Consider the following 110,680-nt stretch of genomic DNA (forward strand, 5'->3'; position numbering starts at 1 on the left):
TGCGGTCGTGGCCGATGAGGTGCGGGCGTTGGCCAAGCGCACCCAGCAGTCCACCGAAGAAATCGCCCGTCTGGTGGTGGCCTTGCACGCAGCCGCGGACTCGTCGGTCCAGCAGATCCAGGGCAGCGGTGAGTTGGTCAAGCTAGCGGTGAGCGATGCGTTGCTTACCGAAAGCGCCTTGGGCAGCATCGCCGCGGCCGTGTCGCTGATCCAGCAGATGAACCAGCAGATCGCTGCCGCCGCCGAGCAACAAAGCTCTGTGGCCGAGGAGATCAATCGCAGTGTCACCAGCATTCGCGCCAGTGCCGATCAGTCCTCGCAGGCGATGCAGGGCAGCGCCGCGTCGAGCATCGAGCTGGCGCAATTGGGGGGCGAGTTGAAATCCATGGTGGGGCATTTTCGCCTGTAGCGGCGGGGTGGGCATGGCTGTAGCCAGCCAGTGCCCGGCATGGCGCGCCGGGCACGATCATCCATCTCAGTCGTAGATGGCTTTCTTTTTCCAGTCGGCGTCGGCTTCCACTTCTTTCAGGCCCTGGGTCAACTCGTTGACCTCGTCTTCCGCCGGCTCCAGGGTCGAGAGCACCATGGCATTGGCCCGTGCCAGGAGCTTGTCCAGATACTCCAGCTGTTCGCTGTAGACCTTGGGGTCCGGTTGCTTGCGCAGGTATTGCACTCCGCGCTCGAAGGCCAGGCGGGCTTGACCCGGCTGGTTCTGCTGCAAGGCGTGCTGTCCCAGGTTGTTGAAGAATTCGATGTGCAGCAGCACCAGGATATGGCGGATTTCCTTGATCCAGCGCTTGGCTTCGTTGGGGGGCAGGAAACCATCGTGGGCGGCGCGGGTGACCTGGCCGTGCATGGCCTCCAGCAGGAAGCGCACGTCCTTGGCCTTGGCTTCGGTCAGGATCGGTGATGGCGGGTTGTTGACCGGGATCGACTCCCCTTGGCCTACCAGGGTGTTCAGCTCGGCAAGGCGGGCCTTGAGTGCTGTGTTGGCTTTATCCAGGTTGAGCAGGCGCTGCACCACATTGAGTTCCAGGCGGGTCAGCAGCAACTTGAGGGCCGGCGACATGAATTGGCCGGGGAAGGTTTCGGTGAGTTCGCCACAGCGGCGCAGACGGTCATTGAGCTCGACCTTGGTGCGGACCTTTTCCAGCTTGTTGTTTTCCACCACATGGTTCATGTAGCCAATGGCGATCAAGAGTGCGATCCCGGCTATTACCAGCAGGGTGATCATGAGTGGTGTCACCGTTAAAACCTCGTTATAGGATTTCGCGTGCGAGTGTAGTGGCTTGGCATTTGGGCGCATAGCGCCGCTCGACGAGCCGGAGATGGCTTGAGCCCTGTCCCTATAGATGCGATGACCGTCTCTATAGTGATAGCAGGCGAACAGGGAGGGCCATGGGTTCAAATTGATATCACCGGCTGCGCAGGACTATAGCGTCTTGTCGGGTGACAGAATATAGGCGTCAAAGCGCGGGCAGCAGAAAAGCCCATGGCAGGCCTGAAACGGGTCCGAAGTTATTGATTTAAATAAAGTTATATCTGGGGGTTGACGACCTCCCAAAGCATCCATAGAATGCGCGCCACTTTCAGCGGAAAGCTAAACGCGAAACGCTGGAGGGAGTGAATGTTGTAGCGTGTCCCCTTCGTCTAGTGGCCTAGGACACCGCCCTTTCACGGCGGTAACAGGGGTTCGAGTCCCCTAGGGGACGCCATTTGCGGGAATAGCTCAGTTGGTAGAGCACGACCTTGCCAAGGTCGGGGTCGCGAGTTCGAGTCTCGTTTCCCGCTCCAATTTTAAACAGTCTGGCTTTCGGGCGAGACTGAGTGAAACCAGGACCCAAGTCTTCGGATGTGGACCTGGACACCGAAACACACACCATGTGTTCCGGGTAGCGTGTCCCCTTCGTCTAGTGGCCTAGGACACCGCCCTTTCACGGCGGTAACAGGGGTTCGAGTCCCCTAGGGGACGCCATTTGCGGGAATAGCTCAGTTGGTAGAGCACGACCTTGCCAAGGTCGGGGTCGCGAGTTCGAGTCTCGTTTCCCGCTCCAATTTTAAACGGTCTGGCTTTCGGGCGAGACTGAGTGAAACCAGAGCCCAAGTCTTCGGATGCGGATCTGGACACCGAAACACACACCATGTGTTCCGGGTAGCGTGTCCCCTTCGTCTAGTGGCCTAGGACACCGCCCTTTCACGGCGGTAACAGGGGTTCGAGTCCCCTAGGGGACGCCATTTGCGGGAATAGCTCAGTTGGTAGAGCACGACCTTGCCAAGGTCGGGGTCGCGAGTTCGAGTCTCGTTTCCCGCTCCAAATTCACAAAAACGCCGCTCATTCGAGCGGCGTTTTTGTTTGCGCGTCATAAAGCGATCTTGGCTTCACGCCGTCCTGCAGCCGTCTGGGCAGATACCGTTTCGAGCTCGTCCGCTCCCTTGTCCAGCCAGCTCCCGACAGTCCTGGAGCTTGCAGGAAAATGATATTTGATTGATCGAATATGATATTGAACCGAGCGGCGCCGCAGCCTAGTTTCTTCATCGAAAGCACCTTGCCCTTAACTATAAAAATAAAGGTATGCGTCGATGACCCGCCTCTCGATGGCCTGCACAGCATTGTCTTCGTTCCCAGCTATAGCACCGAACGGTATCCCAACAGGGTGCGACTATCCTCGCTGGAGTAAGCCCTCAGGCCTTTCGCGCGCCACAGAGCGAAATGTCCTACCTCGCTCTACTGATCCTGGTCGATCGTGATTTTCGCTATGGCAGTTCGCTGGTGAGTAGCGAGGCTGCCTATCTTCTGGAGGTCGGTGATGGCACTGGGCGATATCGCAGACCATGTCCAGGGCCTCGAACTCACGCCGCGCTTGCAGGCACCCTACGACTGGCCTCATTGAGCTGCGTTTGCGGCTAGCCTGCGGTCATGACGGGTAATGGAGCGGGCGGGGCAAAACATGGTGCATTTGATCGCCACACAGGAAACCAATCGTATTGCCGCTAATTTCCTGCGGCATCTGCGCCGCTGCTTGCGGGACATGTCGGTGCCATTCGACTTGCCGACAGCATTGGCGCGAGTGGGGAGCGATGCCCGGGCGGTGCTTGCGGGTGACGAGCTGGCGCTGAGTTTCCAGCAGTACTACCAACTGCTCGAGCAGGTGCCCGAGAGTGTTGCCGAGTGCGGTTTCTACCTGCGCTTGGGGGCGTTGTACGACATCACCGATATCGGCTTGCTGGGGTATGCCTGCCTGAGCGCAGAAAATCTGCGCAAATCCTGGGACCTGACCTTCGGCAGCACTGCCTTGCTCCCGCATCCGCTCAATGGAACCAGGCGTGTCTGTGGTGGCCGGGTCGAAGTGCTGCTGCACGCGCCCCTGCATCCTGGCATCAATGCGCGTGGGTTGCAGGAGGAGTGGCTGGCCTCCACCTGGCACTGGATCTGCCAGCGCCTGCCGGAGGTCAGTGACAGCCAGGAGTTGCGCCTGGAGCTGGATTACCCGGCACCGGCCTACAAGGCGCTCTATAGCGAGATCTTTCCCGGCCGGATCGAATTCTCCCGACCCGGCACGCGGTTGTCGTTTCCCGAGGCCTGGTACGAGTTGCCCTTTCCTGCGGCCAACCCTTCCACTTCGCGTTTGTGCCATGAACAGTGCCTGTTGGTCATGGCCCAATTGGATAACAACAAGAGCGGCCTGATCGACGACGTGCGACGGATGCTGTTGATGAACCCCCAGCGCGAGTTCCCTAGCCTGGAAGTCATGGCCGAGCGCGTCAGGATGACTCCCATCACCTTCTACCGACACCTGGCGAAGGCTGGGGTCAACTACCGCATGGTGGTCCTTGAAGTGCGAATGGGGCTGGCCAGGGAATATCTGGAAAAAACGCGTATTCCCCTACAGGAAGTTGCTTACACCCTGGGTTATGACTACCCAGCGAATTTTTATCGGGCGTTCAAGAAGTGGTTTGGTTTTACCGCGCAAGAGTGTCGTTTGGGTCGGGATGGAGTGGCTCACCAGTGAAGTTGCCGACTGCAATCTAATGATAGTGGAATGCGAGGATATGATATTGAAGGGCTTGGAGAGATTGATAGATCCTGTTCTGTAGATATCCCAGGGGAGGTATTCACATGAACAGTCAAAAGAATAAAAACTTCAAGTCGAGTCATGCCGGATATAGCGATGCAAAGTCCGACATGGTGTTTCTCAACGGCAAGATATATACCGTCGATGAACAACAACCGTGGGCCGAGGCGGTGGCGATAAAGGATGGGCTCTTTGTCGCGGTAGGGCGCAGCGTCGATATCCAGGCCTATATCGACGAGCAGACCCAAGTGGTGGACCTGCAGGGCTCGTTCGCCATGCCGGGCATCTACGATATGCATACCCACCCCGACTTGGCACTGGCGCCGCGCTACTCGGGCTACTTGAGTGTCGGCCTGGACAGTCCCACCCCGGAGGACGTCAAGGCCAGCATCCTGGAGTACGCCAACCAACACCCGGGAGATGGCTGGATCTACGGGCAATACTTCGTCCACTTCGAGTTCCGCAAGGCCGGGATCGAGCCCGGGCGCGACTGGCTGGACCAGATCATCGCCGATCGCCCGGTGGCGATCCTCGATCGTTCCTGGGGTTCGATCATGGTCAATTCCAAGGCACTGGAGCTGGCGGGCATCGATGCGCAGACCCAGGATCCGAGCAACGGCTACATTGTTCGCGACTCGGTGACCGGTGAGCCCAGTGGCGTTCTCGTGGACGGCGGTTACGCCATGATTCATGCCGCCATGCCGCCCACGCCGATGCATGCGCTGGTCCGTGCCTACGGTGAAGGCGTCCAGTACCAGACCGGGCGCGGGGTGGTCGGAACCAAGTACGTCCATGTCTGCGAGCATCGCCTCAACGCACTCAAGACCCTGGATGACGCCGGTGACCTGACCTTGCGGGTGGAGGCGGCGATCAGCTGGCAGGACGATATCTTCCCGGTCAGGCGTCGTTGGGAACTGCTGGCCGGTGAACGGCACTTCTACCGCAGTGCTCGCTTGAATGCCGGTGCGGTGAAGTTCCACTTCGATGGCACCCATGAAACCCAGTCTTCCTACTTCGCCACGCCCTATAGCGGCGCAGGGCAGTGGCGAGGCAGCCTGAACCTGACCCCCGAACATATCACCGACCTGGTGGTGGACCTGGACCGGCAAGGCATTCGGGTGATCGCCCACTGTACCGGCGATGCGGCGTCGGACCTGTTCCTCGATGCCGTGGCCGAGGCCCGGCGGCGCAACGGACCCGATGGCGTGCGGCACCATTGCGCGCACTCCTCGGTGTTGCTCGAGCAGAACCTGCCGCGATTCAAGGCATTACAGGTCACCGCCGATTTTTCCCCGGTGGCCTGGTATCCCTATCCCTTCTCCATGGCCCGCGCCCAGGCCAATGGCGAGGAACGTTCCCAGCGGCTGTTCAACTTCAAGGGCGTACTCGATGCAGGAGGCGTCGCGGTGATGGGGACGGATTGGCCTGTATCGGACATCAATCCCTGGATCGGTTTCGAGACCATGATCACCCGGCAGAACCCATGGGACCAGAGCGATACCTGCTACTACGGCAGCCCCATTTCCCTGGAGCAGGCCATCCGGGTGATGACCATCAACGGAGCCTGGTGCATGGAGCTGGAGCATCGTTGCGGCAGTATCGAGGTCGGCAAGTCCGCGGACATGATCGTGCTCGATCGCAACCTGTTCGAGTTGGAGCCCAGGGGCAATATCCACAATACCCAAGTCGATCTCACTGTCCTGGAGGGCGCAGTGGTCTGGGATCGACATGATCGTTTTGGCGGTACGCAATGGCAGGCACGCTGGCGCAAGGAACTGCCGCAGTTCCACGAAAAAATCTAATTAGTACTCGGTGCGCGAATCATTCGTGCGGTCATGCCTGAACTTGCCAGTGTGGGTGAGAGCAATGTCTTCGAAACTTCCGATCATTCGTGTCAGTGTTATTTCCGGATTTCTCGGTTCGGGAAAAACCACGTTGTTGAACCGTATTCTTAATGGCGACCATGGTTTGAAGATTGCGGTCATGGTCAATGACTTTGGTGAAATAAACATAGACGCCAATTTGATTGTCAGTGCCTCGCAGAATATAACCAGCCTGGCCAATGGTTGTATTTGTTGCACTGTTGAAAGTGATCTGATCGAGCAACTTGAGAAGTTGTGCAAGATGCAAGAGGGGCGACCCGAACATATCCTGATAGAAACCAGTGGTGTTTCCGATCCTGGGCGGGTGGTGCACACCTTGAGGTATCCGCAATTGCGCCAACGGCTGGTACTCGACACCGTGGTGGTGCTGCTCGATGCCGAGCGTCATCGCGACCTGCCTGAGGAGGTCAGGCCCCTGGCCCAGGAACAGTTGGCCGCTGCCGATATCGTGGTGATCAACAAGGTTGATCTGGTCAGTCCCGAGAGCTTGCAGGGGCTGAAGCGGCAGTGGCTGTTTCCCCGGGCCAAGGTCCATGAGGCGGTCTTTGCCAATATCCCCTTGCCCTTCATCTTCGATACCAGCCCGGAGCGTTTCGCGCCGCTTGCGTTCCATGCCCGCCAGCCGGGTTATGCCGTGGCCAGGCCCCAGCGACATGATCAACTGTTCAGCAGTTTCAGTTGGCACAGCTCGGCGCCCCTGTCCCTGGCGGCCCTGCGCAAGGTGATTGGCGGGTTTCCGGACCATGTCTACCGAGCCAAGGGGTTTCTTTATCTGCAGGGGTACCCCGAACGACGCTTTGTCCTGCATCTGGTGGGCGCGCGCCTGGATATACAGCCTGCCGCGACCTGGGATGAGCAAGAGGCCGTGGGTAGCCACCTGGTGGTGATCGGCTCCAGGCAGTTGGATGCCCAGGCGCTGTGTGAGCGCCTGGAGCAATCGGTCTGCCACCCAGAGCTCACTGTTACCCGGCTGGCCGTGGGCTCAGAGCGATAACAGCAAGCGTCCGGCGAACAGCAGCAGGACCAGCCCCATGCAGCGTTCGAACCAGTGCCCCAGGCGCATGAACAGCAGGCGGACGCGGGAACTGGAGAAAAACAGCGCGACGATGACGAACCACAGCGCGTTCACCAGGCACATCCAGGCGCCATACAGGGCCTGGATGCTCAGTGGCGTGCTGGCGCTGACCAGGGTGGTGAAGATTGCCAGGAAAAACAGGGTCGCCTTGGGGTTGGTGGCGTTGGTCAGGAAACCGGTGATGAAGGCGCGCGGCAGTGTCTGTCGAGCCGGCTCAGGCTCCGCTTCCCCCGGTACGCTGGACTTGGCCTTGCTGCGCAGCAGGCTGATGCCCAGGTAGAGGATATAGGCGGCACCCAGTAGCTTGGCGACGTTCAGCAACCACGGCGTGGTGTGCATCAGGGCGCCGACGCCCAACAGGGTATAGAGCACATGGACCGAGATGCCGGCGCCGATCCCCAGGGCGGTACAAGTGCCGATCATGCGGCCAAAACGCACGCTCTGGCGGATGGTGACGGCAAAGTCCGGCCCGGGAGCGAGCACGGCGAGAAAGTGAACCACTGCCAGGGCGGCGAATTCACCGAGATAGGTGGACAGCATGGAAACTCCGTGAGGCAGGTTGAAGGGGCGAGGGATCAGGCCAGGTCGTAGCTGACCGAGAGCACGCCCTTTTTTTCCGTTACCGATTCAATGCGTACCTGGCCCAGTTCCCGCAGTCGTTGTACATGGGTACCTCCGCAGCCAAAGGTCGGCAACGGGCCGAAGCCGACCTGGCGCATGCCGTCCTGCAACTCGATGCGGCGCTGCAAATCCGCGGTTATCCATTGTTCGATAGCGCTGTGCAGCAAGTCGGCATCGATGGCCTGAGGTGTCGGCCCCGGTTTGAACGACACCCGGCCTTCGCCTGGCCAGTGGTGGGCCTTGACCGGTATCCAACCCAGGCTCTGGCCGAAGTGGCCGATCAGGTGTCCGGCCGAGTGCATACGGCTGTTGAACAGGCGTTGGTCCGGGTCCACCCGGGCGATGAAAGAGCCGGGCTCGAGGGGCTGGGACAGGTGGTGCAGGATCTGTTCACCGTCCTGCAGTACCCGTAGCACCCGGGCCTCGCCAATCCAGCCGGTGTCGCTGGGTTGGCCGCCGCCCTGGGGATGGAAAGGCGTGGCGTCGAGGGTGGCGATAAACGAGTCGTCCACCCTGGTGCAGCCCAGGACTTGCACCGGGATATTCAATTCATCGTCTTGGAAATACAGGCGCAGCGTCATGTTCGAGACCTTGCAAGTGAGTGTTTTTTTATTATGTGGCGGCCTCGATTGCGTGATAATCCGTTCGAAACTCAATGGACTATTGCGTCATGAGCATAAATCTACCCCTGCCTTTGCTGGCCGAAATGGCCATTTTCGTCCGCGTGGTGGAGACCGGTAGCTTCTCCGAGGCCGCGCGCCAGCTGGGTTCTTCGCCTTCGGCGGTGAGCCGCAGCGTTTCGCGCCTGGAGAAGGCCCTGGCCACCCGCTTGCTGCAACGCACCACTCGCAAGCTGCGCTTGAGCGATGGTGGCGAGGAAGTGTTCAAGCGCTGCTGCGAGATGGTCAGCGCGGCGCGTTCGGTGATGGAGATCAGCGGCCAGTTCACCCACGAGGCCGAGGGCGTGGTGCGGGTCAGCGTGCCCAAGGCGGTGGGGCGTTTCGTGGTGCACCCGCACATGCCCGAGTTCCTGCGGCGTTACCCGAAGGTGGATGTGGAGTTACTGCACGAAGACCGGGACGTCGACCTGATCGACGATCATGTCGACCTGGCGATCCGCATCACCGACCGGCCGCCGCCTGGGTTGATCGGCCGCCAGTTGCTGCGCATCGACCATCTGCTGTGCGCTACGCCGCAGTACCTGGCGGAGCACGGCACGCCGGGCCATCCCCAGGACCTGCGCCAGCACAGTTGCATCTACCTGGGCGAGACGCCCAGCGACGCACGCTGGAAGTTCACCCAGGGCAGCAAGGCGGTCACCGTGGCGGTGCGTGGGCGCTACGCCGCCAACCACACCGGCGTACGCCTGGATGCGGTGCTGCAGCACCTGGGGATCGGCAGCCTGCCGTACTTCACTGCGCGCCATGCCCTGGAGCAGGGCTTGATCGTGCAGGTGCTGCCGGAGTGGACCTTCCTGGCCTCCTACCACGGCGGCGCCTGGCTGCTGCACTCGCCGACCCGCTACCTGCCGCCCAAGTTGCGGGTGTTCATCGATTACCTGGTGGAGTGCCTGGCCAAGGAACCGACCTTGGGCCGGCCGGGCAAGGCGCCCTAGTCGCCGGCAAACGGCGCCCATGAAAAAGGCCCGCCGGTGTAACCGTACGGGCCTTGGTGACGCCAGGCGTATCGATCAGTGCTTGCTGTCCTGGTCGGAGAGCGCCAGCAGCTGTTTTTCCTGGTTCCAGTCGAAGGGCTCGTCGTTCTGCTCGGCCTCGTAGCGGCGCTCCTCGAGGGCCTGGTACAGGTCGATTTCCTCGTCGGGCATGTAGTGCAGGCAGTCGCCGGCGAAGTACCACAGCAGGTCGCGCGGCACCAGGTGGGCGATCTGTGGGTAGCGTTGCATGATCTGGCACAGCAGGTCCTGGCCCAGGTACTGGCTTTCGATCGGATCGATCGGCAGCGAGGCGCGCAGTTCATCGAAGCGCTCCAGGAACAGCGCGTGGCTTTCTTCGGGAACCTGTTCGGCTTCTCCCACGGCCACCAGGATGCTGCGCAGGTGGTCCAGCAGGACGAGATGGTCGGCGACGGTGTTGGACATGACAGGGTCCTCAAGAGCAAAACGGGCGCGGGAGTATATAGCCCCCACGCCCGGTTTCATAATCGACCAGCCCAAGGGCGGTCGCCTAGCGGGTCTTGCCTTCGCTCAAGGTCAACTCTTGCTTGGCGAAATCATCCACATCGATGACTTTGCGCCGCGCTGCTTCGGCCGCGTGCAGGCTTTGCGCCTCGGCTGCCTGCAGGACACCGGCCTCCAGCGCGGTGTCGATGACCGATTCGCCGGCCGCGGGCTTGAACTGGCCGCTTTTCAACGCCTCGTGCAGGCGCTTGTATTGTGGATGGGCGGCGCTGATCAGTTCGCAGGCATGCTGCAGGGCACCCACCGGATCGTCCGCCGCTTGCGGGCGGTAGCAACCTTCGAGCACGGCTTCCAGGGCCGGGTCGCCCTTGGCCCGGCCGATGATCGCCGCCACTTCGGCGTCCAGTCGATCCGAGGGGCCGGTATGGTGCCGGCCGAAGGGAAACACCAGGACCCGCAGCAGGCAGCCGAAGGTGCGGCTGGGGAAGTTGCGCAGCAGTTCGTCCAGGGCCCGTTCCGAGTGACCGAGGCTTTCTTCCATGGCCCAGGCCAGCAGCGGTTGCAGGTACTCCGGCGAGTCCAGGTCGTGGTAGCGCTTGAGCGCCGCCGAGCCCAGGTACAGGTGGCTGAGCACATCGCCCAGGCGTGCGGACAGGCGCTCGCGGCGCTTGAGTTCGCCACCCAGGAGCATCATCGACAGGTCGGCGAGCAGGGCGAAGGCTGCGGCCTGGCGGTTCAAGGCGCGGAAGTAGCCCTGGCTGAGGCTGTCCCCCGGGGCTTTTTCGAAGCGACCCAGGCCCAGGTTCAGCACCAGGGTGCTGGCGGCGTTGCTCACGGCGAAGCCGATGTGCTTGAGCAGCAGGGCATCGAACTCCTTCAGGGCCTGGTCATGGTCTTCGCGCCCGGCCAGGGCCATTTCCTTGAGCACGAAGGGATGGCAGCGGATCGCCCCCTGGCCGAAGATCATCAGGTTGCGCGACAGGATGTTGGCGCCTTCCACGGTGATGAAGATCGGCGCGCCCTGCCAGTTGCGGCCCAGGTAGTTGTTGGGCCCCATGATGATGCCCTTGCCGCCGTGCACGTCCATGGCGTGGCCGATGCATTCGCGGCCGCGCTCGGTGAGGTGGTACTTGAGGATCGCCGACAGCACCGAGGGTTTTTCCCCCAGGTCCACGGCGTTGGCGGTGAGCATGCGCGCGCTGTCCATCAGCCAGGCATTGCCGCCGATGCGCGCCAGGGCTTCCTGGATGCCTTCGAAGGCCGCCAGCGGCACGTTGAACTGCTCACGTACCTGGGCGTACTGGCCGGTGACCAGGCTGGTGAACTTGGCGGCACCGGTGCCCACTGCCGGGAGCGAGATGGAGCGTCCCACCGACAGGCAGTTCATCAGCATCATCCAGCCCTTGCCGAGCATGTCCTGGCCGCCGATAAGGAAGTCCAGGGGGATGAACACGTCCTTGCCGGAGTTGGGGCCATTCATGAAGGCGGCGCCCAGGGGCAGGTGGCGGCGGCCGATTTCCACCCCGGGGGTGTCGGTGGGGATCAAGGCCAGGCTGATGCCCAGGTCTTCCTCTTCGCCCAGCAGGTGGTCCGGGTCATGGGCCTTGAAGGCCAGGCCCAGCAGGGTCGCTACCGGGCCCAGGGTGATGTAGCGCTTTTCCCAGTTCAGGCGCAGGCCGAGGGTTTCCTCGCCTTGCCACTGGCCCTTGCAGATGATGCCGGTGTCCGGCATGGCCCCGGCGTCGGAGCCGGCCAGGGGGCCGGTCAGGGCAAAGCAGGGAATATCGTCGCCCCGGGCCAGGCGCGGCAGGTAGTGGTTGCGCTGTTCGTCGGTGCCGTAGTGCAGCAGCAGTTCGGCCGGGCCCAGGGAATTGGGAACCATGACCGTGGAGGCCAGGTCGCCGCTGCGGGTCGCCAGCTTCATCGCCACCTGGGAGTGGGCATAGGCCGAGAAGCCCTTGCCGCCGTACTCCTTGGGAATGATCAGGGCGAAGAAACCATGTTCCTTGATATGCGCCCAGGCCTCGGCAGGCAGGTCCATCTGCTGGCCGATCTGCCAGTCGCTGACCATGGCGCAGAGTTCTTCGGTGGGACCGTCGATGAAGGCTTGTTCTTCCTCGGTGAGCTGGGCCCTGGGATAGGCCAGCAGGGTGTTCCAGTCAGGACGCCCGCTGAACAGCTCGCCATCCCACCACACGGTGCCGGCGTCGATGGCGTCGCGCTCGGTTTGCGACATCGGTGGCAAGACTTTCTGGAACCAGTTGAACAGCGGGGCGCTGAAATGCTTGCGCCGCAGGTCCGGCAGCAACAGGGGCGCGGCCACTGCCGCCAGGACGACCCAGAACACCAGCAGCAACCAGCCGGGAGCGTGGCTGAAGATGCCCATGGCCAGCAGGTAGACAGCGACTGCGCCCAGGGCGGGCAACGGAGCGGTGCGGCGATGTGCCAGGTAGGCGACGCCAGCCAGCAGAACCAGTATCCACAACAACAGCATATTCAATCCTCCATGAGGCCAGGGGGCCGAAGCACCCTCAGAGCTTAGTCGGCGTGCGACCAAGCGGGTGCCCGGGGCGGTGCGAGGCAGGCTGGCCCTGGCCGGTGAATGTCGGCTGCCCGTTTCGTCCGGCTGGGTGAAGCAGGCCATGATCTTTGGCCGAAACGTCGTTATCTCTGTGCTGGATGCCTCTATAGACTCAGGGTTCACCTGGAGGTTATGCCCATGCACGAGTACCTGCGTCCCAGCCGCTTCATCGATAGTGACCACCCGGCGGTAGTGGAGTTCGCCGAATCTCATCGCGGCACCCGAGGCGACCCCAGGGAGCAAGCGGTGAGCCTCTACTACGCGGTACGCGAGGCCGTGCGCTACAACCCCTACACTTTCAGCCTCGACCCCGGGAGCCTGCGCGGCAGCCACGCCCTGGCCACGGGCGAGAGCTATTGCGTGCCCAAGGCCACCTTGCTGGCCGGTTGTGCACGGCATTGCGGGATTCCTGCCCGGATAGGCCTGGCGGACGTGCGCAACCATCTCTCGACCCCGCGCTTGCTGGAATTGTTGCGCAGCGACGTGTTCGCCATGCACGGCTATACCGAGCTGTACCTGGACGGGCGTTGGGTCAAGGCCACGCCGGCGTTCAACCAGGACCTGTGCGAGCTGTTCGATGTGGCGCCGCTGGAGTTCGACGGCGTGCATGACAGCGTCTTCCATCCCTTCAATCGCCAGGGCGAGCAGTTGATGGAATACCTGGTGGACCATGGGCAGTTTGCCGATGTCCCGGAGCACTTCTTTTTCGACCACCTGAAAAAATGCTATCCGCATCTGATCGGCCAGCCGCAATTCACAGGACTTGGGGATATGCACAGCGATTTGAGTCGCGGCTGATCAGGCGTAGACTGCCCCGGCATTCATTACCGAGGGATGGTCATGCTGAAGATCTGGGGACGCAAGAATTCATCGAATGTCAGGAAAGCGCTGTGGTGCGCCGAGGAATTGGGGCTGGCCTATGAGTCCCTGGATGCCGGTGGCGCCTTCGGTGTGGTGGACACCCCCGAGTACCGGGCGCTGAACCCCAACGGGCGGATCCCGATGATCGAGGACGAAGGCTTCGTGCTCTGGGAATCCAACACCATCGTGCGCTATTTGCTGGCTCGGCATGCCGCCGGCACGCCCTGGTATCCGGCCGACGTGCAGGCACGGGCCAGTGCCGAGAAGTGGATGGATTGGAACACCTCGACCTTCGCCGATGTGTTCCGTCCCCTGTTCTGGGGGGTATTGCGCACCCCGTCGGAACAACAGGATTGGGTGAAGATCAATGCGGCCAGGGACACCTGCGCCGACTTGCTGGGGCGGGTCGACCAGGCGCTGGCCGGGCAACCCTACCTCTCCGGCCAGCAGATCGGCATGGGCGACATTCCCTTGGGCAGTTTCATTTATGCCTGGTTCGAGATGCCGATCGAGCGGCCATCGATGCCTCATCTGGAAGCCTGGTACCAGCGCCTGCAGCAGCGCCCGGCCTATCGTCGGGCGGTGATGACCGCGTTGACTTAATACCCACTATTGATAGACATGACTGTACTTGCAGGGCGTCGGCACGCAACATGGCGAGCGTCCGGCGTCGTTGCAATCTGGCCGGGCCGCCCTTAACTATAAAACTCCCTCTTCTTGGTGCATGAATCCGATATGAGTTCCGCTCTGTCCATCCGGCAGCTAACCAAAACCTACGGCAACGGTTTCCAGGCCCTGAGTGGTATCGATCTGGATGTCGCCGAGGGTGACTTCTTTGCCCTGCTCGGTCCCAACGGGGCCGGTAAATCCACCACCATCGGCATTCTCTCGACCCTGGTGAACAAGACCAGCGGAACGGTGAATGTCTTCGGCCATGACCTGGATCGCCAGCCGGCGGCGCTCAAGCGCAGCATTGGCGTGGTGCCGCAGGAATTCAACTTCAACCAGTTCGAAAAGACCTTCGACATCGTCGTGACCCAGGCCGGCTATTACGGTATTCCGGCGAAGATCGCCAGGGAGCGGGCCGAGCAATACCTGACCCAGCTCGGCCTGTGGGACAAGCGCGACATGCCTTCGCGCTCCTTGTCCGGTGGCATGAAGCGCCGGTTGATGATCGCCCGGGCCCTGGTCCATGAACCGCGCCTGTTGATCCTCGATGAACCCACTGCCGGGGTGGATATCGAGCTGCGCCGTTCGATGTGGAGCTTCCTTACCGAGCTCAACCAGAAGGGCATCACTATCATCCTCACCACTCACTACCTGGAAGAGGCCGAGCAGTTGTGCCGCAACATCGGCATCATCGACCACGGCACCATCGTCGAGAACACCAGCATGCGCCAGTTGCTCGGCCAACTGCATGTGGAGACCTTCCTGCTCGACCTCAAGCATCACCTGTCCGTCGCACCCTCGTTGGTCGGTTATCCGGCCCGACTGGTGGACAGCCATACCCTGGAGGTCCAGGTGGACAAAGCCGCAGGGATCACCGCGCTGTTCGGCCAATTGGCGCTGCAAAACATCGAAGTGCTGAGCCTGCGTAACAAGACCAACCGACTTGAGGAACTGTTCGTGTCCCTGGTGGAGAAGAATCTGTCGAAGGTGGCGGTATGAGTTCAGAGTTCCAAGCCAACCTGGTGGCGCTCAATACCATCGTCTACCGCGAGGTCAAGCGCTTTACCCGGATCTGGCCGCAGACCCTGCTGCCGCCAGCCATCACCATGGTCCTGTACTTCGTCATCTTCGGTAACCTCATTGGCCGGCAAATCGGTGACATGGGTGGCTTCACCTACATGGAGTACATCGTGCCGGGGCTGATCATGATGTCGGTGATCACCAACTCCTACGGCAATGTGGTGTCGAGCTTCTTCGGCAGCAAGTTCCAGCGCTCCATCGAGGAACTGATGGTGTCGCCGGTGTCGCCCCACACCATCCTGGTCGGCTACACCCTGGGTGGGGTGCTGCGTGGGCTGGCGGTGGGAGTGATCGTGACGCTGCTGTCGCTGTTCTTCACCAAGCTGCAGGTGCATCACCTGGGCATCACTGTGCTGGTGGTGGTGCTGACGGCGACGATCTTCTCGCTGTTGGGCTTCATCAACGCGGTGTTCGCACGCAACTTCGACGATATCTCGATTATCCCGACGTTCGTCCTGACACCACTGACCTACCTGGGCGGGGTGTTCTATTCGATCAACCTGCTGCCGCCGTTCTGGCAGACCGTGTCCCTGGCCAACCCGGTGTTGCACATGGTCAACTCGTTCCGCTACGGCATCCTCGGGGTATCGGATATCAGTATCGGCACCGCGATCACGTTCATGCTGGTGGCCACGGCGGTGCTTTATATCGGTTGTGCCCGGTTGCTGGTCAGCGGGCGCGGCATGCGCCAGTAAGCAGCACTGTCGAGCAATGAAAACGGCCTCCCTCGGGAGGCCGTTGTCGTTTCTAGCGCCGCTGCAACTTGCGCCGTCGCCATTGGCGGGCGACCCACCAACGCCAATAGAGCATGGTCAGGCAATAGGCCAGGGCCCCCAGTACCAGGCCGGCCACCACCGAACCCAGGAGGAAGGGTTGCCACAGGGTGGACAGCTGGCCGCTGATCCATTCCCAGGTAAGGCTGTCGGGCAGGGTGCGTGGCGGTACGTTCATCAGCCAGGCTCCTAGCTGATAGGTGCAGAAGAACACCGGCGGCATGGTGATTGGGTTGGTCAGCCACACCAGGCTGACGCTGATGGGCATATTGCCCCGCAGCCAGATGGCCAGCACTGCGGCGAGAAGCATCTGCATCGGGATCGGGATGAAGGCGGCGAACAGGCCCACGGCCATGGCCCGTGCCACCGAGTGCCGGTTGAGGTGCCAGAGGTTGGCGTCATGCAGCAGGGTACCGAGAAAGCGTAAGGACTTGTGTTCGCGGATGCTGCTGGGATCTGGCATGTAGCGTCGGAATAAGCGCCGGGGCATAAGGCTTCTCGGTCGGGTCAAGCGGCAATTATGACCGGATTGTAACTAGGGCAAATTCAGACATTGTGACAAATGATAAAGCCGCCTCCCGACATTCTTGGCTAATCCCAGGGTAGGGATTGTCATGGATGGAGTGGCGAATGCGCACAGGGATGCTGGGGTTGGCCGCGGGGCTTCTGGCACTGGGTTTCCTGCCAGCCTTGCCGCCCGCCTGGTGGTTGTGGCCGATGGGGATACTGGCATTGATGATGCTGCCGTTTCGTACACATCCGGTGGCATTTTTCCTGTTCGGCCTGGCTTGGGCGTGCACGTGCGCGCAATGGGCGCTTGATGACCGCCTGGCCTCGCGACTGGATGGGCAGACCCGTTGGCTGGAGGGGAGGGTCGTCGGTTTGCCGGAGAGCGGAACAGGGGTGGTACGTTTCGAGGTGCAGGATGCCCAGGCCCGGCGTGATCGGTTGCCAAGGCGAATGCGCCTGAGCTGGCGTGATGGGCCGCAGGTCAGAAGTGGCGAGCACTGGCGCCTGGCGGTGACCTTGCGGCGCCCGGCGGGCCTGCTCAATCTGCAGGGTTTCGACTACGAAGCCTGGTTGCTGGCCAGGCGGATTGGCGCCACCGGTACGGTCAAGGACGGCCAGCTATTGGCTGCGGCCCGTGGTGCCTGGCGTGATGGCTTGCGCCAGCGGTTATTGGCCGTCGAGGCCCATGGGCGTGCCGGAGGGCTGGCTGCTCTGGTGATGGGGGACGGTTCCGGGTTGGCGCGTGAGGATTGGCAGCTGCTGCAGGACACTGGCACCGTGCACTTGATGGTGATCTCCGGGCAGCACATCAGCCTGTTGGCCGGGGTGGTTTACCTGGCCGTGGCGGGATTGGCACGTCATGGCGCGTGGCCCGAGCGTTGGCCCTGGCTGCCCTGGGCTTGTGCCCTGGCATTCCTCGCGGCCCTGGGTTACGGGCTGCTGGCCGGGTTCGACGTGCCCGTCCAGCGCTCTTGTGTGATGGTGGCGCTGGTCCTGCTCTGGCGCTTGCGCTTTCGTCACCTGGGGGCCTGGTGGCCGTTGTTGCTGGCGCTTGATGCGGTCCTGCTGTTCGAACCCCTGGCCAGCCTGCAACCGGGGTTCTGGTTGTCGTTCGCCGCGGTGGCGATCCTGGTCTTCACCTTCGCCGGGCGCCTGGGGGCATGGCGCTGGTGGCAAGGCTGGAGCCGCGCCCAGTGGTTGGTGGCCATCGGCCTCTTGCCATCGCTACTGGCCCTGGGCCTGCCCATCAGCCTCAGTGGTCCAGTGGCCAATCTGCTGGCCGTTCCCTGGATCAGTTTTCTAGTACTGCCGCCAGCCTTGTTGGGGTGCCTGCTGTTGCCCGTGCCCTATCTGGGAGAGGGAATACTGTGGCTGGCCGGTGGGTTGCTCGACGGGTTGTTTCGTTGGCTGGAGGTGGTGGCCCGATGGTCCCCGGCTTGGATGGCACCCCTGCTTCCCTGGTGGCTCTGGGTCTTGTCCTGCCTGGGTGCTGGCTTGTTGCTGTTGCCTGCTGGTACACCGTTGCGGATTTTCGGCTGGCCCTTGTTGTTGCTGGTGGCCTGGCCACCGCCGCAGCGGGTGCCCTATGGCCAGGCCGAGGTCTGGCAGCTGGATGTGGGGCAGGGATTGTCATTCATCCTGCGTACCAGGGAGCACGCGATGCTGTATGACGCCGGCGCCCGCAGCGGTGATTTCGACCTGGGGGAGCGAGTGGTGGTGCCGACCTTGCATCGGCTGGCCATCCGGCAACTGGACCTGATGCTGCTCAGCCATGCCGATAACGATCACGCCGGAGGTGCCCTGGCGGTGCAGCGGGCGTTGCCGGTGCACCTGGTACGCAGTGGCGAGCCCCGGGAGTTGCCGGCGGCCCTGCAAGCCACACCTTGTGAGTCCGGAGTGAGCTGGCAATGGGATGGCGTGCGTTTCAGCCAATGGCAATGGGCCCACGCCCGTGATGGCAACCAGGCATCCTGCGTGCTGTTGGTCGAGGCGAATGGAGAGCGCCTGCTGCTCACCGGCGATATCGACGTCCAGGCCGAAAGAGCCTTTCTAGACAGTCCGCTGGGGGTGCCTGTGCATTGGCTGCAAGCGCCTCACCACGGTAGCCGGACCTCGTCGTCCAGGGCCTTGTTGCAGCGCCTGGCCCCTGGCGCGGTGCTGATCTCCCGGGGGCGTGGCAATGCCTATGGCCATCCCCACCCGCAAGTGGTGGCGCGTTATCGACGCCAGGGCGTGATCATCTACGACAGCGCCGAGCAGGGGGCACTGAAGCTGCAACTGGGGGCCTTCAGCAAGCCATACAGCGTGCGGGAGCAGCGGCGTTTCTGGCGTGCTCCACCGGCAATGCCTTAAATAACCGTGGGTTATTAAAGCCTCTGAACATGCGACATCACGGTCTTCGGTGCGTCCAGCCCCTATGTTAGAGTGGCGCACTTTTTCGAGGGGGCTGTCACTGTGTGGGAATTGGTCAAATCCGGCGGCTGGATGATGTTGCCGATCATTCTGAGTTCCATCGCTGCCGTGGGCATCATTGCCGAGCGCTTGTGGACCCTGCGAGCCAGCCGTGTCACACCGCCCCATCTGCTGGGCCAGGTCTGGCGCTGGATCAAGGACAAGCAGCTGAACAAGGACAAGCTCAAGGAGTTGCGCGCCGACTCGCCACTGGGTGAGATCCTGGCCGCAGGCCTGGCCAACTCCAAGCATGGCCGCGAGATCATGAAGGAGTGCATCGAGGAGGCGGCTGCCCGGGTCATCCATGAGCTGGAGCGCTACCTCAATGCCCTCGGCACCATCGCCGCCATGGCGCCTTTGCTGGGCCTGCTGGGTACGGTGCTGGGGATGATCGATATCTTCAGTTCGTTCATGGGCTCGGGCATGACCACCAACGCCCATGTACTGGCGGGGGGGATTTCCAAGGCGCTGATCACTACGGCAGCCGGCCTGATGGTGGGTATTCCGTCGGTGTTCTTCCATCGCTTCCTGCAACGCCGGGTCGATGAGTTGGTGGTGGGCATGGAGCAGGAGGCGATCAAGCTGGTCGAGGTGATCCAGGGCGACCGCGATGTCGACCTGGCCGAGGACAAAGCGTGAAGTTCCGTCGCAAACCCCGGGAAACCGTGGATATCAACCTCGCGTCGCTGATCGACGTGGTGTTCATCCTGCTGTTGTTCTTCGTCGTGACCACCACCTTCACCCGAGAAACCGAACTGCGTGTCGACTTGCCGGAGGCGGTCAGCGGTTCGCCCGCCGAGGACCAGCAGGTCAAGCAACTGGATATCGCCATCAGTGCCGATGGCGTGTTCTCGGTGAACAACCAGGTGCTGCCCAAGAGTGACCTGGCGAGCCTGATCGATGCATTGCAGAAGGAATCCGGTGGCGACACCAACCTGCCGCTGTCCATCAGTGCCGACGGCAAGACCCAGCACCAGGCGGTGATCACCGCCATGGACGCCGCTGGCAAGCTCGGTTTCAGCCACTTGCGCATGACTACCGTCGAGGCGGCAACGGCACCCTGATGGCATTTTCCGATCGTCTGTTGGCCGCCTGGTACCAGGGCCATCCCGCGTTGAAACTGTTGCAGCCCCTGGAATGGCTGTATCGCCGTGTCGTGGTGGGCAAGCGCCAGCGCTTCCTGGCGGGCCAGGGCGAGATCTACCAGCCGCCGGTGCCCTTGGTGGTGGTGGGTAATATCACCGTCGGCGGCACTGGCAAGACGCCCTTGATCCTGTGGCTGGTGGAGCATTGCCAGCGCCTGGGCCTGCGGGTTGGGGTCGTCAGCCGTGGGTATGGGGCCAAGCCGCCGCACCTGCCATGGCGCGTCGATGCCCAGGACAGCGCCGAGGTGGCTGGCGACGAGCCGTTGTTGATCGTCCAGCGCTGTGGCGTGCCATTGATGATCGATCCTGATCGCAGTCGCGCGGTGCAGGCCTTGCTGGCCGCGGAACCGCTGGACCTGATCCTGTCCGATGATGGCCTGCAACACTACCGCCTGGCCCGGGACCTGGAGCTGGTGCTGATCGACGCTGCCCGTGGTTTGGGCAATCGCCGTTGCCTGCCGGCCGGGCCGCTGCGTGAGCCGGTGGAGCGCCTGCACAGCGTCGATGCACTGTTGTACAACGGCGCCAACGATGATCGCGACGATGGTTTCGCCTTTCAGCTCCAGCCCTCGGCACTGGTCAACCTGCAAAGCGGCGAGCGTCGCGGCGTTGAGCATTTTGCCCCGGGGCAGGCCGTGCATGCGGTAGCGGGCATCGGCAACCCCCAGCGTTTCTTCAATACCCTTGAAACGCTACACTGGCGACCTGTTCCCCATGCATTTGCCGACCACGCCCAATTCAGTGCGCAGGCCCTGGCTTTCAGCCCGCCATTGCCGTTGGTCATGACTGAAAAAGACGCGGTCAAATGCCGCGGCTTCGCGGCTGCCGACTGGTGGTACCTGGCGGTGGACGCGGTGCCATCACCGGCTTTCGTCGCCTGGTTCGATACCCAGTTGATGCGCCTGCTGCCCGATCGCCTATTGCCTTAACCGCTTTTATCCAGGGAAACCCTCATGGACACCAAACTGCTCGACATCCTGGCCTGCCCGATCTGCAAAGGCCCTCTCAAACTCAGCGCCGACAAGACCGAGCTGATCAGCAAGGGAGCCGGCCTGGCCTACCCGATTCGCGATGGCATTCCGGTCATGCTGGAGAGCGAAGCTCGCACCCTGACCGCCGAGGAGCGCCTGGAGAAATGACCAGCGCCTTCACCGTCGTTATCCCGGCACGTTTTGCTTCCACCCGCCTGCCAGGCAAACCGCTGCAACTGATCGCCGGCAAGCCGATGATCCAGTGGGTCTGGGAGCAGGCCAGCAAGAGCCGCGCCGAGCGTGTGGTCGTGGCCACTGACGATCAGCGCATCGTCGACGCTTGCCGGGGCTTTGGTGCCGAGGCGCTGCTGACCCGTGAGGACCACAACTCCGGTACTGATCGCCTGGCGGAAGTCGCCAGCCAACTGGGCCTGGCGGCAGACGCCATCGTAGTCAACGTCCAGGGCGACGAGCCGCTGATCCCGCCGGCGGTGATCGACCAGGTAGCCGCCAACCTGGCTGCCCATCCCGAAGCGCGCATGGCCACCTTGGCCGAGCCGATCGAGGATGCACAGACCCTGTTCAACCCCAATGTGGTCAAGGTGGTCAGCGACCTCAATGGCCTGGCTTTGACCTTCAGCCGTTCGACCTTGCCCTGGGCTCGGGACGCCTTTGCCCGCAATCGTGAAGAGCTGCCGGCCGGCGTGCCTTATCGCCGCCATATCGGCATCTACGCGTACCGGGCTGGCTTTCTTCACGACTTCGTCAGCTGGGGGCCTTGCTGGTTGGAGAACACCGAGTCCCTGGAGCAGCTGCGGGCCCTGTGGCACGGCGTGCGGATTCATGTAGCCGATGCCCTCGAAGCACCGCCCACCGGCGTGGATACCGCAGAAGACCTGGAGCGCGTCCGGCGCTTGCTGGAGGCTTGATGCAGGTCCTTTTCGTCTGCCTGGGCAATATCTGCCGTTCGCCCACCGCCGAAGGCGTGTTGCGCCACAAGTTGCGCGAGGCCGGCCTTGCAGAGCAGGTGCAGGTCGCATCCGCCGGTACCAGCGACTGGCATGTCGGCAAGGCGCCGGACACCCGTAGCCAACGGGCGGCGCTGCAGCGTGGCTATGACCTGTCGGCACAACGGGCGCAGCAGGTCGGCAGCGCCGACTTCTCGCGCTATGACCTGATCCTCGCCATGGATCACAGCAACCTGCGCAATCTCAAGGCCTTGCAGCCTGCTTTGGGCAAGGCTGAACTGGACCTGTTCCTGCGGCGCTACGAAGCGGTGCGCGACGAGGTGCCAGACCCATACTACGACGGGGAAAAGGGCTTCGAGGAAGTGCTGGACCTGATCGAGGCGGCCTGCGATCGCCTGGTGATCGAATTGAAGGGGCGGTTATGAGCCTGCATGTCCAGTCCGATGTATCCCTCAAGCCGTTCAACAGCTTCGGGGTCGAGGTCAAGGCCCAGTTGTTCGCCCAGGCCCACGACGATGCAGATGTCCGTGAGGCGCTGGCCTATAGCCGTGAGCACCAGGTGCCACTGTTGGTGATCGGCGGTGGCAGCAATCTGCTGCTGACCCAGGATATCCAGGCCCTGGTGCTGCGCATGGCCAGCCGTGGCATCCGCCTGCTCAGCGATGACGGGCAGCGGGTGGTGGTAGAGGCCGAGGCAGGGGAGGCCTGGCATCCCTTTGTTCAGTGGACGCTGGAGCAGGGGTTGTCCGGGTTGGAGAACCTCAGTCTGATCCCCGGTACCGTCGGTGCCGCGCCAATGCAGAACATCGGTGCCTACGGCGTCGAGATCAAGGATGTATTCGCCGGCCTCACGGCGCTCGACCGGCAGACCGGGGAGCTGCGGGACTTCGACCTGGAACAATGCCAGTTCGCCTATCGCGACAGCCTGTTCAAGCGTGAAGCCGGTCGCTGGTTGATCCTGCGGGTGCGCTTTGCCCTGAGTCGGGCCGGGCATTTGCACCTGGAGTACGGTCCGGTGCGCCAGCGCTTGAGCGAGCAGGGGGTCGAGCAGCCCGATGCCCGTGATGTCAGTCGTGCGATCTGCAGCATCCGCAGCGAGAAGCTGCCTGATCCGGCGGTGCTGGGGAACGCGGGCAGTTTCTTCAAGAATCCGGTGGTACCGGCAGAGCTGGCGGAGCAGATCCGCCAGGCTCACCCGGGGTTGGTGGGTTATCCACAGGCGGACGGGCAGGTGAAGCTGGCTGCCGGCTGGTTGATCGAGCAAGCGGGCTGGAAGGGCTTTCGCGAAGCCGACGCCGGAGTTCATCGCCTGCAATCCCTGGTACTGGTCAACTATGGCAGCGCCACGGGGCAGCAGCTGTTGGAGCTGGCACGGCGGATTCAACGAGATATCGCCGAGCGCTTCCAGGTCGAGCTGGAGATGGAGCCCAATCTCTACTAAGTGCGGCTGGCGCTATTGCCAGCCATGATCAAAAGGCCTTGCCCGGCTGACGTTCGGGCAAGGCTTTTTTTTAATTAGGGCTTAACTTAGCAGGCTAAGAATGTGCTTTTGTTATCCCTGAAAGGCCCGTTGAAGCCCTGTCTTCATAAGAGAGCCCGATTAGCCTGAGCCGATCTGCGTGCCCCGCGATCGCGGTGCCGCGCGACAGATGGCTCGACCCCATCACCCTACAGAATGCGGGCGTGCCCATGATTACCCTTAAGCTCAATGGTCAAGATCACCCCCTGGACGTCACCGAGGACATGCCCCTGTTATGGGCCATTCGCGATGTGATCGGCTATAGCGGTACCAAGTTCGGCTGCGGCATGGGCCTGTGCGGCGCCTGTACCATCCATATCGATGGTGATCCGGCACGCAGTTGCATTACCCCCGTAGGCTCGGTCCTGGGCAAGAATGTCAGCACCATCGACAACCTGCACAATGACCCGGTAGGTAAGGTGGTTCAGCAAGCCTGGCTCGATACTGCGGTGGCCCAGTGCGGTTACTGCCAGGGTGGCCAGATCATGTCTGCGACTGCGCTGCTCAAGACCCATCCCAATCCCAGCGATGAACAGATCGAAGAAGCGATGCTCGGTAATATCTGTCGCTGCGGTACCTACAATCGGATCAAGACCGCGATCCGCCAGGCCTCCACTCACTTGCAGGAGGCCAAGGCATGAACCGCTTGCCTAGTGATTTCACACTGAACAACCTCAGTCGCCGGGGGTTCCTCAAGGGCGTGGGCGCCACCGGTGCCCTGGTGCTGGCTGCTAGCTGGGGTTGGCAGGATGCGTTTGCCGAGGACAAGAAGTTCGGTGCCGAAGGCATGCCCCATGGCTGGGTCGACGATCCCAAGGTCTATGTCAGGATCGACGCCGACGGTACGGTGACGGTGATCTGCAATCGCTCGGAAATGGGCCAGGGCGTGCGCACCAGTCTGAGCATGGTGGTGGCTGATGAGCTGGAGGCCGATTGGGCCCGGGTCAAGGTCAAGCAGGCGCCAGGTGACGAAGCGCGCTATGGCAATCAGGACACCGATGGTTCGCGCAGCATGCGCCATTGGTTCGAGCCCATGCGCCGTTGTGGCGCCGCCGCGCGGACCATGCTGGAGCAGGCGGCTGCCGCGCAGTGGCAAGTGCCACTGGCGGAATGCCGGGCGCAGCTGCACAAGGTGGTCCACCAGCCCAGCGGGCGGGAGCTGGGCTATGGCGACCTGGCTGTGGCTGCCGGGGCCCTGGCGGTACCGGCGCGGGACAGCTTGCGCCTGAAGACGGCGTCGCAGTTTCGGTACATCGGCAAGGAAGCGACCCGGGCGATCGATGGCGAGGACATCGTCAATGGCCGTGCGGTGTACGGCGCCGATGTGCACTTCGAAGGCATGCTCTTCGCTACGGTGGCGCGGCCGCCAGTGTATGGCGGCAAGGTCAAGTCCGTGGACGACAGCGCTGCACTGAAAGTACCGGGGGTGATCAAGGTAATCCCCATCGACAGTCGCCCATTGCCTTCGGAGTTCCAGCCTTTGGGCGGAGTGGCGGTGGTGGCGAGCAATACCTGGGCGGCGATCAAGGGGCGCGATGCCTTGAAGATCGAATGGGATGATGGGGCCAACGCCAGCTACAACTCCATCGAGTATCGCAAGGAGCTGGAAGCGGCCGCGCAGAAGCCGGGCAAGGTGGTGCGCAGCACCGGCGATATCGATGGGGCCCTGGGTGGCGCCGACAGCAGCCTGGAGGCTACCTATTACTTGCCACACCTGGCCCAGGCACCCATGGAGCCGATGGTGGCCGTGGCGCGTTTCCAGGAGGGACGCTGCGAAGCCTGGGCGCCGAGCCAGGCACCACAGGTGACGCGCGAGCGGATTGCCGAGCGCCTGGGCATCGGTTTCGATCAGGTCACGGTGAACGTGACATTGCTGGGCGGTGGTTTCGGCCGCAAGTCCAAGCCCGACTTCATTCTCGAGGCGGCGGTCCTGGCCAAGGCTTTTCCCGGCAAGGCGGTACGGGTGCAATGGACTCGTGAGGACGACATCCACCACTCGTACTTCCATACCGTGTCGGCCGAGTACCTCAAGGCCGGGCTGAACAAGGACGGTATGCCCGCGGGTTGGCTGCATCGCACCGTGGCACCGAGCATCACCGCGTTGTTCGCCCCGGGCATGAACCATGAGGCGGCCTTCGAACTGGGCATGGGTTTCACCAACATGGCCTATGCGATCCCCAATGTGCGACTGGAGAACCCGGAGGCGGCGGCCCATACCCGGGTTGGCTGGTATCGCTCGGTCTCGAACATTCCCCACGGTTTCGCGATCCAGAGTTTTGTTGATGAGCTGGCCCACAAGGCCGGCGAGGATCCGTTGAAGTATCAGCTGCGGTTGCTGGGGCCGGATCGGAAGATCGATCCGCGGACCTTGAGCGAGGAGTGGAACTACGGCGAGTCCCCCGAGCGCTACCCCATCGATACCGGGCGCCTGCGTACGGTACTGGAAACCGCGGCGAAAGCCGCTGGCTGGGGCCGTGAGTTGCCCAAGGGGCGTGGCCTGGGGCTGGCGGTGCACTACAGCTTCGTGACTTATGTGGCGGCGGTGATCGAGGTGGAGGTCAAGGCGGATGGCACCTTGATTGTGCACAAGGCCGACATTGCCGTGGATTGTGGTCCGCAGATCAATCCTGAGCGCATCCGCTCGCAGTTCGAAGGGGCCTGCGTCATGGGGCTGGGCAATGCGGTGCTGGGGGAAATCAGCTTCAAGGATGGCAAGGTCCAGCAGGACAATTTCCATATGTACGAAGTGGCGCGCATGTCCCTGGCGCCCCGGGAGGTCCAGGTGCATCTGGTGACGCCACCTGGCGAGGTGCCGCTGGGCGGTGTGGGGGAACCCGGCGTGCCTCCGATTGCCCCGGCGTTGTGCAACGCGATCTTCGCCGCCACTGGCAAGCGTATCCGTAGCCTGCCGGTGCGTTACCAGTTGCAGGGCTGGCAACAGGCGAGCGCTTGATGGACAGCGTCGACCTGAATGTCCTGTGTAGCGTCCTGGAGTGGCGGCGTGCCGGGCACGCGGTAGTGCTGTACAGCGTGGTCCAGACTTGGGGCAGTGCGCCGCGACCGCCCGGGGCCATGTTGGCCCTGCGCGACGATGGCGTGGTGATCGGCTCGGTGTCCGGTGGCTGCATCGAGGACGACCTGATCACTCGCCTGGGAGATGGGCGCCTGCTGCCGGATGGGCCACCGGTGCAACTGGTGACCTATGGCGTGACCCTGGAGGAGGCGGCGCGTTTCGGCTTGCCCTGCGGGGGAACCTTGCGCCTGACCGAGGAGCGGGTTGGGGATCCGGCCTGGGTCGCCGAGCTGCTCGAACGTTGCCAGGCGCACCAGATCGTGGCCAGGGAGCTGGACCTGCGCACTGGAGAGGTGCTGCTCAAAGCGGCGAGTCGCAGTGATGAACTGGCGTTTGATGGGGTGATCCTGCGAGCAATCTATGGGCCGCGCTGGCGCTTGTTGCTGATCGGTGCCGGGCAACTGTCACGCTATGTGGCGCAGATGGCGCGCCTGCTGGATTTCGAAGTACTGATCTGCGATCCGCGCCAGGAGTTTGTACACGGTTGGGAAGCACAGGATGGGCGGTTCGTCGCAGGAATGCCTGACGATGCCGTGCTGAGCATCGAGCCCGACGAGCGCACGGCGGTGGTGGCCCTGACCCATGATCCGCGCCTGGATGACATGGCGTTGCTGACGGCACTGGACTCCCGGGCATTTTATGTGGGCGCCCTGGGGTCCCGGGCCAACAGCCAGAAACGTCGGGACAACCTGGCGTTGCTGGGCCTGTCGGCGCAGTCCATCGAGCGCTTGCACGGACCTGTCGGGTTGCATATCGGCAGCCACACACCGGCAGAGATTGCCTTGTCGCTGCTGGCGGAAATCGTTGCGCTCAAGAATGGCGTCGAGCTGTTGCAGAAGAAGCTGCCGGCGCGGGTGGTGGAGACGGTGAAGTGAACGAGCGGCCCTGTGCAATCATCCTGGCGGGGGGGCAGGGCACGCGCTTTCGTCAGATGGCCGGAGCTGAGAAGGACAAGTTGCTGGCGCCGTGCCGTGGTCGTGACGGGGTAATGCGTCCCGTATTGGAACAGGTGCTGGTGAATTTGCCGGTGCAGGTTGAGCGACGAGTGCTGGTGACCACGCCGGATCGACCGCAGGTGGTGGAACTGGCGCATGCCTACGGTTGCCAGGTGCTGTTGCTGGAGTCCATGGGGATGGGGCATAGCCTGGCTGTGGCAGTGGCTGCTTGTGCCGATGCCAATGGTTGGATGATCTGGTTGGGGGATATGCCCTTTATCCTGCCCGATACTGCTGGCCAGCTGATCGATGCATTGACCGAGGAGAGCATCAGTGTTCCGCGTCTAGGGGCCGAGCTTGGTCATCCGGTGGGGTTTGGGCGATCTTATGGCAACGCATTGCGGGGACTGTCCGGTGATCGTGGTGCTCGCCCTCTGTTCGCTTCGGGCCAAGTGGTCGAGGTGCCGGTGACGGATCCTGGGGTGACCTGGGATGTGGACTTGCCGGAGGCGCTGTTCTATCGAGGTGGTTAAATGATGCAGGCATGAAAAAGCCCCGCCCGGTTACCCGGGCGGGGCTTTTCATTGGCCGGTGGAATCAGGCGAGGGGTTTAGGTTCGTGCTGCTCTTTCTCGGCATGTGCAACGTGCTCGACAGCGCGAGGTGCTTCCTCGTCTGTTGGGGCAGGCTGCTCGATCGCAGGCTCGGCTACCGGAGCCTCAACGACCTCGACAGCTTGTGGTGCCGTCTCGATCACGGCTGGCGCTTCTACCGGAGCAGGCTCGGCAGTCACTTCGGCTTCAGTCGAAGCGGTAGCGGCGGCCAGTTCGGCTTCCTTCTGCAGGCGCTCGGCTTCACGCTTGCGGCGACGCACTTCACGTGGGTCGTTCGGGGCGCGGCCGTTGCTGGTCAGGGCGCTGGCTGGGGTGGCCTCAACCACTGGAGCTGGTGCTTCGACAGCTACGGGGGCTGCAACCGGAGCCGGTTCCTCGGCTTGAGCTGGCTGCTGGGCAACCACGGGCTGTTCGACGACTACCGGTTCGGCCACCGGAGCTGGTGCCGGGGCTTCCTGGGCAGGCTCGATGGCCTTTTCTTCAACCACTGGCTGGGCGATCGGTTCGGCTACCGGCTGTTCGGCGACCACTGGCTGGGCTTGGACTACCACGGCAGGCTCGGTGACCACTTCAACCTTTGGCTGCTCTTCGACTACCGGAGCCGCTTCGACCGCTGGGGCTGCTGGAGCTTCTACCGGGGTGGTGGCTTCAACCACTGGTGCTTCAGGGGCTTTTTCTTCCACGGCAGCAGTCGCACGCTCGGCTTGCTGGTGAGCCTCGGCTTCGGCGCTGGCACTGATGGTGGTGCTGGCAACAGCGGCGGTGACCGCAAGACCGGCAGCCAGGTCGTCGCTGCTTGGCTCTTCGGTATTTTCTTCCGAGCCTTCGATCACGTTACCGTTGGCATCACGCTGGCGCTCGCGACGATTGCTGCGACGGCGCTGGCCGCGGGAACGACGGCGTGGACGCTCGCCATCGGCGTTGTCCTGGCCTTCTTCCTGCAGTTGCTCTTCGTTCGGCAGCACTTCTTCTTCGCTGGCAGCCGCGGCTTGAGCCTGCTCAGTGCGTGGCTGGCGTTCTTCGCGTGGCTGGCGTGGCTGGCGCTCTTCACGAGGCTGGCGGGCCGGACGTTCTTCGGCAACCACGGCGGTTGCGGCAGCTACCGCTGGAGCAGCGTCCAGTGGCTCGCGCAGTTCGCGCACACGCTCTTCGCGCTCGCCGCGTGGCTTGCGTTCTTCACGTGGGGCGCGCGGCTGGCGTTCTTCACGCGGAGCACGTGGCTGGCGCTCTTCACGAGCGGTGGTTGGCGCTTCCTCGCGGGCTTCGCGCAGTTCGCGTGGCTGGCGTTCTTCGCGTGGGGCGCGTTCTTCACGTGGAGCACGCTCTTCGCGAGGCTTGCGCTCTTCATCGCGACGACCGTTGCGATTGCGGCTCTGCTGGCGACCGTTGCGACGCTCTTCGTTGCGGGCAGGTCGCTCGGTTACCGGCTTCTCGACTACAGCTGGAGCTACTGGCTCTTCCTTGGTCGCGAACAGGCTGACCAGGGACTTGACCAGGCCTTTGAACAGGCTTGGCTCGGCAACTGGGGCTGGAGCGGCGACCGGGGCCGCGGCTTCGGTTGGAACCGGGGCGTTGGCGCGGGCCGGAGCCGTCTTCACTGCGGCTTCCTGGCGGACCAGGGTGCGGGTCGCGGCGGCTGGTTGAACCTCCTCGGCCTCGGCAGCGGCAGCGGCGATCTCGTAGCTGGACTGGTTGGTGTTGGCATCCGGGTTGTCATCGCGCAGGCGCTGAACTTCGAAGTGCGGCGTCTCGAGATGGTCGTTCGGCAGAATGACGATACGGGCCCGGGTACGCAGTTCGATCTTGGTGATCGAATTGCGTTTTTCATTGAGCAGGAAGGCGGCAACCGGAATCGGCACTTGAGCGCGGACTTCGGCGGTGCGGTCCTTCAGGGCTTCTTCTTCGATCAGGCGCAGGATCGCCAGGGACAGGGACTCGACGTCACGGATGATGCCGGTGCCGCTGCAGCGTGGGCAGACGATGCCGCTGCTTTCGCCCAGGGATGGACGCAGGCGTTGGCGGGACATCTCCAGCAGGCCGAAGCGCGAAATGCGGCCGATCTGCACGCGGGCACGGTCGGCTTCCAGGCATTCGCGGACTTTTTCTTCCACGGCACGCTGGTTCTTGGCTGGGGTCATGTCGATGAAGTCGATGACGATCAGGCCACCGATGTCACGCAGGCGCAGTTGGCGAGCGATTTCTTCCGCTGCTTCCAAGTTGGTCTGCAGGGCGGTTTCTTCAATGTCGCTGCCTTTGGTGGCGCGAGCCGAGTTGATGTCGATGGACACCAGGGCTTCAGTCGGGTCGATGACGATGGAGCCGCCGGAAGGCAGTTCGACCACGCGCTGGAAGGCGGTCTCGATCTGGCTTTCGATCTGGAAGCGATTGAACAGCGGTACGCTGTCTTCGTACAGCTTGATCTTGCTGGCGTATTGCGGCATCACCTGGCGGATGAAGGTCAGGGCTTCGTCCTGGGCTTCGACGCTGTCGATCAGCACTTCGCCGATGTCCTGGCGCAGGTAGTCGCGGATCGCGCGGATGATGACGTTGCTTTCCTGGTAGATCAGGAATGGTGCGGAACGGTCCTGGGACGCTTCCTTGATGGCGGTCCAGAGTTGCAGCAGGTAGTCCAGGTCCCACTGCATTTCTTCGCTGCTGCGACCCAGGCCGGCGGTGCGGACGATCAGGCCCATGTCGGCAGGAGCCACCAGGCCGTTCAGCGCTTCGCGCAGTTCGTTGCGCTCTTCACCTTCGATGCGGCGGGAGATGCCACCTGCCCGTGGGTTGTTCGGCATCAGGACCAGGTAGCGACCGGCCAGGCTGATGAAGGTGGTGAGGGCAGCGCCCTTGTTGCCACGCTCTTCTTTCTCGACCTGGACGATGACTTCCTGGCCTTCGCTCAGCACGTCCTTGATATTGACGCGGCCTTCGGGGGCTTTCTTGAAGTATTCGCGGGAGATTTCTTTGAGGGGCAGGAAGCCATGGCGCTCAGAGCCGAAGTCGACAAAGGCAGCCTCGAGGCTAGGTTCGATGCGAGTGATACGGCCTTTATAGATGTTGGCTTTTTTCTGCTCGCGAGCACCGGACTCGATGTCCAGGTCGTAGAGGCGCTGGCCATCTACCAGGGCAACACGCAACTCTTCGGGTTGAGTTGCGTTAATCAGCATTCTTTTCATGTAGTACCGTCGGTTTCCGGGCTGCCGGAAACGGCGTTCGGCACACACGACTTCTCACGGTCGGTGTCAGGTGCGTCAGGAGTGGGTGACCACTCGAGTGTCTAGCGAGGTCCGTCCCGTCAGTGACTGGGACGAAGTCGCGACTCACGCGTCCTGCTTGCTGTGGTGACTAAGGCACCGCTTAAGCAAAAGTCTGTCAGGAGGAGGAATCAACCGATAACTGTGGACGGGATGAAGCGTCTTGATAAAGCCTAATGCTACACAGTCCGACGGTTGTGCATCTCCACCCTACACGTATCCCTGATAATTCGGGTGCTGCCGCGCGCAGAATCTGCAGCGGGTTGGCATTTACCGTGAGCTCCGAAGGGGAGATCACGCATTATGGCTAAGGCGTTGTTTCCGCAGTTCTTGCTCGGAGGTTTCAGTTGCTGACTGCACTTTGTGAACTGGCCGTTAATCGCTGCGTAGAAGGCGAGTTAGCACTCTGCTTTCTAGGGTTTCAGGCCTCATGTCACCTGCGCTTGTTACAGCGTCCAACTCTTCCGTTATATAGCGAGAGCTGCGTAGGACGGCCTTGCGTCCTTATGAATTGCGTTGGTCAGGGCCGGCTGTTTGCCGCTCTTCCTCTGTCCAGCCGCTTTTGGCGGCGTTCGCGACTATAGCAGTAATCATTAAGTGCTTCAAATCCATAAAAATTGTTATTATCCGCCCCATGACGACTACTGCCCCCTCGACCCCAGGCGTCCAAATGCTTGAGGTCTCGCCGGAATATGCCGGCCAACGTATTGATAATTTTCTTCTCGCTCGACTCAAAGGCGTGCCTAAGACCTTGATCTACCGCATTTTGCGCAAAGGCGAAGTGCGAGTGAACAAGGGGCGAATCAAGCCTGAGTACAAGTTGCAGGAAGGGGACATCGTGCGCGTGCCACCGGTGCGCGTGCCTGAGCGCGACGAGCCGGTGCCCCTGGCCCAAGGGCTGTTGCAACGCCTTGAAGCGGCGATCGTCTTCGAGGACAAGGCGCTGATTGTGATCAACAAGCCCGCTGGCATTGCCGTACATGGCGGTAGTGGCCTGAACTTCGGGGTGATCGAAGCCTTTCGTCAGTTGCGTCCGGATGCCAAGGAGCTTGAGCTGGTGCATCGGCTCGATCGTGATACCTCCGGCCTGCTGATGATCGCTAAGAAGCGCAGCATGTTGCGCCACTTGCATGCTGCATTGCGTGGCGATGGCGTGGACAAGCGCTACATGGCGCTGGTCCGTGGGCATTGGGCTACTAGCCTGAAACAGGTGCGTGCACCGCTGCTCAAGAGCAACCTGCGTTCCGGGGAGCGCATGGTGGAGGTCAATGAGGAGGGCAAGGAGGCCTTGACGGTATTCAAGGTCCTGCGTCGTTTCGGTGATTTTGCCACCATGGTCGAAGCCAAGCCGGTAACCGGTCGTACTCACCAGATTCGTGTACATACGCTGCATGCCGGGCACTGCATCGCCGGTGACAGCAAGTACGGCGACGACGACTTCACTCGGGAAATCCGTGACCTGGGCGGCAAGCGACTGTTCCTGCATGCCTACATGCTGACGGTACCGCTACCCGACGGTGGCGAATTGAAGTTGCAGGCCCCGGTAGACGAGATGTGGGCCAAGACTGTGGAGCGCCTGAGTGCACCCTGATTACCAACTGCTGATCTTCGATTGGGATGGCACCCTGGCGGACTCCATCGGTCGGATTGTCGAGTCGATGCATGTGTCCGCTGATCGTTCTGGTTTTCCCCGGTGTGATGATTCGGCCGTCAAGGGCATCATCGGGCTGGGTTTGCCAGAGGCGATCCGGACGCTGTATCCCGAGATCGATGACAGGCAGTTGGTGGTCTTTCGTCAGCACTACGCTGATCACTACATCGCGCTTGATGCAGAGCCTTCGCCGCTGTTTACCGGGGTCGTTCAGTCTCTCGAGGCCTTGCGGGTCGAGGGGTATCGGCTGGCTGTTGCGACCGGCAAGGCGCGGCGCGGCCTGGATCGGGTGCTGAAAGCCCATGGCTGGGAAGGGTACTTCGATATCACCCGGGCTGCCGATGAGACGGCCAGCAAGCCGCATCCGCTGATGCTGGAGGAAATCCTTGCTCATTGTGGTGTGGGGCCGCGCCAGGCTTTGATGGTCGGCGATTCGTCCTTTGACCTGTTGATGGCGCGCAATGCCGGTATGGACTCGGTTGCTGTGAGCTATGGTGCCCAGCCTATCGAGGCGTTGCAGGCGCTTGAGCCGCGCCTGTCCATCGATCATTTTCCTCAGTTGCACGCCTGGCTTGGCCAGGGTGCCGGTTAATTTGTTGTTGGGGTGTTACGCATGACCGACGAATGGAAAGCACCAAGCAGCTCCAGTGCAGAAGGTGCCGATGACAAGAGTTGGAAGCTGTTGGAGAAAACCCTGCTGGCTGGTGTCCAGGAGCAGCGTCGTTCACGACGCTGGGGGATTTTTTTCAAGTTGCTGACCTTCGTGTACCTGATCTTGGCGTTGGCATTGTTCACGCCGCTGATGAGCATGGAAAAAAATGCTGCCCGTGGCGGCAGCTACACCGCGGTAATCGATGTGGTTGGCGTGATCGCGGACAAGGAGTCCGCCAGTGCGGACAATATTGTCGGTAGCCTGCGCAATGCGTTTGACGACCCCAAGGTCAAGGGGATCGTCCTGCGGATCAACAGCCCTGGCGGCAGTCCGGTCCAGTCCGGTTATGTCTATGATGAAATCCGTCGATTGCGTGCGCTGCATAAGGACACCAAGGTCTATGCGGTCATTTCCGATCTGGGGGCTTCTGGCGCTTACTACATTGCCAGCGCTGCTGATCAGATCTATGCCGATAAGGCCAGCCTGGTGGGCTCGATCGGAGTGACAGCGGCCGGTTATGGTTTTGTCGGGACCATGGAGAAGCTGGGGGTCGAGCGTCGAACCTATACCTCTGGCGAGCATAAGTCGTTCCTCGATCCGTTCCAGCCGCAAAAGCCTGAAGAGACCCTGTTCTGGCAGGGGGTGCTGGACACCACTCATCGCCAGTTCATTGCCAGCGTCAAGCAGGGGCGGGGTGAGCGTCTCAAGGACAAGGAGCATCCCGAGCTGTTCTCTGGCCTGGTGTGGTCGGGGGAGCAGGCTCTGCAGTTGGGGTTGATCGATGGTTTGGGGAGTACCAGTTCGGTTGCGCGCGATGTGATCGGCGAAAAAGAACTGGTGGACTTCACCGTCCAGGAGTCGCCGCTCGATCGTTTCTCCAAGAGGCTCGGTACCAGCATGGCTGAGCGGATCGCGATGTGGATGGGCTTTCAGGGGCCGGTCTTGCGCTGATCTTGGGTGTTGGATGAAAGCCGGCTTGAATGCCGGCTTTTTGCTGTCTGGTCAGGGGATTTCCACACCTTCGGCCAGCAGCATGTCTATCAGGCGAATCAATGGCAGGCCTATCAGGCTGGTAGCGTCGCAGCCTTCGGTGCTTTGAAAGAGGCTCACTCCGAGGCCTTCGGCCTTGAAGCTGCCGGCACAGTCAAATGGCTGTTCGGCGTGCAGGTAGCGTTCGATGCGCTGGCTGTTGAGTTGACGCATGTTGACTTTGAAGGGGATGCAGTCCGCCTGGCATTGGCCGGTCTGGCTGTTCAGTAGGGCGAGCCCGGTCAGGAAGGTCACGCTCTTGCCGCTGGCATCCAGGAGTTGCTGGCGGGCCTTGGCGAAAGTATGGGGCTTGCCGATGATTCTCTCGCCTAGCACGGCGACCTGGTCCGAGCCGATGATCAGGTGCGTTGGATGGCTGCTGGCAAGTGCCCGGGCCTTTTCCTCGGCCAGGCGCTTGACCAGCTCCGTGGCGCTCTCGTTTGGGCGATGGCTTTCGTCGATGTCCGGGGACGCGCAGGTGAAGGGGAGTTGCAGGCGGGACAGTAGTTCCCGGCGGTAGGTCGAGCTTGAGGCGAGTAATAAAGGCAGCATGCACATCTCCTGGGCAGGCCGGAGATTCTAGCCGGGCGGACAAGTGACGGACAGGGCTGAATTTCCTTTGACATGGCTGGGGGCATCCCTATAATGCTGCGCCTATGTTGAATGACCCGATTCCATCTCACGTTGACCCGCGCAAATTGGCTGATCGTGGCACTACCCTTGAGGGGGAGGTGTTGCTGGCCGATTTGGAGAGACTCTGCGACCCGCTTTCCGACAACGTCGGTACGGTGCAGGCCAAATTCGTTTTCGAGCGCGACGAGCGTAAGTCTGTGGTTATCCACAGTTCTATCGACGTCGAAGTCAAAATGGTTTGCCAGCGTTGTCTTGAGCTGGTCACCCTGCCGATCCACAGCGAATGCAGTTACGCGGTGGTGAAAGAGGGTGCAAATACCCAGTCGTTGCCGAAAGGTTATGACGTGCTGGAACTGGGCGAGGATCCTTTGGATCTGCAGGCGTTGATCGAGGAAGAGCTTTTGCTTGCCCTGCCAATCGTGCCTGCTCATCATCCGGAAGAATGCCAGCAGCCGGACGGGCTCGACGAGCCCGAGCCGAGCGAGGACGAGGTAACGCGGTCCAACCCGTTCAGTGTATTGGCGCAGTTAAAGCGTGACCCAAACGTTTAGGAGTTAATCAATTATGGCTGTTCAGCAGAACAAAAAATCCCGCTCTGCCCGTGACATGCGTCGTTCCCACGATGCTCTCGAGGCTAGCGCTCTGTCCGTAGAAAAAACCACTGGTGAAGTTCACCTGCGTCACCACGTATCGCCAGAAGGCGTATACCGTGGTCGTAAAGTGATCGACAAGGGCGCTGACGAGTAATCCTTGTCCGCTCAAGTCATCGCGATTGACGCAATGGGCGGGGACTTCGGTCCCCGCAGCATTGTTCAGGCCAGTATTGCTTGCCTTTCTGCTACCCCATCGTTGCACCTGACCCTTGTGGGTCAACCCTCCCTCCTTGAAGAACTGTTATCTGGCCAGCCGGCTGTGGATCGCTCGCGCCTGACGATTACCCCTGCGAGCGAGGTGGTCACCATGGACGAGAAACCCTCCCAGGCCCTGCGTGGCAAGCCCGATTCTTCGATGCGGGTGGCGCTTGAGCTGTTGCGCGAGGAAAAGGTCCAGGCCTGTGTCAGTGCCGGTAATACCGGGGCGCTCATGGCGCTGTCGCGCTACGTACTCAAGACCCTGCCCGGTATTGATCGCCCGGCGATGGTGGCTGCCATTCCCACTCAGCGTGGCTACTGCCAATTGCTCGACCTGGGGGCCAACGTCGATTGCAGTGCCGAGCATCTGTTGCAATTCGCCATCATGGGCTCGGTTGCGGCGCAAACCCTGGGCATCGCTCGTCCCCGGGTGGCCTTGCTGAACATCGGCACCGAGGACATCAAGGGTAATCAGCAGGTCAAGCTTGCAGCGAGCCTTTTGCAGCAGGCCCGTGGCTTGAACTACATAGGGTTCGTCGAGGGCGACGGGCTGTATCGTGGTGAGGCCGACGTGGTGGTGTGCGACGGATTCGTCGGCAACATCCTGCTCAAGTCCAGTGAGGGCTTGGCCACCATGATTTCATCCCGTATCGAGGCCTTGTTCAGGCGCAGCCTGCTGTCCAGGGCTGTGGGGGCGCTGGCGTTGCCGTTGATGCGGCGATTGCAGGCCGATCTGGCGCCGGCCCGGCACAACGGCGCAAGCTTTCTCGGGCTGCAGGGCATTGTGGTGAAAAGCCACGGTTCGGCTGGGGTCCAGGGGTTCCAGAGTGCGATTCAGCGAGCGCTGATCGAGATCCAGGAAGATCTGCCGCGTCGCCTGCATGGGCGTCTTGAAGACTTGCTGCTTTAGGCGTTTGGCTCTTGAAATGCTTAAATGTGACCGCTCAGTTCAATTGGCCATCCAACTGTCAGTTTCTTGCGTCCACCTCGGTGTGACGTCAATTCTTCGACGACAAGATCATTAGGGGCTTGTTACATGTCTGCATCCCTCGCATTCGTCTTTCCAGGGCAGGGCTCGCAGTCCCTCGGCATGTTGGCCGAGCTGGGCGCGCAGTACCCGTTGGTCCTCGATACTTTCAAAGAAGCCTCCGATGCTTTGGGCTACGACCTTTGGGCACTGACCCAGGAGGGTCCGCAAGAGCTGCTCAATCAAACCGACAAGACTCAGCCTGCGATCCTCACCGCCTCTATCGCCCTTTGGCGCGTATGGCTGGCTGAGGGTGGTGCGCGGCCGGCTTTCGTTGCCGGTCACAGCCTGGGCGAATACAGCGCGCTGGTTGCTGCTGGTAGCCTGACTTTGGCTGAAGCGGTCAAGCTGGTGGAACGCCGTGGCCAGCTGATGCAGGAAGCTGTGCCGGCAGGCCAGGGCGGCATGGCCGCGATTCTTGGCCTGGATGATGCCGATGTGGTGGCGGCCTGTAACGAAGCTGCCCAGGGTGAAGTGGTTAGCGCGGTGAACTACAACTCTCCGGGCCAGGTTGTAATCGCCGGTGCCAAGGCGGCGGTGGATCGTGCCATCGAAGGCTGCAAGGCGCGTGGCGCCAAGCGCGCCCTGCCTTTGCCGGTCAGCGTGCCATCTCACTGTGAGTTGATGCGTCCGGCGGCTGAGCGTTTTGCCGAATCGATCGCAGCGATCAACTGGCAGGCGCCACAGATCCCGCTGGTGCAGAACGTCAGCGCCGCAGTGGCAGTGGATCTGGACACCCTCAAGCGTGACTTGCTGGAGCAGTTGTACAAACCGGTTCGTTGGGTCGAGTCGGTGCAGACCCTGGCAGCCAGCGGTGCTACCCAATTGGTCGAGTGTGGTCCGGGCAAGGTCCTGGCCGGCCTCAACAAGCGCTGCGCCGAAGGTGTGGCGACCTCTAACCTGAATACCCCAGAAGCTTTCGCTGCCGCGCGCGCAGAGTTGGCCTGAACTAGGAGAAGCTTGCATGAGTCTGCAAGGTAAAGTTGCACTGGTGACCGGCGCCAGCCGCGGTATCGGCCAGGCTATCGCCCTTGAGCTGGGGCGTATGGGCGCTATTGTCGTGGGCACTGCCACTTCTGCCTCGGGTGCCGAGCGTATCGCCGCGACCCTCAAGGAAAATGGTGTCCAGGGCACTGGCCTGGAACTCAATGTCACCAGCGATGAATCCGTGGCTGCGGTGCTGGCCAGCATCACCGAGCAGTTCGGTGCACCGGCTATCCTGGTGAACAATGCCGGTATTACCCGCGACAACCTGATGATGCGGATGAAAGACGACGAGTGGTACGACGTGGTCGATACCAACCTCAATAGTCTGTATCGCCTGTCCAAGGGTGTACTGCGCGGCATGACCAAGGCTCGCTGGGGCCGAATCATCAATATTGGTTCGGTTGTGGGTGCCATGGGTAACGCAGGCCAAGTAAACTACGCCGCCGCCAAGGCTGGCCTGGAAGGTTTCAGCCGCGCCCTGGCGCGAGAAGTGGGTTCAAGGTCGATCACCGTGAACGCGGTCGCTCCCGGTTTTATCGATACCGATATGACCCGTGAGCTGCCAGAAGCGCAGCGTGAAGCCCTGCAGGCACAGATTCCGCTGGGTCGTCTGGGGCAGGCCCAAGAGATCGCGCAAGTGGTCGCTTTCCTGGCCTCCGACGGTGCGGCATACGTTACTGGGGCTACAATCCCGGTCAACGGCGGGATGTACATGTGAGTCAAATGTGACGGATTGCTTCAAAAAAATGTCATACGAGCTGTCTAAAATCCGTTATAAAGCTGCAATCTATTTATAGGCAGATGGCCAAAGGGTTTGAGGGGTAAAGCTTTCGGTTGAAAAGCTGAAAAGCCTTTCTATACACTTACCCACTGGCCAGCTGCCTGAATTTGTCCATTAGGAGTGAAAACAAGGTATGAGCACCATCGAAGAGCGCGTCAAGAAAATCGTTGCTGAGCAACTGGGCGTTAAAGAAGAAGAAGTTGTTAACACCGCTTCCTTCGTTGAAGACCTGGGTGCCGACTCCCTTGACACCGTTGAGCTGGTGATGGCTCTGGAAGAGGAATTCGAGACCGAAATTCCTGACGAAGAAGCTGAGAAGATCACTACCGTTCAAGCAGCTATCGACTACGTTAACAGCCATCAGGCTTAATCGTTTGTAGTCGTCTTTTGCTGTCATGGAAAAACCGCACTGCCGTCACGGCGTGCGGTTTTTTCTTTAGGCCTGATGCAAAGCGTCGTCATTAGAAAAAGGAGAGTGCTGTGTCGCGTAGACGCGTCGTAGTCACCGGTATGGGTATGTTGTCGCCACTGGGTACTGATGTACCGAGCAGCTGGCAGGGCATTCTGGCTGGCCAAAGTGGCATCGGTCTGATCGAACACACCGACCTTTCTGCCTATTCCACCCGTTTTGGCGGCTCGGTAAAGGGCTTCAATGTCGAGGAATACCTGTCGGCCAAAGAGGCCCGCAAGCTCGACCTGTTCATTCAATACGGCCTGGCGGCCGGATTCCAGGCGGTGCGCAATGCGGGCCTGGAAGTCACCGACGCCAACCGTGATCGCATTGGCGTGGCCATGGGCTCGGGTATTGGCGGTCTGACCAATATCGAGGAAACCAGCCGCACCTTGCACGATTCCGGCCCGCGGCGGATTTCCCCGTTCTTCGTGCCCGGCTCGATCATCAATATGATTTCCGGCTTCCTGTCCATTCACCTGGGGCTCCAGGGGCCGAACTACGCCATTTCCACGGCGTGTACCACGGGTACCCACTGCATCGGCATGGCTGCGCGCAATATTGCTTACGGCGAAGCCGACGTGATGATTGCCGGCGGCGCCGAGATGGCTGCTTGCGGCCTGGGCATGGGCGGCTTCGGGGCATCCCGTGCACTGTCGACTCGCAACGACGAGCCTACCCGCGCCAGCCGTCCATGGGACAAGGGGCGTGATGGTTTCGTGCTGTCTGACGGCTCCGGAGCCCTGGTCCTGGAGGAACTGGAGCATGCCAAGGCGCGCGGCGCCACCATCTATGCCGAGTTGATCGGCTTTGGCATGAGCGGCGACGCCTATCACATGACATCACCGCCCGCAGACGGCGCCGGTGCAGCTCGCTGCATCGCCAACGCCCTGCGCGACGCGAAGATCAATGCCGATCAGGTGCAGTACATCAATGCCCATGGTACTTCGACGCCTGCTGGTGACCTGGCGGAAGCCGAAGCGATCAAGAGTGTGTTCGGCGACCACGCCTACAAGCTCGCGGTCAGCTCCACCAAGTCCATGACTGGCCACCTGTTGGGTGCCGCCGGGGCGATCGAGGCGATCTTCAGTGTGCTGGCGATCAACAGCCAGGTCGCACCGCCCACCATCAACCTGGATGAGCCGGACGAAGGCTGCGACCTGGATTTCGTGCCGCACACTGCGCGCAGCATGGATATCGATGTCGTGCTGTCCAACTCCTTCGGTTTTGGTGGGACCAACGGCTCCCTGGTATTCCGTCGGTTTTCCGAGTGATGCACAGCTGGGTCGACGGTCGTCCGGCTGACGCTCTGTCGCTCAAGGACCGTGGCCTGGCCTACGGCGATGGTCTGTTCGAGACCATCGCCGTCAGATCCGGCAAGCCGCTGCTGCTCGAGCGGCACTTGCAGCGTCTGGCCGAAGGCTGCCGGCGCCTGGCCCTGGTGACGGATCCGGAGCTGGTGCGCAGCGAAGTGCTGGCCTATGCCCAAGCCCTGGGCGAAGGGGTACTCAAGCTGATCCTGACCCGGGGCGATAGCCTGCGGGGCTACGCGGCCGATCCTGCGGCGCCGGCGCGGCGGATCCTCCAGGGCGGTGCCTTGCCGGCCTACCCGGCGGCCCATGCCGCACAAGGGGTTCAGCTGTTTCCTTGCTCCACGCGCTTGTCCGAGCAGCCCTTGCTGGCTGGTCTCAAGCATCTCAATCGCCTGGAGCAGGTCCTGGCCCGAGCCGAATGGCGCGACAGTGACCACGCCGAAGGCCTGATGCTCGATGGCGCCGGGCACGTGATCGAGGGCGTGTTCAGCAATCTGTTCCTGGTCGCTGGAGGGCAGCTACTGACGGCGGATCTGAGCCGTTGTGGCGTGGCCGGGGTGATGCGTGGCGAAATCCTCGCCCAGGCCCAGCTGCAAGGCATTCCCGTAGCGATCACCGACATCAGTCTTGAGCAGTTGCACCAGGCTGATGAAGTCTTTGTCTGCAACAGTGTCTATGGCATCTGGCCGGTACTGTGCTGCGCCGGGATGCGCTGGTCGGCAGGACCGCTCACCCGTAAACTGCAGGGCATTACCCGCGCACTACTGGATGCTTGATTCGTGAGACGTAAATTATTGCTCCTGCTGGAAACCGGACTGGTCCTGGCAGGGCTGCTGTTGGGTGCAAGTGCCTGGAAGTTGCACTCGGCCCTTGAGCAACCGCTGAACCTGAGCCAGGAGCAGTTGCTGGATGTTCCTGCAGGCTCCACTCCCACCGGTACCTTCAATCGCTTGCAAGCCGACGGTGTCATCGAGGATGCCTTCTGGTTGCGCTTGTACTGGCGTTTCAATCTGCCTAACCAACCTCTGCACAGTGGCGAGTACCGCATGACTCCGGGGATGACGGCCGAGGGGCTGATCGGGGTCTGGCAACGGGGCGAGGTCGTGCAGTACAGCCTGACCCTGGTGGAGGGCTGGAACTTCCGCCAGGTTCGCAACGCCCTGGCCAAGAGCGACAAACTGCAGCAGACCCTGGCAGGCCTCAGCGACAGCCAGGTGATGGACAAGCTTGGGCATGCCGGGGTGTTTCCCGAGGGGCGCTTCTTTCCCGACACCTATCGTTTTGTTCGTGGCATGACCGATGCCGAGCTTCTGGAAAAAGCCTACGTCCGTCTGGACGAGGTGCTGGCCAAGGAGTGGAGCAAGCGGGCCGACGATGCACCCTACAGTGATCCCTACCAGGCGCTGATCATGGCGTCGCTGGTGGAAAAGGAAACCGGCGTACCCCAGGAGCGCGGGCAGATCGCTGGAGTATTCGTGCGTCGAATGCAAATTGGCATGCTGCTGCAGACCGATCCAACGGTGATCTATGGTCTCGGCGAGCGTTACACCGGCAAGCTGACCCGGGCGCACTTGAAAGAGTCCACGCCCTACAACACCTACGTGAATGCCGGTCTGCCACCGACGCCGATTGCCATGGTGGGGCGCGAGGCGATTCACGCCGCGCTTAATCCGGTGGCGGGCAAGAGCCTGTACTTTGTTGCAAGGGGAGATGGCAGCCATGTCTTCTCCGACGACCTGGACGCCCACAACAGTGCTGTGCGCGAGTTTCAGCTCAAGCGGCGTGCCGATTACCGTTCCAGTCCGGCACCTGCGAGCGCCCCGGCAACTTCGGAGGCCGGAACCCCGGCGGCTGGTGGCGCAGGGGGCGAGGCTGAGCAAGCGCCATCGACCCCGCTGGCGGCTCCTGCAGCTGGCGAGCCCGAACCCGCCCCGAAAAGCCCACAATGAATTTGATCAAGGACTGCCCGTGACAGGCTTGTTTATTACTCTGGAAGGCCCGGAAGGCGCGGGCAAAAGCACCAATCGTGAGTACCTTGCCGAGCGCTTGCGCGCCGCAGGCATCGAGGTCGTGCTGACTCGCGAGCCCGGTGGTACTCCCCTGGCCGAGCGTATCCGTGACGTGCTGCTGACCCCGGCTGACGAGGTCATGAACAGCGATACGGAACTGCTGCTGGTATTCGCGGCCCGTGCCCAGCACCTGGCGACGGTGATCCGTCCCGCACTGGCCCGTGGTGCGGTGGTGCTCTGTGACCGGTTCACCGACTCCACCTACGCCTACCAGGGCGCGGGGCGTGGCTTGAGCCTCGAGCGGATCGAGGCCCTGGAGGATTTCGTCCAGGGCGAGCTGCGGCCGGATTTGACCCTGGTCTTCGATCTGCCGGTAGAAGTTGGCCTGGCGCGGGCCAGTGCCCGTGGTCGCCTGGATCGCTTCGAGCTGGAAGGGCAGGCTTTTTTCCAGAAGGTCCGCGAGGCGTTCCTTGAGCGCGCTGCTGGCGCCCCGCAACGTTACTTCCTGGTCGACGCGGCACAGCCCCTGGCCCAGGTCCAGCAATCCCTGGATGCCCTGGTGCCTCGCTTGCTGGAGCGCGCCCGTGGCTGACGTCTTTCCCTGGCAGGCGAGCCTCTGGCAGCAATTGGCCGGGCGTACCCAGCATGCCCATGCCTATCTCCTGCATGGCCCTGCGGGGATCGGCAAGCGAGCCCTGGCCGAGCGCCTGATGGCGCGCTTGCTGTGCCAGAAGCCACAAGGGCTGGACGCCTGCGGGCAATGCAAGTCCTGCCTGCTGCTGCAGGCGGGCAGCCATCCGGACAACTACATCCTGGAGCCCGAAGAGGCGGACAAGGCGATCAAGGTCGACCAGGTGCGCGAGCTGGTGAGTTTCGTGGTCCAGACCGCGCAGTTGGGCGGTCGCAAGGTGGTGCTGATCGAGCCTGTGGAGGCGATGAACATCAATGCTTCCAACGCATTGCTCAAGAGCCTTGAAGAGCCTTCCGGAGACACTGTGCTGTTGCTGGTCAGCCACCAGCCCAGTCGGTTGTTGCCGACCATCAAGAGCCGCTGCGTGCAGCAGGCTTGTCCGTTGCCCAGCGAGGCTATGAGCCTGCAGTGGCTGGCCACAGCCTTGCCCGAATGCAGCGAAGAGGAGCGAGTGGAGCTGTTGACCCTGGCTGCCGGTTCGCCCCTGGCTGCCGCCGGATTGCAGGCCCAGGGCGTTCGTGAGCAGCGTGCGCAGGTAGTGGAAGGGGTGAAGAAGCTGCTCAAGCAACAGCAGTCGCCAACCCAGTTGGCCGAGTCCTGGAACGCCATTCCCTTGTTGCTGCTGTTCGATTGGTTCTGTGACTGGTCGAACCTGGCCCTGCGCTATCAACTGACCCTGGACGAGGACGGGCTGGGATTGGCTGATATGCGCAAGGTGGTGCAGTACCTGGCGCAGAAATCGCCCCAGGCCAGGGTCCTGGAGATCCAGGACTGGATCCTGGTCCAACGGCAGAAGGTCCTGAACAAGGCCAATCTCAATCGTGTCCTGTTGTTGGAGGCGTTGCTGGTCCAGTGGGCGGCGCTGCCTACCCGGAACTGATGCGCGGCGCCTAGAATCAGACCTGTTCCCGGCCGGATAACGACCTCCGGCCTTTCATTCATCGGATGCAGTTGTAGCCCTATGCTTGTAGATTCCCATTGCCACCTCGATCGCCTCGACCTTGCCGCCCATGATGGCTCCCTTGATGCCGCACTGGCAGCGGCCCGCCAGCGTGGCGTGGGGCATTTCCTGTGCATCGGCGTGAGTGCCGACAATGCGGCGGACGTCAAGGCCCTGGCCGACCGCTATGACGATGTCGATTGTTCAGTGGGGGTGCATCCCTTGGACGTGCAACCAGGGGCTGCGCCGGCCCTGGACTGGCTGCTGGACGAGTTGAACCATCCGCGTGTGGTGGCCATTGGCGAGACCGGCCTGGACTATCACTACGAACCCGAAGCTGCCCAGTTGCAGCAAGCATCGTTCCGCCTGCACCTGCAGGCCGCCCAGCAGACCGGCAAGCCAGTGGTCGTGCATACCCGGGGCGCCCGTGCCGACACCCTGGCGTTGTTGCGCGAAGCGGCATTGCCCAACGCTGGAGTGCTGCATTGCTTCACCGAGGATTGGGACATGGCCAAGGCGGCCCTGGATCTTGGGTTCTACATTTCCCTGTCGGGAATCGTGACTTTCCGCAATGCCGATGCCCTGCGCGACGTAGCGCGGCAAGTGCCGGCCGACCGCCTGCTGGTGGAGACCGATTCGCCGTACCTGGCACCCATACCTTATCGCGGCAAGCCCAACTTGCCGCAGTACGTGCGTGAAGTGGCGGAGTTCCTGGCCATGTTGCGCGGTGAGTCCTATGAGGCGTTTGCCGAACAGACCACGGCGAACTTCAAGCGCCTGTTTCCCTTGGCCAGGGTCAAGAGCGCGATCTGAGGCGCGCGCCGGCGCGGCAAATTCCAGGCAAAAAAAACCCGGGTTCTGGGGGGTGAATCCGGGTTAAGACCATTAGGAGTAAAACTAAGGCACGCGGTCCTTCGGTACCTAGATCGGCGTTTCACTTGGGGGAGATGTCCCGCCGACATTTCAAGTATTGATCACTATCGTATTGAGTCCAGTTACCCCTGCTCGTTTTTTAAACAAATTTGGAATACGAGCGCTTCCCATGAGTTCTCACTTGCCGGGCCTGTTGCAGGATTGTGCATTGCTTCGTTGAAAATAGCCGGATCTGCCTTCTTTTTCGGTGAAATAGGCCGTTCTGTCCGTTTTTTAGCAAGCACTCATCACCCTGGCTGCAGAACCGTGCTTGTCCCTGCTTTGCATTGCGACTGATGCAGTCGAATCGAGCTTGTCTGGTAGCCCGCATGTTGGAATCGCGACTCGTTGCATTATTTTCGTCGAGCACTAGGCTTTGAGTGGTCATGGGTTCTTGCTGTAGGAAAGGCTGGACCTTGTAGTCTGATTCGAGCCTTTGACTCGCTCGATGTTTGCTTCTGGAACTGCCTTTGGCCCCAGTATCCATGGGCGATAGCGGGTTTTTCAGGCTCACTCCGGGGGCTTCCAGCAGATCGAGTTTTGTGTCGGAAACCGTGGCAACGACGGATGATCCGTGCATTTTGGCGCAAGTTAGGCATAATACGCGGCTTCGATTTTGACCCCGAACAGACCTTTTCTTATGCAGAAAGAACCTCGTAAGGTCCGTGAATTTCGTCGCCGTGAGCAAGAAATTCTCGATACCGCGCTCAAGCTGTTCCTCGATCAAGGTGAAGACAGCGTCACCGTCGAGATGATTGCGGATGCCGTGGGTATCGGCAAAGGGACCATCTACAAGCACTTCAAGTCCAAGGCGGAAATCTACCTGCGCCTGATGCTCGACTATGAGCGGGATTTGAACGAGTTGCTGCACTCTGCCGATGTCGACAAGGACAAGGAGGCCCTGTCCCGGGCCTACTTCGAGTTCCGCATGCGCGACCCGCAGCGCTACCGGTTGTTCGACCGCCTGGAAGAGAAGGTGGTCAAGGGCAACCAGGTTCCGGAGATGGTCGAGGAACTGCACAAGATCCGTGCTTCCAACTTCGAGCGCCTGACCCTGCTGATCAAGGGCCGTATCAGCGAAGGCAAGCTGGAAGACGTGCCTCCGTACTTCCATTACTGCGCCTCCTGGGCATTGGTCCATGGTGCCGTGGCGCTGTACCACTCGCCGTTCTGGAGCAATGTGCTGGAAGACCAGGAAGGCTTCTTCCAGTTCCTGATGGACATCGGCGTGCGCATGGGCAACAAGCGCAAGCGCGACCCCGACACCTCGAACCACTGACGCGCTCAAGCGTTGGATTGCGCCATCAGTGCTCTGTATGGCGCAGTGTCCGAGGAATATACTCAGGCTTGGGACTTGCTAAAACCTGATTTTTGAGTCAGGTTTTGCGCGCCTCTCCCTTCTTACGCCGGAGTCATCCATGATCGTCGATCGTCAAGGCAGGCGCTTTCGCAACTTGCGGATCAGCCTGACGTCTGCGTGCAACTACGCCTGTACCTACTGCGTGCCCAATGGCAAGCGGCTGGTGGCTGCCCAGGACGAGTTGTCGGCCGAGGCGATGGCGCGGGGCGTGGCGTATCTGATCGAGGCCGCCGGTATCGAGCGCTTGCGCATCACTGGCGGCGAGCCGCTGGTCAGTCCCAAGCTGGAATCCTTCATGGCGGCTGTAGGGCAGATGGGCCTGGAGGACATCAGCCTGACCACTAATGGCCAACTGCTCGCGCGCAAATTGCCGCTGCTGCTCGATGCCGGCATCCGGCGCGTCAACGTTTCCCTCGATACCTTGGATGCCGCGGCTTTTCGCAGCATTGCCCGTGGTGGCGACTTGGCCACAGTGCTCGATGGCCTCTCGCAGGCGCGTGCGGCAGGCTTGAAGGTCAAGGTCAATATGGTGCCGCTGCGGGGGCAGAACCTGGACCAGGTCATGCCGCTGCTCGATTACTGCCTGGAACAGGGCTACGAGCTGCGCTTCATCGAGTTGATGCGCATGGGCCACCTGGCCAGCGATGGCAATGCCTTTGTGCAGCAGTTTGTCAGCTTGCGGCAACTGCTGGAGCTGATCGGCCAGCGTTACGAATACCTGCAAGCCGAGGCGCCGCTGGACGCCACTGCTGTGCGCTATGAAATCCCCGGCCTGGGCCACTTCGGCGTGATCGCCAACGAAAGCGTGCCATTTTGCCGGACCTGCTCGCGCTTGCGCCTGTCGTCCACCGGCTGGCTGCACGGCTGCCTGTCCTCGAGCAACCGCCACTATGTCGGCGACTTGCTGGACAAACCGCGTCATCAAGCCCTGCCAGCTCTACAGCGGTTGTTGGTCAAGGCCTTGGGCGACAAGCAGGACGTGGCATTTTCCGGTGGCGCCACGGTGATGAAAATCATTGGTGGTTGACCCTTGGGTAGCTGCCATTCCCTTTGATAGTAGAGCTGGCGCGGAAGCTGCATCTCGTGGCAATTCGCCGGTTTTCCGTCACCGGATTTTGGAGGGTAGGATGCGTAGCCTGGTTTTGCTGCTGGCCTTTTTGGCGCTTGGCGGCTGCATGAATGTCAGTGATATGGGCGAAGGGGTGCGCTACCACCTGAGTGATGCGGGGATGCTCGATCATAGCGATACCCGGCGTACCAGTTCGTTTCGCATTCAACCCGATTCGTTCATTTTCATCGCCCAAGGGCACTTTGTGCCGCCTGGCAGCGCTTATCCGCGACCTAACGTAGTGGCTGAGGAAGCCTTCAACGGCTTTATCGAGTATTTCCCGATGGTCCGCCGGGCCAGGGCTCCGGAAGGCCTCAATGAAGCCATGGCCGAAGCTCGGAGCCAGGGCGCGCATTACCTGCTCTATGCGCGGTTCGCCAAGGCCGATGACCGCATCGGCAACTCCGACGAATGGCTGGACCAGGAAGCGGTGGATCGCCTGGGGGTCGACACCAGTACCATCCAGATCATGCTGATCGAAACCAGCACCCAGTACCTGATCGATTCTGCGCGCATGCGCAGTCGCGGCGGTTTACTGACGTTCCATGACAACAAGCCGCAAGACTTGCTCGGCCCACCCCTGCAGCAATACGCTCGTGGCCTGTTGGGGTTGAGCGACTGAAGCAAGGAGGAGAGTGGTATGAGTGGTCCAGGCAAGGCCAACGATTTGCTGGCGCAGATTCCCAAGGCTGAAAAGGGTTTACCGCCGGTCCATTCGTGGAATCCCGAGTTCTGCGGCGATATCGACATGCGTATCGCCCGCGACGGAACCTGGTACTACCTGGGTACGCCCATCGGCCGCAAGCCCATGGTCAAGTTGTTCTCCACCATCATCCGCCGCGATGGTGACGACTACTTCCTCGTCACCCCGGTGGAGAAGGTCGGGATCAAGGTCGATGACGCGCCCTTTGTCGCGGTGACCCTGGAAGTAGAGGGGCGAGGCCAGGAGCAGGAGCTGCGTTTTTTCACTCATGTCGATGAGCAGGTGTGTGCCGGCAGCGAGCATCCGCTGCGGGTAGAGGTTGACCCGCAAACCGGGGAACCGGCGCCTTATATCCACATCCGACACAATCTCGAGGCGCTGATCCATCGCAATGTTTTCTACCAGTTGGTGGAGCTGGCGCAGGCTCGCGTCCTGGACGGCCGGAGCTGGCTTGGGGTATGGAGCGGCGGGGTATTTTTCCCCATTGGCCCGGAGCCTTGAGCCGCGCCCGGACTGTTGTAAGAATATATTTCTTGCTCTTGATCCGGCCTTTCATGTATCAAATCCGACATGATCAAACATGTCCGATTCGATAAGAAAAAAAGGGTGGTCGACGAGCTGATCCGGCGCATTGAAAGCGGCCTGATGGAGGACGGCTTCCAGCTACCGGGAGAGCATCGCCTGGCCGAGGAGTTCGGTGTCAGCCGCGGCACCCTGCGCGAGGCCCTGGCTGAGCTCAAGCGACGCAATTACATTGCCACGCAGAGCGGGGTGGGCTCCATCGTCACCTTCGACGGCGTCGCACTGGACCAAAACCATGGCTGGGCCCAGGCCCTGGCCGACAGCGGCGCACTGATCAACACCGAGGTGTTGCGCTTAGAGGCGATCTGTCGTCCGGACCTCAAGCATCGCCTGGGCACTGACCGGTTCATCGCCCTGGATCGCCGGCGTCGCAGCACCGATGGCCGGGTACTGTCCCTTGAGCGTTCGCTGGTCCCTGCATCCGGCGAGCTGGAAGGCTTGCCTCGGGTCGGCCTGATCGATGATTCCCTGACCATCACCCTGGCCGCCTATGGCTATATCGGCGAGCGCGGTGACCAATGGATCGGCGCCGAGCCGTTGAGTGCCGAGGACGCCGAGTTGCTGGGGCGGGCCACCGGTGAAGTATTCCTCAAGGCCCTGCGTACCACCTATGACCGCCAGGGCCGTTTCATGGAGCAGGTCGAGAGCCTCCTGGACCCGCAGCATTTTCGCATGCACCTGCAATTCGGGGATTTGCCGTGAGCCCCACCCAGCGTGCGCTGGGAGCTTTCTACGGACTGGCCTTGGGCGACGCCCTGGGGATGCCGACCCAGTCCCTGAGCCATGAGCAGATCCGTCAACGTTTCGGCAGCATCCATACCCTGGAGGATGCCGGCCCGGACCAGCCGATCGCCGCCAACATGCCCAAGGGCTCGATCACCGATGACACCGAGCAGGCGATCCTGGTCGGGCGCCTGCTGGTGCAGGGGCGAGGCCGGATCGATCCGCAAGAGCTGGCGCAGGGCCTGGTCGAATGGGAAGCCGCCATGCGAGCCAAGGGTTCCCAGGATCTGCTGGGGCCTTCCACCAAACATGCCATTGAGATGATCCTCGCCGGGTATTCGGTGGAGGAGTCGGGGCGTTATGGCACCACCAATGGTGCAGCCATGCGCATCACCCCGGTGGCGATCGCTACCGATGTTGCCGAGCCGCAGGCCTTTGTCCAGGCCGTGGCCCAGGCCTGCCAGGTGACCCACAACACCAGCCTGGGCATTGCCAGCGCAGCGGCAGTGGCCGCGGTGGTGTCTGCGGGAATCAACGGGGCACCGCTGGTCGAGGCCCTTGCCCTGGGGATGCGGCTTGCCCGCCAGGCCGAGGCGCACGGTTACTGGGTGGCCGGCGCGAGCATCGCTGCCCGATTGGAGTGGGCCGCGACCTTGCGGGTCGATGGCGACAAGGCCCGGTTCGCCCGGACGCTGTATGAACTGATTGGTACCTCGGTGGCCTCCCAGGAGTCGGTGGTGGTGAGTTTTGCCCTGGCCGGACAAGTGGCGCTGGGGCAACTGGCGGCTTTCGAGGCGCTGTGCCTGGCGGCCAGCCTGGGCGGCGACACGGACACGATTGCCGCGATCCTCGGCGCCATGCTCGGCGCCTGTGTGGGCCTGGACGGCTGGCCTGGCGATCTGATCGCCTTGGTGCGGCAGGTCAATAAACTGGATCTGCAGCCTCTGGTAGAACAACTGCTGGCCTTGCGCTGATTCGCCAAGGCCGTTGCACCGTCGGCCAGCCGCCGACCGCTATGGAAAGCCCTGAGTTCGCCCGCTGCGGCTGGCGGCTCTGGATACGGCCAGGAATGCCGGGATGTTCAGCGACTTCCGAAATTGCCTAAGACCATAACAACGGCAACAGGAGCGTTACCGATGAGTTCATCGACAGCCGGGCAGGGTGCCGGGCAACTGGAGACCCGTGGCATCGAACCCGTCCCCGAGGCGGAATGCGACGGCCATCCGCTACAACTGTTCTGGGTCTGGTTCGCAGCCAATATCAGTATTCTCGGCTTGCCCCTGGGGGCGACGCTGGTAGCGTTTCGTGGCTTGTCGATCTGGCAGGTACTGCTGGTGGCGTTCCTCGGCTCGGTGGGCTCGTTCGCCGTGGTCGGCCTGATCTCGGTAGCCGGTCGGCGGGGGCGGGCTCCCAGCCTCACGCTGTCACGGGCGATCTTCGGGGTGCGGGGTAATATTGGTCCGACCCTGGTGTCGATGCTGTCCCGGGTGGGCTGGGAAACGGTGAATACCACCACGGCCGCCTTCGTCCTGTTGTCCCTGAGTTCGATCCTGTTCCAGACCCCGGCGTCGGCGAAGGATGCACCTTTGCTGACCCTGTTGTTCATCGCCATTTTCGTGCTGCTGACCCTGAGCGTATCGGGCCTGGGTCACGCCACCTTGCTGCTGATCCAGAAGTGGGCCACCTATGGTTTTGGCGCATTGAACGTGCTGGTGGGCGGGTTCCTCTGCGCCACCATCGACTGGACCGCCGTGTTCAATGCCGCTCCAGCACCCATGAGCGCCGTGTTGATCGGCATCGGCACCATGGCCGCGGGTACCGGTATCGGCTGGGCCAGCTCCGGGGCGGACATGTCGCGTTATCAGCGGCGCTCGGTCACCGCCGGCCGCCTGGTGGCCTCGGCCGCCTTCGGTGCCGGCATTCCGCTGGTACTTTTGATCACGTTGGGGGGCTTGCTGTCGGTGGGTAATGATCACCTGGCCTCGGCAGTCGATCCGATCATTGCCATCCGCGACATGCTGCCGACCTGGATGGCCGTGCCTTACCTGGTCGCCGCCTTCGGCGGGCTGCTGCTGTCGAACAACCTGTCGGTGTATTCCGCCGGCCTCACCGCATTGACCCTGGGCCTGAAGGTCAAGCGTGTCTATGCGGTGCTGGTGGACATCGTGGCGATCTTCATCGGCTCGATCTACTTCATGCTGATCGCCGACAGCTTCTATGGCCCCTTCATCAGCTTCATTTCCCTGCTGGCGGTACCCATCACCGCCTGGGTGGGGATCTTCGTGATGGACCTGGTCCACCGTCACCACTACAGCGCCGCCGACTTGCTGGATGTCAGCCCCACCAGTGCCTACTGGTACCAGGGCGGTATCGAATGGCGCGCCTTCGGCGCCTGGTTGCTGGCGATCGTCCTGGGTTTTTGCTTCACCAGCATTGGCACCACCGCCGAGGATGTCTGGTTCACCGGGCCTCTGGCCAATTCATGGCTAGGCCAGAACGGCCTGGGCTGGGTTGTCACGTTCCTGGTGGCCGGTGGTGGTTATGGGTTGCTGGGCGGGGCGCGGGATCGGCGTGCCGGTTTTGCCGAGAATGCCAATGCCTAGGCTGCTTCATAGCGGCCAGGTCATTGTCGATCTGGCGATGCCGGTGGAATGCCTGCCGGCGCCGGGGGGCGAGGTGTTGGCCGAGTCGGCACGCTTCGAGGCCGGTGGCGGTTTCAATGTCATGGCGGCGGCGGCGCGTAACGGCTTGCCGGTGGTCTACCTGGGGCGCCATGGCCAGGGGCGCTTCGGTGACCTGGCGCGCGAGGCGATGCAGCGCGAAGGCATCCAGATGAGCCTGGCGTGCAGTCCTGGCGCCGATACCGGCTTGTGTGTGGTCCTGACCGATGCCAGTGCCGAGCGCACCTTCATTTCCCATATCGGTGCCGAGGGAGAGCTGTCCACCGAAGACCTGGCGCAGGTCCGGGTGGCGGCCGATGATTATGTCTATGTCAGTGGCTACAGCCTGCTGCAGGCGAGCAAGGCCCAGGCTTTGCTCGACTGGTTGCTGGCCCTGCCAAGCGACCTGCCGCTGATGTTCGATCCGGGACCTCTACTGGGCTCGGTGGAACCATCGCTGATGGCGGCCCTGCTGCCTCGGGTGGGTATCTGGAGCAGCAATCGCGCCGAGGCGTTGCAATTCACCGGGTGCCTGGATATCGACAGTGCCTTGGAGCACTTGGCCATGCGCCTGGCACCCGAGGCTTTGCTGGTGCTGCGTGATGGTCCCCGGGGGTGCTGGGTCCGCCAGCAGGGGCGACATGCCCTGGTGCCCGGGTTTCAGGTCGAAGCGCTGGACAGCAATGGGGCCGGTGATGCCCACGCTGGGGTCTTTGTCGCGGCCCTCGCGGCGGGACACGAGCCCCTGGCAGCCGCTCGCCGGGCCAACGCCGCGGCAGCCCTGGCGGTTACCCGCCGGGGGCCGGCCACGGCGCCGGGCACTGCAGAAGTTGAGGCCATGCTGCGGGCTTGCTGATCCGCTTAGCCAGCCTGGCACAAGGCTTCGATCAATTCCTGCTTGCGCATGCGCGAGCGTCCCGCAATGTTCTTTACCCGTGCTTCCTGGAGCAGGCTGTCCTTGCTCTGGGTGGCCAGCGACGCCTTGCTGTTACGTGGGTGGCCCTGGCGGCTCGCGGCTGCGCGCCGGGCTGAGTCGCTGCGGGCCCGGGCCTTGTCCGCCGGGTGCTTGTCCCTGCCGGAGCCTCCGGCCCGCTCGCCGCCGCCGGACTGCTTGTTGACCGTGGCCCAGGCCCTGGCTTCGGCCTCCTCCGGGGGCAGGCCGCGTTCTTCATAGCTGGCCTCGATGGCCGCCGCCTTGCGCCGCTGGGTCAGGGTGTACTTGGCTTTGCTTCCTCGAGTCATGGCGTCTTTCCTCTTGGATCCTGGCAAGCAGGACTGGCTGGATGACAGTGCGAATGGCCCGTTACTGATTGCTGCCTTCGGAGCCCGAGCCGCCGGTGGTGGTCTTGGAGCCGGTGCCGCTTTTGCCGTTGTCCGGTGTCCCGGAGTCCAGGGTACCGGCGCCGCCCTGGCGGCCGTTGTCGTTGCCCTGGATCCGTGGATCGGTGCCGGTGGCCGGTGGCAACGAGCCTTCGTCCGTGGTCGGCGGGTTGATGTTGATCTTCGGTGAGCCTTGGGTGGCCGGTGACTTGGGGCCTTCCACGGGGTTGGTGGGGCCGGTGGAGCCGGCCATGGCCGCGCTGGACAGCAGTCCGGCCAGGACCAGGGCAGAAAGTTGGACCTTGATCATGATGTCGCCTCCATTCGTTAGAGTCGCTACCTGATATTGGTCTGCCCTGGCCTGCGATTGGTGCCGGGTGATCGACGAACGGTGTCAGGCCTGGGCCGCCCGGGATCGAAGCCGGTAGCTCCAGCCCAGGCGGCCAAGCGCGATCAGCCAGTTCACTGTGGCGATCGCCAGCACGCCTAGCAGCAATGCCTGGATTCCGGCTTCGACGATGATCCGTCCGGCCAGCCACGGGAAGCCGAATACGCCAATGAAGTAGGACAGGCTGAACAGCAGCAATGCCTGCGAGGTGTGGCCCGGTGGCGCTTCGTTGGCTGCCTGGCCGTTGATCACCGAGTAGGTCAGGCCATAGCCGATGCCCAGTGTCATGGCGGCCAGCAGGTAGCTGGCGCTGCTGTCCACCACCGACAGGAACAGTAGGATCGACACCATCATCAATCCCGACAACAGGCACGCGGCCCAGTACGGATCGCGTTTGACCACGATGCCGGCAATCAGCATCCGGCTGGCGATGGCCGCGCTCATGAAACCAATGAAGAACAGTGAGTAGTCCACGCCTCGGGCGGGGCCATAGCTGGTCTGGAAGCTCGACAGGCCGCCGAACACGCAACCTCCCAGGCCCACCATCAGGATCGGGAACAGGGCCCCGGAGGTCAGTACCCGGAGGGTGCCGGTCCAGGTGATTCGTGCCGCTGCGGTGCCCAGGTGGTCGGTACGCCGCTGCAGGTGGCCAGCCAGTCGCCAGAAGATCAGCACACCTAGCAGGCTGGCTGCGGCGGCAAGGAAAAAGCTGCTGCTCAGGGGATATCCCAGGGCACTGGCCAGGCGCCCGAGCAGTGGAGCGGAGCCGATGCCGCTCATCATGCTGCCCGACAACAGGGCGAAGTAGCGTGGACGCTGCGAGGGGGCGACCAGCATGGCGACGATGATCGGTCCCAGGGTGTAGAACACTCCCCAACCCAGACCAAGGATCCAGCCGAAGCACAGCAGTGCGGGCCCGACGCCCGGCGTCAGGGCGAAGCCCAGGCAGGCGATGACCAGCAGGCTGCCGAAGCAGGCCACCGAGCGCGCTGCGCCGAGCCAGTCCGCCAGGTGCCCGGAGGCGATCACCGCAACGAAGGTGCTGAGCATCGCCACGGAAATCACCCGGCCGGCGTCATGCTCGTTGCCGCCGTGGCTGCTGATCAGCAGCGAGAGGAGGAAGGTCGAGCCATAGGACAGGGACAGCAGGTAGCTGCCCAGGCAGAACAGCCCGAACAACGGGTCGAAAACCCGAGGTGACGGGGGCGTGCTGGGGGACATGAAAGCGCCTCTTTGTGCTTGTCGTTGTGCGGGGCTTTCTAACACGTCTGTAGCCAGTGATTGTTCCATTACTCACCGCCTCAGGATCAGTCGGCAGCGGAGTGAATGTGGGTGCTACTGGCCGATTTCCTCCAGCAACTCGCGCCGAAAGCGTTCAAGGCGTTCATGCCGGACCTGTGCCAGTTTGCTGCCAGTGGTGGTCTGGAAGCCTTCGGCCAAGTGCAGCAGCTTGCTCTGGAAGTGGTCCAGGGTGAAGCGCGAGTCATCCAGTTCGCGGTGGCTGGCCCGTGGGTCGGCCGGGTCGTACAGGACTCGGCCCAGGCGCCCCGAGACATAGAAGGTGCGAGCCACGCCGAGCGCGCCCAGGGAGTCGAGGCGATCGGCATCCTGGAGGATTCGCGCTTCCAGGGTAGTCGGTGTCAGCCCGGCGGAAAAACTGTGGGCGGCGATGGCATGGGCCACGGCCTCGATATCGCTGGCACTCCAGTGCAAGTCGGCCAGGACCTGCCGTGCCCGCTGGGCCGAGAGCCGCGAAGCCTGGGAGCGCAGCGGCGAGCTTTTTTCCACGTTCACGCAGTCATGGAGCAGGGTCGCGGCCAGCAGCAGGCGCAGGTCGCCGCCTTCCTCTGCGACGATGCGCCGGACATTGCTCCACACCCGATACAGGTGGGACAGGTCGTGGGCGCCGTCGTCGTGGGGTTCGAAGGCATGGGGCAGCAGGCTGGCAGCCAAGGGTTCCAGGGGCGCGAAAGTCATGGGGCAGGCTCCGGTTGGCGGTGTGGTCGTCACTCTAACCGCTGGCGCTGGTGACGATAAGTGTCGATGCGGCGCAAAGCCGGCACGCAGGGATAGCCGATGGTGGATAAATGCCCGTGCATGTCTTTCGGCTGTCGTTCTAATATGGCCGACCTGATTCCGCCATGAGAACCGCCGATGACCGTCGAAATCCGTCCTGCGCTGCCCAGCGATGCCCTGCAGATCCTTGCGTTCATCACCGAACTCGCCGACTACGAGCGAGCCCGTCACGAGGTGATCGCCAGCGTCGCCGATATCGAGCGCAGCCTGTTCAGCGAAGGCGCCACGGCCCATGGCCTGATGTGCCTGCGCGACGGCGTACCGATCGGTTTCGCGGTGTTCTTCTTCAGCTATTCCACCTGGCTGGGCAGCAACTGCCTGTACCTGGAAGATCTCTACATCACTCCCGAGCAGCGTGGCGGAGGGGCCGGCAAGCAACTGTTGCGGCACCTGGCACAGATCGCCTGCGACAACGATTGCGGGCGTTTCGAGTGGAGTGTGCTGGAGTGGAATGAACCGGCGATCCAGTTCTACAAGTCCCTGGGGGCGCAGCCCCAGGAGGAATGGGTCAAGTACCGCATGGATGGCGAGGTGCTGCGGGCCTTCGCCCGCGGCTGAAGCGCGGGCGCCAGCGATCCGGGTCGCTGGCGCCGCACTCAAGGTCGACTCAGGCCTTGAGGGTCGCCATGTCGATCACGAAGCGGTATTTCACGTCGCCCTTGATCATGCGCTCGTAGGCCTGGTTGATCTGGCGGATATCCAGCATCTCGATGTCGCAGCGGATGCCGTGCTCGGCGCAGAAATCCAGCACTTCCTGGGTTTCGGCGATGCCGCCGATCAACGAGCCGGCCAGCACCCGGCGGCCCATTACCAGCTTGCCGGCGTGCAGTGCCGGGTCCACCGGTTCGATCAGGCCCACCAGGATGTGCACGCCGTCAAAGCGCAGGGTATCGAGGTAGGGATTGAGATCGTGGGCCACCGGGATGGTGTCCAGGAGGAAGTCGAACTGCCCGGCCGCGGCCTGCATCTGCGTCGGGTCGGTGGACACTATCACGTGATCCGCGCCTTGTTGCCGGGCTTCCTCGGCCTTGCTCGCCGAGCGGGTGAACAAGGTCACTTCGGCCCCCAGGGCCTTGGCGAACTTGATGCCCATGTGGCCCAGGCCGCCCATGCCGAGAATCCCCACCTTGTCCCCGGCCTTGACGCCATAGTGCTTGAGTGGCGAGTAGGTGGTGATGCCGGCACAGAGGATCGGCGCGGCGCTGGCCGGGTCCAGGGACTCGGGGATGCGCACCACGAAATGCTCGCTGACCACGATGCTGTCGGAATAGCCACCCATGGTGTTGCTGCCATCGATCCGGTCTGGCGAGGCGTAGGTCAGGGTCGGACCCTGCAGGCAGTATTGTTCCAGGTTGGCGGCGCAGGCCTCGCACTGGCGGCAGGAGTCCACCATGCAGCCGACGCCGACCAGGTCGCCGACCTTGTGCAGGCTGACGCTGGAGCCGACGGCGGTGACCCGGCCGATGATTTCATGGCCCGGCATCAGTGGGTACACGGCGATGCCCCATTCGTTGCGGGCCTGGTGGATATCGGAGTGGCAGACGCCGCAGTAGAGGATCTCGATGGCCACGTCGTCCGGGCGCGGGCTGCGCCGCTGGAAGCTCATGGGGGCGAGGGGAGTGGTGGCCGACTGGGCGGCATAACCGATGGCGGTGTACATGGTGGACCTCGCAAAGCGCTGACAAGTGAGGCGGCGCATTGTCGGCGCGAGGCTTGCGGGCAACCATGGCGATTCCTCGGCATGTCATGCCTAATCCTCCGCCATCGACGGTTTTCACGGGGCATTGGCCAACGGACCTGCGATGATGCTGGCATCCCCTCCCTTGCATGAAGTTTGCCCACATGTTGTTGACCCGCCATCTGGACGCCAATGCCCCCCTGGTCGCGCTGCTCGAGCCCCTGGCCAGTCGCGAGGGCTTCGCCGCTACTGCCTTGCCCGGGATCCAGGTGCTGCGGGCCAGCCGCGATGTGGCCCGGGGGCCGCAGATCTACGAGCCGAGCCTGATGATCATCGTCCAGGGCAGCAAGCTTGCGTACCTGGGCACCCGGACCCTGGAGTACGGCGCCGGGCATTACCTGATCCAGGCGCTGTCGGTGCCGTTCGAGTGCGAAACCTTCGCCTTGCCCAACGCGCCGCTACTGGGAATCTCCATCGGTATCGACCGCGCCGTGCTCAGGGAGCTGGTGCTGGCCATGGGCATCGGCGATGGGCCCGCAGCCGCGGCGCAGACCCTGGAGTCCATGACCTCGGTGGTCCTCGACGACAGCATGCGCGGTTGTGTGGAGCGCTTGTTGCGCTGCCTGCACGATCCTCTGGAGTGCAAGGTCATGGGGCCGGCGCGGGTCCGTGAGCTGCTGTTCGCCGCCTTGCGCGGACCCCAGGCCGAAGCCTTGCGGGCGCTGGTGGAGCAGCAGGGGCATTTCGCCCGGGTCGCCGCCTCGCTCAACCATTTGCACCAGCACTACACCGAGCCGTTGAACGTCGAGACCCTGGCTCGCTGCGCCAATATGAGTACCTCGGCTTTCCATGAGCATTTCAAGCGCAGCACCTTGTTGTCGCCGGTGCAGTACCTCAAGCGCTTGCGGCTGCTCAAGGCCCAGCAATTGCTGCTGGGCGAGGGGTTGGGCGTGGCCCAGGTGGCCCACAGGGTGGGCTACCAGAGCACCTCGCAGTTCAGCCGCGAGTACAAGCGCTACTTCGAGCGCAGCCCGGGGGATGAGCGCGCGGCTTGAGCGCTGGAATGAAAAAGGCCCCCATATGGGGGCCTTTTCGCAGGGCGTCGACTTACATGTTCGGGTAGGTCGGGCCGCCGGAGCCTTCCGGGGTGACCCAGGTGATGTTCTGCGCAGGGTCCTTGATGTCACAGGTCTTGCAGTGCACGCAGTTCTGGGCGTTGATCTGGAAGCGCTTCTCGCCGTCTTCCTGGGTGACCACTTCGTACACGCCGGCCGGGCAGTAGCGCTGGGCTGGCTCGTCGTACAGCGGCAGGTTGCGGCCCAGGGGGATGCTCGGGTCGGTGAGCTTCAGATGGCAAGGCTGCTCTTCTTCGTGGTTGGTACCGGAGATGAACACCGAGCTCAATTTGTCGAAGCTCAGCTTGCCGTCGGGTTTCGGGTAGTCGATCTTCACGCAGTCCTTAGCCAGCTTGAGGCAGGCGTAGTCCGGCTTGGTGTCGTGCAGGGTGAACGGCAGCTTGCCGCCGAACAGGTTCTGGTCGACCCAGTTGAAGCCACCACCGACGATGGCGCCGAACTTGTGGATCGCCGGGCCGAAGTTACGGCTGGCGAACAGCTCGTCATGCAGCCAGCTGGACTTGAATGCGCTGACGTAGCTGTTGAGCTCGTCGGCGCCTTCGGAACCGGCCAGCAGCGCATCGGCCACGGCATCGGCGGCCAGCATGCCGGACTTCATGGCGGTGTGGCTGCCCTTGATCTTGGCGAAGTTCAGGGTGCCCAGGTCGCAGCCGATCAGCGCGCCGCCCTTGAACACCATCTTCGGCAGCGAGTTCAGGCCGCCCTTGCAGATGGCGCGGGCGCCGTAGCTGATGCGCTTGCCACCTTCCAGGTACTGCTTGAGTACCGGGTGGTGCTTGAGGCGCTGGAATTCATCGAACGGCGACAGGTAGGTGTTGGAGTAGGACAGGTCGACAATCAGGCCGACCACCACCTGGTTGTTCTCCAGGTGATAGAGGAAGGAGCCGCCGGTGTTCTCGGTGCCCATGATGTCCAGCGGCCAGCCGGCGGTGTGTACCACCAGGCCCGGTTGGTGCTTGGCCGGGTCGATTTCCCAGATTTCCTTGAGGCCGATGCCGTAGTGCTGGGCGTCGGCGTCGCTGTCCAGGTTGAAGCGCTTGATCAGCTGCTTGCCGATATGGCCACGGCAGCCTTCGGCGAACAGGGTGTACTTGCCGCGCAGTTCCATGCCCGGGGTGTACATGCCGTCCTTGGGATGGCCTTCGCGATCCACGCCCATGTCGCCGGTGAGGATGCCGCGGACCACGCCGTTTTCGTCGATCAGGGCTTCCTGGGCGGCGAAGCCTGGGTAGATCTCCACGCCCAGGTTCTCGGCCTGCTGGGCCAGCCAGCGGCACAGGTTGCCCAGGGAGATGATGTAGTTGCCTTCGTTGTGCATGGTCTTGGGCACAAAGAAGTCGGGAACCTTGGTGGCGGCTTCGCCGTTGCGCAGGACATAGATGTCGTCGCGGGTGACCGGGGTGTTGAGCGGGGCGCCCAGTTCCTTCCAGTCAGGGAAGAGTTCGTTCAGGGCCCGTGGTTCGAACACGGCGCCGGAAAGGATGTGGGCACCGACTTCGGAGCCTTTTTCAACGACGCAGACGCTGATTTCCTTGCCTGCTTCTGCAGCCTTCTGCTTCAGGCGGCAAGCGGCGGACAAGCCTGCGGGGCCGGCACCGACGATGACTACGTCGAATTCCATGTATTCGCGTTCCACTAGGCTATCTCCTACTCAAGGCTCAACGGTTTTTTCTAATTGGAGGTTTGGCATTGCGTCCCGCTTTCTCCCATCGCCGATGGGGGGAGAGGGGAGGGACGGCCGACCTTTCTCTCTGGGCGGCGCATTATATCTACACCACTCCTAGCGTCCAATACAAACGTTTGTTTGAAATTGCCGCAGGCCAGGTAAATCAAAGAAGCGCGGCGTATGAACGGCCATTTTGCCGTATTGACCGGAAAAGGTGTTCCGGTCAAGATACGGTCGGTTTTGCGCTCGCCGTAGGCTGACTGTTGGTCTCAAGAGCACCTCTAAAGGCAGGGCAAAGGCAGTGAAGGTGACGGGCCGCGCAGCTTGAAAGTGCGCAGTTTACACGCCGCGATAATGAATGACTCGTCGGTCACCACTGACGAACGGTCATCATCTCGTGAGCGACGTCTACCTTATGTGCGCCGGCGTTTTTGGAGGTGCCCTTGTGCCGATGAGCATCAACCGCCAGGTTCTCGCCTAGGCGACTTTCTTTTCACCGGAGAGTAACGAGGAATCCATGAAGGTTCTTGTAGCTGTCAAACGAGTGGTCGACTATAACGTCAAGGTTCGCGTCAAGGCGGACAACTCCGGCGTCGACCTCGCCAACGTCAAGATGTCGATGAACCCTTTCTGCGAAATCGCAGTGGAAGAAGCCGTACGCCTGAAAGAGAAAGGCGTGGCGACTGAAATCGTCGTCGTCTCCATCGGTCCCGCTACTGCTCAAGAGCAACTGCGTACCGCCCTGGCACTGGGTGCCGATCGCGCGATCCTCGTCGAGTCCGCTGAAGAGTTGACCTCCCTGGCCGTGGCCAAGCTGCTCAAGGCTGTGGTCGACAAGGAACAGCCTCAACTGGTGATCCTGGGCAAACAGGCCATCGATAGCGACAACAACCAGACCGGCCAGATGCTGGCGGCCCTGAGCGGCTACGCCCAAGGCACCTTCGCCTCCAAGGTCGAAGTGGCTGGCGACAAGGTCAATGTCACCCGTGAAATCGACGGCGGCCTGCAGACCGTTGCGCTGAACCTGCCAGCGATCGTCACCACCGACCTGCGTTTGAACGAGCCGCGCTACGCGTCGCTGCCGAACATCATGAAAGCCAAGAAGAAGCCGCTCGAGACGTTGACTCCTGATGCTTTGGGCGTTTCCACCGCCTCCACCAACAAGACCCTGAAAGTCGAAGCGCCGGCTGCACGCAGCGCAGGCATCAAGGTCAAGTCGGTGGCTGAACTGGTCGAGAAACTGAAAAACGAAGCGAAGGTAATCTGATCATGACTATCTTGGTAATCGCTGAACACGATAACAAAGCGCTGGCCCAGGCCACTCTGAACACCGTGGCCGCTGCTGCCAAAATCGGTGGCGACATTCACGTGCTGGTGGCCGGTCAAGGCGTTGGCGCCGTGGCCGAGGCTGCTGCCAAAGTCGCTGGCGTGGCCAAGGTGCTGGTAGCCGACAACGCTGCCTATGCGCACCAACTGCCGGAAAACGTCGCACCGCTGGTTGCCGAGCTGGGCGCTGGCTACAGCCACATCCTGGCTGCCGCCACTTCCAACGGCAAGAACATCCTGCCGCGGGTTGCTGCTCAGCTGGACGTCGACCAGATCTCCGAGATCATCTCGGTAGAAAGCGCCGACACCTTCAAGCGTCCGATCTATGCCGGTAACGCCATTGCTACCGTGCAGTCCACTGCTGCGGTCAAGGTCATCACCGTGCGTGCCACCGGCTTCGACGCCGTTGCCGCCGAAGGTGGTTCGGCTGCGGTGGAAACCGTTGGTGCGGTCCACGATGCCGGTAAGTCGAGCTTCGTCGGCGAAGAGCTGGCCAAGTCCGATCGTCCTGAGCTGACCGCTGCCAAGATCGTCGTTTCCGGCGGCCGCGGCATGCAGAACGGCGACAACTTCAAGCACCTGTACGCCCTGGCCGACAAGCTGGGCGCTGCGGTCGGCGCTTCCCGCGCGGCCGTGGACGCAGGCTTCGTGCCTAACGACATGCAGGTCGGCCAGACCGGCAAGATCGTCGCGCCACAGCTGTACATCGCCGTTGGTATCTCCGGCGCGATCCAGCACCTGGCGGGCATGAAGGACTCCAAGGTGATCGTCGCGATCAACAAGGACGAAGAGGCGCCCATCTTCCAGGTGGCCGACTACGGCCTGGTGGCTGACCTGTTCGAAGCGGTACCTGAGCTGGAGAAGCTGGTCTAATCCAGCGGCTTCACTTATAAAGAGCCCGGCCTTTTGGCCGGGTTTTTTTTGTCTGCCGTTTGTTGGGAGGTATCGCCATGGATCTGCGCCGCGTGAGTGGCTGGCCAGTACTGTTGGGCATGTTGCTGTGCTCGTCGCAGGGGATGGCTGCGGGCAAGTGCGAGCGGCTGGTAGTGACCGGCAGTCCCGATGCGCCACCTTACCTATGGCGCGATCCACAGGACCCCAAGCACCTGATGGGGGCCAGTGCCGACCTGCTGCAACAGGTGGCAGGGGAGTTGGGCCTCAAGGTGGAGTTGCTGTATGCCGGCAAACGCTCCGAAGCCCTGGAGGAGGTGCGTAGTGGGCGCATGGACATGCTGGCCGATGCACCGCTGACCATCAATGAACTGGAGTCTCTGGACTACATCCATCCGGCGCTGGTGCTGAACGACTACCTGGTCTGGACTCGCAAGGACTCGACCCTGGCCTATACCCAATTGGCGGACTTGCATGGGCGTACTGGCGCTGTGTCGGAAAAGGCTCGCCTGACGCAGCCCTTCGTGGCGCTGGCCAAGGAGCACCTGCAACTCAAGCACCTGCCAAACCTGACCCAGGTCTTCCAGAAGCTGCTGCTGGGCGAAGTGGACTATGTGCTGGCGCCGCGTTATGCCGGCATGACCATGGCCCAGTCCCTGGGATTGGCGGCGGACCTGGTCGCGTTTCCCCAACCTATCGACAAGTCAGGGCTGTTCCTGGCGTTGTCCCACAACTCGGCTTGCAATGACCCATGGTTGCGCGGACAGCTGGCAAAAAAGATGACAGAATTGCCCGCGTCCGGTCTGACGGAGGCCCTGTTGCAGCGCAATCTGGAGCGCTGGAAAGCCCAGTTGCAGCAACCCGTCAGCAGCCCCAAACCGTAGGAATCTTGTGTGACTATTCGACCTCTTTTTGCTGCCTTGGCCTTTCTGGCCATGGCCGGTTGTGCATCCGATCCGGCCCCCAACGAGCAGATGCGTCTGACTGCCCGGGCCCTGGAGCAGGCCAAGGCTGTGGGTGCTACGGCCGAGCAGGTGCCGGAATTGAAACTGGCCGAAGAAAAGTTTTCCCGAGCCCAGGGCAATATGCAGGATGAGTCCTACAAGAAAGCCCGGGTACGAGCCGAGCAGGCCGAGCTGGATGCGCGCCTGGCCGAAGCCAAGGTGCTGACCCAGAAGAGCCAGGAGCAGGTGAACGTACTCAACACCCGCATCACTCGCCTGCGCAAGCAACTGGGGGATGCCCAATGAAGATTTCCAAACCGGTATTTGGCAGTGCCCTGCTGTGGGTCTGCGCCAGCCTGGTGGGCTGTGCCGGCCAGCAGAGCGAGGAAGCCCTGCAACAGGCCTACAACGACTTCCAGAAGGTCAAGGAGGACTCCAATGTCCTGCGCAGCGCGCCCAAGGATGTGATCCGCGCCGGTGAATCACTGGCCCGTGCCGATCGTCTTTCAAGCTATTGGGGCAGTGGCAGCGACGTTGAGCATTACGCCTATCTCAGCCGCCGCTACAGTGAGATTGCCCGGGAACACACCGAGCAGATGCTCAACCAGGAGCGCGCAGCCAAGCTCGAGCTGGAGCGCCAGCGCCTGCAACTGGCATTGCGCGAGGCCAAGCTGAGCAGCGTGCAACAGCAAGGGAAGTGGCTGGAGGAGCAGATCCTCAGCATGGCCACTACCCATACCGACCGTGGCCTGGTGATGACACTGGGCGACGTGTTGTTCGATACCGGTGAAGCGGAGCTCAACAACTCCTCCAATCGCATCGTGCTCAAGGTGGCGCAGTTCCTCCAGCTCAACCCCAAGCGCGTGGTGCGCATCGAGGGATACACCGATAACACCGGCGAGCGCCAGAACAACCTGCAGCTGTCTCGTGATCGCGCCCAGGCTGTTGCCGATGTGCTGGTGGACCTGGGGGTCGATGAAAAACGCATCCAGGTCGAGGGTTATGGTGACGACTACCCGGTGGAGGCCAACGCCTCCGAGCGTGGTCGGGCCCAGAACCGGCGAGTGGAAATCGTCTTTTCCGATGAAAAGGGCCAGCTCGGCGCCGCTCGCTGAAGCCGCCTGGTTGTTGCTGAAAACCCGATGCCCCACAGGCATCGGGTTTTTTTATGGCGGTCGCAAGTTGCTAAAAAAACTGCAGTGATGCTTTTCACTGACTGGGGTGCTCGACTATTGTAGGAACTGTCCCAGTACACTTCCAAACTGTGCCGGTACTGATTCGCACAAAAATAAAACACCGTGAAATCGGGTGCTGCGCCATGACCAATCTCTTGCTCTATCAACGTATCGCTCAGCAATTGGCTGAGGATATTCGCCGTGGTGTCTATCAGCCGGGGGAGCGCGTACCGTCGGTACGCAAGATGAGTTCGCAGCTCAATGTCAGCCATGCCACGGTGCTCCAGGCCTACGCTAACCTCGAAGACCAGGGGCTGATCCGGGCGCGGCCGCAGTCGGGTTACTACGTGCACCAGACGCCAGCGCTGACGGCACCGACGCCGGACATTGCCCGGGTCGAACGGCCAGGGCTGGTCACCCGTAGCAGTATCATCCAGCAGGTGTTGGTGGAGTCGCGTCGCGAAGGGGTTTTCCCCTTGGGAGCCGCGGTGCCCAGTGTCGACTACCTGCCGGTGCGGGCGTTGCACCAGCAACTGGCCAAGGTCACCCGGTTTCATAGTCCTCGGGCGTTCAGCTACATGTTCAGCCCGGGTTTCGAACCCCTGCGGCGCCAGGTAGCGATTCGCATGCGTGACGCGGGAGTGGTGGTCGACCCTTCGGAAGTGGTCATCACCCATGGCTGTGTCGACGCGCTGCAAATGTCGCTACGGGTCCTGACCCGCCCAGGCGACCTGATCGCTGCCGAGTCGCCGACCTACTACGGCTTACTGCAACTGGCTGACCTGCTTGGGCTCAAGGTCATCGAGATTCCCAGCGACCCGTCCACCGGCATGAGCCTGGAAGCCTTGCAACTGGCTGCCAACCAATGGTCGATCAAGGCACTGGTATTGACGACGCGCCTGAGCAACCCGCTGGGCGGCACCATGCCGGAAGAGCGCCAGAAGCAGCTTCTGCGCCTGGCGTCGGATTTCGATATCCAGGTGGTCGAGGACGATATCTACGGCGAGCTGATGTTCGAGGTCGGGCGTACCAAGGCCCTCAAGGCCTACGATCGCCTGGATCGGGTGATCTACTGTTCAAGTTTCTCCAAGACGTTGTCGCCCGGAGTGCGTATTGGCTGGATGATTGCCGGCAAGTACCAGCAGGAGATCCAGCGCCTGCAGACCTTCAGCACGCATTCGGCGTGCAGCGTCACTCAGATGGCGGTTGCGGCCTATCTGGAGAACGGTGGTTATGACCGGCACCTGCGTTTTATCCGCCAGGAGTACCGCAAGAACCTCAGCGCTTTCCAGTTGGCGGTCCAGCAGTATTTCCCCGAGGGAACGCAAATTACCCGGCCTACTGGCGGTTTCATCCTGTGGGTCAGCTTGCCGGGGCGGGTCAACACCCAGGAACTGCATGTGCGTGCCTTGCAACAAGGCATCAGCATTGCTCCGGGGCTGATCTTCAGTAACACCGAGCAGTTCAACCACTGTGTGCGCCTTAACTGCGGCACGCCTTGGAATCGTGAAGCCGAGCGAGCGCTGATGACTTTGGGAATGCTTGCCAGCCAGTTGTGCCAGGAGGCCACTGGCGCGTTCTGAACAATGGGCTCCATGCTTGTCATGGGGCTTGCAACAAGCGAGCATAGAGAACCTTTTATCGATCTACCTGCCTTTTATGAAAGCCTTTTTTCCTGCCATCTGGTTATGTGCCTGTCTGTTGGGGGGGCCGTGCTGCCCGTCCAGGCAGCGCCGGTTGCAGATAAGCCGCGGGCCGGCCAGGCGCATCCGAGCAAGTCGGCCAGCACCAGGAAGACTCCAGCGCCCAAGGCGCCGGCGAGCAAGCCCAAAAGCGGCAAGCAATCACCCGCTACCAGCAAGGGCAAGTGGGCCTATCAAGATATCAAGACCCCACTGGTCAGCCCCAAGGTCGACCTGAGCCTGCCACCGGAAATGGTCAAGCACCTGCAACCCATTGGCAGTACTCCATTGCCCAAGCACACGCCGTTGTTGCCACCGATGTTCGGTGAGAAACCCAAGGAAAGCAGTCCATTCCAACTCAACGGGCGTTTGCTCAGCAACGAAATGCAATTGCAGTTGCGCAGGGACGAGCGCCGTGACATCGAGGGCGCTGCCCTGGATTTCGAGTTCAAGCAATAAATTCTTCAACCGCTGTGTGACTGGGCTGATCGACACTTTGTCGGAGACTGATCAGTCACGCACGGTTGTGCGTTAAATCCGTTCTTTGAGTAATTTTAAACAGCTGTTTTAGCGGTTACTCTTACCAGGCGTCATTCGACACTTTGCTTGTCGCGAGGAGCTTTTCGTCATGAACTGCCGTGAAGGTTGTGGCGCTTGCTGCATTGCCCCTTCCATCAGTACCCCAATGCCCGGCATGCCCAATGGCAAGCCGGCCGGGGAACGTTGCCTACATCTTTCCGTCGAACACCTGTGCAACCTTTTCGGCTTGCCTGAGCGGCCGGCGGTGTGTGGGGCGTTCCAGGCAGATCCTGAGGTTTGTGGCGAAAGCCGTGAAGAAGCCATCCGCCTGATCGGTTGGTGGGAGCAAGTGACAGCGGCTTAGGGTGTCCTCAATGAACGGAACTTCAACAATAAGGAATAAGACAATGGGTTCGCTGCATCGAATTGCTGTGCTCTGTGGGTTAACCGTGCTGTTGTCGGCAACGGCCCAGGCCGAAGACTGGCAAACGGCCAAGGATGAAGACGGCATCAAGGTCTCCTTGAGTGAAGTGGCCGGTTCCAAATACAAGGCCTATCGTGGGGTCACCACCATGAAGACCAGCATCGCCAAGCTCCGTGCGCTGCAGGAAGACGTGGCCGGTGCCTGCTCCTGGATCCACGAATGCAAGACTCAGAAGCTGCTCAAGCACGAGGGCGATCAAAGCTGGACCTACACCCAGTTCAATACCCCTTGGCCGGTCACCGCTCGTGACTCGGTCCTGCACATCACCACCAGCGAGGGTGCCGACGGCAGCCTGACCCGCAAGCTCGAAGGTGTGCCGACCTATGTTCCGGAAGAAAAAGGCTTCGTGCGCGTGGCCCAGGTCGAGGGTTACTGGAAGTTCGTGCCCAAGGGCGCCGATCAGGTCGAGGTGACCTATCAGGTCCATACCGAGCCTGGAGGCAGCGTGCCTTCCTGGCTGGCCAACAAGTTCGTGGTCGATGCTCCTTTCAATACCCTGAAGGCATTGAAGGCTCGTGCTGAAAAGCCCTGATCGCTGAGATTCACAACGATACAAGGCCGCCTCCGGGCGGCCTTTTTCATGGGCTGCCGAGGGCCCAGGCGGAACGTTTTTCAAAGGCTCAAGGTCCAGATGTTGTAGGCCCAATCAGGGGCTATCGAGGAGGCATTGATGCACAAGTGGCAAGTCGCTTTCGTTGATGATCACGGTGTCCAGTCTGTCGAGTATTTCGATTGCGAGCAGCAACCGACACTGGAGCGCGCCGCTCAATTGGTTCGAGCAAAATTGCTGCCGATAAGTGCCGAACTGGACCTCAACGACCTGGAGGGACGTACCGAAACCCCCACCCTCAAGAGCCTGAAAGAACAAAACAGTATTCAGATTCTCAGCATCACGCCGATCTAATCAGTAGCGGGAGTAGCTCCGATAGCAATTTCTGGCGACCTCCAGAGGTTGGCGCTAATCTGCAAGCAAGATCAGCGAGTTCTTCGCCAAGCCTTGATCTTGCCAGCTCCATGCTTGTTTCCCGTCGACCCTTTTCGGGTCGTGACGCAGGCCTGTTGCGTGCTGCCGGGAAGCACGGAAAGTCTATCCATAGGTTCGAGGAGGACGTTTCATGAGCACAGCCTTTCAAGAAGATCTCAGCAGCAGCGTGCTGCGCCGCATGAAAGAAGGCGGCTTTGATTTTTCACGATTCCATCCCATCGAGTTCTACGCCATTTTCCCGGATGAGGAGCGGGCACGCAGGGCGGCAGGACATTTTCGCGGTGAATCCTTGAATGCCCAGGTCAGCGTGCGTGACGACGGTGCCTGGTACCTGGAACTGAGCAAGGTGATGTACGCCACCTATGGTGGCATCGGCGATTTCGAGCAGGATTTCGAAGCTGTGGTCGAGCCTCTGGGCGGCATCATTGAAGGCTGGGGGGTGAAGCACGAGATCCGCGGGCGACTGGTTTAGTCCGTAGCGAGCCTGATGATCGGCCAACCCCTTGGGTTGGCCGATTGCATTTATGGGGCCGATAAAAAAAGCCACCCGGGAGGGTGGCTAAAGGGAAGACCGGTCAGGAGAGGGAACCGGTCGGGAGAGTCCGGCTCCGGTCGTCATCGGCGTCATCAAAAAGAGGGCAGCGACTCCATCAGGCTCGGTGGAGTACTTGCTCGATGGGGGCAATTATCTGTGCGTGCGAGCGCACAGAGAAATCGACTCTGGCTATACGCTCGATAGACAAAGGCCTTGCCGTTGCAAGCTGCTTGGAGGGCGGCCTCGACTGTTGCGCCAGTGCGCGCAGTTCAGGGGATTTGCTTGCGTCCGGCCATGTGCTTCAGGTAACCCAGCAATAACTCCAGCTCTGCATCGGGCAGGACGCTGGCACTGAACCCTGGCATTTTGGCCTGGGGCCAGCGCCTCAGGCCCTGGGGATCGCGGATATAGCGCTTGAGGAAACCTGGGTTGAAGTATTCGGTGGGGTTGTAGGGAATATTCAGGTCCGGGCCGAACTGCGCATCGCCGGCGCCATTGAGGCGATGGCAGGCCAGGCAGTTCTTCTGGAACAGTGCGAACCCCTGGTTGACCGGGTCGTTGGCCGCCAGTCCAGGGGCTGGCAGCAGGGCCGGGAAGCGTTCGGCCACCGGTGCCAGGCGCTGGATGCGTGCCACCTGGAACGGCCACTGCTCGGGGCTGATGTGCCCGGCAGCGGGGTCGGTCCAGACCAGGTAGAAAGGCCCGGCGCCAGGCTTGCCTGCCGCCAGGGCCGGCCAGGGCTTGGCCGGGTCCTCGATGGCGAGCCAGGCCCGGGCTCCATGGCGGTTGAGCAAGGGCGCGGCATTCAGTTCGGCGGCAAAGCCATCCAGGGCCACGGCCTGTAGATGATCCTCGGCCTTCAGGTCCTTGAGCAGGCTCGCCAGGGGAACTGCCCGGTAGGTCATGTCGCGCTTGTAGGAGACATCATCCTTGATGGTGATGTCCTGGGCTGCGGGGTGCTGGAGCAGCTCTTCGGTCTGCCAGGTGCGGCTGCCGGAGCCCAGGTCGATCAGGAGTTGGGCAGCATGCAGGGGCATGCTCAGCAGCAGGGTGGTGCAGAGGAACAGGGCTTTCAATTGATGGCCGTGGGATCGTCGTCAGTGGGTTCGTTGCCGGGCAGCACGTCGTCTGGTCGCGACACATGGTCGAACAGGGCATCCCGGAGTTCATCGTAGTTGCCGCCGTTCACGATACCGAAATAACCGTGCTTGATCAGCGTGTCTTCGGCCTCAAGGGCATGCTGGTTGGTATCGCTGTAGATCACCACGGTAGCGTTGGGGTCCAGTACCACCTTGCGCAGTTGGTAGGCCAGGCCTTCGGCGCTGATGCCGGTGCCGTCCTCCAATTCGAGGTTGACCTGCAAGGAGTTGTGCAGGTTGCCTGCGGCGAAGTCGCTGTCGTTGCGCAAGTCCAGGATCAGCGCGCCGTCATTGATTTCATCCACCGCGCGGTTGACGTCGATGATCCCGGCGTGGGCGTTGAAGGCGCTCAAGAGCGCGGCAAATGCAATCCAATGGCGCATGAATCTTCCCCGTGATGTTCCACAGGAAGACTGGCACACAAGTCCGTGCCCCGGTAGGAACCGGGGATAATTTTATGACCCGTTGATCGAGCAGCCACGAATCAGCCGAGCACTTTGGTGAGGTTCGGCAAGATCAACAGCAGTGTGGTTGCGAAGAGAATGAGTCCCGCCTGGCGTACTTTCGATTGTTTGAACATGGCTGAATGCCTTTTGTTGTTATTCCTGAGCATCAATGCAAGCCGGTTCCTTTACTTCACTATGGGCCGGCGATGTTTCCATTTTCTTACCTGTTCCGGTGCAAAGTCCGTCCGAAACTTCCTACAGTTTCTACCTTAGGGGCCTTGAATCCCCTGGCTTAGATCCAATTCATATGGCGTTATCGCCAATCTCAATCAAATCGCTATAGCTGCTGCTCAAGACCCGGTGGCCGCCCTTTGGCTAGACAGCTCGCGCCCCTTCATCGGTTGATCCATTAGCTACCTACCGTTCGTCTGAGCGTGAGCGTCAAGGCGGCTGAGCGCATCGGTCATTGAATCCAACGCTGTCGCGCCTAAGGTGGGAACTCGACATTTTTCCCTGTACAGCGGTTCGAGGACGTCATGACCCAAGCTCTGATATTCGATGCATTACGCACGCCCCGTGGCAAAGGCAAGGCCGATGGCGCCCTGCACAGTGTGAAACCGGTGAACCTGGCGGCGGGCCTGTTGCGTGCCCTGGAGCAACGCTGTGAGCTGGACACCAGCCAGGTGGACGACGTCGTCCTGGGCTGCGTGACCCCCATTGGCGACCAGGGCGCCGATATCGCCAAGACCGTCGTACAAGCGGCGGATTGGGATGTGAGCGTGGCCGGGGTACAGATCAACCGTTTTTGTGCCTCGGGCCTGGAGGCGGTCAACCTGGGGGCCATGAAGGTGCGCTCCGGCTTCGAGGAGCTGGTGGTGGTGGGCGGCGTGGAGTCCATGTCGCGGGTACCCATGGGCAGCGATGGCGGTGCCTGGGTGCTGGACCCCGAGACCAATATGCACAGCCACTTCACGCCCCAGGGCATTGGTGCCGACCTGATCGCGACCCTGGAAGGCTTCTCCCGCCAGGACGTCGACCAGTTCGCCCTGCATTCCCAGCAGAAGGCCGCGCGGGCCCGGGCGGCCGGCGCCTTCGAAAAATCCCTGGTGCCGGTGCAGGACCAGAACGGCATTGTCCTGCTGGACCATGATGAGTTCATCCGCGCCGACTCGACCCTGGAGGGCCTGGGCAAGCTCAAGCCGAGCTTCGAGATGATGGGGCAGATGGGCTTCGACGCCACGGCCTTGCGGGTCTACAGCCATGTGGAGCGGATCAACCATGTGCACACGCCTGGCAACAGTTCCGGGATCGTCGATGGTGCAGCGCTGATGCTCATCGGCTCCGAGGCCAAGGGGCGCGAACTGGGCCTGCGTCCCCGGGCGCGGATCGTTGCCACCGCCGTCACCAGTACCGATCCGACCATCATGCTCACCGGGCCGGCCCCGGCCACTCGCAAGGCCCTGGCCAAGGCCGGGTTGCGGGTCGAGGACATCGACCTGTTCGAGGTCAACGAAGCCTTTGCCTCGGTAGTGCTCAAGTTCATCAAGGACATGGCTGTCGATCCGGCCAAGGTCAACGTCAATGGCGGCTCCATCGCCATGGGGCACCCGTTGGGCGCCACGGGCTGCGCGATTCTCGGCACCTTGCTCGACGAACTGGAGGCCCGCCGCCAGCGCTACGGCCTGGCGACCCTGTGTGTCGGCGGTGGCATGGGTATCGCCACCATCATCGAACGCCTCTGAACCCCGACTTCAAGGAATCCTTTCATGACCGATGCCATCCGTTACGAAAAAGGCCAGGACCAGATCGTCGTCCTGACCATCGACATGCCGGGCCAGAGCGCCAACACCATGAACGCGGTCTACCGCGACGCCATGGCCGCCACCCTGGCCCGGTTGCAAGCCGAGCAGGACAGCCTGGCCGGGGTGATCATCACTTCGGCGAAAAAGACGTTCTTCGCCGGTGGTGACCTCAATGAGCTGATCAAGGTCGGCAAGCCCGAGGCCCGGGCTTTCTACGACATGGTGCTGGCCCTCAAGGCCCAGCTACGGGCGCTGGAGACCCTGGGCAAGCCGGTGGTCGCGGCGATCAATGGGGCGGCCCTGGGTGGCGGCTGGGAGATCTGCCTGGCCTGCCATTACCGCGTGGCCCTGGACGACAAGTCGCTGCAGATCGGCTTGCCGGAAGTCACCCTGGGCCTGCTGCCTGGCGGCGGCGGGGTCGTGCGCATGGTGCGCATGCTGGGCCTGGAGAAGGCCCTGCCGTACCTGCTCGAGGGCAAGAAAGTCCGGGCGCAGCAGGCGCTGCAGGCGGGCCTGGTGAATGAGCTGGCCAGCGATCGCGACGAACTGCTGACCAAGGCCCGGGCCTGGATCGCCGGCAACCCGGGGGCCAAGCAGCCCTGGGATGTGAAGGGCCACCAGATTCCCGGCGGCACCCCGTCGAATCCGAAGGTGGCACAGATGCTGGCCATTGCCCCTTCGGTGCTGCGGGCCAAGACCCAGGGCTGCTTCCCCGCGCCAGAGAAGATCCTCTGTGCGGCGGTCGAAGGTGCCCAGGTGGATTTCGATACCGCGCAACTGATCGAGGCCCGTTACTTCACCGAGCTGACCAGCGGCCAGGTGGCGAAGAACATGATCGGTACCTTCTGGTTCCAGCTCAATGAAATCAATGCCGGTGGTTCGCGCCCCCAGGGCATCGCGCCTCAGGCGACCCGCAAGGTCGGGGTGCTGGGTGCCGGGATGATGGGCGCGGGCATCGCCTACGTCAGCGCGGCAGCGGGCATCGAGGTGGTGCTCAAGGACATCAGCCTTGAAGCGGCGCAGAAGGGCAAGGCCCATTCCGCGGCCCTGCTGGAGAAGAAGGTGGCTCGCGGGCACTTGAGCGCCGAACAGCGCGACGCGACCCTGGCACGCATCCTCACCACCGCTGAGGATGCCGACCTGGCCGGTTGCGACTTGATCATCGAGGCGGTCTACGAGGATCGCGAGCTCAAGGCCAAGGTGTCCAGGGCGGCGCAGCAGGTGGTCGGCGCCGAGGGGGTGATCGCCTCCAATACCTCGACCCTGCCGATCACCGGGCTGGCCAGTGCGGTGCCCAATCCGGACAAGTTCATTGGCCTGCATTTCTTCAGCCCGGTGGAAAAGATGCCGCTGGTGGAAATCATCAAGGGCGCCAAGACCAGCGACGAGACCCTGGCCCGCGGTTTCGACTTCGTCCTGCAGATCAAGAAGACCCCGATCGTGGTCAACGATAGCCGCGGCTTCTTCACTTCCCGAGTGTTCGGCACCTTCACCAACGAAGGCATCGCCATGCTCGGCGAAGGCATCGCCGCGCCGATGATCGAGACCGAGGCCCGCAAGGCCGGGATGCCGGTGGGTCCGCTGGCGATCTCCGACGAAGTGTCCCTGAGCCTGATGAGCCACATTCGCCTGCAGACCAGCAAGGACTTGCAGGCCGAGGGCAAGCCCGGCATCGAGCACCCGGCATTCGCCGTGATCGACCTGCTGCTCAACGAGTACAAGCGTGCGGGCAAGGCCGCCGGTGGCGGTTTCTACGACTACCCGGCCGGTGGCCAGAAACACCTGTGGCCGCAGTTGCACACGCGCTTCTACAAGGCCGACGGGCAGATCTCGCCCCAGGATGTGCGCGACCGTTTGTTGTTCATCCAGGCCATCGAGACCGTGCGTTGCGTGGAAGAGGGCGTGCTGCAGTCCACGGCCGACGCCAACGTCGGCTCGATCTTCGGCATCGGTTTTGCGGCCTGGAGTGGCGGCGCGCTGCAGTTCATCAACCAGTACGGGGTGCAGGATTTCGTCGCCCGTGCCCAGTACCTGGCGCGCCAGTACGGCGAGCGTTTCAACCCGCCGAACCTGCTCCTGGAGAAGGCGCGCCAGGGCCAGTTGTTCTGAGCCTGGCGGGCGTGAAATGACGGGCCCCGGGGCTTGCCTTGCCGTGGTATTTCAAGGCAGGCTCTGGGGTGTTCGTTATTGCCATCGCCTTGTCAGGAATATTTTATGTCGCTACGCATCTGCATTCTTGAAACCGATATCCTGCGTCCCGAACTGATCGACCAGTACCAGGGCTACGGGCAGATGTTCCAGCGCCTGTTTTCCCAACAGCCCATCGCCGCGCAGTTCAGTGTCTACAACGTGGTGCAGGGCCAGTATCCCGCTGACGACCTGAAGTTCGATGCCTACCTGGTGACGGGCAGCAAGGCCGATTCCTTCGGTACCGATCCGTGGATCCAGACCCTCAAGACCTACCTGCTGGAGCGCTACGAGCGTGGCGACAAGCTGCTGGGCATCTGCTTCGGCCATCAGTTGCTGGCGCTATTGCTGGGTGGCAAGAGCGAGCGGGCGAACCAGGGCTGGGGCGTGGGCATCCACAACTACAAGCTTGCGGCCAAGGCGCCTTGGATGAGCCCGGTGGTGGAGGAACTGACGCTGTTGATCAGCCACCAGGACCAGGTCACCGCCTTGCCGGAGAACGCCACGGTGATTGCCTCCAGCGATTTCTGCCCGTACGCGGCCTACCACATCAACGACCAGGTGCTGTGCTTCCAGGGGCATCCGGAGTTCATCCACGACTATTCCCGTGCGTTGCTCGACCTGCGCCATGAGTTCCTCGGCGAACAGGTCTACCAGAAGGGCGTGGCCAGTCTCGAGCACGATCATCACGGCACTACCGTGGCCGAATGGATGATGCGCTTCGTCGCCCACAAACCCGCAGCGGCCTGAAGTGACCCACGGCCCCGCCTGGCGCGGGGCCGCGTCGTTTCACAGCCAGCCTGAACGCTTGAAGCTGGCCCAGAGGGCCACGCAACCCACGCTGATGAAGCCCAGGACGCCAAAGTAGCCGTAGTGCCAGCTCAGCTCCGGCATGTTCTGGAAGTTCATCCCGTAGATCCCTGCCACCGCCGTGGGAAACGCCAGGATCGCCGCCCAGGCGGCGAACTTGCGCTGCACGATGCTTTGCCGCGAGGCCTCCAGCAGCACGCCAATCTCGATGGTCTGGCTGGCGATGTCGCGCAGGGTCGAAAGGTCTTCCATCTGCCGCGTGACATGGATCTGCACGTCACGAAAATACGGCCGCATGTTCTTGTCTATGAAGGGAAAGCTGAGCTTTTGCAGGTCCTCGCTGATTTCCACCATTGGCGCGACGTGGCGGCGCAGGCGCAACACATCGCGGCGCAGGCTGTGCAGGCTGAGAATGTCCCGCTCGTTCATCGCCTGGCACAGCACGTTGCTCTCCAGTTCGTCGATTTCCGCGTGGATGGCTTCGCTCACGGGCTGGTAGTTCTCGGTGACGAAGTCCAGCAGGGCGTAGAGCACGAAGTCCTCGCCATGCTCGAGCAGCAGTGGGCGGGCCTCGCAGCGCTGGCGCACATGGCCATAGGAAGCCGAATGACCGTTGCGCGCAGTGATGATGTAGCCATTGCCGGCGAAGATGTGGGTCTCGATGAACTCCAGCTTGCCGTTGGTGCGCACCGGCGAGTAAGTGACGATGAACAGGGCGTCGCCGAAGGTTTCCAGCTTGGGCCGGCTGTGCTTCTCCAGGGCATCCTCGATGGCCAGCTCATGCAGATTGAACTGGCGTTGCAGGTTGGCCAGCTCGTGGGCGTTGGGCTCCTCCAGGCCGATCCAGACGAAATGGCCGGGTTTCGCCGCCCAGGCTGCGCCTTCGTCGAGGCTGATGTCCGTGACTTTCTTTCCACCGCTGTAGACGGCGGCAGCAACAACTCTACCCATGGTTCCGGTTCACTTCTTCTTATCAATGGCACGGTGACAGATCAGCAGCTTAGCTTGCATTGCAGCATCAGAGTCGCCCATGGGATGCGAGTTCGCCGATAAATGAAAGCCCGCACGGGGCGGGCTTTTGCACAAGGGGCTCAGTTTGGTTGCAACTGGCGGTCCATGCTGGTGATGCAGTCGAGCATTTGCTCGCGACATTGGGCCATCAGGCGCGGTATGTCGTCGGGGGTCAGGCCGGCAGTGGGGATTGCCGGTAGCGAACGGATCAGGACCTCACCGCTGTTCCAGCGATTCAGGCGCATGTGCTTGATGTAGTTGCTGGTACATACCGGAACGATGGGGACCCCGGCGGCAATCGCCATCTGGAAGGCACCGCGCTTGAACGGCAACAACGCCTGACCGCTGTTGCGCGTGCCCTCCGGGAACACCCAGATCGAGGTGTCCTTGTGTTGCAAGGTATGGGTGGTGGTGACGATCGAGCGTCGTGCCTTGTGCGGATTGCCACGGTCGATCAGGACGTTGCCCGACAGCCAGAACAACTGGCCGAACAACGGCACCCACTTCAGGCTTTTCTTGCCGATGCACACGGTGCGTGGCGGCACCACATTGCCGAACACGAACAGGTCGTAGTTGGACTGATGGTTGGCAATGATCACACAGCTTTGCGGCTTGTCCATCAACGGGCCGGCCTCGGCCCTGACCTTCAGGCCCAGGATACGCATGGCCGGCCAGGCATATAGGCGGGCACACAGGCGGCTGTTGTCAGGGTTGAAGGGGCGACACAGCCCAAGCAGCAAGCCCAGGCTGCCAGCCACTATAAAGTGCAAGCCCATCAATGACATACGAAACAGATACAGCATCTAAACGGCTACCGCGCAGGGGACAAAAGGTGGCGCAGTGTACGAATGTGCACTGTTTTCGGCAATTGCTGTGCCGGGCAACAAGAGGGGCGATGCTTGAGCAGATGTGTCCGATGGTGGGGCGTGCAGGGACCAGAGGGCGGAGCAATAAAAAGCCCGGCACAAGGGCCGGGCCATGTTTCGTCATGCCGAGGTTCAGCCCAGGTGTCCCTGGTCCTCGATAATGGCGTTGTCCAGATTGTCCAGCAGGGCCTTGCGCACCTTCAACTTGGTGTTCTTATGGGCCAGCATGTTGATCTTCTTCAGTTGGCGTGCCGCTGCCAGGGCCGCGCCTTGCAGTTCTTCGGGGCTGACCACCTTGTCGAGGAAACCGGCATCCACGGCGCTGTGCGGGTCGAACATCTCGCCGTTGATCACCGAGCGGTGGAAGGCCGAGCGCCGCAGGCGGTCACGGGCCAGCTCGATGCCAGCGTGGTGCATGGTCAGGCCGATCTGCACTTCGTTGAGGCCGATGCTGAAGGGCCCCTCGACACCGATGCGGTAGTCGGCGGACAGCAGCAGGAATGCGCCCTTGGCGACCGCGTGCCCCGGGCAGGCCACGATCACCGGGAAAGGGTGGGACAGCAGGCGTCGGGCCAGGGTCGAGCCCAGGGTCACCAGGGCCACGGCCTCCTTGGGGCCGGCGGTCATGACCTTGAGGTCGTAGCCCCCGGACAGAATCCCCGGCTGACCAGTAATGATCACCACCGCGCGATCGGCAGTGGCCTGGTCGAGTGCGGCGTTGAAGGCGGCAATCACGTCCGGGGAGATGGCATTGACCTTGCCATTGCTCAAGGTCAGGGTCGCGATACCGTCTTCGAGATGGTAGGAAATCAACTCACTCATGACGCAATTCCTTGTATTAGAAGTGCAGCAGAAGTTACCCAGCATGATCGGTCCGGTAAAGCGCCGTGACTGACTGGTGAGTCAGGCTTTGCTCCGGGCGGCAGGCCGCACGACCTGCTGGGCTGCCTATGTATAGCCGCACGGCAGCGTGGAGCAGGCCGAAGATTGGCCGGTTTGCCTTGTGCCATGGGCGCGCGTAGGCCCGGAAAACCAGAAAAGTGCTTAAGCGCATGAAAATTCTGAAAAAAACCTTTGCCATCTGAAAAGCTTTCGACTACATTAGCGCGCCTCGACAGACTGAATCGGTTTGAAGAGAAACGGTGAGGTGTCCGAGTGGCTTAAGGAGCACGCCTGGAAAGTGTGTATACAGGAAACTGTATCGAGGGTTCGAATCCCTCCTTCACCGCCATATTCGATATAAGAAACCCCTGAAGGCTCTTAGCTTCCAGGGGTTTTTTGTGGCCTGCAGAAATAGCCTCCCACCGAGAACTTCATCGTTCCCGGTTGTACTGGCGCGCTCAGGCGGGATGCCTGTCCCTGGGCAATTCCACGCTTGCCCTTTCCAGCATCGCCTCCACCTGCGCCACGAAGTGCCGGGGTAGCGTCGAGTCCTGGCCGTACATATCTGCCAGGCCGACTTCCACGACATTGCAGGCCAGCGCCTGCAACTGTTCGGCTTGTTGCGTATCGAGTATTGCACAGAGCGAGGCCGGCATGTCGTCGCCCCGGCCGTTCAGGGCCAGGCCGGCGCCGGCCTGTTCCCACAAGGCCAGGTTCGGGTAGCCGGCCATGGATCGCAGATGCTCTAGCAGCTCGTCGATGCACGGGTGCGCGATGCCTTGCGCCTGGCAGTAGGCATCCAGGCAATGGGCGGCGTACTCCTGTAAGGCCGATAGGGATGCACGCGAGGGACCGGCGTTCATCGGTGGCGTCCGTGGAGAGTGCCGGCGTTGTCGCCGGTCGTGCTTTGCGGGGCGTGTTCGGTGGCCTGCTCGCTATTCACCAGCACCAGGTCCACGTGGAGCCGAGGATCGAAGTCGGCCCAGGCATCCTGCAGGTGCAGGTGTTCCATGCCGTCTTCCTCCATGCATTGTGCCGCGTGCACCAGGAAATCCCCCAGCGCCTTGAGAGTGGCGGGCGAGGCGAGCAGGGTTATTTCGTCCAGTGGTATTTGCGTAGGCGAACCGGTTCGGGTGCCGTATGCCTTGAAGGCGTCGATCGTTATCATTGCGCGATTTTCCCGGGGCAGGTGCTTGGCTGCAGGCCGCCATTGAAACAAACAACGGCCACAGCGGATATGCCTGCTGTAGCGCCCCGGATGGCACTGGACAATGCATCGAATGGAGATGAGCTTGTGAAACATCAGCAGTTGCTGGAGAAACTGGCCGCCAGGCACCTGGTCCAGGCCTTGGACGAGGATCTTGCCCGGCTGGCCTGGAGGGCGATGGTCGCACAGCAGCAGGGTCACCAGGGCTCGCTGAACAATGCGGTGTTGCCAAGCCTCCTGGCTCGCTGGAATTGCGTGTTGCTGGCGGATGAGTCGCAGGTGGCGCCGCTTTACCGGCACAAGGCCTGGCTCGCGCTGGCCACGCTGCTGCATAAATATGGCTTGGCCGAGCCGAGTATTACCGCCCGGGCCGTGGAAGCGATCGAGGAGCTGAATCGAGCGGTGGCCCTGGGGGACAAGTTTCATCAGCGCTCGCAGGAATTCAGCGCTGGCCTGCAAGCGCCTCCCGTGGCCCTGGCGCGCAAGCCGGCGCTCCCTGACTCCATAACGTTCTACCGCGCTGGCGATGTCTTGGCCATCCAACTGGAGGGCAGGTTCTACGCCGCTTATGTGCATCGCCTGGGCAGCATCAACGAAAGCCCGATCATCGAGTTCTATGCCCAGGTGTTCGACCAGGTGCCGACGCTGGAACAGTTGCAGCAAACGCCCGCCCAGGGCGAGTTGTACAACGATGGCATCCGGCGCAAGAGCCTGTATGGCGTGAGTGGCATCAAGTTCCAGCCCGATCCTGCCGGCCAGGTGACGCTAATTGCCGCCTGTGTCGCCCATCCTCCGGATAGCAGCCATCTGGCGCCTTCGGTGGGGCTGTACGCGGTCTCGGATATCTTGCGTATCCAGGACACTATCCGCCGTATGTTCGAAGTACCCGTCCCGGCGACGGCACAGGCCTGAAGAGCTGGATTGCCTGGCGCCCGGGTGTTCGCCGACGGGCCCGACAGATCATCCACGGCGGATAACCACTGGCAGTGGAGACACCATGACGATTTCAAAGAAAGGCCGCTACAGGTACGGCAGCGAAGACGCGGATATCCAGCCGGAGATCCGCCGCTATAGCCAATCAAGCTACGAAGCGGTGAGGTTCAACGCTGCCCGATGCGCCTGCGGGAACGACCGGTTCACCCTGGAAACCGACGAGGAGGTCGGCGCGGGCAGAAGCACCTGCACCCGGTGCGCAGCCGTCAAGCTGCTGGGCGACAGCGCCGACTACGCAGTGCAGGCGGCTTTCGAGAACCCTATCTGCGTCTGTGACCACGAACATTTTGCGATCACTTCGGCAGTCGCGCTCTATGCCGACAGCAACGATGTGCGCTGGTACTACATTGGCTGCCGGTGTGATTCCTGCAATCTGGTCGGGGTGTTCGCCGACTGGAAATGCGAAGGCGGCGACGCCGACAGCTTCCTGGCCCGGACCTGAGGGCTCAACTGCGCTGGCCCAGGGACTCGGGGTGGTTCTGGGCACCGGGTGTGGGCGGCGTCCCGCTGGTACTGGCCAGGACCGCCTCGATGAATTGAAGAATGGCCTGGTTCATCTGGGTCAGCCCCGGCTCTTCCAACGGATAGTGCCCGGCGTTCTCCAGCAGGCGGGTCTGCACCTCGACCTGTGCCAGTCGCTCGAGGAACGGTTGGCTGAGCTTAAGTGGGGTCCAGCGGTCCGCTGCCGGCTGGGTCAGCAGGACCGGACAGGCCTTGAAGTCTTGGGGGGCGAGCATCTATCAGTTCTTTCCGGACAAATACGCGTTGCTCGCCCACCTGGCGAGCCTGCAGATGGAGCGTATCGCCGCGCTGATCGATAACTCCCGGCCCGGCCCCGAAGGCGACTGGAAGCAGGCCATCGGTCGGGTCATCCGCGGCGTTGCCGGCTACTACAACGCTCACCCGGCCGCCAGCCTGCTGCTCCTGCGCGGCAACTTCACCCCGCTGGACAGCCAGGCCCACGAGCGCAAGGACGCCATGATCGGTAGCTTGCTGCGCGACTACCTGCTGGCCCGGGGTGGCTTCGACAGCCTGCCCCGGCAGCCGGACGTGACTACCCTGGCGGTGGAAATCGCATTTGCCTGCATGAAGTACGGCTACCTGGCCGAAGGCATCATCGGTGAAACCATTTGCGTCGAGGCGGAGCAGGCAATGATCGCCTACCTATCTCGCTGGCAATCACCCGCGGCTTGAGGCTGCGTTTGGACACGCCGGGTGCTAAGTTGCGCGCTTGCCTTGGCCCAGGATGGCGATCCATTGATGAAGAGTTGCAATCAGGCGTTATTGATCTGTGCGTTGTGCGTCGCCCCGTTCGTGGTGGTGGCGGGAGAGGAGAGGAACCCCGTGGACCGCGCCTCGATGATGGTCACCGGGGTAACCGGCCTGACCACGTTCGGCACCTTGGGCACCACATCCAATCCTGGCGAGATCTTTCATTCGGCCAAGAGCGATGCCCTGGCCTTCGTCGGTTCCGGGGGCCAGATTCGCGGCGCCCAGCTGGAGCAGGCACTGCGTTGCTATCGGACACTGCATCCTGCCAGTGAGGCTGACGACATGCGCCTGGCCCGGGCCCTGGCGGCGTACGACAGCTGAGCACCGACGGAAAATTTGCCCTGGATCAGTTTTTCTTCCACTGGCTGGCCGCTCGTCGGCGTCCGCGGTGCTTTGGTCGGCAGGTCGGTAAATGACTGTCTAGTCTGAAGCGCCGTGACGATCAGTATTTTCCAGGCCACCGGGAGCGTCGCCGGTACTGATCGGTTGTTGGAGGGAGCTGGGAGATGAGGAGTCTTGCTTATATCGAAGACAACGGGGATGAGTTCCCAATCAACAACTTGGTGCGCTGTGGACAGGCGGCATTCGAAGCCGATGCTCAGGTTTCCTTGAGTGCTGTCAGGAAGAAATCCACCGCGGCAGCGGTCGCCAGCAATACGATGTTCTTCCCCAGGGCACAGCCTAAGCGAAAGCGTTCCTGACGACCGAAAGCCTCGCCTTTGCGGTAATTGTAGGAGCGAGGCTTGCCCGCTATGAGTTTCAGAGCGCTGCGTGTATCCCGTAAACGCGCACTCCTGTTAACCACCATTGCGAGCAAGCTTCGCTCCTGCAGGGGATCACTTCGCTTTGAGTGAACAGCGTTACGCCTTGGCGGGGCTTTCTATTGGGCCTGAGCCAGCACGTTCAGTGTGTTGGCTCAGATACCCTGGGAAATTTTTTTACATTTCCGATGGCCGGCCCAACCCCGGGCTCCCGGGCGCAATAAGCAGAGGGTAGGAGAATGTATGGTCGGCTGGGGATTTTTTTCACGATTTCTTCACATCTGCCTGAGTAGGCTCAAACCATCCGTTAAAAACGCAACACCCTAGCCCGTTCCCCAGCGGGCTTTTTTTTGCGTGGTCATTAAACTCTTTTAAAATCAGCGGTCCAACTCCCCGGCAATTCACTGGGGGTTGTCGCGTCGAGCTATCCTGGCTGGCGCGGCCCTGGGTTTTTGTGTCGGTCCGACAGTCTTTTTCGAGGTTCAACTCATGCGTTTAACTCTACCTGCCCTGGTTATGGGACTTCTCCTGGCTCAAGGGGCGATGGCCGGTGACGGCGGTGCAGCCGTTGGCGGCGGCCTGGGTGGCGCGCTGGGCAATGTGGTGGGGCAGAAGCTTGGTGGCAGCACCGGTGCCGCCATCGGTGCAGGTGTCGCCGGAGCGGCTGGCAGCGCAGCCGGAGCGCGCAAGGGAAGCCGGGCCAAAGCGGCTATCGGCGGTGGCCTGGGCTCGGCCGGTGGTTCGCTGATCGGCAACCAGCTCGGTGGCAAGACTGGCGCTACCGTGGGTGCTGGTATCGGTGGTGCGGCAGGGGGTGCCCTGGGCAGCAGCATGGGTCACAAGAAGCGCCATTGATCCTTGCGATCAACCTGAGAACCCGGCCCTGTGCCGGGTTTTTTGTGCGCCTTGGCCGGGCTTCGCCATACTTGGGGTCATGGCCCATAAGGCGAGGAGGCGACCATGGCCCAGCAGACTTCAGAGGGTGCTCAGCCGGGGGACGACGATCCCCAGGTAATCAATGATCCGGGCAACGAAGACCCCGGCTCCCTGCTCGACGATGCGCGAGTGCCCCTGCAAGAAGAGACCGACGCGCAAGATCGCCAATCCGACAAGCGCGACTGATGGCTGTCGTCTTGTCGTCCCAGCCCAGGTTGCCCCTGACACAATGCCACCGCTATGCTGCTGAACCCTTTAACCCAAAGGCTTCCCAGTGCTACGGGTCGTACCTGAGCCGCTCCCTGGAATGTACTTTTGCTAACGGATCAGATGCGATGAATGCACAGTTGAACGATTTAGGACCGATCAAGGCGGTCATATTCGACATGGACGGTCTGCTTCTGGACACCGAGGGCATCTACACCGAGATCACCCAACTGATCGCCGAGCGTTATGGGCGTACCTACGATTGGAGCATCAAGCAGAACATCATCGGGCGTGGGGCTGGCGATCTGGCGCGCTATATAGTCCAGGCCCTGGACTTGCCGATCAGTGCCGAGGAATTCCTGGTGATGCGCGAGCCGCTCATGCGCGAGCGTTTCCCCCGGGCGCAGGCGATGCCCGGTGCCCGGCAACTGGTGCAGCATCTCAAGGAGCACCGCATTCCGATTGCCGTGGGTACCAGTTCTTCGCAGATGTCCTTCGCTGAGAAAACTACCCGCCATGGCGACTGGTTCGCGCTGTTCGACACCATCGTCACTGCCGACGATCCAGAGGTGACGGCGGCCAAGCCCGCGCCGGATATCTTCCTCACGGCCGCCCGGCGCCTGGGGGTGGAACCTGCGCAGTGCCTGGTATTCGAGGATTCGCCCTTTGGCGTGACGGCGGCCAAGGCCGCTGGCATGAGCGCCATTGCGATACCCGACCCGGCCATGGAGGATGGCAAGTTCGCCCACGCCGATGCGATCCTGCGCTCGTTGAAGAGTTTCCAGCCCGCGGCCTGTGGGCTGCCGCACCTGGTGTGGAGCTGAAGCTGAAGGCTGGCTAGGTGGCCTTGGGCTGTGACGCCGGATCGACCGCGAGGGGATCCGGCGTTTTTGTGCCGGGCTGTTCAGGCGCCGAAGCCACCGTCGATGCTCAGGCTGGCGCCAGTGATATAGGCGGCTTCAGCACTGGCCAGGTAGGCCACGAAGCCTGCCACTTCTTCGGCACGGCCATAGCGGCGCACTGCCATGAAGTCCATCAGGCTGGCGGCAAAGTCGCTGTCGGCCGGGTTCATGTCGGTATCCACTGGCCCTGGCTGCACATTGTTGATGGTGATGCCCCGAGGGCCCAGGTCCCGGGCCAGGCCTTTGGTCAGGCCTACCAGGGCAGCCTTGCTCATGGCGTAGGGCCCGCCACCGGCAAAGGGCATGCGATCGGCATTGGTGCTGCCGATGTTGATGATGCGACCGCCTTCGCCCATGTGCCGGGCCGCTTCCTGGGTGGCGATGAAGACGCTGCGGATATTGATCGCCAGGGTCCGATCGAAGTCTTCCAGCGAGAACTCGTCCAATGGCGCCACGGCCAGTACGCCAGCATTGTTGACCAGGATATCCAGGCGCCCGAAAGCCTCGACCGTACTGCCCACGGCGCGACGAATGGCTGTGGCATCGGCACTGTCGGCGCGGATTGCCAGGGCCTTGCCACCCTGGGCGATGATGCGCTCCTGCAGGGCTTCGGCCTTGCCTGCGGAACTGATGTAGGTGAAGGCCACGCTGGCGCCCTCGGCGGCCAGGCGCTCGACGATGGCCGCGCCGATGCCGCGGGAACCGCCCTGGATCAGGGCCACTTTGCCACTCAGGTTGAACGTGCTCATGTGCATCTCCAGAAGTCGAAGGCGGGTTGCCTCGTGTCTGGGGTTGAGTATCGGCCGCTGATCCAGCCCTGTGTAGCGGGTAATCCATATACTCTGTGTAAACCAAAAGTTTAGAGTGAGGCGGTATGGAAGCCTTCGGCAGTATCGAGTGTTTCGTTCGCAGTGCCGAGGTCGGCAGTTTTGCCGAAGCGGCGCGGCGCCTGGGCCTGACGTCGGCGGCGGTGGGCAAGAGCGTGGCCAAGCTGGAGGCACGGGTGGGCGTCAGGCTGTTCCAGCGCAGTACTCGACGCTTGGTCCTGACCGAGGCCGGGCGGGTGTTCCTGGCTGAGGTCAGCGACAGCTTGCATACGATCCAGAATGCGGTGGGTAGCCTGGCCAATGCCCAGGGGCGGCCTGCCGGCACGCTCAAGGTCAGCATGGGCACGGTGTTCGGCTGCCTGTATATCGTGCCGCTGCTGGGGGTGTTCCTGGCGCGCTATCCGGACATCCACCCCGATTGGCATTTCGATAATCGCCAGGTGGACCTGATCGGCCAGGGGTTCGATGCCGCCATTGGTGGTGGTTTCGAATTACCGCCAGGCGTGGTGGCTCGCCGTTTGTCGCCAGCCCATCGCGTGTTGGTGGCCAGCGACGCCTATCTGCGCTCCCGGGGGGCGATCGAGGAGCCCGCCGACCTGCGCGACTGCCGCGGCATCCTGATTCGTTCGCCTCAGACCGGACGCATCCGTACCTGGCAGCTGACGGGACGAGCAGGGGCCATGCAGCCCCTGGAGCTCAAGGCCGCGATGACCATGAGCGACTCCGAGGCGGCTTGCATCGCCGCTGGTCAAGGGCTGGGGGTAGCCCTGGTGAGCATGCCGTTCGCCGTCAACCACCTGCGCTCCGGCGCCTTGCAACGGGTACTGCCGGACTGGTACGTGGACGATGGCTTCACCTCGATCTACTACGCCGAGCACAAGATGTTGCCGGGCAAGACCCGGGCCTTCGTCGATTTCGTGATCCAGCAGTTTGCCGAGCAGGGCCTGGCCCAAGCCTTCAGCGCCGTATAGCGGTTGGCTGGTTCAGCGTCCCTGGCGCATCGGCCAGCCGATCACGCGCTTGGGGCGTGGCGTGGCATAGGTGCGTACCTTGGAGGTCGACAGCCCCTGGCGTACCAGGGACTCGGCGATGGTCACGGCGGCGGTCACCCCATCCACCACCGGCACTCCAGTGCGCTGGCGGATCTGCTCGTCGAGCCCGGCCATGCCGCCACAGCCCAGGCAAATGACTTCGGCCTTGTCCTGGGCCACGGCCAGCTCGGCCTGGTGGACGATGGCTTGCACTGCCCGCGCCGGATCTTCCTCCAGCTCCAGCACCGCCAGGCCACTGGCTCGCACCGAGGCGCAGCGTTCGTACAGGCCCGACAGCCTGAGGCGGTCTTCGATCAGCGGCACGGTGCGGTCCAGGGTGGTGACCACCGAGTAGGCGTGGCCGAGGAACATGGCGGTGCTGGCGGCGGCATCGGTGATATCCACCACCGGTACATTCAGCAGCTCCTGCAAGCCTTCGCGGCCGTGCTCGCCATAACCGGCCTGGATGACCGCGTCGTAGGGCTGGTCGTAGGCCAGAACCCGGTCCATCACGGCAATGGCGGCCAGGTAGCTTTCGAAGTTGCCCTCTACCGATTCGGCACCGAAGTAGGGGGTGAGGCCGACAATCTCGGTGCCGGGGGCGGCTATGCCTTGGGCCTGGCGGGCAATGGCCTGGGTGATGCTGTCGCTGGTGTTGACGTTGACCACGAGAATTCGCATTGGGGTTCCTTGGTGGTTGGCTGAATCCAGGCCCGGCATGCCGGGCCATTTACATCGATCAATGGCTGGCGTTGTCCACGGCGATCGATTCGCCGTCGATGTCCGCATAGTAGGGTTGGCGCTTGGCGATGATCAGGTACAGCAGGCCGGCGATGCCGGCGCCGATCAGCCAGGAGAATGGCGAGACGCTGGCAAACCCGGGCACCAGGGCCAGGGTAATGGCGATCAGCGCGGCGGGAACGAATGCCGCCACTGCTCGCAGGTTGACGCCGTGGCTGTAGAAGTACGGCCCTTGAGGGTCTTCGCTGTACAGCTGCGGCACGTTGACCCGGCCTTTGCGCAGGATCCAGTAGTCCACCATGATCACGCCGTACAGCGGCCCCAGCAACGCGCCCAGGCCCGACAGGAAGTACACGATCACCAATGGGCTGTTGTACAGGTTCCACGGCAGGATCAGCACCGCGATGGAGGCGCTGATCAGTCCTGCGCGGCGGAAGTTCAGGTACTTGGGGGCCAGGTTGCTGAGAACGAAGGCCGGGGCGACGAAGTTGGCCATGATGTTCACTGCCACGGTGACGATCAGGAACGCCAGGCACCCCAGGACCAGGAACGGGGTGCTGGGGATCGAGGCGATGATGTCGGTGGGGCTGGCGATGATCTTGCCGTTGATCTGCAGTTGTGCGCCGCACAGCAGCACCGTGATGCTGGCGAACACCAGGATATTCACCGGCAGGCCCCAGAAGTTGCCCACGGTGATGGTCTTGCGGCATGGCGCGGAGCGGGCGAAGTCACAGAAGTTGAGCACCATCGTGCCGTAGATCGCCAGCCACAGCGTGCCGCCGGCGAAGATCTGCCGCCACATTTCACCACCGCTCAGTGGCTCGCGGATCGACCAGGCAATGTGCCCGTCGGCCTGGGTGTACATCCATCCGGCAAGGCAGGCCACGGTCAACAGGATGATCGGGCCGGCGAAGGCTTCGTAGCGGCGGATGGTCTCCATGCCGTAGGCCAGGATCGCCAGCTGCACCAGCCAGATGATCACGAAGCAAACCCAGCCCAGGGTCGACAGGCCGAGGATCGAGTCATGGTCGTAGGCGGCGAAGCCCGGGTGGATGGCGGTGAGCAGTACGCGAAACACCACCGAGGCCAGGTAGGTCTGGATACCGAACCAGGCGATGGCAATCACGGCGCGGATCAATGCCGGAATCTGCGCGCCGTGGATGCCGAAGCTGATCCGGCTGATGACCGGGAACGGTACGCCGGTCTTCTGTCCCATGTAGCCGGACAGGTTCATGAAGCCATAGACCAGCGCCGCGCCGATGGCCAGCGCCAAGAGGATCTGCCAACCACCCAGGCCCAGGGCATACAGGCCGATGGCGAAGGAGTAGTTGGCGATGTTGTGCACATCGTTGGTCCACAGGGCGAAGATGCTGTAGCCGCCCCAGCGCCGGCCTTCGATCTTGGTGGGGGCCAGGTCGTTGTTATGCAGGCGTGGGCTGAGGGTGACGGGTTCCCAAGACGTGTCGACCACCGGGTGCTGGAGGTTGTGGGAGTGCAGGGAGGAGGGCGGGTCCAGTGCGATGTCATTGGAAGGGCGGGTGTGCATGCCGGCGTACTCCTGATTCCATCCCTGGATAACACTGCCGAGCCTGGGCCGGACAATCTTCGTCGCAGGTGGGGAATCACTGGGTTCGGGACGTCTGCAGCTTGAGTCGGGGCAAGCGTGCGGACAGTGAGTGTATGTATGTTTTGATTATTTTTGTATACAAAACATGCTTCGACTCAAGCCACTTCTATGCCAGTTCCAGCACTATGCTTTTTACTGCTGATTTCGTTTCGTTATTTAGAAGGCATAACTCGTTGAAATGGTGTGAATAAAAATTGACCATTTGAACAGGTATTTATTTTTTAGGTGCCAGCCGTGGAATCCGCGAGGAAATCGCGGTGTAACTTTTCAGGGCGGATGGTGCTTGAAGTGCACACAAAAATGGCACTCTGGGTGACATTTATGTGTACACGTTTGCTCTGTCGGCGCTCGAACGAGCGCCGGGCGGGTTCAGGCCTTGCCGATGAGGTTGCCGGCGTGCAGGCCGCATTCCTTCTGGGTGGCTTCTTCCCACCACCAGCGACCTTCGCGTTCGTGCTGGTTGGGCAGGACTGGGCGGGTGCAGGGCTCGCAGCCGATGCTGATGAAGCCGCGTTCGTGCAGGCTGTTGTACGGCAGTTCGAGCATGCGGATATAGCCCCAGATCTCCTCGCTGCTCATCTGCGCCAGCGGGTTGAACTTGTACAGCGTGCGCTCCGGGGTGGAGAAAGCGCTGTCGATCTCCAGGACCGCTACCTGGCTGCGGGTGCCCGGGCTCTGGTCGCGGCGCTGGCCGGTGGCCCAGGCACTGACGGTGGACAGCTTGCGCCGCAGGGGTTCGATCTTGCGGATGCCGCAGCATTCGCCATGGCCATCCTTGTAGAAACTGAACAGGCCCTTTTCCTTGACGAAGGGTTCGAGCTTGCTGTGATCCGGCGAGATCAGCTCGATGTCGATCTTGTAGTGTTCGCGCACCTGGTCGATGAAGCGGTAGGTCTCCGGATGCAGGCGCCCGGTGTCGAGGCTGAAGACCCTGACGTTCTTGTTCAGCTTCCAGGCCATGTCCACCAGCACCACATCCTCGGCACCGCTGAAGGAGATCCACAGGTCATCGCCGAACTGGGAAAAAGCCAGCTTGAGAATGTCCTGGGCGGATTTGTTGGCATAGGTCGCGGCGAGTTCAGCGACATCGAACGATGGGGTCATCAGGGCGGTTTCCTACAGGTCGGTGGCGCTGTGCGCTCTATAGGGGGGCGATCTTAGCAAAATCCACCCGGCCCTGGCGCGTTCGTCTGCGTTGCGCCCATGGGGGCGAGTCGCTAGGGTCTGTTGCCATTTCGCCGCGACCGCGCCGGAGCCAGTTTTAGCGCGGAGCTAGGCACGAGACGCGAGGTTTGGCATTCCAAATGAGCCGTCGAGTAACGACGCGCCGCGCTAAAACCGGCCCGTCCCTTCGGGTTGCGCGGCAACGCGGTTTGCGCCGAAACGGCAACAGCCCCTATAGTTCGGCCGTCCTTTTGCTCGCTCAATATCAATAATCAGAACCAATGGGAGTGTCTTGTGGAAATCGCCTGTCTCGATCTGGAAGGTGTACTGGTCCCGGAAATCTGGATCGCCTTCGCCGAAAAAACCGGGATTGAATCCCTCAAGGCCACCACCCGGGATATTCCCGACTACGACGTACTGATGAAGCAGCGCCTGCGCATTCTCGACGAGCATGGCCTGAAGCTTTCGGACATCCAGGAAGTGATCGCCACCCTCAAGCCGCTGGACGGCGCGGTGGAGTTCGTCAACTGGCTGCGCGAGCGCTTCCAGGTGGTGATCCTCTCCGACACCTTCTATGAGTTCTCCCAGCCGCTGATGCGCCAGTTGGGTTTCCCGACCTTGTTGTGCCACCGCCTGGTCACCGATGACAGCGGCCGCGTCACCGGCTACCAGCTACGCCAGAAAGACCCCAAGCGCCAGTCGGTGCTGGCCTTCAAGAGCCTGTACTACCGGGTGATCGCCGCCGGCGACTCCTACAACGACACCACCATGCTCGGCGAGGCGGATGCCGGCATCCTGTTCCACGCGCCGGACAACGTGATCCGCGAGTTCCCGCAGTTCCCGGCGGTGCACAGCTTCGCCGAGCTCAAGCAGGAGTTCCTCAAGGCCTCCAACCGTAGCCTGAGCCTGTAACGACCAGGCCGCGTGCGGCGGCAATCGCGCGGGGGATCAGGCTTCGCGTAGCCGCTGCCGCAGGCTGTGTACGGGCGCGTAGCGGCCGCGAGATCGGGTAGCCGCTACCATCAGCTCCTGCGGGCAGCTGTCGTCAGAGCTGCTGCAGGGTGTCCAGCAGGACTTGCACCTTGGTGATCGACTCCTGGTATTCAGCCTGCCAGTCCGAGTCGGCCACGATTCCGCCGCCGCCCCAGCAACTGATCTGCCCGTCCTTGGCCAGCAGGCTGCGGATGGCGATGGAGCTGTCCATTTCCCCGCGCACGTCCAGGTACAGCAGCGAGCCGCAATACAGCGCCCGGCGCGTGGGTTCGAGCTCATCGATGATCTGCATCGAGCGGATCTTCGGCGCGCCGGTGATCGAGCCGCCAGGGAAGCTGCCGGCGATCAGGTCCAGGGCATCCTTGTCGTCCGCCAGTTCGCCGGTGACGCTGCTCACCAGGTGGTGGACGTTGGGGTAGCTCTCCAGGCTGAACAGCTCCGGCACCCGCACCGAGCCGATGCGGCAGGTGCGCCCCAGGTCATTGCGCAGCAGGTCGACGATCATCAGGTTTTCCGCCCGGTCCTTGGGGCTGGCCAGCAGTTCGGCGGCGCTGGCCGCGTCCTCGACCACATCCCGGCCGCGGGGGCGGGTACCCTTGATCGGCCGGGTTTCCACCCGGCCCTGGCTGACATGAACGAAGCGTTCCGGTGACAGGCTCAGCACCGCGCCACCGTCGGGCAAGCGCTGGAAGCCGGAGAACGGCGTGGGGCAGGCCGCGCGCAGCGCACGGTAGGCCACCCATGGATCGCCCTGGTACCGGCCGCGAAAGCGCTGGGCGAAATTCACCTGGTAGCAATCGCCGGACCGGATGTAGTGCTGGATGCGTTCGAAAGCCTGGCGATAGTCATCGGCGCCAAGGTCGGCCTGCATGGGGCTGGTCAGCTGGAACGAGGTGCTGGGTGCCGGCAGCGGCTGGCTGAATAGCTGGAGCAGGCGCAGGCGCTCGCTCGGTGCCAGGCTGGGATGGAACACCAGTTGGCTGGTGCCCGCCTGGTGATCGTTGACCAGTGCCCAGGCATACAGGCCCAGGCGCGCATCGGGCAGGTGCAGGTCGTCCCGGGCCTGGCTGGGCATGCGCTCCAGGTGCCGGCCGAAGTCATAACTCAGGTAGCCGATCAGGCCGCCGGCGAACGGCAGGTCGTAGGGGGCGGGAATCTGTGCTGGGCCCAGTTGCGCCAGGTTGTCCCGCAGGCGTTGGAGGAATGCGCCGCCACTTTCCTCGGCGGCCACCGTCAGTTGCGCCAGGGGCCAGGCACTGAGCAGGTCGTAGCGGCCACGCTCGGCGCTGGGGCGGCCACTATCGAGCAGCACGGCGCCGGGGGCGTGTTCGATTGCCGCGAAGTAGTCGGCGGGATTGTTGCGATAGGGAAGCGGGTGTACGGAACAGGTCAACATGCGGGGCAGATCAGCCATCGGGGCGCGGCTGGCGATTGTAGTCCCCCCGGGGATTTGCTCCTAGGGGGGAGGTCGGCAATGGTGCGGTTTACGACGTACCGCTTGCATTGGCCACTGCCACCGGCTGCGCCAGGACCTTCTGGCAGCCGTTGCGATCAGCCTTCAATGGCGGGGATATGGCCGAACAGTTGCTGGGCGAAACGTACTCGCTCCTCGACGCTTTCCTCGATGCCCTGGGCCTTGAGCTGTTCCAGGTGGGCCTCGATGGCGTGGGTGCGCTGGGTCAGGCCGCAGTCGTTGGCGATCTGGATGTTCAGGCCCGGGCGGGCGTTGAGCTCGAGGATCAACGGCCCCTTGTCCTGGTCCAGCACCATGTCCACGCCGATGTAGCCCAGGCCGCACAGCTCGTAGCAACCGGCCGCCAGCTTCATGAAGCCGTCCCAGTAGGGCAGCTGCACGCCGTCTACCGCGTTGGTGGTGTCCGGGTGCTTGGTAATGATGTTGTTCAGCCAGGTGCCGCGCAGGGTCAGGCCGGTGGCCAGGTCGACCCCGACGCCGATGGCGCCCTGGTGCAGGTTGGCCTTGCCGCCGGACTGGCGGGTCGGCAGGCGTAGCATGGCCATCACCGGGTAGCCCATGAGCACGATGATGCGGATGTCCGGCACGCCTTCGTAGCTGATGCTCTTGAAGATCTGGTCCGGGGTTACCCGGTACTCGATCAGCGCGCGGTCGCGGTGGCCGCCCAGGGAGTACAGGCCGGTGAGAATGCTGGAGATCTGATGCTCGATTTCCTCATGGCTGATGATCTTCCCGGAGACCGTGCGATAGCGGCCCTCGAAGCGGTCGGCGATCACCAGGATGCCATCGCCGCCGGCGCCCTGGGCCGGCTTGATGACGAAGTCGTTGCGCCCACCGATGATCTCGTCGAGCTTGTCGATTTCCTTCTCGGTGGAGATCACCCCGTACAGTTCCGGCACGTGGATGCCGGCCTTGAGCGCCCGCTCCTTGGTGATGATCTTGTCATCGACGATGGGGTACAGGCTGCGCTTGTTGTACTTGAGCACGTAGTCGGCGTTACGCCGGTTGATGCCCATGATCCCGCGCGCTTCCAGGGCCTTCCAGGTCTTCCACAGGCCGAACATCAGGAGTCAGCCTTGACGAAGGCTTTGAAACGCACCAGCTCCGTCAGCCGGTAGCCGCGGTAGCGACCCATGGCCAGCATGAAGCCCACCAGGATCAGCAGCATCGCCGGGAAGGTGAAGACGAAGTACGTCAGCTCCGGCACGCTCATGATCAGGTGCGCCAGGGAGGCGGCGAACAGCGTGCCGATCGCGACTTTCATCGCATGGCCGCCGCCGCGTTCTTCCCAGGTGATGGACAGGCGCTCGATGGTCATGGTCAGGATCACCATCGGGAACAGCGCCACCGACAAGCCGCGTTCCAGGCCCAGCTTGTGGCTGAACAGGCTGATGGCGGCGATCAGCACCACCACGAAGGTCAGCACCACCGACAGGCGCGGCAGCATCTGCAGCTTCAGGTGCTCGAGGTAGGAGCGCAGCGACAGGCCCAGGGCAGTGATCACGGTGAACAGCGCGATGCCGAAGCCCAGCTGGGTCTCGCGAAAGGCCAGGGCGATCAGCACCGGGGTAAAGGTGCCCAGGGTCTGCAGGCCGATCAGGTTGCGCAGCACCAGGATCACCAGCACGCCGATGGGGATCATCACCATGATCATGAAGGTCTGCTGGGTTTGCAGCGGCAGGCCGTAGAGCGAGTATTCGAGGAAGTTGGCGTCGGTGTTCTCGTCGGTCAGCTTGGCCAGGCGGATGGCGTTCATCTCGCTGTTGTTCATGCTGAAGGTGACGTTGGCTTTCTTGCCGCCATCGACGGTGATCAGGTTGTCGTCGCCGGTCCACCACAGCAGGCGATCGCTGGGCAGGCCCTGCTCGCCGGTCTCGGGGTTGAAGTACAGCCAGTCGGTGCCGTTGAAGCTGCGCAGCCACAGCTCCGGAGTCTGCGGCTGGTCGGCCACCAGGCGGATGGTGTGGACCTTCTCGGCCGGCACATGGGCGATGGACAGCAGCAGCTCGACGATCTTGGCCTTGTTGGCGCTGGAGGAGTCGCCGGCCAGCAGCAGCTTGGCATTGTCGTCGCTGGCGTTGTTGACCCGCTTGATGGCTTCGCTGATGAAGGTCTCGACGTCTGCCGAGTGCTGGCGGATCGGCGCCAGCAGGGCGTCGGCGGCAATCTTCTCCGGCCCTTCGATGGCCATGCTGTCGCGGAAGGTCGGGCCCTTGACCTTGGCTTTCTCGGCGCTGTAGCGCTTGGTCAGGACCAGGCGGTAGTACAGGGTCTGGTTGCCCTTGGCCCGGCGTGCCGACCAGGTGACCTTGCGATTGCCATCGACGCGGTTCACCGCCACGCCATAGTTGTTGGAAATGAAACTCTCGTTGAGGCTCACATAGTCGCGGCTCAGGGGCGGCACGAACATCTGGATCTTGATCGGGTCCTTGCCGTTGGCGACGAACTCGACCTTGGCATCGATGTTCCACAGATCGTCAGTGGCGTCCTCGGTCACCGGAATGCCAAGCACGAAGATCTGGTAGGCCGTGATCGAAATGCCCAGCACCACCAATACGGCGATCAGGACTTTCAGATGGAGGGTAAGAGAGCGCATTGGAATTACTCTGCGGTATGAGCGTCAGTGGCGCAGGCAGGTTTGCCAGCAGCGTATTTAAGACTGGGGTCGACCAGCGCATCGAAGCGCTTGAGGGCTTCGGAGCCGATCAAAAGCGGGTATTGGAATGCGCTACGGTCGGTCAAGTTCACTTCGATACTGCGTAAAGCGCTGCCCATGCAGACCTGCAGGGCGATCACCGGGCGTGCGGTGTAGTTCTTGTCCTCATCGGGATCATAGTCGCCGGCGCGGCGCTTGATCTTGCTGACCCGTGCCAGGGGGCGTTCGATGGGGTGGGAATGAGCCGTGTCGATGGCCAGGTAGAAACGCACCCAGGATTCGCCATCGCGCTTGAAGCGCTTGATGTCGCGGGCACTCAGGGAGGCGGTCTTGGCCCCGGTGTCGAGCTTGGCGGCGACCTCCAGGTCGATGCCTGCAAGTTGGGCGTATTCATTCAAGCCGTAGACGGTCTTGCCGGCGGCGAAGCCGGTGCCAGGAAGGATGAATAGGCAGAGCAGTGGGAGAAGGGCCTTGAGAGTCATAGATCCTGGTGGTCATGGGTTCTTCAGTTCAAGGCGACCGGCATTGCTGCGCAAGCTCCCTCGTGTGCTTGCCATAAAAAGATGACAGGCCGATGCGGGCGGCATTCTAGCATGCTGGTTTTATGGCGCCAGCGCCGGGGGTGGGCCTTTTGTCTCGTTTTGATGCAATCAGTTATTAGGCGATTGTCGACAATCTCTATTTTTCCTTTGACTGCGATGGGGCTATTGGCTAATTTTCGCCTCATTGATTTTAAAGGTGTCGACAATATGCTGGATCAACTGGAACCCTCGACGCCGGCCCAAGACGACTCCGAGACCCTTTCCGAAAACGTCTTCCGGCGTATCCAGGCCGCCATCGTCAAGGGCGAGATCGCCCCGGGCAGCAAGATCTCCGAGCCGGAGTTGGCCCGCACCTACGGCATCAGCCGTGGTCCGCTGCGCGAGGCCATCCACCGCCTGGAGGGCCAGCGCCTGCTGGTGCGCGTGCCCCATGTCGGGGCCCGGGTGGTTTCCCTGAGCCATGCCGAGCTGATCGAACTCTACGAAATCCGCGAATCCCTGGAAGGCATGGCTTGTCGCCTGGCGGCCGAACGCATGAGCGTGGCCGAGATCGACGAACTGCGCCGGGTGCTGGAGACCCATGAGCGCGATGCGGCGTTCCAGGCTGGTGTGGGCTATTACCAGCAGGAAGGGGATTTCGACTTCCATTACCGGATCATCCAGGGCGCTGCCAACCAGACCCTGACCAAGATGCTCTGCGGCGAGCTCTACCAACTGGTGCGCATGTACCGCCTGCAGTTCTCCAGCGTGCCGAACCGGCCGCGCCAGGCTTTCGCCGAACACCACCGAATTCTCGATGCCATCGCCGACCGAGACGGCGAACTGGCCGAGTTGCTGATGCGCCGTCATATCGGTGCCTCCAAGCGCAATATCGAGCGCCATTACCAGGAAGCGCTCGTCAACCCGTCCAAGACACGAGGTGAGTCATGAGTCAGAAAACCGCCGGCCAGCGCTTGCGCGACGCCATTGCCGAGGAACATCCGCTGCAGGTCATCGGCGCCATCAACGCCAACCACGCGCTGCTGGCCAAGCGTGCCGGCTTCAAGGCCATCTACCTCTCCGGTGGCGGTGTCGCCGCCGGCTCCCTGGGCCTGCCGGACCTGGGCATCAACACCCTGGACGACGTGCTCACCGACGTGCGCCGCATCACCGACGTCTGCGACCTGCCGTTGCTGGTGGACATCGACACCGGTTTCGGCCCCAGCGCCTTCAACATCGAGCGCACCGTCAAGAACCTGATCAAGGCCGGCGCCGCCGCCGCCCATATCGAGGATCAGGTGGGTGCCAAGCGTTGTGGCCACCGTCCGGGCAAGGAAATCGTCTCCACCGAGGAGATGGTCGATCGCGTACGCGCCGCCGCCGATGCCAAGACCGACCCGAACTTCTTCCTGATCGCTCGGACCGACGCCATCCAGGCCGAGGGCGTGGACGCCGCCATCGAGCGCTGCCAGCGTTATGTGGAGGCGGGCGCCGACGGCATCTTCGCCGAGGCCGCCTACGACCTGCCGACCTACAAGCGCTTCGTCGATGCCCTCGATGTGCCCGTGCTGGCCAACATCACCGAGTTCGGCGCCACCCCGCTGTTCTCCCGCGATGAGCTGGCGTCTGTGGGCGTCGCCATCCAGCTCTACCCGCTGTCGGCCTTCCGTGCCGCCAACAAGGCGGCCGAGGCGGTCTACACCGCTATTCGTCGCGATGGCCATCAAAAAGAGGTCATCGATCTGATGCAGACTCGTGCCGAACTGTACGACCGCATCGGCTACCACGCTTTCGAGCAGAAGCTCGACGCCCTGTTCGCTGCCAAGAAATGACCGGACCCGGGCCGCTCCCCGGGAGCGGCCTGCGGATATAACAAGACGCAAGCAACCGGATAAAAATGAGGAGATTCACGCGATGAGCCCCAGCGAAACCACCACCGCCTTCAAACCGAAGAAATCCGTGGCCCTGAGCGGCACCGCCGCCGGCAACACGGCCCTGTGCACCGTCGGCCGTACCGGCAACGACCTGCACTACCGCGGTTATGACATCCTCGACTTCGCCACCTCCTGCGAATTCGAGGAAATTGCCCACCTGCTGGTCCATGGCAAGCTGCCGAACGTCGCCGAGCTGACGGGCTACAAGGCCAAGCTCAAGGCCCTGCGCGGCCTGCCGGCCGGGGTCAAGGTGGCGCTGGAGCAACTGCCGCCGTCCGCCCACCCGATGGACGTGATGCGCACCGCCGTTTCCGTGCTGGGTTGCCTGTCGCCGGAGAAGGACGACCACAACCATCCGGGCGCCCGTGACATCGCCGACAAGCTGATGGCGTGCCTCGGTTCTGCGTTGCTCTACTGGTACCACTTCAGCCACAACGGCAAGCGCATCGACGTGGAGACCGACGACGATTCCATCGGCGGCCATTTCCTGCACCTGCTGCACGGCGAGAAGCCGCGTGAGTCGTGGGTGCGCGCCATGCACACCTCGCTGATCCTCTATGCCGAGCACGAATTCAACGCCTCCACCTTCACCTCGCGGGTGATCGCCGGTACCGGTTCCGACATGTTCTCCTGCATCGCCGGGGCCATCGGCGCACTGCGCGGTCCCAAGCACGGTGGCGCCAACGAGGTGGCCTTCGAGATCCAGAAGCGCTACGACAACCCGGACGAAGCAGAAGCCGACATCCGCGCCCGCGTCGAGAAAAAGGAAGTGGTGATCGGCTTCGGCCATCCGGTCTACACCGTGTCCGACCCGCGCAACAAGGTAATCAAGGAAGTGGCCCGCGAGCTGTCCGCCGAGCAGAGCAACAGCAAGATGTTCGACATCGCCGAGCGCCTGGAATCGACCATGTGGGAAATCAAGAAGATGTTCCCCAACCTCGATTGGTTCAGCGCCGTCAGCTACCACATGATGGGCGTGCCCACCGCCATGTTCACCCCGCTGTTCGTGATCGCCCGCACTTCCGGCTGGTCTTCCCACGTCATCGAACAACGCATCGACGGCAAGATCATCCGCCCGAGCGCCAACTACGTTGGCCCGGAAGACCTGAAGTTCGTGCCCCTGAAGGACCGCAAGTAATCATGAACAGCCAATACCGCAAGAGCCTGCCGGGTACGGCGCTGGACTACTTCGACACCCGCGAGGCGGTGGATGCCATCGCCCCGGGTGCCTACGCCGGCCTGCCGTACACCTCCCGGGTACTGGCCGAGCAGCTGGTGCGCCGTTGCGATCCGGCGCAGCTCACCGACTCGTTGAAGCAACTGATCGAGCGCAAGCGCGACCTCGACTTCCCCTGGTACCCGGCCCGCGTGGTCTGCCACGACATTCTCGGCCAGACCGCGCTGGTGGACCTGGCCGGCCTGCGCGATGCGATCGCCGACCAGGGGGGTGACCCGGCCCTGGTCAACCCGGTGGTGCCGACCCAGCTGATCGTCGACCACTCCCTGGCCGTGGAATTCGGCGGTTTCGACCCGGACGCCTTCGAGAAGAACCGCGCCGTCGAGGAGCGCCGCAACGAGGACCGCTTCCACTTCATCGAGTGGACCAAGACCGCGTTCAAGAACGTCGATGTGATCCCCGCCGGCAACGGCATCATGCACCAGATCAACCTGGAGAAAATGAGCCCGGTGATCCAGGCGCGCGGCGGCGTGGCCTTCCCCGACACCTGCGTCGGCACCGACAGCCATACCCCCCACGTCGATGCGCTGGGGGTGATCGCCATCGGCGTCGGTGGCCTGGAGGCGGAGACCGTGATGCTCGGTCGCGCGTCGATGATGCGCCTGCCCGACATCGTCGGCGTCAAGCTCACCGGCAAGCGCCAGCCCGGGATCACCGCCACCGACATCGTCCTGGCCCTGACCGAGTTCCTGCGCAAGGAAAAGGTAGTGGGTGCCTACGTCGAGTTCTTCGGCGAAGGGGCCGACAGCCTGTCCGTTGGCGACCGCGCGACCATCTCCAACATGTGCCCGGAGTACGGTGCCACCGCGTCGATGTTCTACATCGACCAGCAGACCATCGACTACCTCAAGCTCACCGGCCGCGAGCCGGAGCAGGTGGCCCTGGTGGAGAACTACGCCAAGACCACCGGCCTGTGGGCCGATGCCCTGGTCACCGCCGAGTACGAGCGGGTGCTGGCATTCGACCTGTCCACCGTGGTGCGCAACATGGCCGGTCCGTCCAACCCGCACCGGCGCTTGCCGACCTCGGCCCTGGCCGAGCGGGGGATCGCCGACGAAACCAAGCTGGCCGCCGGCAAGGTCGAACAAGCCGAGGGCCTGATGCCCGATGGCGCGGTGATCATCGCGGCGATCACCAGCTGCACCAACACCTCCAACCCGCGTAACGTGGTGGCTGCAGGCCTAGTGGCGAAGAAGGCCAACGCCCTGGGCCTGGTGCGCCAGCCCTGGGTCAAGACGTCCTTCGCGCCGGGTTCGAAGGTCGCCAAGCTGTACCTGGAAGAGGCCGGCCTGCTGCCGGAGCTGGAGAAGCTCGGCTTCGGCATCGTCGCCTACGCCTGCACCACCTGCAACGGCATGTCCGGCGCCCTGGACCCGGTCATCCAGCAGGAAATCATCGACCGCGACCTGTATGCCACCGCAGTGCTGTCGGGCAACCGCAACTTCGACGGCCGTATCCACCCCTACGCCAAGCAGGCGTTCCTCGCCTCGCCGCCGCTGGTGGTGGCCTATGCGATCGCCGGCACCGTGCGCTTCGACATCGAGCAGGACGTGCTGGGCCATGACCAGGCCGGCAACCCGGTGACCCTGAAGGACCTGTGGCCGAGCGACGAGGAGATCGACGCCATCGTCGCCGCCTCGGTGAAGCCCGAGCAGTTCCGCCAGATCTACATCCCGATGTTCGACCTGGGCACCGTCAAGGAAGCCGAGAGCCCGCTGTACGACTGGCGCCCGATGAGTACCTACATCCGTCGTCCGCCGTACTGGGAAGGCGCGCTGGCCGGGGAGCGCACGCTCAAGGGCATGCGTCCGCTGGCGGTGCTGCCGGACAACATCACCACCGACCACCTGTCGCCGTCCAACGCCATCCTGGCGGACTCCGCGGCCGGTGAGTACCTGGCGAAGATGGGCCTGCCGGAGGAGGACTTCAACTCCTACGCCACCCACCGTGGCGATCACCTGACCGCCCAGCGCGCGACCTTCGCCAACCCGCAGTTGGTGAACGAGATGGCGGTGGTCGATGGCGAGGTGAAGAAGGGTTCCCTGGCCCGTGTCGAGCCCGAAGGCAAGGTCACGCGGATGTGGGAAGCCATCGAGACCTACATGGAGCGCAAGCAGCCGCTGATCATCATCGCCGGTGCCGACTACGGCCAGGGTTCGTCCCGCGACTGGGCGGCCAAGGGCGTGCGCCTGGCGGGTGTCGAGGCGATCGTCGCCGAGGGCTTCGAGCGTATCCATCGCACCAACCTGGTGGGCATGGGCGTGCTGCCGCTGCAGTTCCTGCCGGGCACCGACCGCAAGACCCTGGGCATCGACGGCACCGAGACCTACGACGTGCTCGGCCAACGCACTCCCCGGGCGCAGTTGACCCTGGTGATCCACCGCCACAATGGCGAGCGGCTCGAGGTGCCGGTGACTTGCCGCCTCGACACCGCCGAGGAGGTGTCGATCTACGAGGCCGGCGGTGTGCTGCAGCGTTTTGCCCAGGACTTCCTGGAATCGGCCACAGCCAGTTAAGCGACGTACCGGGGGCGGGCCGCAAGGCACCGCCCCCGGTCTTTATCAGGACCTGAAATCCATGGCATTTGTAGCGCAAATCAAGATTCCAGCCACCTACATGCGTGGCGGCACCAGCAAGGGGGTGTTCTTCAACCTGCAGGACTTGCCCGAGGCGGCGCAGCTGCCCGGCGCGGCCCGCGATGCCTTGCTGCTGCGGGTGATCGGCAGTCCCGATCCCTACGACAAGCAGATCGACGGCATGGGCGGCGCCACCTCCAGCACCAGCAAGACGGTGATCCTGTCCAAGAGCATCAAGCCCGACCATGACGTCGACTACTTGTTCGGCCAGGTCGCCATCGACAAGCCCTTCGTCGACTGGAGCGGCAACTGCGGCAACCTGTCGGCGGCGGTGGGCTCCTTCGCCATCAGCAGCGGCCTGGTGGACCCGGCGCGCATTCCCCACAACGGGGTGGCGGTGGTGCGCATCTGGCAGGCCAACATCGGCAAGACCATCATCGCCCATGTGCCGATCACCGACGGCGCGGTCCAGGAGACCGGCGACTTCGAGCTGGACGGCGTGACCTTCCCGGCGGCGGAAGTGCAGTTGGAGTTCCTCGACCCGGCGGCCGAGGAGGAGGGCGGCGGTGGTTCGATGTTCCCCACCGGCAACCTGGTGGACGACCTGGAAGTGCCGGGTATCGGCACCCTCAAGGCAACCCTGATCAATGCCGGGATCCCCACCATCTTCGTCAATGCGGCGGACATCGGTTATCGCGGCACCGAGCTGCAGGGCGTGATCAACGGCGATCCCAAGGCCCTGGCGATGTTCGAGACCATTCGTGCCCACGGCGCCTTGCGCATGGGCCTGATCAAGCACCTGGACGAGGCCGCGCAGCGCCAGCACACGCCGAAGGTGGCCTTCGTCGCCGCGCCGGCGGACTACCAGGCCTCCAGCGGCAAGGCGGTCAAGGCGGCGGATGTCGACCTGCTGGTGCGCGCCATGTCCATGGGCAAGCTGCACCACGCGATGATGGGTACCGCGGCGGTGGCCATCGGCACGGCGGCGGCGATCCCCGGGACCCTGGTCAACCTCGCGGCCGGCGGCGGCGAGCGTAGCGCCGTGCGTTTCGGCCATCCTTCGGGCACCTTGCGCGTAGGCGCCGAGGCCACCCTCGAGGGCGGCGAGTGGAGCGTGGTCAAGGCGATCATGAGCCGCAGCGCGCGGGTGCTGATGGAAGGCTGGGTGAGAGTGCCCGGCGACACCTTCTAAGGAGCGGCGGTGGCGAGGGAGCCGGCTCCCTCGCCACCGATGCCGTTATCGAATCATTGAGCAGACGCAGACCTGCGATGCCGTTATTGACCTGAACCTGCAGCCTGAGGAATCGACCTACCCATAACCCCGTCATTGGAGTGCACGATCCATGAGCGCCAACGTTGATCTGAACGACCGTCCCGATTACGACCCGGTTTTGCAGGACATCGCCGATTATGTCCTGGAGTATCGCGTCGACTCCCCCCTAGCCCTCGATACCGCCCGCCATTGCCTGATGGATACCCTGGGCTGCGGCCTGCTGGCATTGCGTTTTCCTGAATGCACCAAGCACCTGGGGCCGCTCGTCGAGGGTACCGTGGTGCCCCATGGCGCCCGCGTGCCGGGTACCAGCTATCGCCTGGACCCGGTGAAGGCCGCCTGGGATATCGGCTGCATCGTGCGCTGGCTCGATTACAACGACACCTGGCTGGCGGCGGAGTGGGGGCACCCGTCGGACAACCTCGGCGGCATCCTGGCCGTGGCCGACCACCTTTCGCAGAAGCATGTGGCCAACGGCGAGGCGCCGCTGAGCATGGGCGATGTGCTGCGGGCGATGGTCATGGCCCACGAGATCCAGGGAGTGCTGGCCCTGGACAACTCCTTCAACCGCGTCGGGCTCGATCATGTGCTGCTGGTAAAGGTGGCCTCCACGGCCGTTTGCGCCCGCTTGATGGGGGCCAATCGCGAGCAGCTGTTGGCCGCGCTGTCCCATGCCTTCGTCGATGGCCAGGCGCTGCGTACCTATCGCCACGCGCCCAATGCCGGGTCGCGCAAGTCCTGGGCGGCGGGGGATGCCTCGAGCCGCGGGGTGCGCCTGGCGGATATGGCGCTGCGCGGCGAAATGGGTATTCCCGGGGTGCTCAGCGCACCGCAGTGGGGCTTCTACGATGTGCTGTTCAGCCATACCAACAAGGACCTGGCGCTCAAGCCCGAGGACCAGCGGCGCTTCAGCCTGCCCCAGGGGTACGCCAGCTATGTGATGGAAAACATCCTGTTCAAGATCAGCTTTCCGGCCGAGTTCCACGCGCAAACCGCCTGCGAGGCGGCGGTGGCCCTGCATCCCCAGGTGCGCGATCGGCTACAGGAGATCGAGCGAATCGTCATCACCACCCATGAATCGGCGATCCGCATCATTTCCAAGGTCGGGCCGCTGGCCAATGCCGCCGATCGCGACCACTGCCTGCAGTACATGACCGCCGTACCCCTGGCGTTCGGCACCCTGGTGGCCGAGCACTACGAGGATGATTTCCACGCGGCGCACCCGATCATCGACCAGTTGCGCGACAAGATGCAGATCGTCGAGGACCCACGCTATACCCGGGAGTACCTGGAGGCCGACAAGCGCTCGATCGCCAACGCGGTGCAGGTGTTCTTCGCCGATGGCAGTTGCACCGAACAGGTGGCGGTGGAGTACCCCATCGGTCACCGTCGCCGCCGGGCCGAGGGCATCCCGCTGCTGGAGGACAAGTTCAAGGCCAACCTGGCGACGCGCTTCAGCGCCCAGCGCTCGGCGCAGATCTTCGATCTGTGCAGCGACCCGGCACGGTTGTCGGCCATGCCGGTGCATCGGTTCGTCGATTGGTTGGTGATCTGAGGCGGGGGAGGCAGCGCCTGGAGCGTTGCCTGTCCGGGATCGCAGGGTCTTAAAGGCCCCTGGTAACAGGAGGGAATGTCAGATTGTAGGAGCGAGGCTTACTTGAAGCGGCGCTCAACGCCTTTTTCCACCAGGATCTTGGCCGAGATTTCCTCGACAGAGAAATGCGTGGAGTTGATATGGGGGATGTTCTCGCGGCGCAATAAGTTTTCTACTTCCCGCACTTCGAATTCGCACTGGGCGAAGCTGGAGTAGCGGCTGTTGGGCTTGCGCTCGTTGCGGATCGCGGTGAGGCGGTCGGGGTCGATGGTCAGGCCGAACAGCTTGTGTTTGTGGGCGCGCAGGGCGTTGGGCAGTTGCAGGCGCTCCATGTCTTCTTCGGTGAGCGGGTAGTTGGCCGCGCGGATGCCGAATTGCATGGCCATGTACAGGCAGGTCGGGGTCTTGCCGCAGCGTGACACGCCTACCAGGATCAGGTCGGCCTTGTCGTAGTAGTGGGTCCGTGCGCCGTCGTCGTTGTCCAGGGCGAAGTTCACCGCCTCGATCCGCTCCATGTAATTGGAGTTATGGCCGATGGAGTGGGACTTGCCCACGGAGTACGACGAGTGCTCGCTCAGCTCTTGCTCCAGGGGAGAGAGGAAGGTGGAGAAAATGTCGATCATGAAACCGTTGGAGGTCGCGAGGATCTCACGAATGTCCTGGTTGACGATGGTGTCGAAAATGATCGGTCGATAGCCGTCTTTTTCGGCGGCTATATTGATTTGCTGTACCATGGCCCGCGCTTTTTCCATGCTGTCGATGTACGGCCGCGTGAATTTGCTGAACGTAATGTTCTCGAACTGCGCCAAAAGGCTCTGGCCGAGGGTTTCCGCTGTGATACCGGTACCGTCAGAGATGAAGAAAGCAGATCGTTTCATTTGCGGCTTGGGCCTTAAGCTAGTGACGATTCTTGGATATGATAGGCGCGATTTGTCGGCCGGGAATGGCCCGCATTCTCACTTATTTTCCAAGTCCAGGCCATATAGCGGGCAAACGCTCCCTGGAGCAGCCGGCTTCTGAGCTTTTCCAACACAGTTAGTGGAGAGATCACCTTGGTAGAGTACGTAGTTTCCCTCGATAAGCTCGGCAAACACGATGTTGAGCATATGGGGGGCAAGAACGCATCCCTGGGCGAGATGATCAGTAACCTCGCGGGTGCCGGCGTCTCGGTCCCGGGTGGCTTCGCCACGACCGCCCAGGCCTATAGGGATTTCCTGGAACTGAGCGGTCTGAACGACCAGATCCATGCCGCGCTCGACGCGCTGGATGTCGATGACGTGAATGCCCTGGCCAAGACCGGTGCCCAGATCCGCCAGTGGATCATGGAAGCCGAGTTCCCCGAGCGCCTCAATACCGAGATCCGTACGGCTTTTGCCGCGCTATCGGCCGGCAACCCGGACATGGCCGTGGCCGTGCGCTCCTCGGCTACCGCCGAAGACCTGCCGGATGCCTCCTTCGCCGGCCAGCAGGAAACCTTCCTCAATATCCGTGGCGTGGACAACGTGATCCGTGCCGCCAAGGAAGTGTTCGCCTCGTTGTTCAACGACCGCGCCATTTCCTATCGTGTTCACCAGGGCTTCGACCACAAGCTGGTGGCCCTGTCCGCTGGCGTACAGCGCATGGTCCGCTCCGAAACCGGTACCGCTGGGGTGATGTTCACCCTCGATACCGAATCGGGTTTCCGTGACGTGGTGTTCATCACTGGTGCCTACGGCCTGGGCGAAACCGTGGTCCAGGGCGCCGTCAACCCCGACGAGTTCTACGTCCACAAGAACACCCTGGCCGCCGGCCGCCCTGCGATCCTGCGTCGCAACCTGGGCAGCAAGGCGATCAAGATGATCTACGGCGACGAAGCCAAGGCTGGGCGCTCGGTGAAGACCGTGGACGTGGACAAGGCCGATCGCGCACGTTTCTGCCTGACCGACGCCGAGGTCAGCGAGCTGGCCAAGCAGGCGATGATCATCGAGAAGCACTACCAGTGCCCGATGGACATCGAGTGGGCCAAGGACGGTGACGACGGCAAGCTGTACATCGTGCAGGCCCGTCCGGAAACCGTGAAGAGCCGCACCCAGGCCAATGTGATGGAACGTTACCTGCTCAAGGAAAAGGGCACCGTCCTGGTGGAAGGCCGTGCCATCGGCCAGCGCATCGGCGCCGGCAAGGTGCGGATCATCAAGGACGTGTCGGAGATGGACAAGGTCCAGGCCGGCGACGTGCTGGTCTCCGACATGACCGACCCGGATTGGGAACCGGTGATGAAGCGCGCCAGCGCCATCGTCACCAACCGTGGTGGTCGTACCTGCCACGCGGCGATCATCGCCCGTGAACTGGGCATTCCCGCAGTCGTCGGGTGCGGCAACGCCACCGAGCTGCTCAAGGATGGCCAGGGCGTGACCGTGTCCTGCGCCGAGGGCGACACCGGCTTGATCTTCGAGGGCGAGCTGGGCTTTGACGTCAAGCAGAACTCCGTGGACGCCATGCCGGACCTGCCGTTCAAGATCATGATGAACGTCGGCAACCCGGACCGCGCCTTCGATTTCGCCCAGCTGCCGAACGCCGGTGTGGGCCTGGCCCGCCTGGAGTTCATCATCAACCGCATGATCGGCGTGCACCCCAAGGCGCTGCTGAACTACGCGGGCCTGCCACAAGAGATCAAGGACAGCGTCGACAAGCGTGTCGCCGGCTACCACGATCCGGTGGACTTCTACGTCGACAAGCTGGTCGAGGGCATCAGCACCCTGGCAGCGGCATTCACCCCGAAGAAGGTCATCGTGCGCCTGTCGGACTTCAAGTCCAACGAGTACGCCAACCTGATCGGCGGCAAGCTCTACGAGCCGGAAGAAGAAAACCCGATGCTGGGCTTTCGCGGGGCTTCGCGCTACATCAGCGAATCCTTCCGCGATTGCTTCGAACTCGAGTGCCGTGCCCTCAAGCGCGTGCGCAACGAGATGGGCCTGACCAACGTCGAGATCATGGTGCCGTTCGTGCGTACCCTTGGCGAAGCTAGCCAGGTGGTCGATCTGCTTGCAGAAAATGGTCTGAAGCGCGGCGAGAACGGCCTGCGCGTGATCATGATGTGCGAGCTGCCATCCAACGCGATCCTGGCCGAGGAGTTCCTGGAGTACTTCGATGGTTTCTCCATCGGCTCCAACGACCTGACCCAGCTGACCCTGGGCCTGGACCGTGACTCCGGCATCATTGCCCACCTGTTCGACGAGCGTAATCCTGCGGTCAAGAAGCTGCTGGCCAATGCCATTGCCGCTTGCAACAAGGCTGGCAAGTACATCGGTATCTGCGGGCAGGGGCCTTCCGACCATCCTGACCTGGCCAAGTGGCTGATGGAGCAGGGGATCGAGAGCGTCTCGCTGAACCCGGACTCGGTACTGGAGACCTGGTTCTTCCTGGCCGAGGGCCAGGGCGCCGCGTAATCGGTGAGTGCAGGGTCGGTCCGTCGCGAGGCGGCCGACCCTCGTAGATTCAAACAGGGCGCGCTTCTTCCGAATGCCGCCCTTTTTTGTGCAAGAAGAATATGCAAAGCAGCAGCAACCTATTTCCTGTCGCCTTGACCAGTGCCGAACGTCGAGGCGATCTCAGCGAAGATGTCTATCGCTTGAAACCTGGCAACAGCCCCGATCCTTCGGTGGAGTTGGCTGTCACCCGCTTGGGGATGGCCGACGAGCCTCAAGTCCGGGGCGTGCCCGTGATCCTGCTACATGGCAGCTTTTCCAACCGGCGCTTCTGGTATTCACCCAAGGGTATTGGCTTGGGGGCCTATCTGGCACGAGCCGGCTTTGACGTGTGGATTCCGGAAATGCGTGGCCACGGCCTGTCCCGGCGTAATGCCGGGTACCGCCAGAACCGCGTGGCCGACTACGCGCGCTACGATCTGCCGGCGATTGCCGCCTTCGTTCGCGAACAGAGCGGGCAGATCCCTCATTGGATCGGCCACTCTCTGGGGGGCACCACTTTGGCGGCGGCGCTGGGTGGACAATACCTGGGGGAGGCGGGCGTGGCCTCCGCGGCGTTTTTCGGTACCCAGGTCAGCCGAATCTATTGGCCTTTGAAGATTCCTCTCGTGGAGTGGGGCGGACGCCTGCTTATCAAGCGTTTCGCCCAGTTGTCCGGTTCACGGCTCAAGCGTGGTCCAGAAGACGAGCCTATTGGCCTGGCGCTGGAAAGCATGCGCTGGCACGGATTGTTTGGTCGCTTTGGCGATGCCGACAAGGATTGGTGGGCCGGCCTCACTGAGGTTGCGGTGCCGGCTCTGGCGGTCAGTGCGGCGGGAGACCACCAGGACCCGACCTGGGCGTGCCGCAAGTTGTTCGAACAATTGGCAAGCCCGCACAAACAGTTTGTGTGCCTGGGGCGAGAGCAGGGTTTCAGTGGCAATTTCGGGCATGTCGAGATGCTGGTGAGCAAGCCGGCCCAGGCCGAAGTCTGGCCATTGGTCGCACGCTGGCTCAAGGACCAGCAGTCGCCGTTACTGGCTTGTGCCACCGAGCAACTGGCTACGGTTTGAAGCCAGGGCTCTGACAAGGGCATTTCGTTGCATGTTGCTTGCGGCTAAGATATGACGCGCTGCGCTATTTTGGTCACATTCGGTGATGGGCTCGACTTTCCGTTCTGTCGACAGAACTGAGAAAATACTGGCCGCGTCGATGGGGCAGGTCAGGCATGCAGGCTGGACATGTAGTGTCTGGGCCCGTATCTCCTAGGCTGTCCCAGGAATCAGTGACACCGTCGATCGTGTTCTTACTGTTACAGGAGCTTCTCGATGAATCATTACCTTACTCCCGACCTGTGCGATGCCTACCCGGACCTGGTGCAAGTCGTCGAGCCCATGTTCAGCAACTTTGGTGGTCGCGACTCCTTTGGTGGTGAAATCGTCACCATCAAGTGCTTTGAGGACAACTCGCTGGTCAAGGAGCAGGTGGATCTCAAGGGGCATGGCAAGGTACTGGTGGTCGATGGGGGCGGTTCGCTACGGCGTGCCCTGCTGGGCGACATGCTGGCCGAAAAGGCTGCGAAGAACGGCTGGGAAGGCCTGGTGATCTATGGCTGCATCCGTGATGTAGATGCCATTGCCCAGACTGACCTGGGGGTGCAGGCCCTGGCCAGCCATCCGATGAAAACCGACAAGCGTGGCATTGGCGACCTCAATGTCGCGGTGACTTTTGCCGGAGTCACTTTCCGCCCGGGCGAGTATGTCTATGCCGATAACAACGGCGTGATCGTTTCGCCCAGCCCGCTGAAAATGCCTGAATGAGCCAATGGCCTGACAAGGGATGAGGATGTTCGAGGAAGAAAACGCGCAATGGGGGCTAGTGCATGCCCTGGTGCTGGATGGTGAAGGCGGTGCGCGCTCGATTGCCCGGACAGAGCTCGACGAATTGCAGCTGCAGGCCCATGAAAGCCTGTGGCTGCATTGGGATCGAAGTCATCCGCAGACCCAGACCTGGCTGCGCCGCTCCAGTGGCTTGAGCGAGTTCAGCTGTGACCTGCTGCTGGAGGAAAATACCCGTCCACGCCTCTTGGCCCTGCCTGATTCGGAGCTGTTGCTGTTTCTACGGGGCATCAACCTCAATCCCGGGGCCGAGCCTGAGGACATGGTCTCGGTGCGGATCTTCGCCAGTGCCCAGCGGGTGATCTCCTTGCGTTTGCGACCCTTGCGCGCGACCGATGAGCTATTGGTGCAGCTAGCCGAAGGCAAGGGGCCGAAAAATGCCGCTGAACTGCTGCTCTACATGGCCGAGTACCTGACGGACAAAGTGCAGAATCTGGTCAGCGACCTCTCTGAAGTGGTCGATGATGAAGAAGAAAAACTGGATGCCGACGAACGGTATACCCCCGAGCACGGCAGCATTTTGCAGATCCGTCGGCGGGCTGCCGGGCTCAAGCGCTTCCTGGCTCCGCAACGGGATATTTTCGCTCAACTGAGCCGCATCAAATTGCTCTGGTTCGCCGCCGATGATGGGGACTACTGGAACGAGTTGCACAACAGCCTGACCCGCTACCTGGAAGAGCTGGAACTGGCCAGAGAGCGCGTGGGGCTTGTGCTGGAGGCCGAAGACCGGCGTCTGAGCGTGCGCATGAATCGCACCATGTATCGCTTCGGAATCATCACGGGGATCTTCCTTCCCATGAGCTTTCTTACTGGCCTTCTGGGAATCAACGTCGGCGGTATTCCATTTTCCGCAAGCCCCTATGGCTTCATCATCGCCTGCCTGTTGTTGGTAGCGGTAGCGCTGGGGCAATGGTGGTTATTCCGACGTTTGCGCTGGGTATAACGATGCGCCATGTGACCCGAATAAATCTGATCGCGTCTTTTTCAGACATCACCAGAGGTGCGTATGCACGATCCGTTTGAACAGTCGTTGCGTGACATGCTCAAAGCCTCGCCATCAAGCCGCGATGACGATGCCTGCCTGGGCCGCGTATTGAAAACCGCCAACCGCCAGGTTGGGGCAGGGGATCTGTTCAGCTTGCTGGGCCGTTGGCTGCCGGCGCTGATGATCGCCTTGAATAACGGATCGGCCCATGTCGCGCCGGTT

113 protein-coding genes and 7 tRNA genes (2 of these 120 running past the window's edge) are annotated in these 110,680 nt (G+C 62.3%); 87 read left to right on the plus strand and 33 right to left on the minus strand.

What is annotated here, in order from left to right:
* Positions 1-409: the final stretch of a methyl-accepting chemotaxis protein gene (locus I9018_RS08955; protein WP_068587982.1), read on the plus strand. It extends 1,562 nt beyond the left edge of the window; 409 of the gene's 1,971 nt are visible here — the last part of the coding sequence; the start codon falls outside the window, past its left edge; the stop codon is at positions 407-409.
* Between the two features lie 66 nt (positions 410-475).
* Here the strand turns inward: I9018_RS08955 and I9018_RS08960 are convergent, their stop codons facing one another.
* Positions 476-1,234, minus strand: a complete 759-nt coding sequence (locus tag I9018_RS08960) for a hypothetical protein (RefSeq protein WP_068587940.1) — start codon at positions 1,232-1,234, stop codon at positions 476-478.
* A 405-nt stretch (positions 1,235-1,639) separates the two neighbouring features.
* Between I9018_RS08960 and I9018_RS08965 the strand changes: the two genes are divergently transcribed.
* The 6 genes from I9018_RS08965 (at position 1,640) to I9018_RS08990 (ending at position 2,314) form a co-directional block, all read left to right on the plus strand.
* Positions 1,640-1,715 (plus strand) — tRNA-Glu (locus tag I9018_RS08965).
* A gap of 3 nt (positions 1,716-1,718) precedes the next feature.
* Positions 1,719-1,794 (plus strand) — tRNA-Gly (locus I9018_RS08970).
* 105 nt (positions 1,795-1,899) lie between these two features.
* Positions 1,900-1,975 (plus strand) — tRNA-Glu (locus I9018_RS08975).
* 3 nt (positions 1,976-1,978) lie between these two features.
* Positions 1,979-2,054: transfer RNA gene (locus I9018_RS08980), tRNA-Gly, on the plus strand.
* 105 nt (positions 2,055-2,159) lie between these two features.
* Positions 2,160-2,235 (plus strand) — tRNA-Glu (locus I9018_RS08985).
* Positions 2,236-2,238: 3 nt separating this feature from the next.
* A tRNA-Gly gene (locus I9018_RS08990) sits at positions 2,239-2,314 on the plus strand.
* Positions 2,315-2,332: 18 nt separating this feature from the next.
* On the opposite strand, the gene I9018_RS08995 is transcribed toward I9018_RS08990, so the two are convergent.
* The gene (locus I9018_RS08995) at positions 2,333-2,536 is read right to left on the minus strand and encodes a hypothetical protein (RefSeq protein ID WP_241109226.1); all 204 of its coding nucleotides are present in this window, start codon (positions 2,534-2,536) and stop codon (positions 2,333-2,335) included.
* A gap of 499 nt (positions 2,537-3,035) precedes the next feature.
* Between I9018_RS08995 and I9018_RS09000 the strand changes: the two genes are divergently transcribed.
* From I9018_RS09000 to I9018_RS09010, 3 genes are all read left to right on the plus strand, one after another.
* Positions 3,036-4,010, plus strand: a complete 975-nt coding sequence (locus I9018_RS09000) for an AraC family transcriptional regulator (protein WP_241109227.1) — start codon at positions 3,036-3,038, stop codon at positions 4,008-4,010.
* Positions 4,011-4,117: 107 nt separating this feature from the next.
* Entirely contained in the window at positions 4,118-5,875 is a 1,758-nt protein-coding gene (locus I9018_RS09005; protein WP_241109228.1) for an amidohydrolase, read from the plus strand.
* A 64-nt stretch (positions 5,876-5,939) separates the two neighbouring features.
* Positions 5,940-6,950 (plus strand): GTP-binding protein, encoded by a 1,011-nt coding sequence (locus I9018_RS09010; RefSeq protein WP_241109229.1) that lies wholly within the window; start codon positions 5,940-5,942, stop codon positions 6,948-6,950.
* Here the strand turns inward: I9018_RS09010 and I9018_RS09015 are convergent.
* Together I9018_RS09015 and I9018_RS09020 are read right to left on the minus strand one after the other, a co-directional pair.
* Complete coding sequence (locus I9018_RS09015; protein WP_068578015.1) at positions 6,939-7,571, minus strand: LysE family transporter; 633 nt, start codon at positions 7,569-7,571, stop codon at positions 6,939-6,941. The genes I9018_RS09010 and I9018_RS09015 overlap by 12 nt on opposite strands.
* A 35-nt stretch (positions 7,572-7,606) precedes the next feature.
* Positions 7,607-8,233 (minus strand): hypothetical protein, encoded by a 627-nt coding sequence (locus tag I9018_RS09020; RefSeq protein ID WP_068578013.1) that lies wholly within the window; start codon positions 8,231-8,233, stop codon positions 7,607-7,609.
* A gap of 89 nt (positions 8,234-8,322) precedes the next feature.
* Between I9018_RS09020 and I9018_RS09025 the strand changes: the two genes are divergently transcribed.
* Complete coding sequence (locus I9018_RS09025) at positions 8,323-9,267, plus strand: LysR family transcriptional regulator (RefSeq protein ID WP_124346162.1); 945 nt, start codon at positions 8,323-8,325, stop codon at positions 9,265-9,267.
* 75 nt (positions 9,268-9,342) lie between these two features.
* On the opposite strand, the gene I9018_RS09030 is transcribed toward I9018_RS09025, so the two are convergent.
* The gene (locus I9018_RS09030) at positions 9,343-9,750 is read right to left on the minus strand and encodes a PA2817 family protein (protein WP_068578010.1); all 408 of its coding nucleotides are present in this window, start codon (positions 9,748-9,750) and stop codon (positions 9,343-9,345) included.
* 85 nt (positions 9,751-9,835) lie between these two features.
* Positions 9,836-12,283, minus strand: a complete 2,448-nt coding sequence (locus I9018_RS09035; RefSeq protein ID WP_241109230.1) for an acyl-CoA dehydrogenase — start codon at positions 12,281-12,283, stop codon at positions 9,836-9,838.
* Between the two features lie 225 nt (positions 12,284-12,508).
* On the opposite strand from I9018_RS09035, the gene I9018_RS09040 reads away from it, so the two are divergent.
* From I9018_RS09040 to I9018_RS09055, 4 genes are all read left to right on the plus strand, one after another.
* On the plus strand, positions 12,509-13,168 hold the full coding sequence (locus I9018_RS09040) for a transglutaminase family protein (RefSeq protein WP_124346164.1): 660 nt from the start codon (positions 12,509-12,511) through the stop codon (positions 13,166-13,168).
* 42 nt (positions 13,169-13,210) lie between these two features.
* Positions 13,211-13,834, plus strand: a complete 624-nt coding sequence (locus I9018_RS09045; protein WP_068578027.1) for a glutathione S-transferase — start codon at positions 13,211-13,213, stop codon at positions 13,832-13,834.
* 132 nt (positions 13,835-13,966) lie between these two features.
* Positions 13,967-14,899: an ABC transporter ATP-binding protein gene (locus tag I9018_RS09050; RefSeq protein ID WP_241109231.1), complete on the plus strand. Its 933-nt coding sequence runs from the start codon at positions 13,967-13,969 to the stop codon at positions 14,897-14,899.
* Positions 14,896-15,675 carry an ABC transporter permease gene (locus tag I9018_RS09055; RefSeq protein WP_068578002.1) on the plus strand — a complete coding sequence of 260 codons (780 nt, stop codon included), beginning with the start codon at positions 14,896-14,898 and terminating at the stop codon, positions 15,673-15,675. The genes I9018_RS09050 and I9018_RS09055 overlap by 4 nt, the downstream gene beginning before the upstream one ends.
* A gap of 52 nt (positions 15,676-15,727) precedes the next feature.
* On the opposite strand, the gene I9018_RS09060 is transcribed toward I9018_RS09055, so the two are convergent.
* Positions 15,728-16,243 (minus strand): DUF2062 domain-containing protein, encoded by a 516-nt coding sequence (locus tag I9018_RS09060; RefSeq protein WP_124346166.1) that lies wholly within the window; start codon positions 16,241-16,243, stop codon positions 15,728-15,730.
* A 140-nt stretch (positions 16,244-16,383) separates the two neighbouring features.
* Here I9018_RS09060 and I9018_RS09065 point away from each other — a divergent pair, with 140 nt between their 5' ends.
* The 12 genes from I9018_RS09065 (at position 16,384) to I9018_RS09120 (ending at position 27,858) form a co-directional block, all read left to right on the plus strand.
* The gene (locus I9018_RS09065; protein ID WP_241109232.1) at positions 16,384-18,615 is read left to right on the plus strand and encodes a DNA internalization-related competence protein ComEC/Rec2; all 2,232 of its coding nucleotides are present in this window, start codon (positions 16,384-16,386) and stop codon (positions 18,613-18,615) included.
* Between the two features lie 102 nt (positions 18,616-18,717).
* Complete coding sequence (locus tag I9018_RS09070) at positions 18,718-19,353, plus strand: MotA/TolQ/ExbB proton channel family protein (RefSeq protein WP_068577997.1); 636 nt, start codon at positions 18,718-18,720, stop codon at positions 19,351-19,353.
* Entirely contained in the window at positions 19,350-19,778 is a 429-nt protein-coding gene (locus tag I9018_RS09075) for a biopolymer transporter ExbD (protein WP_068577995.1), read from the plus strand. Before I9018_RS09070 ends, I9018_RS09075 begins: the two co-directional genes overlap by 4 nt.
* Complete coding sequence (lpxK, locus tag I9018_RS09080) at positions 19,778-20,788, plus strand: tetraacyldisaccharide 4'-kinase (RefSeq protein WP_241109233.1); 1,011 nt, start codon at positions 19,778-19,780, stop codon at positions 20,786-20,788. Before I9018_RS09075 ends, lpxK begins: the two co-directional genes overlap by 1 nt.
* Positions 20,789-20,812: 24 nt before the next feature.
* The gene (locus tag I9018_RS09085; RefSeq protein WP_056836870.1) at positions 20,813-20,998 is read left to right on the plus strand and encodes a Trm112 family protein; all 186 of its coding nucleotides are present in this window, start codon (positions 20,813-20,815) and stop codon (positions 20,996-20,998) included.
* Positions 20,995-21,759 carry a 3-deoxy-manno-octulosonate cytidylyltransferase gene (kdsB, locus tag I9018_RS09090; protein ID WP_068577991.1) on the plus strand — a complete coding sequence of 255 codons (765 nt, stop codon included), beginning with the start codon at positions 20,995-20,997 and terminating at the stop codon, positions 21,757-21,759. The genes I9018_RS09085 and kdsB overlap by 4 nt, the downstream gene beginning before the upstream one ends.
* Entirely contained in the window at positions 21,759-22,223 is a 465-nt protein-coding gene (locus I9018_RS09095; RefSeq protein WP_068577989.1) for a low molecular weight protein-tyrosine-phosphatase, read from the plus strand. Before kdsB ends, I9018_RS09095 begins: the two co-directional genes overlap by 1 nt.
* Positions 22,220-23,239: a UDP-N-acetylmuramate dehydrogenase gene (gene murB, locus I9018_RS09100; RefSeq protein ID WP_241109234.1), complete on the plus strand. Its 1,020-nt coding sequence runs from the start codon at positions 22,220-22,222 to the stop codon at positions 23,237-23,239. Before I9018_RS09095 ends, murB begins: the two co-directional genes overlap by 4 nt.
* A gap of 248 nt (positions 23,240-23,487) precedes the next feature.
* Positions 23,488-23,958 carry a (2Fe-2S)-binding protein gene (locus I9018_RS09105; protein WP_068577985.1) on the plus strand — a complete coding sequence of 157 codons (471 nt, stop codon included), beginning with the start codon at positions 23,488-23,490 and terminating at the stop codon, positions 23,956-23,958.
* Entirely contained in the window at positions 23,955-26,270 is a 2,316-nt protein-coding gene (locus I9018_RS09110) for a xanthine dehydrogenase family protein molybdopterin-binding subunit (protein ID WP_241109235.1), read from the plus strand. The genes I9018_RS09105 and I9018_RS09110 overlap by 4 nt, the downstream gene beginning before the upstream one ends.
* On the plus strand, positions 26,270-27,265 hold the full coding sequence (locus I9018_RS09115) for an XdhC family protein (RefSeq protein WP_241109236.1): 996 nt from the start codon (positions 26,270-26,272) through the stop codon (positions 27,263-27,265). The genes I9018_RS09110 and I9018_RS09115 overlap by 1 nt, the downstream gene beginning before the upstream one ends.
* Complete coding sequence (locus tag I9018_RS09120; protein ID WP_241109237.1) at positions 27,262-27,858, plus strand: nucleotidyltransferase family protein; 597 nt, start codon at positions 27,262-27,264, stop codon at positions 27,856-27,858. The genes I9018_RS09115 and I9018_RS09120 overlap by 4 nt, the downstream gene beginning before the upstream one ends.
* Before the next feature lie 64 nt (positions 27,859-27,922).
* Here I9018_RS09120 and rne read toward each other — a convergent pair whose 3' ends face one another.
* Positions 27,923-31,114: a ribonuclease E gene (gene rne, locus I9018_RS09125; protein ID WP_241109238.1), complete on the minus strand. Its 3,192-nt coding sequence runs from the start codon at positions 31,112-31,114 to the stop codon at positions 27,923-27,925.
* Positions 31,115-31,826: 712 nt separating this feature from the next.
* Between rne and rluC the strand changes: the two genes are divergently transcribed.
* Genes rluC through sppA form a run of 3 tightly spaced genes read left to right on the plus strand, consistent with a single transcriptional unit; the run spans position 31,827 to position 34,446 of the window.
* Complete coding sequence (rluC, locus tag I9018_RS09130) at positions 31,827-32,783, plus strand: 23S rRNA pseudouridine(955/2504/2580) synthase RluC (protein ID WP_068577974.1); 957 nt, start codon at positions 31,827-31,829, stop codon at positions 32,781-32,783.
* Positions 32,773-33,435, plus strand: coding sequence for an HAD-IA family hydrolase (locus I9018_RS09135; RefSeq protein WP_241109239.1), 663 nt, complete (start codon positions 32,773-32,775; stop codon positions 33,433-33,435). The genes rluC and I9018_RS09135 overlap by 11 nt, the downstream gene beginning before the upstream one ends.
* A 21-nt stretch (positions 33,436-33,456) precedes the next feature.
* On the plus strand, positions 33,457-34,446 hold the full coding sequence (gene sppA / locus I9018_RS09140) for a signal peptide peptidase SppA (protein WP_241109240.1): 990 nt from the start codon (positions 33,457-33,459) through the stop codon (positions 34,444-34,446).
* A gap of 51 nt (positions 34,447-34,497) precedes the next feature.
* Here the strand turns inward: sppA and I9018_RS09145 are convergent, their stop codons facing one another.
* On the minus strand, positions 34,498-35,076 hold the full coding sequence (locus I9018_RS09145; RefSeq protein ID WP_241109241.1) for a nucleoside triphosphate pyrophosphatase: 579 nt from the start codon (positions 35,074-35,076) through the stop codon (positions 34,498-34,500).
* A gap of 104 nt (positions 35,077-35,180) precedes the next feature.
* Between I9018_RS09145 and I9018_RS09150 the strand changes: the two genes are divergently transcribed.
* The 20 genes from I9018_RS09150 to I9018_RS09245 all read left to right on the plus strand — a co-directional run bounded on the left by I9018_RS09150 (position 35,181) and on the right by I9018_RS09245 (position 53,111).
* Entirely contained in the window at positions 35,181-35,708 is a 528-nt protein-coding gene (locus tag I9018_RS09150; protein ID WP_068577967.1) for a YceD family protein, read from the plus strand.
* A 13-nt stretch (positions 35,709-35,721) separates the two neighbouring features.
* A complete protein-coding gene (rpmF, locus tag I9018_RS09155; RefSeq protein ID WP_010447173.1) occupies positions 35,722-35,904 on the plus strand; it encodes a 50S ribosomal protein L32 in 183 nt (60 codons plus the stop codon).
* 3 nt (positions 35,905-35,907) lie between these two features.
* Positions 35,908-36,918, plus strand: coding sequence for a phosphate acyltransferase PlsX (gene plsX / locus I9018_RS09160; protein ID WP_083235822.1), 1,011 nt, complete (start codon positions 35,908-35,910; stop codon positions 36,916-36,918).
* 126 nt (positions 36,919-37,044) lie between these two features.
* Complete coding sequence (fabD, locus tag I9018_RS09165; protein WP_241109242.1) at positions 37,045-37,983, plus strand: ACP S-malonyltransferase; 939 nt, start codon at positions 37,045-37,047, stop codon at positions 37,981-37,983.
* Positions 37,984-37,999: 16 nt separating this feature from the next.
* Positions 38,000-38,740 carry a 3-oxoacyl-ACP reductase FabG gene (gene fabG, locus I9018_RS09170; protein ID WP_241109243.1) on the plus strand — a complete coding sequence of 247 codons (741 nt, stop codon included), beginning with the start codon at positions 38,000-38,002 and terminating at the stop codon, positions 38,738-38,740.
* Positions 38,741-38,936: 196 nt separating this feature from the next.
* A complete protein-coding gene (acpP, locus tag I9018_RS09175) occupies positions 38,937-39,173 on the plus strand; it encodes an acyl carrier protein (RefSeq protein WP_004884578.1) in 237 nt (78 codons plus the stop codon).
* Positions 39,174-39,283: 110 nt separating this feature from the next.
* Positions 39,284-40,528: a beta-ketoacyl-ACP synthase II gene (gene fabF, locus I9018_RS09180; protein WP_068577959.1), complete on the plus strand. Its 1,245-nt coding sequence runs from the start codon at positions 39,284-39,286 to the stop codon at positions 40,526-40,528.
* On the plus strand, positions 40,528-41,343 hold the full coding sequence (gene pabC / locus I9018_RS09185) for an aminodeoxychorismate lyase (RefSeq protein WP_241109244.1): 816 nt from the start codon (positions 40,528-40,530) through the stop codon (positions 41,341-41,343). Before fabF ends, pabC begins: the two co-directional genes overlap by 1 nt.
* Positions 41,344-41,346: 3 nt before the next feature.
* Positions 41,347-42,516 carry an endolytic transglycosylase MltG gene (gene mltG, locus I9018_RS09190; protein WP_124346178.1) on the plus strand — a complete coding sequence of 390 codons (1,170 nt, stop codon included), beginning with the start codon at positions 41,347-41,349 and terminating at the stop codon, positions 42,514-42,516.
* 19 nt (positions 42,517-42,535) lie between these two features.
* The gene (gene tmk, locus I9018_RS09195; RefSeq protein WP_068577953.1) at positions 42,536-43,168 is read left to right on the plus strand and encodes a dTMP kinase; all 633 of its coding nucleotides are present in this window, start codon (positions 42,536-42,538) and stop codon (positions 43,166-43,168) included.
* Complete coding sequence (locus I9018_RS09200) at positions 43,161-44,147, plus strand: DNA polymerase III subunit delta' (RefSeq protein WP_241109245.1); 987 nt, start codon at positions 43,161-43,163, stop codon at positions 44,145-44,147. Before tmk ends, I9018_RS09200 begins: the two co-directional genes overlap by 8 nt.
* 81 nt (positions 44,148-44,228) lie before the next feature.
* Positions 44,229-45,020, plus strand: a complete 792-nt coding sequence (locus tag I9018_RS09205; protein ID WP_068577949.1) for a TatD family hydrolase — start codon at positions 44,229-44,231, stop codon at positions 45,018-45,020.
* A gap of 739 nt (positions 45,021-45,759) precedes the next feature.
* Positions 45,760-46,398, plus strand: coding sequence for a TetR/AcrR family transcriptional regulator (locus I9018_RS09210; protein ID WP_068577947.1), 639 nt, complete (start codon positions 45,760-45,762; stop codon positions 46,396-46,398).
* Between the two features lie 139 nt (positions 46,399-46,537).
* Positions 46,538-47,506: a radical SAM protein gene (locus tag I9018_RS09215; RefSeq protein WP_068577945.1), complete on the plus strand. Its 969-nt coding sequence runs from the start codon at positions 46,538-46,540 to the stop codon at positions 47,504-47,506.
* Positions 47,507-47,606: 100 nt separating this feature from the next.
* On the plus strand, positions 47,607-48,209 hold the full coding sequence (locus I9018_RS09220) for a DUF4823 domain-containing protein (RefSeq protein ID WP_241109246.1): 603 nt from the start codon (positions 47,607-47,609) through the stop codon (positions 48,207-48,209).
* A gap of 18 nt (positions 48,210-48,227) precedes the next feature.
* Complete coding sequence (locus I9018_RS09225; RefSeq protein ID WP_241109247.1) at positions 48,228-48,791, plus strand: DUF1285 domain-containing protein; 564 nt, start codon at positions 48,228-48,230, stop codon at positions 48,789-48,791.
* 69 nt (positions 48,792-48,860) lie between these two features.
* Entirely contained in the window at positions 48,861-49,574 is a 714-nt protein-coding gene (locus I9018_RS09230; protein WP_241109248.1) for a GntR family transcriptional regulator, read from the plus strand.
* Positions 49,571-50,569 (plus strand): ADP-ribosylglycohydrolase family protein, encoded by a 999-nt coding sequence (locus I9018_RS09235; protein ID WP_241109249.1) that lies wholly within the window; start codon positions 49,571-49,573, stop codon positions 50,567-50,569. The genes I9018_RS09230 and I9018_RS09235 overlap by 4 nt, the downstream gene beginning before the upstream one ends.
* Before the next feature lie 162 nt (positions 50,570-50,731).
* Positions 50,732-52,198 carry a cytosine permease gene (locus I9018_RS09240; RefSeq protein WP_068577935.1) on the plus strand — a complete coding sequence of 489 codons (1,467 nt, stop codon included), beginning with the start codon at positions 50,732-50,734 and terminating at the stop codon, positions 52,196-52,198.
* Positions 52,191-53,111, plus strand: coding sequence for a PfkB family carbohydrate kinase (locus I9018_RS09245; RefSeq protein ID WP_241109250.1), 921 nt, complete (start codon positions 52,191-52,193; stop codon positions 53,109-53,111). The genes I9018_RS09240 and I9018_RS09245 overlap by 8 nt, the downstream gene beginning before the upstream one ends.
* A gap of 5 nt (positions 53,112-53,116) precedes the next feature.
* On the opposite strand, the gene I9018_RS09250 is transcribed toward I9018_RS09245, so the two are convergent.
* The 4 genes from I9018_RS09250 to I9018_RS09265 all read right to left on the minus strand — a co-directional run bounded on the left by I9018_RS09250 (position 53,117) and on the right by I9018_RS09265 (position 55,940).
* The gene (locus I9018_RS09250) at positions 53,117-53,497 is read right to left on the minus strand and encodes a Rho termination factor N-terminal domain-containing protein (protein ID WP_241109251.1); all 381 of its coding nucleotides are present in this window, start codon (positions 53,495-53,497) and stop codon (positions 53,117-53,119) included.
* Between the two features lie 61 nt (positions 53,498-53,558).
* Positions 53,559-53,885, minus strand: coding sequence for a hypothetical protein (locus tag I9018_RS09255; RefSeq protein WP_241109252.1), 327 nt, complete (start codon positions 53,883-53,885; stop codon positions 53,559-53,561).
* Positions 53,886-53,969: 84 nt separating this feature from the next.
* Positions 53,970-55,184 carry an MFS transporter gene (locus tag I9018_RS09260; protein WP_241109253.1) on the minus strand — a complete coding sequence of 405 codons (1,215 nt, stop codon included), beginning with the start codon at positions 55,182-55,184 and terminating at the stop codon, positions 53,970-53,972.
* Between the two features lie 114 nt (positions 55,185-55,298).
* Positions 55,299-55,940: an HD domain-containing protein gene (locus I9018_RS09265; RefSeq protein WP_241109254.1), complete on the minus strand. Its 642-nt coding sequence runs from the start codon at positions 55,938-55,940 to the stop codon at positions 55,299-55,301.
* Positions 55,941-56,117: 177 nt separating this feature from the next.
* Here I9018_RS09265 and I9018_RS09270 point away from each other — a divergent pair, with 177 nt between their 5' ends.
* The gene (locus I9018_RS09270; RefSeq protein WP_022643191.1) at positions 56,118-56,597 is read left to right on the plus strand and encodes a GNAT family N-acetyltransferase; all 480 of its coding nucleotides are present in this window, start codon (positions 56,118-56,120) and stop codon (positions 56,595-56,597) included.
* A 49-nt stretch (positions 56,598-56,646) separates the two neighbouring features.
* Here I9018_RS09270 and I9018_RS09275 read toward each other — a convergent pair whose 3' ends face one another.
* On the minus strand, positions 56,647-57,699 hold the full coding sequence (locus tag I9018_RS09275; RefSeq protein WP_241109255.1) for an NAD(P)-dependent alcohol dehydrogenase: 1,053 nt from the start codon (positions 57,697-57,699) through the stop codon (positions 56,647-56,649).
* A 182-nt stretch (positions 57,700-57,881) separates the two neighbouring features.
* Between I9018_RS09275 and I9018_RS09280 the strand changes: the two genes are divergently transcribed.
* The gene (locus I9018_RS09280) at positions 57,882-58,772 is read left to right on the plus strand and encodes an AraC family transcriptional regulator (protein ID WP_068577922.1); all 891 of its coding nucleotides are present in this window, start codon (positions 57,882-57,884) and stop codon (positions 58,770-58,772) included.
* 52 nt (positions 58,773-58,824) lie between these two features.
* Here I9018_RS09280 and I9018_RS09285 read toward each other — a convergent pair whose 3' ends face one another.
* The gene (locus I9018_RS09285) at positions 58,825-60,489 is read right to left on the minus strand and encodes an electron transfer flavoprotein-ubiquinone oxidoreductase (protein WP_068577920.1); all 1,665 of its coding nucleotides are present in this window, start codon (positions 60,487-60,489) and stop codon (positions 58,825-58,827) included.
* A 547-nt stretch (positions 60,490-61,036) separates the two neighbouring features.
* Here I9018_RS09285 and I9018_RS09290 point away from each other — a divergent pair.
* The 11 genes from I9018_RS09290 (at position 61,037) to I9018_RS09340 (ending at position 68,997) form a co-directional block, all read left to right on the plus strand.
* Complete coding sequence (locus I9018_RS09290) at positions 61,037-61,786, plus strand: electron transfer flavoprotein subunit beta/FixA family protein (RefSeq protein ID WP_031321267.1); 750 nt, start codon at positions 61,037-61,039, stop codon at positions 61,784-61,786.
* A gap of 2 nt (positions 61,787-61,788) precedes the next feature.
* Positions 61,789-62,718 carry an FAD-binding protein gene (locus I9018_RS09295; protein ID WP_068577915.1) on the plus strand — a complete coding sequence of 310 codons (930 nt, stop codon included), beginning with the start codon at positions 61,789-61,791 and terminating at the stop codon, positions 62,716-62,718.
* A 77-nt stretch (positions 62,719-62,795) separates the two neighbouring features.
* Complete coding sequence (locus I9018_RS09300; RefSeq protein ID WP_241109256.1) at positions 62,796-63,620, plus strand: transporter substrate-binding domain-containing protein; 825 nt, start codon at positions 62,796-62,798, stop codon at positions 63,618-63,620.
* Positions 63,621-63,629: 9 nt separating this feature from the next.
* Positions 63,630-63,986: a DUF4398 domain-containing protein gene (locus I9018_RS09305; RefSeq protein ID WP_068577911.1), complete on the plus strand. Its 357-nt coding sequence runs from the start codon at positions 63,630-63,632 to the stop codon at positions 63,984-63,986.
* Complete coding sequence (locus tag I9018_RS09310) at positions 63,983-64,795, plus strand: OmpA family protein (RefSeq protein WP_068577909.1); 813 nt, start codon at positions 63,983-63,985, stop codon at positions 64,793-64,795. Before I9018_RS09305 ends, I9018_RS09310 begins: the two co-directional genes overlap by 4 nt.
* Positions 64,796-64,998: 203 nt before the next feature.
* The gene (locus tag I9018_RS09315) at positions 64,999-66,438 is read left to right on the plus strand and encodes a PLP-dependent aminotransferase family protein (protein ID WP_068577907.1); all 1,440 of its coding nucleotides are present in this window, start codon (positions 64,999-65,001) and stop codon (positions 66,436-66,438) included.
* A gap of 105 nt (positions 66,439-66,543) precedes the next feature.
* Positions 66,544-66,996: a translation initiation factor 2 gene (locus tag I9018_RS09320; RefSeq protein WP_277398098.1), complete on the plus strand. Its 453-nt coding sequence runs from the start codon at positions 66,544-66,546 to the stop codon at positions 66,994-66,996.
* 169 nt (positions 66,997-67,165) lie between these two features.
* Positions 67,166-67,420: a YkgJ family cysteine cluster protein gene (locus tag I9018_RS09325; RefSeq protein ID WP_068577903.1), complete on the plus strand. Its 255-nt coding sequence runs from the start codon at positions 67,166-67,168 to the stop codon at positions 67,418-67,420.
* Between the two features lie 43 nt (positions 67,421-67,463).
* The gene (locus tag I9018_RS09330; protein ID WP_241109257.1) at positions 67,464-68,072 is read left to right on the plus strand and encodes an START domain-containing protein; all 609 of its coding nucleotides are present in this window, start codon (positions 67,464-67,466) and stop codon (positions 68,070-68,072) included.
* A gap of 138 nt (positions 68,073-68,210) precedes the next feature.
* Positions 68,211-68,444, plus strand: a complete 234-nt coding sequence (locus tag I9018_RS09335; RefSeq protein ID WP_241109258.1) for a hypothetical protein — start codon at positions 68,211-68,213, stop codon at positions 68,442-68,444.
* A gap of 211 nt (positions 68,445-68,655) precedes the next feature.
* Positions 68,656-68,997 carry a ribonuclease E inhibitor RraB gene (locus I9018_RS09340; RefSeq protein WP_068577898.1) on the plus strand — a complete coding sequence of 114 codons (342 nt, stop codon included), beginning with the start codon at positions 68,656-68,658 and terminating at the stop codon, positions 68,995-68,997.
* Positions 68,998-69,329: 332 nt separating this feature from the next.
* Here the strand turns inward: I9018_RS09340 and I9018_RS09345 are convergent, their stop codons facing one another.
* Both I9018_RS09345 and I9018_RS09350 read right to left on the minus strand, forming a co-directional pair.
* Positions 69,330-70,097, minus strand: a complete 768-nt coding sequence (locus tag I9018_RS09345; protein ID WP_068578025.1) for a cytochrome c — start codon at positions 70,095-70,097, stop codon at positions 69,330-69,332.
* A gap of 35 nt (positions 70,098-70,132) precedes the next feature.
* The gene (locus I9018_RS09350) at positions 70,133-70,582 is read right to left on the minus strand and encodes a rhodanese-like domain-containing protein (protein WP_068577896.1); all 450 of its coding nucleotides are present in this window, start codon (positions 70,580-70,582) and stop codon (positions 70,133-70,135) included.
* A 599-nt stretch (positions 70,583-71,181) separates the two neighbouring features.
* Here I9018_RS09350 and I9018_RS09355 point away from each other — a divergent pair.
* The 3 genes from I9018_RS09355 (at position 71,182) to I9018_RS09365 (ending at position 75,384) form a co-directional block, all read left to right on the plus strand.
* The gene (locus I9018_RS09355) at positions 71,182-72,387 is read left to right on the plus strand and encodes an acetyl-CoA C-acetyltransferase (RefSeq protein ID WP_241109259.1); all 1,206 of its coding nucleotides are present in this window, start codon (positions 71,182-71,184) and stop codon (positions 72,385-72,387) included.
* 24 nt (positions 72,388-72,411) lie between these two features.
* Positions 72,412-74,556 (plus strand): 3-hydroxyacyl-CoA dehydrogenase NAD-binding domain-containing protein, encoded by a 2,145-nt coding sequence (locus I9018_RS09360; RefSeq protein WP_241109260.1) that lies wholly within the window; start codon positions 72,412-72,414, stop codon positions 74,554-74,556.
* A 105-nt stretch (positions 74,557-74,661) separates the two neighbouring features.
* Positions 74,662-75,384, plus strand: coding sequence for an amidotransferase (locus I9018_RS09365; RefSeq protein ID WP_022643210.1), 723 nt, complete (start codon positions 74,662-74,664; stop codon positions 75,382-75,384).
* Between the two features lie 39 nt (positions 75,385-75,423).
* On the opposite strand, the gene I9018_RS09370 is transcribed toward I9018_RS09365, so the two are convergent.
* The 3 genes from I9018_RS09370 to I9018_RS09380 all read right to left on the minus strand — a co-directional run bounded on the left by I9018_RS09370 (position 75,424) and on the right by I9018_RS09380 (position 78,143).
* Positions 75,424-76,395 carry a magnesium and cobalt transport protein CorA gene (locus I9018_RS09370; RefSeq protein ID WP_068577887.1) on the minus strand — a complete coding sequence of 324 codons (972 nt, stop codon included), beginning with the start codon at positions 76,393-76,395 and terminating at the stop codon, positions 75,424-75,426.
* Positions 76,396-76,535: 140 nt separating this feature from the next.
* Positions 76,536-77,258, minus strand: coding sequence for a 1-acylglycerol-3-phosphate O-acyltransferase (locus tag I9018_RS09375; protein WP_241109261.1), 723 nt, complete (start codon positions 77,256-77,258; stop codon positions 76,536-76,538).
* A 195-nt stretch (positions 77,259-77,453) separates the two neighbouring features.
* On the minus strand, positions 77,454-78,143 hold the full coding sequence (locus tag I9018_RS09380; protein ID WP_068577885.1) for a crotonase/enoyl-CoA hydratase family protein: 690 nt from the start codon (positions 78,141-78,143) through the stop codon (positions 77,454-77,456).
* 319 nt (positions 78,144-78,462) lie between these two features.
* Here I9018_RS09380 and I9018_RS09385 point away from each other — a divergent pair.
* Positions 78,463-78,552: transfer RNA gene (locus I9018_RS09385), tRNA-Ser, on the plus strand.
* 109 nt (positions 78,553-78,661) lie between these two features.
* On the opposite strand, the gene I9018_RS09390 is transcribed toward I9018_RS09385, so the two are convergent.
* Positions 78,662-79,066 (minus strand): hypothetical protein, encoded by a 405-nt coding sequence (locus I9018_RS09390; protein ID WP_241109262.1) that lies wholly within the window; start codon positions 79,064-79,066, stop codon positions 78,662-78,664.
* A complete protein-coding gene (locus I9018_RS09395; protein ID WP_241109263.1) occupies positions 79,063-79,371 on the minus strand; it encodes a hypothetical protein in 309 nt (102 codons plus the stop codon). Before I9018_RS09395 ends, I9018_RS09390 begins: the two co-directional genes overlap by 4 nt.
* Before the next feature lie 126 nt (positions 79,372-79,497).
* Here I9018_RS09395 and I9018_RS09400 point away from each other — a divergent pair, with 126 nt between their 5' ends.
* Complete coding sequence (locus I9018_RS09400) at positions 79,498-80,322, plus strand: hypothetical protein (RefSeq protein ID WP_241109264.1); 825 nt, start codon at positions 79,498-79,500, stop codon at positions 80,320-80,322.
* A gap of 85 nt (positions 80,323-80,407) precedes the next feature.
* Positions 80,408-80,845, plus strand: a complete 438-nt coding sequence (locus I9018_RS09405) for a hypothetical protein (protein ID WP_241109265.1) — start codon at positions 80,408-80,410, stop codon at positions 80,843-80,845.
* 4 nt (positions 80,846-80,849) lie between these two features.
* Here I9018_RS09405 and I9018_RS09410 read toward each other — a convergent pair whose 3' ends face one another.
* Positions 80,850-81,140: a hypothetical protein gene (locus tag I9018_RS09410; protein ID WP_241109266.1), complete on the minus strand. Its 291-nt coding sequence runs from the start codon at positions 81,138-81,140 to the stop codon at positions 80,850-80,852.
* On the opposite strand from I9018_RS09410, the gene I9018_RS09415 reads away from it, so the two are divergent.
* Both I9018_RS09415 and I9018_RS09420 read left to right on the plus strand, forming a co-directional pair.
* A complete protein-coding gene (locus I9018_RS09415; RefSeq protein WP_241109267.1) occupies positions 81,118-81,597 on the plus strand; it encodes a TetR/AcrR family transcriptional regulator in 480 nt (159 codons plus the stop codon). The genes I9018_RS09410 and I9018_RS09415 overlap by 23 nt on opposite strands.
* A gap of 66 nt (positions 81,598-81,663) precedes the next feature.
* On the plus strand, positions 81,664-81,996 hold the full coding sequence (locus tag I9018_RS09420; RefSeq protein WP_241109268.1) for a DUF2388 domain-containing protein: 333 nt from the start codon (positions 81,664-81,666) through the stop codon (positions 81,994-81,996).
* A 277-nt stretch (positions 81,997-82,273) separates the two neighbouring features.
* On the opposite strand, the gene I9018_RS09425 is transcribed toward I9018_RS09420, so the two are convergent.
* Positions 82,274-82,492, minus strand: coding sequence for a hypothetical protein (locus I9018_RS09425; protein WP_164823639.1), 219 nt, complete (start codon positions 82,490-82,492; stop codon positions 82,274-82,276).
* Between the two features lie 433 nt (positions 82,493-82,925).
* On the opposite strand from I9018_RS09425, the gene I9018_RS09430 reads away from it, so the two are divergent.
* The 3 genes from I9018_RS09430 (at position 82,926) to I9018_RS09440 (ending at position 84,403) form a co-directional block, all read left to right on the plus strand.
* Positions 82,926-83,291, plus strand: coding sequence for a glycine zipper domain-containing protein (locus I9018_RS09430; protein ID WP_083235850.1), 366 nt, complete (start codon positions 82,926-82,928; stop codon positions 83,289-83,291).
* 105 nt (positions 83,292-83,396) lie between these two features.
* Entirely contained in the window at positions 83,397-83,558 is a 162-nt protein-coding gene (locus I9018_RS09435; protein ID WP_164823640.1) for a hypothetical protein, read from the plus strand.
* A gap of 149 nt (positions 83,559-83,707) precedes the next feature.
* Positions 83,708-84,403 carry an HAD-IA family hydrolase gene (locus tag I9018_RS09440; RefSeq protein ID WP_241109269.1) on the plus strand — a complete coding sequence of 232 codons (696 nt, stop codon included), beginning with the start codon at positions 83,708-83,710 and terminating at the stop codon, positions 84,401-84,403.
* 80 nt (positions 84,404-84,483) lie between these two features.
* Here I9018_RS09440 and I9018_RS09445 read toward each other — a convergent pair whose 3' ends face one another.
* Positions 84,484-85,230 carry a 3-oxoacyl-ACP reductase family protein gene (locus I9018_RS09445; protein WP_241109270.1) on the minus strand — a complete coding sequence of 249 codons (747 nt, stop codon included), beginning with the start codon at positions 85,228-85,230 and terminating at the stop codon, positions 84,484-84,486.
* A gap of 125 nt (positions 85,231-85,355) precedes the next feature.
* Between I9018_RS09445 and I9018_RS09450 the strand changes: the two genes are divergently transcribed.
* Complete coding sequence (locus tag I9018_RS09450; RefSeq protein WP_241109271.1) at positions 85,356-86,279, plus strand: LysR family transcriptional regulator; 924 nt, start codon at positions 85,356-85,358, stop codon at positions 86,277-86,279.
* Between the two features lie 12 nt (positions 86,280-86,291).
* Here I9018_RS09450 and I9018_RS09455 read toward each other — a convergent pair whose 3' ends face one another.
* From I9018_RS09455 to I9018_RS09465, 3 genes are all read right to left on the minus strand, one after another.
* A complete protein-coding gene (locus I9018_RS09455) occupies positions 86,292-87,020 on the minus strand; it encodes an aspartate/glutamate racemase family protein (protein ID WP_241109272.1) in 729 nt (242 codons plus the stop codon).
* 58 nt (positions 87,021-87,078) lie between these two features.
* Positions 87,079-88,626: an NCS1 family nucleobase:cation symporter-1 gene (locus I9018_RS09460; protein ID WP_241109273.1), complete on the minus strand. Its 1,548-nt coding sequence runs from the start codon at positions 88,624-88,626 to the stop codon at positions 87,079-87,081.
* A gap of 450 nt (positions 88,627-89,076) precedes the next feature.
* A complete protein-coding gene (locus I9018_RS09465) occupies positions 89,077-89,811 on the minus strand; it encodes a phosphoadenylyl-sulfate reductase (protein WP_068577308.1) in 735 nt (244 codons plus the stop codon).
* 354 nt (positions 89,812-90,165) lie between these two features.
* Here I9018_RS09465 and thrH point away from each other — a divergent pair, with 354 nt between their 5' ends.
* The gene (gene thrH / locus I9018_RS09470) at positions 90,166-90,783 is read left to right on the plus strand and encodes a bifunctional phosphoserine phosphatase/homoserine phosphotransferase ThrH (RefSeq protein WP_022643230.1); all 618 of its coding nucleotides are present in this window, start codon (positions 90,166-90,168) and stop codon (positions 90,781-90,783) included.
* Between the two features lie 133 nt (positions 90,784-90,916).
* Here thrH and pabB read toward each other — a convergent pair whose 3' ends face one another.
* The 4 genes from pabB to I9018_RS09490 form a co-directional block, all read right to left on the minus strand.
* Positions 90,917-92,260 carry an aminodeoxychorismate synthase component I gene (pabB, locus tag I9018_RS09475; protein ID WP_241109274.1) on the minus strand — a complete coding sequence of 448 codons (1,344 nt, stop codon included), beginning with the start codon at positions 92,258-92,260 and terminating at the stop codon, positions 90,917-90,919.
* A 155-nt stretch (positions 92,261-92,415) separates the two neighbouring features.
* The gene (locus I9018_RS09480) at positions 92,416-93,402 is read right to left on the minus strand and encodes an alpha-L-glutamate ligase-like protein (RefSeq protein ID WP_241109275.1); all 987 of its coding nucleotides are present in this window, start codon (positions 93,400-93,402) and stop codon (positions 92,416-92,418) included.
* Entirely contained in the window at positions 93,402-94,934 is a 1,533-nt protein-coding gene (locus I9018_RS09485) for an inactive transglutaminase family protein (protein ID WP_068577304.1), read from the minus strand. Before I9018_RS09485 ends, I9018_RS09480 begins: the two co-directional genes overlap by 1 nt.
* Before the next feature lie 5 nt (positions 94,935-94,939).
* The gene (locus tag I9018_RS09490) at positions 94,940-95,476 is read right to left on the minus strand and encodes an ATP-dependent zinc protease (protein ID WP_241109276.1); all 537 of its coding nucleotides are present in this window, start codon (positions 95,474-95,476) and stop codon (positions 94,940-94,942) included.
* 267 nt (positions 95,477-95,743) lie between these two features.
* Between I9018_RS09490 and I9018_RS09495 the strand changes: the two genes are divergently transcribed.
* From I9018_RS09495 to prpD, 6 genes are all read left to right on the plus strand, one after another.
* Positions 95,744-96,466 (plus strand): GntR family transcriptional regulator, encoded by a 723-nt coding sequence (locus tag I9018_RS09495; RefSeq protein WP_068577300.1) that lies wholly within the window; start codon positions 95,744-95,746, stop codon positions 96,464-96,466.
* Entirely contained in the window at positions 96,463-97,347 is an 885-nt protein-coding gene (gene prpB / locus I9018_RS09500) for a methylisocitrate lyase (RefSeq protein WP_124346222.1), read from the plus strand. The genes I9018_RS09495 and prpB overlap by 4 nt, the downstream gene beginning before the upstream one ends.
* Positions 97,348-97,429: 82 nt before the next feature.
* Entirely contained in the window at positions 97,430-98,587 is a 1,158-nt protein-coding gene (gene prpC / locus I9018_RS09505; RefSeq protein WP_241109277.1) for a 2-methylcitrate synthase, read from the plus strand.
* 2 nt (positions 98,588-98,589) lie between these two features.
* Positions 98,590-101,202: a Fe/S-dependent 2-methylisocitrate dehydratase AcnD gene (gene acnD / locus I9018_RS09510; protein ID WP_241109278.1), complete on the plus strand. Its 2,613-nt coding sequence runs from the start codon at positions 98,590-98,592 to the stop codon at positions 101,200-101,202.
* A 61-nt stretch (positions 101,203-101,263) separates the two neighbouring features.
* Complete coding sequence (prpF, locus tag I9018_RS09515; RefSeq protein ID WP_068577292.1) at positions 101,264-102,454, plus strand: 2-methylaconitate cis-trans isomerase PrpF; 1,191 nt, start codon at positions 101,264-101,266, stop codon at positions 102,452-102,454.
* 151 nt (positions 102,455-102,605) lie between these two features.
* Entirely contained in the window at positions 102,606-104,090 is a 1,485-nt protein-coding gene (gene prpD, locus I9018_RS09520) for a 2-methylcitrate dehydratase (protein WP_241109279.1), read from the plus strand.
* 98 nt (positions 104,091-104,188) lie between these two features.
* Here prpD and I9018_RS09525 read toward each other — a convergent pair whose 3' ends face one another.
* On the minus strand, positions 104,189-105,007 hold the full coding sequence (locus tag I9018_RS09525) for a pyruvate, water dikinase regulatory protein (protein WP_068577288.1): 819 nt from the start codon (positions 105,005-105,007) through the stop codon (positions 104,189-104,191).
* Positions 105,008-105,181: 174 nt separating this feature from the next.
* On the opposite strand from I9018_RS09525, the gene ppsA reads away from it, so the two are divergent.
* The 5 genes from ppsA to I9018_RS09550 form a co-directional block, all read left to right on the plus strand.
* Positions 105,182-107,557, plus strand: coding sequence for a phosphoenolpyruvate synthase (gene ppsA / locus I9018_RS09530; RefSeq protein WP_241109280.1), 2,376 nt, complete (start codon positions 105,182-105,184; stop codon positions 107,555-107,557).
* A gap of 101 nt (positions 107,558-107,658) precedes the next feature.
* A complete protein-coding gene (locus I9018_RS09535; RefSeq protein ID WP_068577283.1) occupies positions 107,659-108,648 on the plus strand; it encodes an alpha/beta fold hydrolase in 990 nt (329 codons plus the stop codon).
* A 255-nt stretch (positions 108,649-108,903) separates the two neighbouring features.
* Complete coding sequence (gene rraA / locus I9018_RS09540) at positions 108,904-109,395, plus strand: ribonuclease E activity regulator RraA (RefSeq protein WP_068577280.1); 492 nt, start codon at positions 108,904-108,906, stop codon at positions 109,393-109,395.
* A gap of 25 nt (positions 109,396-109,420) precedes the next feature.
* Entirely contained in the window at positions 109,421-110,416 is a 996-nt protein-coding gene (locus tag I9018_RS09545) for a zinc transporter ZntB (protein ID WP_068577277.1), read from the plus strand.
* A gap of 63 nt (positions 110,417-110,479) precedes the next feature.
* Positions 110,480-110,680: the 5' portion of a CrfX protein gene (locus I9018_RS09550; RefSeq protein ID WP_068577275.1), read on the plus strand. The gene runs 45 nt beyond the window's last position; only the first 201 of its 246 coding nucleotides appear in the window; the start codon lies at positions 110,480-110,482; its stop codon lies beyond the right edge, outside the window.

This window comes from Pseudomonas sp. MPFS (assembly GCF_022537035.1).
Classification (GTDB): Bacteria; Pseudomonadota; Gammaproteobacteria; order Pseudomonadales; family Pseudomonadaceae; genus Aquipseudomonas; species Aquipseudomonas sessilinigenes.

What these genes read in the sequence shown, in the direction of transcription:
- I9018_RS08960 (WP_068587940.1), bottom strand. Translation starts at nt 1,234, where the DNA reads ATGATCACCCTGCTGGTAATAGCCGGGATCGCACTCTTGATCGCCATT.
- I9018_RS08995 (WP_241109226.1), bottom strand. Translation starts at nt 2,536, where the DNA reads ATGAAGAAACTAGGCTGCGGCGCCGCTCGGTTCAATATCATATTCGAT.
- I9018_RS09005 (WP_241109228.1), top strand. Translation starts at nt 4,118, where the DNA reads ATGAACAGTCAAAAGAATAAAAACTTCAAGTCGAGTCATGCCGGATAT.
- I9018_RS09010 (WP_241109229.1), top strand. Translation starts at nt 5,940, where the DNA reads ATGTCTTCGAAACTTCCGATCATTCGTGTCAGTGTTATTTCCGGATTT.
- I9018_RS09015 (WP_068578015.1), bottom strand. Translation starts at nt 7,571, where the DNA reads ATGCTGTCCACCTATCTCGGTGAATTCGCCGCCCTGGCAGTGGTTCAC.
- I9018_RS09020 (WP_068578013.1), bottom strand. Translation starts at nt 8,233, where the DNA reads ATGACGCTGCGCCTGTATTTCCAAGACGATGAATTGAATATCCCGGTG.
- I9018_RS09025 (WP_124346162.1), top strand. Translation starts at nt 8,323, where the DNA reads ATGAGCATAAATCTACCCCTGCCTTTGCTGGCCGAAATGGCCATTTTC.
- I9018_RS09030 (WP_068578010.1), bottom strand. Translation starts at nt 9,750, where the DNA reads ATGTCCAACACCGTCGCCGACCATCTCGTCCTGCTGGACCACCTGCGC.
- I9018_RS09035 (WP_241109230.1), bottom strand. Translation starts at nt 12,283, where the DNA reads ATGCTGTTGTTGTGGATACTGGTTCTGCTGGCTGGCGTCGCCTACCTG.
- I9018_RS09040 (WP_124346164.1), top strand. Translation starts at nt 12,509, where the DNA reads ATGCACGAGTACCTGCGTCCCAGCCGCTTCATCGATAGTGACCACCCG.
- I9018_RS09045 (WP_068578027.1), top strand. Translation starts at nt 13,211, where the DNA reads ATGCTGAAGATCTGGGGACGCAAGAATTCATCGAATGTCAGGAAAGCG.
- I9018_RS09050 (WP_241109231.1), top strand. Translation starts at nt 13,967, where the DNA reads ATGAGTTCCGCTCTGTCCATCCGGCAGCTAACCAAAACCTACGGCAAC.
- I9018_RS09055 (WP_068578002.1), top strand. Translation starts at nt 14,896, where the DNA reads ATGAGTTCAGAGTTCCAAGCCAACCTGGTGGCGCTCAATACCATCGTC.
- I9018_RS09060 (WP_124346166.1), bottom strand. Translation starts at nt 16,243, where the DNA reads ATGCCCCGGCGCTTATTCCGACGCTACATGCCAGATCCCAGCAGCATC.
- I9018_RS09065 (WP_241109232.1), top strand. Translation starts at nt 16,384, where the DNA reads ATGCGCACAGGGATGCTGGGGTTGGCCGCGGGGCTTCTGGCACTGGGT.
- lpxK (WP_241109233.1), top strand. Translation starts at nt 19,778, where the DNA reads ATGGCATTTTCCGATCGTCTGTTGGCCGCCTGGTACCAGGGCCATCCC.
- I9018_RS09085 (WP_056836870.1), top strand. Translation starts at nt 20,813, where the DNA reads ATGGACACCAAACTGCTCGACATCCTGGCCTGCCCGATCTGCAAAGGC.
- kdsB (WP_068577991.1), top strand. Translation starts at nt 20,995, where the DNA reads ATGACCAGCGCCTTCACCGTCGTTATCCCGGCACGTTTTGCTTCCACC.
- I9018_RS09095 (WP_068577989.1), top strand. Translation starts at nt 21,759, where the DNA reads ATGCAGGTCCTTTTCGTCTGCCTGGGCAATATCTGCCGTTCGCCCACC.
- murB (WP_241109234.1), top strand. Translation starts at nt 22,220, where the DNA reads ATGAGCCTGCATGTCCAGTCCGATGTATCCCTCAAGCCGTTCAACAGC.
- I9018_RS09105 (WP_068577985.1), top strand. Translation starts at nt 23,488, where the DNA reads ATGATTACCCTTAAGCTCAATGGTCAAGATCACCCCCTGGACGTCACC.
- I9018_RS09110 (WP_241109235.1), top strand. Translation starts at nt 23,955, where the DNA reads ATGAACCGCTTGCCTAGTGATTTCACACTGAACAACCTCAGTCGCCGG.
- I9018_RS09115 (WP_241109236.1), top strand. Translation starts at nt 26,270, where the DNA reads ATGGACAGCGTCGACCTGAATGTCCTGTGTAGCGTCCTGGAGTGGCGG.
- rne (WP_241109238.1), bottom strand. Translation starts at nt 31,114, where the DNA reads ATGAAAAGAATGCTGATTAACGCAACTCAACCCGAAGAGTTGCGTGTT.
- rluC (WP_068577974.1), top strand. Translation starts at nt 31,827, where the DNA reads ATGACGACTACTGCCCCCTCGACCCCAGGCGTCCAAATGCTTGAGGTC.
- sppA (WP_241109240.1), top strand. Translation starts at nt 33,457, where the DNA reads ATGACCGACGAATGGAAAGCACCAAGCAGCTCCAGTGCAGAAGGTGCC.
- I9018_RS09145 (WP_241109241.1), bottom strand. Translation starts at nt 35,076, where the DNA reads ATGCTGCCTTTATTACTCGCCTCAAGCTCGACCTACCGCCGGGAACTA.
- I9018_RS09150 (WP_068577967.1), top strand. Translation starts at nt 35,181, where the DNA reads ATGTTGAATGACCCGATTCCATCTCACGTTGACCCGCGCAAATTGGCT.
- rpmF (WP_010447173.1), top strand. Translation starts at nt 35,722, where the DNA reads ATGGCTGTTCAGCAGAACAAAAAATCCCGCTCTGCCCGTGACATGCGT.
- fabD (WP_241109242.1), top strand. Translation starts at nt 37,045, where the DNA reads ATGTCTGCATCCCTCGCATTCGTCTTTCCAGGGCAGGGCTCGCAGTCC.
- fabG (WP_241109243.1), top strand. Translation starts at nt 38,000, where the DNA reads ATGAGTCTGCAAGGTAAAGTTGCACTGGTGACCGGCGCCAGCCGCGGT.
- acpP (WP_004884578.1), top strand. Translation starts at nt 38,937, where the DNA reads ATGAGCACCATCGAAGAGCGCGTCAAGAAAATCGTTGCTGAGCAACTG.
- pabC (WP_241109244.1), top strand. Translation starts at nt 40,528, where the DNA reads ATGCACAGCTGGGTCGACGGTCGTCCGGCTGACGCTCTGTCGCTCAAG.
- I9018_RS09205 (WP_068577949.1), top strand. Translation starts at nt 44,229, where the DNA reads ATGCTTGTAGATTCCCATTGCCACCTCGATCGCCTCGACCTTGCCGCC.
- I9018_RS09210 (WP_068577947.1), top strand. Translation starts at nt 45,760, where the DNA reads ATGCAGAAAGAACCTCGTAAGGTCCGTGAATTTCGTCGCCGTGAGCAA.
- I9018_RS09215 (WP_068577945.1), top strand. Translation starts at nt 46,538, where the DNA reads ATGATCGTCGATCGTCAAGGCAGGCGCTTTCGCAACTTGCGGATCAGC.
- I9018_RS09220 (WP_241109246.1), top strand. Translation starts at nt 47,607, where the DNA reads ATGCGTAGCCTGGTTTTGCTGCTGGCCTTTTTGGCGCTTGGCGGCTGC.
- I9018_RS09225 (WP_241109247.1), top strand. Translation starts at nt 48,228, where the DNA reads ATGAGTGGTCCAGGCAAGGCCAACGATTTGCTGGCGCAGATTCCCAAG.
- I9018_RS09230 (WP_241109248.1), top strand. Translation starts at nt 48,861, where the DNA reads ATGATCAAACATGTCCGATTCGATAAGAAAAAAAGGGTGGTCGACGAG.
- I9018_RS09240 (WP_068577935.1), top strand. Translation starts at nt 50,732, where the DNA reads ATGAGTTCATCGACAGCCGGGCAGGGTGCCGGGCAACTGGAGACCCGT.
- I9018_RS09245 (WP_241109250.1), top strand. Translation starts at nt 52,191, where the DNA reads ATGCCTAGGCTGCTTCATAGCGGCCAGGTCATTGTCGATCTGGCGATG.
- I9018_RS09250 (WP_241109251.1), bottom strand. Translation starts at nt 53,497, where the DNA reads ATGACTCGAGGAAGCAAAGCCAAGTACACCCTGACCCAGCGGCGCAAG.
- I9018_RS09255 (WP_241109252.1), bottom strand. Translation starts at nt 53,885, where the DNA reads ATGATCAAGGTCCAACTTTCTGCCCTGGTCCTGGCCGGACTGCTGTCC.
- I9018_RS09260 (WP_241109253.1), bottom strand. Translation starts at nt 55,184, where the DNA reads ATGTCCCCCAGCACGCCCCCGTCACCTCGGGTTTTCGACCCGTTGTTC.
- I9018_RS09265 (WP_241109254.1), bottom strand. Translation starts at nt 55,940, where the DNA reads ATGACTTTCGCGCCCCTGGAACCCTTGGCTGCCAGCCTGCTGCCCCAT.
- I9018_RS09270 (WP_022643191.1), top strand. Translation starts at nt 56,118, where the DNA reads ATGACCGTCGAAATCCGTCCTGCGCTGCCCAGCGATGCCCTGCAGATC.
- I9018_RS09275 (WP_241109255.1), bottom strand. Translation starts at nt 57,699, where the DNA reads ATGTACACCGCCATCGGTTATGCCGCCCAGTCGGCCACCACTCCCCTC.
- I9018_RS09280 (WP_068577922.1), top strand. Translation starts at nt 57,882, where the DNA reads ATGTTGTTGACCCGCCATCTGGACGCCAATGCCCCCCTGGTCGCGCTG.
- I9018_RS09290 (WP_031321267.1), top strand. Translation starts at nt 61,037, where the DNA reads ATGAAGGTTCTTGTAGCTGTCAAACGAGTGGTCGACTATAACGTCAAG.
- I9018_RS09295 (WP_068577915.1), top strand. Translation starts at nt 61,789, where the DNA reads ATGACTATCTTGGTAATCGCTGAACACGATAACAAAGCGCTGGCCCAG.
- I9018_RS09300 (WP_241109256.1), top strand. Translation starts at nt 62,796, where the DNA reads ATGGATCTGCGCCGCGTGAGTGGCTGGCCAGTACTGTTGGGCATGTTG.
- I9018_RS09310 (WP_068577909.1), top strand. Translation starts at nt 63,983, where the DNA reads ATGAAGATTTCCAAACCGGTATTTGGCAGTGCCCTGCTGTGGGTCTGC.
- I9018_RS09315 (WP_068577907.1), top strand. Translation starts at nt 64,999, where the DNA reads ATGACCAATCTCTTGCTCTATCAACGTATCGCTCAGCAATTGGCTGAG.
- I9018_RS09320 (WP_277398098.1), top strand. Translation starts at nt 66,544, where the DNA reads ATGTGCCTGTCTGTTGGGGGGGCCGTGCTGCCCGTCCAGGCAGCGCCG.
- I9018_RS09325 (WP_068577903.1), top strand. Translation starts at nt 67,166, where the DNA reads ATGAACTGCCGTGAAGGTTGTGGCGCTTGCTGCATTGCCCCTTCCATC.
- I9018_RS09330 (WP_241109257.1), top strand. Translation starts at nt 67,464, where the DNA reads ATGGGTTCGCTGCATCGAATTGCTGTGCTCTGTGGGTTAACCGTGCTG.
- I9018_RS09335 (WP_241109258.1), top strand. Translation starts at nt 68,211, where the DNA reads ATGCACAAGTGGCAAGTCGCTTTCGTTGATGATCACGGTGTCCAGTCT.
- I9018_RS09340 (WP_068577898.1), top strand. Translation starts at nt 68,656, where the DNA reads ATGAGCACAGCCTTTCAAGAAGATCTCAGCAGCAGCGTGCTGCGCCGC.
- I9018_RS09345 (WP_068578025.1), bottom strand. Translation starts at nt 70,097, where the DNA reads ATGCCCCTGCATGCTGCCCAACTCCTGATCGACCTGGGCTCCGGCAGC.
- I9018_RS09350 (WP_068577896.1), bottom strand. Translation starts at nt 70,582, where the DNA reads ATGCGCCATTGGATTGCATTTGCCGCGCTCTTGAGCGCCTTCAACGCC.
- I9018_RS09355 (WP_241109259.1), top strand. Translation starts at nt 71,182, where the DNA reads ATGACCCAAGCTCTGATATTCGATGCATTACGCACGCCCCGTGGCAAA.
- I9018_RS09360 (WP_241109260.1), top strand. Translation starts at nt 72,412, where the DNA reads ATGACCGATGCCATCCGTTACGAAAAAGGCCAGGACCAGATCGTCGTC.
- I9018_RS09365 (WP_022643210.1), top strand. Translation starts at nt 74,662, where the DNA reads ATGTCGCTACGCATCTGCATTCTTGAAACCGATATCCTGCGTCCCGAA.
- I9018_RS09370 (WP_068577887.1), bottom strand. Translation starts at nt 76,395, where the DNA reads ATGGGTAGAGTTGTTGCTGCCGCCGTCTACAGCGGTGGAAAGAAAGTC.
- I9018_RS09375 (WP_241109261.1), bottom strand. Translation starts at nt 77,258, where the DNA reads ATGCTGTATCTGTTTCGTATGTCATTGATGGGCTTGCACTTTATAGTG.
- I9018_RS09380 (WP_068577885.1), bottom strand. Translation starts at nt 78,143, where the DNA reads ATGAGTGAGTTGATTTCCTACCATCTCGAAGACGGTATCGCGACCCTG.
- I9018_RS09390 (WP_241109262.1), bottom strand. Translation starts at nt 79,066, where the DNA reads ATGAACGCCGGTCCCTCGCGTGCATCCCTATCGGCCTTACAGGAGTAC.
- I9018_RS09395 (WP_241109263.1), bottom strand. Translation starts at nt 79,371, where the DNA reads ATGATAACGATCGACGCCTTCAAGGCATACGGCACCCGAACCGGTTCG.
- I9018_RS09405 (WP_241109265.1), top strand. Translation starts at nt 80,408, where the DNA reads ATGACGATTTCAAAGAAAGGCCGCTACAGGTACGGCAGCGAAGACGCG.
- I9018_RS09410 (WP_241109266.1), bottom strand. Translation starts at nt 81,140, where the DNA reads ATGCTCGCCCCCCAAGACTTCAAGGCCTGTCCGGTCCTGCTGACCCAG.
- I9018_RS09420 (WP_241109268.1), top strand. Translation starts at nt 81,664, where the DNA reads ATGAAGAGTTGCAATCAGGCGTTATTGATCTGTGCGTTGTGCGTCGCC.
- I9018_RS09430 (WP_083235850.1), top strand. Translation starts at nt 82,926, where the DNA reads ATGCGTTTAACTCTACCTGCCCTGGTTATGGGACTTCTCCTGGCTCAA.
- I9018_RS09435 (WP_164823640.1), top strand. Translation starts at nt 83,397, where the DNA reads ATGGCCCAGCAGACTTCAGAGGGTGCTCAGCCGGGGGACGACGATCCC.
- I9018_RS09440 (WP_241109269.1), top strand. Translation starts at nt 83,708, where the DNA reads ATGAATGCACAGTTGAACGATTTAGGACCGATCAAGGCGGTCATATTC.
- I9018_RS09445 (WP_241109270.1), bottom strand. Translation starts at nt 85,230, where the DNA reads ATGAGCACGTTCAACCTGAGTGGCAAAGTGGCCCTGATCCAGGGCGGT.
- I9018_RS09450 (WP_241109271.1), top strand. Translation starts at nt 85,356, where the DNA reads ATGGAAGCCTTCGGCAGTATCGAGTGTTTCGTTCGCAGTGCCGAGGTC.
- I9018_RS09455 (WP_241109272.1), bottom strand. Translation starts at nt 87,020, where the DNA reads ATGCGAATTCTCGTGGTCAACGTCAACACCAGCGACAGCATCACCCAG.
- I9018_RS09460 (WP_241109273.1), bottom strand. Translation starts at nt 88,626, where the DNA reads ATGCACACCCGCCCTTCCAATGACATCGCACTGGACCCGCCCTCCTCC.
- I9018_RS09465 (WP_068577308.1), bottom strand. Translation starts at nt 89,811, where the DNA reads ATGACCCCATCGTTCGATGTCGCTGAACTCGCCGCGACCTATGCCAAC.
- pabB (WP_241109274.1), bottom strand. Translation starts at nt 92,260, where the DNA reads ATGTTGACCTGTTCCGTACACCCGCTTCCCTATCGCAACAATCCCGCC.
- I9018_RS09480 (WP_241109275.1), bottom strand. Translation starts at nt 93,402, where the DNA reads ATGTTCGGCCTGTGGAAGACCTGGAAGGCCCTGGAAGCGCGCGGGATC.
- I9018_RS09485 (WP_068577304.1), bottom strand. Translation starts at nt 94,934, where the DNA reads ATGCGCTCTCTTACCCTCCATCTGAAAGTCCTGATCGCCGTATTGGTG.
- I9018_RS09490 (WP_241109276.1), bottom strand. Translation starts at nt 95,476, where the DNA reads ATGACTCTCAAGGCCCTTCTCCCACTGCTCTGCCTATTCATCCTTCCT.
- I9018_RS09495 (WP_068577300.1), top strand. Translation starts at nt 95,744, where the DNA reads ATGCTGGATCAACTGGAACCCTCGACGCCGGCCCAAGACGACTCCGAG.
- prpB (WP_124346222.1), top strand. Translation starts at nt 96,463, where the DNA reads ATGAGTCAGAAAACCGCCGGCCAGCGCTTGCGCGACGCCATTGCCGAG.
- prpC (WP_241109277.1), top strand. Translation starts at nt 97,430, where the DNA reads ATGAGCCCCAGCGAAACCACCACCGCCTTCAAACCGAAGAAATCCGTG.
- acnD (WP_241109278.1), top strand. Translation starts at nt 98,590, where the DNA reads ATGAACAGCCAATACCGCAAGAGCCTGCCGGGTACGGCGCTGGACTAC.
- prpF (WP_068577292.1), top strand. Translation starts at nt 101,264, where the DNA reads ATGGCATTTGTAGCGCAAATCAAGATTCCAGCCACCTACATGCGTGGC.
- prpD (WP_241109279.1), top strand. Translation starts at nt 102,606, where the DNA reads ATGAGCGCCAACGTTGATCTGAACGACCGTCCCGATTACGACCCGGTT.
- I9018_RS09525 (WP_068577288.1), bottom strand. Translation starts at nt 105,007, where the DNA reads ATGAAACGATCTGCTTTCTTCATCTCTGACGGTACCGGTATCACAGCG.
- I9018_RS09535 (WP_068577283.1), top strand. Translation starts at nt 107,659, where the DNA reads ATGCAAAGCAGCAGCAACCTATTTCCTGTCGCCTTGACCAGTGCCGAA.
- rraA (WP_068577280.1), top strand. Translation starts at nt 108,904, where the DNA reads ATGAATCATTACCTTACTCCCGACCTGTGCGATGCCTACCCGGACCTG.
- I9018_RS09545 (WP_068577277.1), top strand. Translation starts at nt 109,421, where the DNA reads ATGTTCGAGGAAGAAAACGCGCAATGGGGGCTAGTGCATGCCCTGGTG.